This window comes from Paraburkholderia sp. RL18-085-BIA-A (assembly GCF_046027075.1).
GTDB lineage: Bacteria > Pseudomonadota > Gammaproteobacteria > Burkholderiales > Burkholderiaceae > Paraburkholderia.
In genome coordinates this window covers 1-103,667 of the sequence record NZ_JARESU010000026.1, presented here as the reverse complement: position 1 = coordinate 103,667, position 103,667 = coordinate 1, and the positions used below count along the sequence as shown (strand labels likewise).

Sequence of the window (103,667 nt, the reverse complement as noted above, 5' to 3'; positions counted from 1 at the left end):
GGCTACGTGATGGACTCGGGTCTGGTCACGATGTCCGGCGACGCGAAGCAGATGCTGGATGATCCGAAGGTGCGGGCGGCATATCTGGGTGAATGAGTTGGGTGAATCATCCACTTGAATAAGCCCGGCTGAACCATTCAGCCGTACCGATGAAAAAAGGCCGCATGTGAGAAATCGCATGCGGCCTTTGCCATTCATTCAGGCGTGCAAGCGATCAAACAGCCGGCGCAGGATCCACCGATGTGCCAAGCCGCTTGCCAAGACTGATCACCGCATCGGCGCGATACCCGAGCGCCTCGTAAAACGCGCGTAGCTCGGCCTTCGCAGACAATATCTGCAGATTCAGCTTCGGACAGCCGCGCTCGGTCAACGCCTGTTCGACATGCGCGACGAGGCGCGTGCCGATCCCATGACGACGCAACGACTCATCCACCGCAAGCGAATACATCCAGCCACGGTGCCCGTCGTAGCCGCCCATCACCGTGCCGACGATGCGCTCGTCGAACACCGCGACAAAAAACAGTTCCGGCTGCGTCGCCAGCTTGTTGGCGATCGACAGATGCGGGTTGCGCTGTGGCCTCGTCGCGTCCCGGTACTCGGGGAAGGCTTGTTGCCACAGCGCGACCACCGCATCGGTATCGCGCGCGTCGAAGCGGCGGATCGATAGCGGGGCGCGTGTCGTCATCAGCGTGCTCCTGTTCGATTACAGCGTGTCGAGAATCGAACGCAGCATCGCCATCATCTGGTCGATCTCTTCGTTCGTCACGTTCAGCGCCGGCATGAAGCGCAACAGATTCGGACGCGCCGCGTTCAGCAGCAGGCCGTCGGGCTGCATGTCGCGCGCCTTCTCGACGATCTGGGGGCCGGTGTCCTTATCGAGCAGCAACGCTCGCAGCAGGCCTTCACCGCGTTCGCCCTTGAAGCCGCGTTCCTCCGACAACTCCAGCAGCTTCGAGCGCAGATACTCGCCGCGCGCCCGCACGCCTTCCAGAAAGCCCGGCGCGGTCAGTTGCGAGATCACCGAATAGCCGACCGCGGTCATCAGCGGATTGCCGTTGTAGGTACCACCCTGATCGCCGGCTTCGAACACCGCGACGTCCGCCTTCGACAGCAATGCCGCGAGCGGCACGCCGCCGCCGATGCCCTTGCCGAGCGTCATGATGTCCGGCTCGATGCCCGACAGCTCATAGGCGAACAGCGTGCCCGCACGGCCGCAGCCGCTTTGCACTTCGTCGACGATCAGCAGCAGGTTGTGCTTCTTCGTCAGCTCACGCAGTTGCTGCATGAATTCGCGCGATGCGGGAATCACGCCGCCTTCGCCCTGAATCGGTTCGAGCATCACGGCGACCGTCTTCGCATTGATGAGCTTTTCCACCGATGCGATGTCGTTCAGATCCGCTTTCGGGAAGCCCGGCACTTGCGGTGCGTAGATCGTGTCCCAGCCCGGCTTGCCGCTCGCCGACATGGTGGCGAGCGTGCGGCCGTGGAAGCTGTGATCGAACGTGATGATTTCGAATGCGCCGTCCTTGAACTTCTTGCCCCACTTGCGCGCGAGCTTGATCGCGCCTTCGTTGGCTTCGGCGCCGCTGTTCGCGAAGAACACCTTGTCGAAGCAGCTGTGTTGCGTGAGCAGGCCGGCGAGTCGCGCCATCGGTTCGTTGTAGAACGCCGGCGATGGATTGAGCAGCAGCTTCGCCTGCTTGTTCAGCGCTTCGATCATGCCGTCATTGCAATGACCGAGACTGTTGACCGCCCAGCCCTGGATGAAGTCGAGATAGCGCCTGCCGTTATTGTCGTAGAGCCACGAGCCCTTGCCGTGCGTGAAAACGATTTCGGGCCGGTTCGTGATGTACATCAGCGACTCGATAGGGTACTCATTGAAATTCATGACGACGGGCTCCAGGGAACAGGGTGAAAGCAGGTGAAAGTGAATGACGAGCAGGCCGAAGATGAAACTGCGGCCGGAAAAACAAAAAGCCACGGCATGCCGTGGCTTTCATGATTCGAACAGCTTGCGCCCTTGTGCGGCGCGAATCCGTGACGAAGCCAGCGGCGTCCCTAGGGGAGCGGCGAGCGGCGACGTCGGAGTTCGGAGTGGATGCGGTTCATGCGCGAAAGAATACGACAAGGAAAGCGCCGGTGTAAACCATGAATTTGCACCGATGCGCATGAAGGTGGAATTTTGCGCGTCCGTCTTCATGCTGACAGGTTGTGCGAGGACGGTCTTATCGACATGTCGACAAGACCGTTCGTTTGCTCAAACCGCGTTGGCCAGATCCGCTTCGCTCGTGAACGAGTCCGCGTAGAACTCGTCTTCCGGCAGGCTGTGATGCTGGGTGAAATCGCGCTGAGCCGATTCGACCATCACCGGCGCGCCGCACGCATACACCTGATACGCCGACAGATCGGGCAGGTCTTCGATCACCGCGCGATGCACGAAACCGACGCGGCCCGTCCATGCATCGCTTGCGTCCGGTTCGGACAGCACCGGCACGAACTTGAAGTTGGGAATCTCGCGCGCCCATTGTTCGGCCAGCTCGAGCAGATACAAGTCTTTCTTGCGACGCGCGCCCCAGTACAACGTCATCGGTCGCTCGAGGTCCTTGAACACCGCGTGCTCGACGATCGCCTTCAGCGGCGCGAAGCCCGTGCCCGAAGCAAGCAGCACGATCGGCTTGTCCGAATCTTCACGCAGGAAGAAGGTGCCGAGCGGTGCTTCGAAGCGCAGGATGTCGCGCTCTTTCATCGTGTTGAATACGTGATCGGTGAAGGCGCCGCCGGGCATGTGACGGATGTGCAATTCGATCGGGCCTTCCGTATGCGGCGCGCTCGCCATCGAATAGCTGCGGCGCTTGCCGTCCTTCAGGATGAATTCGAGGTACTGGCCGGCCAGGTATTGCAGACGTTCGTTGGCGGGCAGTTGCAGCTTCACGACGATCACGTCGTCGGCCTTGCGCTCGATCGCGATCACGCGGCACGGCAGCTTCTTGACTTGCACGTCGCCGACACCGGCCACTTCGCGGATGTCCACTTCGAGATCGGAGCACGCGGTCGCGCAGCACAGCAGCGCCATGCCGCGCGTCTTTTCGTCGTTCGACAACGCCGACGACGAATGCGCGCGCTGTTCGACCTCGCCGCTCACCACCGCGCCCTTGCACGATCCGCAAGCGCCGTTTTTGCAACCATACGGCAGGCCAATGCCCTGGCGCAAGGCGGCGCTCAGCACCGGTTCGTCCTGTTCTACCTGAAACTGCCGGCCGCTTTGCCGGAGCGTGACGTTAAATGCCATAGAGTGTTCGAAATCGTAAAGTCGGGAATCGTTATCGGACCCGCCGCTCAACCGCGCGCTACCTGCCGCGCTTGACGGCTACAATGCGTCCACCATGAATGCGACACGAAACTTCCGCCGGCCGCGCGTGTTGATCGTAGGATGCGGCGATGTCGGCATGCGCTGCGTGCCCCTGCTGCGGCCGCGCGCGCATATTTTCGCGCTGACCAGCCATGCCGGGCGCAGCGCCGAATTGCGCGCCGCGGGCGTGACGCCGCTGGTCGGCGATCTCGACGTGCGCCGCAGCCTGAAGCGGCTCGCGGGCCTGGCTCCTACGGTGCTGCATCTCGCCCCGCCGCAGAAAACCGGCGACGACGACCGCCGTACCCGCGCGTTGCTCGCAACGCTCGGCGCGCGCCGCGATGTCGCGCTGCGCGCCGCGCGTGGCGCGGTGATGCCCGCAGTCTCGCTGACAGGGCGCTTGCGCCGCGGGTTGCGCGCCGTTCGTGCCTCGTGGGCGCTATCTGAAACAGCCAATATTGTACCCGACGGGGTGCGCCGGCTAGCCGGTTCGCGTGCGTCCGTGCGTCTTGTGTATGCGAGCACGACGGGCGTCTACGGCGATTGCGGCGGCGCGTGGATCGACGAAACGCGCGCAACGCAACCCGCCAACCCGCGTGCCAAACGCCGCGTGTCGGCCGAGCAGCAGTTGCGCCGTGCGACCGCCCGCGGCAGCGTTGCGGCGAGCATCGCGCGAATTCCGGGCATTTATGCGCGCAACCGCCTGCCGCTCGCGCGACTCGAAAAGGGCACGCCCGCGCTGATCGACGCCGACGACGTCTACACCAATCACATTCACGCCGACGACCTCGCCGCGATCCTCGTGCGCCTCGCCACGCACGGCAAGCCGGCGCGCGCGATCCACGCTTCCGACGACTCGTCGCTGAAGATGGGCGAGTACTTCGATGCGGTGGCGGATGCGTTCGGCCTGCCGCGCGCGCCGCGTATCACGCGCGCGCAAGCGGAGGAGCGGATCGATCCGAGCCTGCTGTCGTTCATGCGCGAATCGAGGCGGCTGGTGAACCAGCGTCTGAAGGATGAGTTGCGCGTGCGGTTGCGGTATCCGAGCGTGGCGGACTTTCTGCGTGAGGGGGGCGCGAAGTAAAGACGCGAAGCGAAGCCGTGAAGCGACAGTGTGAAGTGATGGCGTGAAGCGAAGATGAGAGCGGACGGCGCGAAGGAGGTAAGGGGGCTGAAGGCGCTACGGCAAGTCAGCCAAAAGCGCGATAAAGGCCACGCAGGAGCCAGGCAACCGTCAACCCGGACCACGACGCGCACACGGCTAAAACCCGACAAACACTCACCACGCCAGGCATCGCCCGGCGCAACTCCGTCGCGCGTCGCGCTCGCGCGCTCCTCGCTGGCTCAGGTCAGCGACGGCAAAAACTCCAGCAGCAGGAAGCACAGCATCCCGCCAATCAAAGCGCCGATCAGGTTCGGATGATATTTGTGCCGCAACCGCATCACGATCAGCAATCCGCCGACCAGCAGCAGTCCGAGACATGTGAAAGCAATCATCACCTGCGAGATCGCGATGGTGCCGTCGATATGCATGGCGCCCCTCCTTGTAACCTTTTGTAGTCGTTTGTTTAGACGAGTATAGGGCGAGGTGTAAGGAAGAGCATGCTGCGGCGCAGCGCCTGAACGCGCGCTTTGCGCCGGCTTTTTCGTAAGCGCGCCGGCTTTCCCTGCCGGATCAAGACCTTGAGAAAAGCTAGCGGTTTACCCGCTCCGTAAAGAACTGAGGTCGGTTTCGTCGAGCCATTGCCATGCGCCTGGCGCGAGCGTCGCAGGCAACCCAAGTCCGCCGATCCGCTCGCGATGCAGCGCATCACAACGGTTGCCGGCCGCCGCGATCATCCGCTTGACCTGGTGATACTTGCCTTCCATCACGGTGAGCGCGAGCGTGTGAGCGTCGCGTGCTTCGGCGTCGACCGCGGCGATCGGCTTCGTCTCGCCGTGCAGCAAAACGCCGCCGCGCAGCGCGTTCAATTGCGCGTCGTCGAGCGGGTGACGCGTGGTCGCGACATACAGCTTCGGCACCTTGCGTTTGGGCGACGTGAACAGGTGCACGAACTTGCCGTCGTCGGAGAGCAGCAGCAGGCCGGTCGTGTCCTGGTCGAGACGGCCCACGCATTGCACGCCACGCTCGGCGAACTGCGGCGGCAACAGGCTGAACACGCTCGGATGATGTTGCGGCTCGCGCGAACACTCGTAGCCGGCGGGCTTGTTCAGCAGCAGATACGCATGCTCGCGATACGGCCAGACGACCCCGTCCACGCTGAAGCGCAGGCTGTCGTCATGGGTCGGGAAATCGGCGTCGGCATCGGTGCAGACAGTGCCGCCGATGCTCACGCGAGCGTCGGCGATCAGCGCGCGGCATTGACGGCGCGAGCCGAAACCTTGGGTGAAGAGGATGCTTTCGAGATTCATGGCGAGCGAAGAATAACACCGCAAGAACCGGAGCGCCGCGCGGCGCAGGACGGACGACGATGGTCTTCCCAGGTCCAGCCGCAGGAGTCCATCCATGCATGCCCCGTCCTCGTCATCGTCCGCGCTTCGTTTGCCGGCCGCGTTCCAGCGGCTCGCCTGGTCGAATCTGGCTGCGCAATCCGCCGAGCAGATCAGCCTCGCCGCCGCGCCGCTCGTCGGGGTGTTCGCGCTCGGCGCCGATGCGCATGGCACCGGGCTGCTGCAAACCGCGCAGACGCTGCCGTTCCTGTTGCTGTCGATGCCGCTCGGCGTATGGGCCGACCGCCGTTCGCGCCGCATGCTGATGACGCTCGCTGAAAGCGTGCGCGTGTTCGCGATGCTGTGCGTGCTTCTGCTCGTGATGACGCATGCATTGAGTCTGCCGCTGCTCGCCGCGCTCGGCTTTATCGCGGCGACCGGTACGGTGGCCTACAACGTCGCGGCGCCTTCGCTGGTGCCATCGATCGTGCCGCGCGAAGCGTATGCGAGCGCGAACGGGCGGCTCGAACTCGCGCGCAGTGTCGCGTATTCGGCGGGGCCGGCGCTGGGCGGCCTGCTGGTCGGCTGGATCGGCGCGGGCTGGGCCTATGGTTGCGCGGCGGCGTTGTCGGCGCTGGCCGTCACGTTGCTGGCCGGGCTGCGCGAACCGCCGCGCATCGCCGCGCCCGCGCGTCACTTCATGCTGGAACTGCGCGACGGTACACGCTTCGTGCTGCGCGACGCACTGTTGCGTCCGATGCTCGCGACCGCCGTGTTCTTCAACCTCGGTTTCTTCATCCTGCAAGCGGTGTACGTGCCGTATGCGGTGCATCGGTTGGGGTTGAGCGCTTCGGCGGTCGGCGTGACGCTCGGCGCTTACGGCGTCGGCATGGTGTGCGGCGCGCTGGCCGCGCCCGCCATCGCGCGACGTCTCGCGTTCGGCCGCATGCTGATCATCGGGCCGTCGTGCGGTTTGCTCGCGTCGCTCGTGATGGTGGCGACGCTCGTCGAGCCGTCGTTCTGGCTCGCGACGGCGAGCTTCTTCCTGCTCGGCGCCGGCCCGATTCTGTGGGTGGTCGGCTCCACCACGCTGCGCCAGGCGATCACGCCCGAACGGATGATGGGCCGCGTGTCGGCGCTCATCAGCACCGCCACTTACGGCGCGCGGCCAGTCGGCGCGCTGCTCGGCGCGGTGCTCAGTGCGCGATGGAACGTCGACGCGTGCCTGGTCGCGGCGGCGGTGGCTTTTCTCGTGCAGGCGCTGATCATCTTCATGTCGCCGGCGGCGCGGCTCGCGCGCATTCCCGAGCCGCACGCCGCAGCCTGCTGACGTGAAAACGCATTTTCATCGCGCTGCGTCCGGGATGACAGAGCGGCGTTTTCACTCCGCCGCGGGTCAGTGAAAACCCTTCAAAAATGAAAATACATTTTTTTCTAAAGGATTTCCATGTAAATATACTTTCATGTATTCCAACTTCAATCGACGCGCCAATCCGCTCGCATGATCCATCATCCGCCCGCCGTATCCAGTCCCGCCGAGCAGGCCATTGCCGCGCGCATCGCAGCGGCCATGCCGACCCTGACGCCGATTCACCGGCGCATGGGCGACTACGTGCTGGCCAATCTGTTTCGCGCGGCGACCATGCGGATCGATGAACTGGCGAGCGTGGTCGGCGCGTCGGTGGCGACGGCGAATCGCTTCGCCCGCGCGCTCGGTTTCGACGGCTATCCGCAGTTTCGCGAGGCGCTGGTGCGCGGCTTCGAGGCGACGCTCGCGCCGGTCGAGCGCTTGCGCAGCGCGCAGGAATCGCTAGCGGCCGGCGACGATCTGGTCGACGCGTCGCTGGAGCAGGCCGCCAACAATCTGCACGCGACGCGCACGGCCATCGACCGCGCCGCCGCCGACGCCGCCGTCGAAGCGATCATCGCCGCGCGCCGCGTGTTCGTGCTCGGCTACGGCGCCAGCGCGTTTCTCGCCGGCCTGATGGAACACGGCCTGATGCCATATCACGACAACGTGCAGTCGCTCGCGCTGATCGGCGGGCCGTCGCATGCCGCGCGGCGCCTGTTCGCTTCGAACGGAGGCGATCTGGTGATCGCCATCGCGTTTCCGCGCTATGTCGACGACACGATCGAACTGGCGCGCCGCGCAGCCAGCCGGGGCGCCCGCGTGCTGGCGCTGACCGACGGCCCGCGCTCGCCGCTCGCGCAATTCGCGAATCTCTCGCTCTTTATCCGCGCCGACCGGCGCCTCGCGGCGAACGCCGATTCGGCCGTGCTCGCGGTGATCGAAGCGCTGTGCGACGCGGTCGCGTATCGCGCCAAACGCTCGGTGAAGGCGGCCGCCGACGTCAGCGAATTCGTGCTGCCGTGGCTCGTCGAACCGCAGGCCGGAGCGGCCGACGCAGCGGGCGAAGCGCCGCGCGCCACCAGCCGCACTCCTCGAACCACCCGCACTATCAAAACCAAACGATGAAAACCAACGCAGTCATTGCCATTCATGGCGGGGCAGGGACGATCCTGCGCGCGTCGATGTCGGCCAGCGCCGAGGCCGAGTATCACGCGGCCTTGCACGCGGTATTGAGCGCCGGCCAGCGCGTGCTCGCCGAAGGCGGCAGCGCGCTCGACGCGGTCAGCGAAGCGGTGCGTCTGCTCGAAGACTGCCCGCTCTTCAACGCGGGACGCGGCGCGGTGTACACGGCAGCCGGCACCCACGAACTCGACGCGGCCGTCATGGACGGCAGCACGCTCAAAGCCGGCGCGATCTGCTGCGTGAAGCGCGTGCGCAACCCGATTCTGGCCGCGCGCCGGGTGCTCGAACGCAGTGAGCACGTGCTGTTCACCGGCGAGGGTGCGGAGGCGTTCGCGGCCGCGCAAGGGCTCGAATTAGTCGAGCCTGCTTACTTCGATACCGACGCGCGTCATCGTCAATGGCTGCTCGCGCGCGGTCAGCAGCGCGCGATGCTCGATCACGACGGCGCGACACTCGCCGCCGCATCGTCATCGAATAACGACGACGAGCCCACGCCACACGAGCCGATCGATCCGAACCGCAAGTTCGGCACCGTCGGCGCGGTCGCGCTGGATCAGCACGGTCACGTGGCGGCCGCGACGTCGACCGGCGGCGTCACCAACAAGCAGGTCGGCCGGGTCGGCGACACGCCGCTGATCGGCGCCGGCTGCTATGCCGACGACGCGACCTGCGCGGTGTCGACCACCGGCTCCGGCGAGATGTTCATGCGCATGGTCGCGGCCTACGATGTCGCCGCGCAGATGGCCTACCGCAACGTCTCGCTGGAAGAAGCGGCCCACCACGTGGTGATGAACCGCTTGCCGAAGATCGACGGGCGCGGCGGCCTGATCGCCGTCGATGCGCGCGGCAATGTCACGTTGCCATTCAATACGGAAGGCATGTATCGCGGTTTCGCGCGGCTCGGCGAGGCGCCGGTCACGGCGATCTATCGCTAGACCGCTTGCCTGCCGAGCCTGAACCTTCGCCCGACCCTACGTTAGCCGCGTTCGAATTCAAAGGAACCACCGTGCCGACTTCATCGCACACCGCCCGCCTGCTTATCGAAACCTTGCCGCCGCAACGCGTGCTCGCGGTCGACGATCTGTCGGTCGCGTTCCGCCGCGGCGACTCGACCTTCAACGCGGTACGCAATCTGTCGCTGACGGTCGAGCGCGGTGAGACGCTGGCGATCGTCGGCGAATCGGGCTCGGGTAAATCGGTGACGTCGCTCGCGTTGATGCGGCTGATCGAGCACGGCGGCGGGCGTGTGGCCGGCGGCAGCATCGCATTCCGGCGCCGCGACGGCAGCGTGCTCGATCTTGCCAAGGCGTCGGCGGGCACGATGCGCGCGATTCGCGGCGCCGACATCGCGATGATTTTCCAGGAGCCGATGACATCGCTCAATCCGGTCTTCACGGTCGGCGACCAGATCAGCGAAGCGATCGCGCTGCATCAGGGCAAGAGCCGTCAGGCCGCGCATGCCGAAACACTTCGTTTGCTCGAACTCGTTCGGATTCCTGAAGCACGGCGGGTGGCGGCGCGCTTTCCGCACCAACTGTCGGGCGGCATGCGCCAACGCGTGATGATCGCGATGGCGTTGTCGTGCAAGCCCGCGCTGCTGATCGCCGACGAGCCGACCACCGCGCTCGACGTGACGATCCAGGCTCAGATCCTGCAATTGATTCGCGGCTTGCAGGACGAGATGAACATGGGCGTGATCTTCATCACGCACGACATGGGCGTGGTCGCCGAAGTGGCCGATCGCGTGCTGGTGATGTATCGCGGCGAGAAGGTCGAAGAGGGTGCGTCGGACGCGCTGTTCGCCGCGCCGTCGCATCCTTATACGAAGGCGCTGCTCGCGGCCGTGCCGCGTCTTGGCGCGATGCAGGGCACCGATCAGCCCGCGCGCTTTCCGATTCTGACCGTCGAACAGGCCAGCCTCGGCGGCACCGATCAAGCCGTGCGGCCCGCCGCCGCCGTGGCCAGGGAACCGCAGCCGCTCGTCCAGCAAAGCACACCACCGATTCTGCGCGTGCGCGATCTGATTACGCGCTTTCCGGTCCGCAGCGGGATGTTCGGCCGGGTCACGGGTCGCGTGCATGCGGTCGAAAAAGTCAGCTTCGATTTGCGTCCCGGCGAAACGCTTGCGCTGGTCGGCGAATCGGGTTGCGGAAAGTCGACCACCGGGCGCTCGCTGTTGCGTCTCGTAGAAAGTCAAAGCGGCTCAATCGAATTCGACGGCAAGGAAATCAGTTCGCTGACCGGGCCCGCGTTGCAGGCGTTGCGCCGCGACATCCAGTTCATTTTCCAGGACCCGTTCGCGTCGCTGAATCCGCGTCTGACGGTCGGCTTTTCGATCATGGAGCCGCTGCTCGTGCACGGCGTCGCACAAGGCGCGCAGGCTCAGGCGCGGGTCGCATGGCTGCTCGAAAAAGTCGGCTTGCCGGCCGAGGCCGCGCGCCGCTATCCGCACGAATTCTCCGGCGGGCAGCGTCAGCGCATCGCGATTGCTCGGGCGCTCGCGTTGAACCCGAAAGTCGTGATCGCCGATGAATCCGTGTCCGCGCTCGACGTGTCGGTGCAGGCGCAGATCGTCAACCTGATGCTCGATCTGCAACGCGAACTCGGCGTCGCATATCTGTTCATTTCGCACGACATGGCCGTGGTCGAGCGCGTCAGTCATCGCGTCGCCGTGATGTATCTCGGCCAGATCGTCGAGATCGGTCCGCGCCGCGCGGTATTCGAAGCGCCGCAGCATCCGTACACGCGCAAGCTGATGGGCGCGGTGCCTGTGGCTGATCCGGCGCGCCGTCACGCGAAGCGCATGCTCGCCGCCGACGACATTCCGAGCCCGATCCGCGCGCTCGACGACGAACCCATCGTCGCACCGCTCGTGGCGGTGGGACCGGATCATTTCGTCGCGCAGCATCGGATCGGTGGCGCTTACTGACGCGACGACCCGAAGCGATCAACGAAGCAGTAACTGAAGCAAGTAAGCGAAGCAAAAGACCGAAGCCCAACCCAAAGCAAAGCGATTCCTCTCGCAACCTCAACCTGTTTCATCTCGCAGCCTGGAGCCAACCTCATGAACCTGCTGGTCCCGTCTTCTCCGTTTCGTTTGCGCGCGCTGGTCAGCGGCGGCGCGGTGGTGTTCGCGATGCTCGCGGGCAATCTGGCACACGCCGACACCACGGCCGTGATGGCCGTCGCGTCGACCTTCACTACGCTCGATCCATACGATGCCAACGACACGCTGTCGCAAGCCGTCGCGAAGTCGTTCTATCAGGGGCTGTTCGGTTTCGACAAGGATATGAAGTTGGTCAACGTGCTGGCCGACAGCTACGAAGCCAGCCCGGACGCGAAGGTCTACACGTTCAAGCTGCGTCACGGCGTGAAGTTCCAGGACGGCACCGACTTCAACGCGGCCGCGGTCAAGGCGAACTTCGACCGCGTTACCGATCCGGCCAACAAGCTCAAGCGCTACAACATGTTCAGCCGCATCGAGAAGACCGAAGTAGTTGATCCGTACACGGTGAAGGTCACGCTGAAGGCGCCGTTCTCCGCGTTCGTCAACGTGCTCGCGCATCCGTCGGCGGTGATGATCTCGCCGGACGCGCTGAAGAAGTACGGCAAGGACATCGCGTTCCATCCGGTCGGCACCGGGCCGTTCGAACTGGTGAAGTGGGACCCGGCGGGCGACCTGACAGTGAAGAAGTTCGCGGGCTACTGGAAGAAGGGTTACCCGAAGATCGACGCGATCGACTGGAAGCCGGTGGTCGACAACAACACACGCGCCGCGCTGATGCGCACCGGCGAAGCGGACTTCGCGTTCCAGGTGCCGTTTGAACAGGCCGCGCAATTGCAGTCGAGCCCGAAGGTCGATCTGATTGCTGCGCCGTCGATCATTCAGCGCTACATCAGCCTGAATGTGAACCAGAAGCCGTTCGACAATCCGAAGGTGCGTGAAGCGCTGAACTACGCGGTCAACAAGGAAGCGCTGACCAAGGTCGCGTTCGCCGGCTACGCGACGCCGGCCGACGGCGTGGTTCCGCAAGGCGTCGACTACGCGACCAGGCTTGGGCCCTGGCCGTATGACCCGGCAAAGGCGCGCGCGCTGCTGAAGGAAGCGGGCTATCCGAACGGTTTCGAAACCACGCTGTGGTCCGCGTATAACTACTCGACCGCGCAGAAGGTGATCCAGTTCGTGCAGCAGCAACTCGCACAGGTCGGCATCAAGGCGCAGGTCGAAGCGCTCGAAGCAGGGCAACGCGTCGCCAAGGTGGAGAGCGCACAGGATGCGGCCACCGCGCCGGTGCGGATGTACTACGCGGGCTGGTCGTCGTCGACGGGTGAGGCCGACTGGGCGGTTACGCCGCTGCTCGCGTCCGTATCGTTCCCGCCGAAGATGATGAACACCGCTTACTACAGGAACGACACCGTCGACAGCGATCTGAAGGAGGCGCTCGCGACCACGGACCGTACGCAGAAGGCCGCGCTCTACACTGACGCGCAAAAGCGCATCTGGGCCGACGCGCCGTGGATCTTCCTCGTCAAGGAGAAGGTCGTGTACGCGCGCAGCAAGCGTCTGTCAGGCGCTTACGTCGCGCCGGACGGCTCGTTCAACTTCGAAGAAATCGCGATCAAGTGACGAGGTAACGCGCTGAACGTGCGAGCCGGCGCGCTGCTGCCGTTGTTGTTGTTCCAGCAGCGCGCCGGACCGCACGGTCTCGATACCGCCGCACACGATTCCTCATTGCCCGCATCATTGCCGGATTGGGTTTCATGCTGAACTTCCTCGTCAAACGTCTCTTTGGCCTGCTGCCAACGCTCTTCATCGTCGCCGTGCTGGTGTTCCTGTTCGTGCATCTGCTGCCGGGCGATCCGGCGCGGCTCGCCGCCGGTCCCGAAGCGGACGAGGCGACCGTCGCGCTGGTGCGCGCCGACCTCGGCCTCGACCGGCCGATGCCGCAGCAGTTCGTCCACTTCTTCTGGCGCATCGCGCATGGCGACTTCGGCATCTCGACGCGCAGCAAGCGGCCGGTCAGCCAGGAAATCGCCGAGCGCTTCATGCCGACGCTGTGGCTCACGGTCGCGAGCATGGTTTGGGCGGTCGTGATCGGCATGGCGCTCGGCATCGTCTCGGCGGTGTGGCGCAACCGCTGGCCCGACCGGCTCGGCATGACGCTAGCGGTGTCGGGCATTTCGTTTCCCGCGTTCGCGCTCGGCATGCTGCTGATGGAGATTTTCTCGGTGAAGCTCGGCTGGCTGCCGATCGTCGGGGACGGCTCGTGGCAGAGCTACGTGTTGCCGTCGCTCACCTTGGGCGCGGCCGTCGCGGCGGTGATGGCGCGCTTCACGCGGGCCTCGTTCGTCGAAGTGATGCACGAGGATTTCGTGCGCACCGCGCGCGCCAAGGGCGTGCCCGAGCGGCTCGTGATCGTCAAGCATTGCCTGCGCAACGCGCTGATTCCCGTCATCACGATGATGGGGCTGCAATTCGGCTTTCTGCTGGGCGGCTCGATCGTCGTCGAAGTGGTGTTCAACTGGCCGGGGCTCGGGCGCCTACTGGTGGACGCCGTGTCGATGCGCGACTATCCGGTGATTCAGGCCGAGGTGCTGTTGTTCTCGCTCGAATTCATCATCATCAACCTGGTCGTGGACGTGCTGTACGCCGTGATCAATCCGACCATCCGTTTCAAGTGAGGCCCGCATGAGCACGACCGCCACCGAGCCGAACGCGGCCACCGCCGCTCCCGCCGAACGCGCGATCCGCACCCCGTGGAGCGAGTTCTGGCGCAAATTCCGCAAGCAGCACGTGGCGCTCGCCGCCGGCATTTTCGTGCTGCTGCTGATTGTGGTCGCGATCGCCGCGCCGCATATTGTCCCGTACGACCCGGAGAATTTCTTCGACTACGACGCGCTGAACGCGGGGCCGTCCGCCACGCACTGGTTCGGCGTCGATTCGCTGGGCCGCGATATTTTCAGCCGCATTCTCGTGGGTTCGCGCATTTCACTCGAGGCGGGCTTTCTGTCCGTGGCGATCGGCGCGGTGATCGGCACATTCTTCGGACTGCTGGCCGGTTACTACGAAGGCTGGTGGGACCGCATCACGATGCGCGTCGCCGACGTGCTGTTCGCGTTCCCCGGCATTCTGCTGGCGATCGGTGTGGTGGCGATTCTCGGCAACGGCATGATCAACGTGATCTGCGCGGTGGCGATCTTCAGCATCCCCGCGTTCGCGCGGCTCGTGCGCGGCAATACGCTGATGCTCAAGCAGCTCACGTATATCGAAGCGGCGCGCAGCATCGGCGCGTCGGACTGGACCATCATCGTACGGCACATTTTGCCGGGCACGATTTCGTCGGTGGTGGTGTACTTCACGATGCGTATCGGCACCTCTATCATCACGGCGGCGAGTCTGTCGTTCCTCGGACTCGGCGCGCAACCGCCGACTCCCGAGTGGGGCGCGATGCTCAACGAAGCGCGCGCCGACATGGTCACCGCGCCGCATATCGCGCTGTTTCCGAGTCTCGCGATTTTCCTGACGGTGCTGGCGTTCAATCTGCTCGGCGACGGCTTGCGCGACGCGCTCGATCCGAAGCTCGACCGGCCATGAGCGCAGCCGTGAATTCAGCGCTGCCTGCACCGCATATCGGCACGTTGCCGAGCGGGACGCTCGGCACGATCGCCGATGTCGCGGGCGTGACGGTCGGACATTGCACGCTCGCTGAAGGCGCGTTGCAAACCGGCGTGACGGTGATTCGTCCGCATCAGGGCGATCCGTTCATCGACAAGGTGCCGGCGGCGGCGTCTGTGATCAACGGCTTCGGCAAAAGCATCGGGCTCGTGCAGGTAGAGGAACTCGGCACGCTGGAAACGCCGGTCGCGTTGACCAATACGTTCGGCGTCGCGGCGCTCGCGCAGGCGCAGATTCGTGCGGCGATCCGCGCGAATCTGCGGATCGGGCGCGAATGGTCGACGGTCAATCCGCTGGTGTTCGAATGCAATGACGGCTACCTGAACGACATCCAGGCGCTGGCCGTCACAGAGCAGCATTTCAACGACGCATTCGACAACGCCAGCACCCAGGTCGCGAGCGGCGCGATCGGCGCGGGGCGTGGCATGTCGTGCTTCGATCTGAAGGGCGGCATCGGCAACGCGTCGCGCGTGGTGGATGTCGCGGGCAACGGCTATACCGTCGGCGCGCTGGTGCTGGCGAACTTCGGCCGCCTGCCGATGCTGACGATCGACGGCACGCCGCTCGGTCGCGTGCTGGCCGAACGCGCACGCGCGGCGCAAGCGGCCGCTGACGCGGCGGCTGCGGGTGCTACGGCCGCGAAGCCCGAGCAAGGCTCGATCATCATGATCGTCGCCACCGACGCGCCGCTCGACGCGCGCCAGCTCAAGCGTCTGTCGTTGCGCGCGGCGGCCGGTCTCGCACGAACCGGCTCGGTGTACGGCCACGGCAGCGGCGACATCGCGCTGGCGTTTTCAACGGCCTATACGGTGCCGCACGCCGCCGACTTCGTCACGCTGCCGCCGCTCGTCGCCGACGCGCGTCTGGACCCGCTGTTTCGCGCGTGCGCGGACAGCGTCGAGCAGGCGATCGTCGATGCGTTGTGGAGCGCCGTCTCCGTGACGGGCCGCGACGGTCATCGGCACCTTTCGCTGAAGGACAGCGTGCCCGACCTCGCGCAACTACTGAAGGCCACTTCCTGATGAAAGTCCTTATTTCCGCCGATATCGAAGGCGTGGCCGGCGTGTTTCATCCCGAGCAGACGCGCGCGGGCAACGGCGAATACGAAGCCGCGCGCCGCTGGATGACGCTCGAAGCCAACGCCGCGATCGAAGGCGCGTTCGAAGGCGGCGCCACCGAGGTATGGGTCAACGATTCGCACGGCGGCTTTCGCAACCTGCTGCCGGATCTGCTCGATGAGCGCGCCCAGGTCGTGCTCGGCAAGCCGCGCACGCTCGGCATGATGGCCGGGCTCGAATATGGTGCGGCGCTGGTCTTCATGATCGGCTATCACGCGATGTCGCAAACGCGCGGCGTCCTCGCGCACACGATCAACAGCTTCGCGTTCGCGCGGGTTTCGTTCAACGGCGTCGAGCTTGGCGAGGCGGGCGTGTATGGCGCGCTGGCCGAAGAATATGGCGCACGCGTAGTGCTTTTATCCGGCGACGACGTCTTCGCCGAGGAAACCGCGCCGCGTTTTCCGCATGCGCGGTTCGTGGTCACGAAGAGCGCGACCGGGCATGCGAGCGGCGTCACGCAATCGCCGGCGGCAGCGCGCGCGGCGATCACAAGCGCCGCGCGGGAAGTGGTCCGGCAACACATCGCCGATGGTTATGCGCCGCACGCGGCGCGTGCCGACGCGAAGCCCGTCGACTGCGAACTGCGCGTGCAGACCAGCGCGCTTGCCGATCTGTTCTGCCAATGGCCGACGCTCACGCGCGTCGACGCGGTGACGTTGCGCTTCCGCGCGGCATCGGCGGAGCATGCGGTGCGGATGCTGAATTGTCTGTCGGCGATGTCGTTCATGCTGCGATAGCGGTAGAGATCGCAGCAGGCGAGCGCTGGCCGCGTGACTTGCCTATGCGGCCATTTCACCGCGCTTACGACTCGCCGCGAAGGGCCCCAGGCGACACGTTTGCGCGGAAGCTGTACTCTCTGGCATTCCAGAGGCACCGTCTTTATCACCGAGCGGGGTACAGCATGGGTAAGCAGACTATTGCGGATTATCTGGCCAAAACACTGGCGGCAGCGGACGTCGAACGGATTTGGGGTGTGACGGGCGACAGCCTGAACGGCCTGTCGGATAGCTTGCAACGGCTCGGCTCGATTCGCTGGATGCACACGCGCCATGAAGAAGTGGCGGCCTTCGCCGCCGGCGCCGATGCCGCCGCGACCGGCAAGCTCGCGGTCTGCGCGGGCAGTTGCGGTCCGGGCAATCTGCACCTGATCAACGGCCTGTATGACTGTCATCGCAATCATCAGCCCGTGCTCGCGATCGCCGCGCACATTCCATCCTCGGAAATCGGCCTCGGCTACTTTCAGGAAACCCATCCGCAAGAGTTGTTCAAGGAGTGCAGTCACTTCGTCGAGCTGGTGACGAATCCCTCGCAGTTTCCCCGCGTTCTGGCGCGCGCGATGCGTACCGCGATCGAGGAGCGTGGCGTCGCGGTGATCGTGCTGCCGGGCGATGTCGCGCTCGGCGACGCGCCCGAGGAAACGCCGGCGTGGGCCGGCACGCTGGAGCGCTCGACCGTGGTGCCGTCCGCGGCCGATCTCGACCGGCTCGCCGATCTGCTCAATCAGGCGGGCGGCGTGACGCTGCTGTGCGGCAGCGGCTGCGCGGGAGCGCACGACGAGGTGGTCGCTTTCGCCGACCAGCTCGGCGCGCCGACCGTGCACGCGCTGCGTGGCAAGCAATACGTCGAGTGGGACAACCCGTTCGACGTCGGCATGACCGGGCTGATTGGCTTCAGCTCCGGTTATCACGCAATGATGTCGTGCGACACCCTCGTGATGCTCGGCACCGACTTTCCGTATCGCAACTTCTATCCGTCGCATGGCAACGTGGTGCAGATCGACCGGCGCGGCTCCGCGCTCGGCAAGCGCGCGCCGTTGAAGCTGGGTCTCGTCGGCGACGTCGAGGCGACCTTGCAGGCGCTGTTGCCGAAGCTCAAACGCAAGACCGACCGGCGCTTCCTCGACAACGCGCGCAAGCATTACGCGGACACGCGCAAAGGTCTCGACGATCTCGCGCGGCCATCCGATCCGGGGCGCGCGATTCATCCGCAATATCTCACCAGCACTGTCGACAAGGTCGCCAACGAGGACGCAGTGTTCTGCGCCGACGTCGGCACGCCGACGCTGTGGGCCGCACGCTATCTGACCATGAACGGTCGACGCAGCCTGCATGGGTCGTTCAACCACGGTTCGATGGCGAATGCGATGCCGCAGGCGCTCGGCGCGCAAGCGGCCGAGCCGGGCCGCCAGGTGATTTCACTGTCGGGCGACGGCGGGCTGTCGATGCTGCTCGGCGATCTGCTCACCGCGCGTCAGCTCGACCTGCCGATCAAGGTGGTGGTGTTCAACAACAGCACGCTCGGCTTCGTCGCAATGGAGATGAAGGCGGGCGGCTACCTCGAGGCCGGCACGGATCTCGCCGCGACCGACTTCGCGGCGATTGCGCGAGGCGCGGGAATCTACGGAGTCCGGATTGAACACTCGGAGAATATCGAACCGGCGTTGCGTGAGGCGTTCGCGCATCCGGGGCCGGCGGTGATCGACGTGGTGACCGCGAAGCACGAGCTCGCGTTGCCGCCGAAGATTCAGTGGGCGCAGGCGAAGGGCTTCAGCCTGTATATGCTGCGGGCCGTGCTCAATGGGCGAGGGGACGAGGTCGTCGAACTGGCGACCACGAATCTGCGCTGAGCGCTGCGGTGGACCGATGCGCGTTCGAAGCTGCGCTCAGGTAGTGCGAGTGGATGCGCGCCGGCAATCGCCGGCAATCGCTGACACGCGCGCGCATCCCCGCCCGCCACGCTACTGCTGCCGGCTCAACTCACGCGCCGCGCGGTCGATCACATCGGCAATCGCGCCCGCATGCGACACCGGCGCGAGGTGGCTCGACGCCATCGGCACGACTTTCGCGCCCATCCGGTCGGCCATGAATTTCTGCACTTCCGGCGCCACCGCGCGGTCCTTGGTCGTCAGCACGTACCACGACGGCTTTTCTTTCCAGCCGACCTGGCTCACCGTCTCGCTGAACGCCTTCGCGGCGATCGGCACTTGCGCGGCGGACAGCACGCGCGTCACGTTCTCAGGCACGTCCGCGGCGAAGTCGGCGTGGTAACGGCCACGGTCGAGCCACAGAAAGCCGCTCGAGTCTGTGATCATGGCGTCGCCCGCGGGCATCGGCGGGGCGCGCTTGAGCAGGTCCATCGCCGACTCGCGCAGCGTCGGCGCAATCGCGGCGATATATACGAGGCCCGCGACGTTCGGCGCGTTCGCGCCCACTTCGGTGATCACGACGCCGCCCCACGAGTGGCCGACCAGCATGGTGGGACCGTCCTGGCGCGCAAGCACGCGGCGGGTCGCGGCGACATCGTCGGCGAGCGACGTGAGCGGGTTCTGCACCGAGCTCACGTGATAGCCCTTCTGTTGCAATTTCGCGACCACGCCATTCCAGCTCGATCCATCGACGAACGCGCCGTGAACCAGCACGACGTTGCGCACCGGGCCGCTCATCGGCGCGGCGGCAGCGGCGGCCGGCGCCGTGGCGGCAGGCGCGGGCGCCGGCGCTTCGGGCGCGCTGGGTTGGGTTGCGGGCTCGTCGGCCGGCGCCGGCGTGGGCGCGGCCGTTTGCGCGACGGCGGCACCTCCCGCGAAGCAGAGAGACAAAGCAGCGGCGCAAAGCAGACGTTTCAACATGTTGAATCTCCGCAGGCTGAAGCTGGAGTAGGGGACCATACCGAAGCGCCACGCGAGTGACAATCACAATCCTCGCCGTTAAGTGCGGCGCAGAACCAACCCGGGTTGGTCCCAGTATTTAGGCCATTTCGGCCGAGGTAAAATCATCGGTTTTGCCGGGCCGGACCACAAGTCCGACTGGGGTGACCGAAATCCATACACTGGGGCGCAATTTGAATAGTGCACAGCAGCAAGACGGCCTGAAGCGGGGGCTGAAGAATCGCCACATCCAGTTGATCGCGCTGGGCGGCGCCATCGGCACTGGCCTCTTTCTCGGCTCCGCGAGCGTGTTGCAGGCAGCCGGGCCGTCGATGATTCTCGGCTACGCGATTGGCGGCATCATCGCTTTCATGATCATGCGGCAGTTGGGCGAGATGGTCGCGCAGGAACCGGTCGCCGGTTCGTTCAGCCACTTCGCATACAAATACTGGGGCGACTTCCCCGGCTTCCTGTCCGGCTGGAACTACTGGGTGCTGTACGTGCTCGTGAGCATGGCCGAGCTGACCGCGGTCGGCACCTATGTGCATTACTGGTGGCCGGGCGTGCCGACGTGGGTGTCGGCGCTGGTGTGCTTCGCGGGCATCAATGCGATCAATCTCGCCAACGTCAAGGCCTACGGCGAAACCGAGTTCTGGTTCGCGATCATCAAGGTGGTGGCGGTGATCGGCATGATCGTGTTCGGCGGCTATCTGCTGATCAGCGGACACGGCGGCCCGCAGGCGTCGATCACCAACTTGTGGAGTCATGGCGGCTTTTTCCCGCACGGGGTCCACGGGCTCTTCATGATGCTCGCGGTGATCATGTTTTCGTTCGGCGGCCTGGAGCTGATCGGCATTACCGCCGCCGAGGCTGCCGATCCGCAGAAGAGCATTCCGAAGGCCGTGAATCAGGTGATCTACCGGATTTTGATTTTCTACATCTGCTCGCTGGCGGTGCTGCTGTCGCTGTATCCATGGAACGAGGTCGCTGCGGGCGGCAGCCCGTTCGTGATGATCTTCTCGCAGATCGGCTCGACGCTGACCGCGAACGTTCTCAACGTGGTGGTGCTGACGGCGGCGCTGTCGGTGTACAACAGCGGCGTGTATGCGAATAGCCGCATGCTCTACGGTCTCGCGGAGCAGGGCAATGCGCCGCGCGCACTGATGAAGGTCGACCGGCGCGGCGTGCCGTACATGGCGATCGGTTTGTCGGCGCTCGCAACGTTCACCTGCGTGATCATCAACTACCTGATCCCGGCCGAAGCGCTCGGCCTGCTGATGGCGCTGGTGGTCGCGGCACTGGTGCTGAACTGGGCGCTGATCAGTCTGACGCATCTGAAGTCGCGCAAGGCGATGATGGCGGCGGGCGAGACGCTCGTGTTCAAGTCGTTCTGGTTTCCGCTCAGCAACTGGATCTGCCTCGCGTTCATGGCGCTGATCCTCGTGATTCTGGCGATGACGCCGGGGCTGTCGATGTCGGTGTTGCTCGTGCCGGTGTGGCTGGTGGTGATGTGGGGCGGCTATGTGTTCAAGCGTCGGCGCGGGCAAACGCAGGGTGGCGCGCGAGTGGCGGGGCGATAAGGCTGTGTTGTGCGGCGGCATGGGCGGCGGGTTTTGCGCTCACGCTGCCTGGTCTGGTGCGAGGCGGCTTGGGTTCGATGCGCTCTCGAGCGCAGCCGAATTCAGCTTCCAGAAACGACAAACCCCGCAGGCAGCAGGCGCTGGCGGGGTTCGAGGAAAAAGCAAAACAACCGGTCAATCGAATTTTTTGGTGCCCAGGGCCGGAATCGAACCGGCACGCCTTGCGGCGGGGGATTTTGAGTCCCCTGCGTCTACCAATTTCACCACCTGGGCAGGTCTTGCAGCGTACGCGTCAGAACACGGGCGCGCAGCGAAGACGCAGATTATGGCCGAAAATTCGACGACGGGCAAGCCACTTGCTTGCACCCGCCGCGAAGCGCTCAGACCGTGCGGGAAAACCGTTCGGGAGTCTGCTGGCCGAGATAGTGGTCGAACACCATCGCGATGTTACGCACCAGCATGCGTCCGGCCATCTGCACTTTGAGCTTGCCGGCGCTGATCGACACCAGACCGTCCTTCTCGAAGCCGGGCAAGCGCTTCAGCTCCGGCGCGAACGTTTCGGCAAAGCGGAGGCCGTAAGCGGCTTCGAATTCATCGAAGCGCAATTCCGGGTTGCACATCACCTGTGTGATCACGTCGCGGCGCAGGCGGTCGTCGGCGGTGAGGCGCACGCCGCGTGTGATCGCCAGTTGGCCTGCGTCGATCGCCGCCGCATAGCCGGGCAGGTCTTTCGCGTTCTGCGCGTGCGTTGCGCTTGCGCGCGCGCGAGTTCGTCGGTGGGCAGCGCGAAGTGGTCCATTCCGATGTACATATAGCCCGCGTCCGTCAGACGCTCCACCACCCGTTGCAGCAGCGCGAGCCGTTGCTCCGGCGAGGGCAGCGTGGCGGGGTCCATCTGACGCTGCATCTTGAAGAGCTGCGGCATGTGCGCGTAGGCGAACACCGACAAACGGTCGGGCGCGAGTTCTATCATTGTGTCGAGCGTGCGGCTGAAGCTGGCGACGGTTTGATGCGGCAGGCCGTAAATCAGATCGACGCCGATCGAATGAAAGCCGGTATCGCGCGCGGCCTGCATCACCGAGGTGGTCATCTCGAGTGGCTGAATGCGGTTGATCGCCTGCTGCACGACCGGATCGAAGTCCTGCACGCCGAGACTCATCCGGTTGAAGCCGAGCTTGCGCAGATGCGCCACGGTGTCGGGCGACGCTTCGCGCGGGTCGACTTCGATCGAATATTCGGCTTCGGCATCGGGCAGCAACGTGAAGTGCTCACGCGTGGCGGCCACCAGCTCGGCCATTTCGTCGTGCGACAGGAAGGTGGGCGTGCCGCCGCCCCAATGCAGTTGCGACACCGGACGCCGCGTGTCGAAGCACGCGGCTTGCAACGCTATCTCGCGCTTCAGTCGATTGAGGTACGGACGCGCGTGCGCGCGGTTTTTCGTCGCGACCTTGTTGCAGCCGCAGTAGAAGCACACGGTGTCGCAAAACGGAATGTGGAAGTACAGCGAGAGATCGGTGCCGGACGCGCCCGGGTCGGCGGCGGCGCGCAGATAGTCGGCGGGGTCGAAGTTGTCGTGGAACTGTAGCGCGGTCGGATAGGACGTATACCGTGGACCGTTTGCGCTGTATCTGGCGAGCAGGTCGGGACGGAATAGCGTGTTGGCGACGGTGGTCATGAGTGGCTCGGGTCGGTTGGCCACGGTGGAAGAGGCGGCTGCCGGCGGTGTTCGCCGGAGCGGGGTGACAAGCGCGGATCGAGCAGCGCCGACGCCTCTCGCGCGTAGCCTTTCGGAGCTTTCGAGTCTAAGGGAGCGACCCAAGGCCGGATTGCGTAAAAAGGTCGCACGGAATGCGGTGGCACAATGCGGGTCTGGTAATGCGTTGCCCGTTTTCGGGATCAGGAAGAGTGTCGTGAGTGATGTGCGGAAAAGCGTGCAGAAGAGTGCGCAGATAAAAATGCCGGACGGCGTCGTTAAGCGCGAGTCGCCATTTCACGTGGCCGATCATGCGTGCCGCCCCGATTGCGGCGCGTGCTGTATCGCGCCGTCGATTTCGAGCCCCATTCCGGGCATGCCGGATGGCAAGCCGGCAGGCGTGCGCTGCGTGCAACTCGGCGACGACCTGCGCTGCGCGATCTTCGGCCGGCCGGAGCGGCCGGCGTGCTGTTCTGGTCTGCAGCCGCAAACCGAGATGTGTGGGACGCACCGCGTCGAAGCGCTCGCATGGCTGACGCAGCTCGAAGCGCAAACTCAGCCGCAAGCGGCCGCGCGGTAGTCCCGCGGTAGTCCTATAGCGCTTTAAACCCGTTAAGTTAATGACCTTTGCCACGCGCGCCAGTCCAACCCGCATCGGCCAAACCTCGAGCCAGCCCACCCGCATGCTCGACAAGCCTTCCCAGGAGATTTCGCATGACTCGACCCGCAGCGCCGGCCCGGCGCCGCTTTTTGCGCGCCGCGCTGACAGGCTGTAGCGCGCTTGGCATCACCGTATCGCTCGCGGCCTGTGCGACGCCGATTTTTCCGTTCATTCCGTCGCACTACACGTTCTCACAGCAGCAGGTGCAGGACGCGGTGCAGCGCAAATTCCCGTATCAGCGCACGGTCTCGCAAGTGTTCGATGTCGCGCTGACCAACCCCGTGGTCGGTTTTCTGCCGGACGCGAACCGCGTCTCGGTGAAGCTCGACGCGCGCTTCGCGAGCCCGTTCATGCCGCAGCCGGTCGACGGCGTGTTCACGCTGTCGAGCGAGCTGGCCTACGACGCCGCCAGCCGCTCGGTCGTGCTCAAGTCGCCGAATGTCGACAACGTTAGCGTGAACGGCCAGGCGCAGGCCTACACGCAGCAGATCAATGCGGCCGCGGCACTGCTCGCGACGCAATTGCTGACCAACTATCCGATCTACACGTTCAAGCCCGAACAACTGCAATTTGCCGGAGTGAGCTATGAACCCGGTACAATCACCATCCTTACAAACGGCATACGCGTGCAAATCGTCGAAAAATGACGCGGCGCGCGGCCGGCAGGGCCGCATACGCATGTAACTGTTCGCGCCGGTCCTGTCCGTTCCGACAATCTACCGCGATGAGGAGCACGGATGGACTGGCTACTGGCTTGCAAGGCGCTGATTCTGGGCGTCGTCGAAGGTTTGACGGAGTTTTTGCCGGTGTCGAGCACTGGGCATCTGATCGTTGTCGGCAGTCTGCTGAACTTCACTGACGAACATGCGAAAACCTTCGATGTCGTGATCCAGCTTGGCGCGATTCTCGCCGTGTGCTGGGAATTCCGCCGCCGCATCGGCAGCGTGGTGGTCGGCCTGCCAAGCCGGCCGGAGGCGCGCCGCTTCACGCTGAACGTGATCATCGCGACGATTCCTGCGATCGTGCTCGGGCTGCTGTTCGAAAAATCCATCAAGGCGGTGCTGTTTTCGCCGGTGCCGGTGGCGTTCGCGCTGGTGGTCGGCGGCCTCGTGATTCTGTGGGCGGAGGCCCGCCAGCGGGCGCGCGGCGACGCGGAGGCGCGGGTGCGCGACGTGGACGACCTGAGCGCGCTGGACGCGCTGAAGGTGGGCTTCGCGCAGTGTTTCGCGCTGATTCCGGGTATGTCGCGCTCTGGCTCGACGATCATCGGCGGGATGCTATTTGGGCTGGAGCGGCGCGTCGCCACGGAGTTTTCGTTTTTTCTCGCGATTCCGATCATCTTCGGCGCGACCGCGTACGAGATGCACAAGGACTGGCACGTGCTGTCCACCGACGCGCTCGGCAACTTCGCGATCGGCTTCGCGGCGGCCTTCGTCAGCGCTTTTATCTGCGTGCGCTGGCTGTTGCGCTACATCGCGTCGCATGATTTCACCGCGTTTGCGTGGTATCGGATTGGCTTTGGGCTGTTGATCTTGCTGGTTGGCTATAGCGGCGCGTTGAGCTGGACCGAATGACGGCTTTCGTTGCGCCAGCTTCATGAAAAAAAAGGTCCGCGTTTGCGGACCTTTTTGCTATCTATCGGCCGCTGAATGCCCGGCGCGCGCCTTTACGCCGCGCCGCGTTTGCGGAACACCAGATCCCACACGCCGTGTCCAAGCCGCAGCCCGCGGCGCTCGAACTTCGTCACCGGACGATACTCCGGGCGCGGCGCATAGTGGTCGGCGGTGTTCTCCAGCGTGGGCTCGGCGCCTAGCACTTCAAGCATCTGCTCGGCGTAGTTTTGCCAGTCGGTCGCGCAATGCAGATAGGCGCCGGGCTTCAACCGCGACACCAGTAGCGCGACGAACTTCGGCTGGATCAGCCGGCGCTTGTGGTGACGCGCCTTGTGCCACGGGTCCGGGAAGAAGATGTGCATGCCGTCGAGGCTGTCCGGCGCGATCATCTGTTCGAGCACTTCGACTGCATCGTGCTGAATGATGCGGATATTCGACAGCGACTGCTCGCCCATCAGCTTGAGCAACGCGCCCACACCTGGTTCGTGTACTTCGACGCCGAGGAAGTCGTCGCCCGGACGGTGCGACGCGATTTCCGCGGTCGTCGCGCCCATGCCGAAACCGATTTCCAATATGCGCGGCGCCGCGCGGCCGAACACGTTGTCCCAGTCGGGCTGCTGCGGCGTGAAGGGCACCACGAAACGCGGGCCGAGTTCGTCCATTGCGCGGCGCTGGCCGGTCGACACGCGGCCAGCGCGCGTGACAAAGCTGCGGATGCGGCGGCGGTGCAGCGCTTCCGGGGATGCTTGCTGGGGCGCCGTGTCGCCGGCGGGTTGGTCTTCGGCTTCGTTGGAGGGCGTCGGGAGTTCGTCCGGCAGGCCGGTGTCGTTTGGTTCGTGGATCATCGTCGATGCTGCTGCTAGGGTGAGGGCTTTGCGGCTTGAGTGGTACGGCAACGCGACGACCTGGCCGCGCTGGCGCGGCGGCAGCCGCGAATCGTGCGCGCGGCAGACAGACGCGGCTCGCTACGCCGAGCCGCCGCCGCTACAAAAAAGCCGCCTTCGTGGAGGCGGCTCGTGCTGGATTTCCGCTGAAAGGCTCAGCCGGAAGGTGGAGCGGGCGTTGCAAGTGCGCGTAAGGTAGCACAACCGAAAAGGGCGCGTCCAGACGAAGGGCGGTTGATGTCGTCGCGCAGATGGGGCGCGGCGCGAATGTGCGTGAATGCAGCAACGGCTGGGACGAGCGGAAAATACGGATTTTTGCAGACTGCCTGCGCCTGGTTGAATCGCGTAGCGCGACGCACAGGCTGTGCTGGAGAGGGTCTGGAGCGGGCGATGGGAATCGAACCCACGGCTCTAGCTTGGGAAGCTAGGGTATTACCATTATACGACGCCCGCAGAGCGCACAATTCTACTCGGAAAAGGGTGTTCAGCGCAAATCACACACCCTTTCCCGCTGACGCATCACGCCATCAGATCACGAAGTAAGTCAGCTGAACGGCTGCGCGCGTGACCACCATCAACAGCACCTGCACGATCACGAACAGCAGAATCGGCGACAGGTCGATCCCGCCGAGTTGCGGCAAGACGCGGCGCAGCGGATTCAGAAACGGCGCGGTCAGTTGATACAGAATCGGCATGGCCGGGGAGCGCGGATTGAGCCACGACAGCAGCGCCATCAGGATCGTCATCCAGATGATCAGATTCAGCGCCCACTTGATGAGCGTCAGCACGGCGACGATCAGCAGCGTCGGCAGCAGCGTGAGCGGATCGGCGCCAGTGAGGACCACCATCAGCACCACATAGACGATCGCCGCGAGCAGCGCCGCAACGAGGCTCGCCCAGTCGACGCTGCGCGTGCTCGGCAAGATGTGCCGCAGCGGCAGCACGATCCAGTTGGTGGCTTGCAGCACGGCGTTCGTCACCGGATTGTAGGGCGGCATGCGCACGACCTGCAGCCAGGCGCGCAGCAGCAACGCCGCGCCGAACAGCGTGAAGACGGTATTGAGCAGAAAACGGGCGATATCGCCAAACATCTCGTGTCCTTATGCATCGGATGGCGGCCGCCGATCGGCCGCGGGGTGCCGGCGTGGAGCGATCGGTGCGCGCCGGCGGTTCATGGGGATTGCATGCGCGTTTCGCGCGGTGGTTCGGTGACGAGGCTTCGATCCGGATGCGGCGGCTGCTTGAATGAGACGCCGCCGTTTCGCTTCCGTCTGCTCGTCATCACACGGAAATCTTGATCTCACTGATCAGAATCGTGCCGTTGCCGCCGTCGGTGTAATTGGGGATGTCGGCCATCAGCCGCTCGGAGGCCGACTTGAAGACCTTGTAGAAATCATCCGCGCTGTCGAACAGGAAGTGGCCCGCGGCGACGTACGGCGGCGGCGTTCCCGGCGGCCCGGCATTGATGCCGACATCGACCGACCAGCCCTTCAGCGACGCTCCGAACAGCGTCGCCGCAAGCGGCATATGCGTGGCGCAGTAATACTCCACGTCGAAGTGGCCGTTTTCCCGGTACGGATAGAGGATGCTGACCTTGATCATTGTACGTTCTCGTCTGTTGGTCCCGATGCGCGGCGTTCGCGGATTGCGTGCGGCGCCGGACGTCACATTATCACGGCTTACTTGACGCTTGCACCTGCTGCGGCTTGATTCAGCGATCGGTTGAGCGAATCCTCGACCGTCGCGGCGATCGCTTCGAGCGCGGCGGGCGGGCTCACGCGGCGTTCGGCCAGTCCGACCGCGCGCCGCGACAACAAGCCGTAGAGTGCCGCGTGGTCGCCGCCGAGCCCTTCGAGTAGCGCCAACTGCTTAGCCACGACCCCGGTGTCGCCACGCGACACCGGGCCCGCTAGCGCGTTGGGTAAGCCCTTATCGCGGGCGGTTTCGATGGTGCCCGCGAGCATCGGCAGCAGGGCGCGCAGCGCGTCGTCTTCGGCGAAACCGAGCGTGCGCCACAGCGCGACGCATTCGGCGAGGCTGCACAGCGCGAAGCTGGCCGCATAGTGCGCGGCGGCGTGATACAGCATGCGGCCGCCCGCCGGAATCGACAGCGGATGGCAGCGCAACGCGAGCGCCAGCGCGGTCAGCGTGTCCTTCAACGCGCCGTCGGCCTCGATCGTCACCGAGCAGCCGGCGATCCGCTCGAGGTCGGCGAGCTCTCCGCTAAAGAGGTAGAGTGGATGAAAACCGCCGATCGACACCCCCTGGTCGCGCGCCGGGGCCAGCAGCTCGACCGGCGAAGCACCGCTGCAATGCACGAGGGCCTTGCCGTGCCGGCTCGCGGCGTCCGGACCGAACCGCAGTGTGTGCGCTGACGTACCGATGCTGTCATCGGGAACAGCTAAAAACACGATATCGGCGGCCTCGACGACCTGTTGCGGATCGACGGATGCCACGCAATGCTCGATTTGACTGGCAACCCGGCCGGCCGACGCCGCTGAACGGCTCGCCACCGCCGTGACCGGGTAGCCGGCGCGAGAAAAGCTCAGCGCGAGACAACGCGCGAGTCGGCCAGCACCGATAAAGCCAAGGCGCGGCAATGGAGACTGGGACATGGTTTCCTGCTCCAGACGGAACATTTGAACGGAAAAGCAGAAGTATCGCGCATTCGGCGTCGGCGGCGTGATCCGGCTCGATTTTCCTGCGAACAGTTTGCGCCAGATATGGCGCATGCAGCCGGACATGCGGCGAAGCGCCGCCCGCAAGTTCGAAAGCTGCTCACAATTGTTCAGGACTGATTTGGTAGTGGCTGTTTCTGGGTACTTCGTTACGCAGTCAGATTCGGGAGGTTCACGATGAGTATTTTTTCTTACCGAAAGCACTTGCGGTTCCTGACACACGCACAGCGCCGTCGCTGGTGGGAGCAGAAAAAGCGCCTGACCCCGCGCGTCCGTATTAGCGGCGCGTACGTTCCGCCCAGCGTGTCCCGCGAATTTGCGTATGTGAAAGTGGGCTGAACCGGCTGCGTTCACTGGTGAGAAATGCCCGGCAATTCGCCGGGCATTTTTTATTGGAGGCTCGGTTGCGTTGTCAGTATTGAAGCTAATTTGTAATCAAAGATTACCGAAACGCGAAGCTGGAAATTGCACGCGCCGCACGAACGCGCGCTCTACGCGTTTCGACTCCGCTCAAACCCTTGATCTTCAGCTCAAAACGTCGCCGCGGCGTGACCAGACCCGCTCGCGCGAATGGGGGCTGAATGTCGGCCTATTGTCGCGCATTGCAATTTGCAACAAATGCGAACAGATATGCGTGGTCTTTTTCGATAGATTGAATGGGTAGCATGCAAGGCATGCGCAGTCGGCGTCCTTGATAGGTCGCGCTAGGAGAATAAAGTGAGAAAGATCGTTCCGTTTGTCGTTGCTGCGCTCGGCTTGGGACTAGCCGGGGCGGCAGAGGCACATGTTTCCGTCGGTATCGGCATTGGGGTTCCGGTCGCGCCGGCTTATCCGGTATATGCGGCGCCCCCGCCGGTCTATTACGCACCTCCGCCGCCGGTTTATGTGCCGCCTGTCGTGTATGCGCCGCCGCCCGTGGTGGTCGGTGGTTATTACGGCTATGGCCGTCCGTATTATCGTCACGGCTATTACCACGGTTATTACGGCCACGGTTATTACGGTCGCGGTTATTACCGCCGCTAATCGCGGCAGGCAAAGCGTGATCGCACTCGGCGTAACGCCGGCTTGATTGCCGGGTTACGCCGTTTTTGTTTCCACGTTCGTTTTTCCGTTTCCTGCGCGCGCAAGGCCGGCGTTCCAAAGCGTGGCGAAGCTGGGACAATGCGTGTTTCGCCACCGCTCAGGAGAGTTCCGCCGATGCAAGCGCTTCCCGCTCCCACTTTCGACGATGTACTCGACGCCGCAGCGCGTCTCGAGGGCGTCGCCCACCGTACCCCCGTGCTGACCTCGAGCACATTCGACGAGCGCACGGGCGCATCGGTGTTCTTCAAGTGCGAGAATTTTCAGCGCATGGGCGCGTTCAAGTTTCGCGGCGCCTATAACGCGATTTCGCACTTCGATGCGGAGCAGCGCAAAGCGGGCGTGCTGACGTATTCGTCGGGTAATCATGCTCAGGCCATCGCGCTGTCGGCGCGCCTTGCCGGCATCCACGCGACGATCGTCATGCCGCACGACGCCCCCGCGGCCAAAGTCGCGGCGACCAAGGGGTATGGCGGCGAAGTGATCACCTACGACCGCTATACCGAGAACCGCGAAGAGATTGGCCGGCGGCTTTCGCAAGAGCGCGGCATGACGCTGATTCCGCCGTACGACCATCCGCACGTGATCGCCGGGCAGGGCACCGCGGTGAAAGAGATGATCGACGAAACCGGCCCGCTCGACACGCTGGTCGTGTGCCTGGGCGGCGGCGGATTGCTCGGCGGCAGCGCGTTGTCGGCAGCGGAGTTGAGCCCGGCGTGCACGGTGATCGGCGTCGAGCCGGAAGCGGGCAACGACGGCCAGCAATCGCTCGCGCGCGGCGAGATCGTTCATATCGACACGCCGCGCACGATCGCCGACGGCGCTGCCTCCACGCATCTCGGCGACTACACGTTCGCGATCATCCGCGAGCGGGTGGCGCGGATCGAAACCGTCAGCGACGAGCAGTTGATCGATACGATGCGCTTTTTCGCGCAACGTATGAAGATAGTGGTCGAGCCGACGGGTTGTCTGGCCGCGGCGGCGGTGCTCAACGGCATCGTGCCGGCGAAGGGCAAGCGGGTCGGCGTGGTGGTGAGCGGCGGCAACGTCGATCTGCCCAAGCTCGCACAGTATCTCGCCTGAGCGAACGGCTCGAACCTGACTGGAGAAAACGGCTTGGTGACGGCGCAAGCCGTTTTTCCATCAGCTCGCCACCTGCGAGGTCTGCACGATCAGATCGTGATATCCGTTGACGATCACGCTATACGAAAAGTACGCGAACAGCAGCGCGGACAGCACGTGGCAGGCGCGCAGCAAACCAGCGCCCGCGCGCTTGCGTCCGTGACTGCCGAGGCCGCAGATAAAGACCGTCCAGCACAGACCGCCGAGAAAAAATCCGCCGAGGAACACCAGCGCGGTCGTCGGGCTGGTGGCCCCCGCTTTCGCGATCAACGCGCCGCCGACGGCCGCGAACCACAGAATCCCCGACGGCGACGACACGGCCAGCAGCACGCCGCGCAAAAAGCCGCGCCATGCCGACAGATGCGGCGCATCGGCGTCGCCAACGCCTGCCACCGCCGCCCCCGTTGCCGGGAACATCGCCTCACGGGCCATCTTCCAGGTCAGGAACAGCAGGATAGTCGCGCCGCCGATCCACACCACCCAGCGCACCGATTCGAACTGCAGCAGCGCGGCCATGCCGGCGAGCGCGAGCGTCGCGTAAATCAGATCGCCGATGCAGGAACCGAGGCCGAGCCAGAAGCCCGGCTTGAAACCGTGCGAGAGCGTCAGCGAGATCATCGCGACGTTCACGAGACCGATATCCAGGCACAGCGACAACGACAGAAAAAAACCGTCCGACATCATTGAAAAGGCGTGCATCCGTGCAACTGCTCCATCTGTTTTTGTTGTTGGTCTTGTCCCACGGCTCGCCTTACAGGCCCAACTCGTTCCACAAGGTATCGACGCGCTGCTTGACCGCGTCGTCCATCACGATCGGGCGGCCCCATTCGCGATCGGTTTCGCCGGGCCACTTGTTGGTCGCGTCGAGTCCCATCTTCGAGCCGAGCCCCGCCACAGGCGACGCGAAATCCAGATAGTCGATCGGCGTGCGATCCACCAGCACCGTGTCGCGCGCGGGATCGATGCGCGTGGTGATCGCCCAGATCACTTCCTTCCAGTCGCGGATATTGACGTCCTCGTCGACCACCACGATGAACTTCGTATACATGAACTGCCGCAAGAAGCTCCACACGCCGAACATCACGCGCTTGGCGTGGCCGGGGTAGCTCTTCTTCATCTGCACGATGGCCATGCGGTAGCTGCAGCCTTCGGGCGGCAGATAGAAGTCGGTGATTTCGGTGAACTGCTTCTGCAACAGCGGCACGAACACTTCGTTGAGCGCGACGCCGAGCACGGCGGGTTCGTCGGGCGGTTTGCCGGTATAGGTGGAGTGGTAGATCGCCTCGCGCCGCATCGTGATGCGCTCGACGGTGAAGACCGGAAACCACTCCTGCTCGTTGTAGTAGCCCGTATGGTCGCCGTATGGACCCTCGAGCGCATGTTCGTACGCCGCCGACGCGCCCTTGACCGGACGCGGCGGAGCGCCTGCGGGGGCGGGCGAGGGCGTGCCCTCCTGCGGATGAATGAAGCCTTCGAGCACGATCTCGGCGCGCGCGGGCACCTGAAGGCCGTCGACGCCCGGCGTGAGGCACTTCGCAAGCTCGGTGCGTCCGCCGCGCAGCAGGCCGGCGAACTGGTATTCAGACAGCGTGTCGGGCACCGGCGTGACCGCGCCGAGGATGGTCGCCGGATCGGCGCCGAGCACCACGGCGACCGGATACGGCTTGCCGGGGTTGCGCAGCGCGAATTCGCGGAAATCGAGCGCGCCGCCGCGATGCGCGAGCCAGCGCATGATCAGCTTGTTACGGCCGATCAATTGCTGGCGATATATTCCTAAATTTTGTCGGCTCTTGTTCGGCCCTTTCGTGACGGTCAGGCCCCATGTGATCAGCGGGCCGGCATCGCCCGGCCAGCAGGTCTGGATTGGCAGTCTGGCGAGGTCGACGTCATTGCCCTCCCAGACGATTTCCTGGCAGGGAGGCGCGCCCACCGTTTTGGGCGCCATGTCCCACACCGCCTTCGCCAGCGAGAACAGCTTGCCCGCGTCCTTGAGCCCCTTCGGCGGCTCCGGCTCCTTCAGTGCGGAGAGTAACCGGCCGACGTCGCGCAACGACTCCAGCGCCGCGCCGTCGCCTCCGCCGGCTTGCGCGTCGACACCCATGCCGAGCGCGACCCGGCGCGGCGTGCCGAACAGGTTGCCGAGCACCGGGAACCCATGCTGCGCCTTGTTCTCGAACAACAGGGCGGGGCCGCCGGCGCGCAGCACGCGGTCGCACAGTTCGGTCATTTCCAGCCTGGGCGAAACGGGTTGCGAGATACGGCGCAGTTCACCGATCGTTTCGAGACGGCTGACGAAATCGCGCAGGTCTTTGTATTTCATCTGTTGCGGTTCAGTGCCACGTTCGGCGGCGAAAGAGAAGGGCGCAGCGGGTTGCCCGGCGCCAGCGGAATTGTCGATTTTACCTGCGTTGGCTAGCGCACGTAGATCGGCCAAATGACCTAGCCGGAACGGCGGGGGGCAGACCGCTCGAAAGTGGCCTACCGCGCCGTTTCCGACGAACTGAACACCGTTCATTATTACAAATAGTTATACTTTTCCCGTTCTATAGTGTTGACGATCTATAAAACCCTGCATAGAATCCGTCCACATTACTTGCAGGGCGTGAACCTTTTTACCACTGCCCCCGGTCCCATCTGACGCAACGCGTCACCGCTTTACCGATTCCCCTGCACGGTACTTGACGGCTATTGAAGTCCTCACCAGCGCTGCCGACGCTGGTTTTTCGCGTGGGAGCCAACGCCTGCATGCTCTTTTGGCATGGCGCGGGTATTTCAAGATGGCTCCCCACAGACGGTATTTGCCGTTTTCCCGACGTCGCTGCTGCCCTAACCAGACAGAGCACGCGATGTCTTGACTCTGCGAACGTGTGGTGCCGCCGTTTTCATCTGTTGGCGGGGTTCGCGGATCATGCAACATGGGAGATCTGAATGAACGCCTGGTTATCGTGGCGTCCCGATGCACGGATTGCGCAAGTTGTGCGTGGTGTGTTGCGTCGCGGGACGCGAATGAGTCATCACCTGTTCAGCATCGTCGGCGGTATCGCTGTCGTGCTGGCAATCGCACTGTGGCTGATGCCGGCCTGGCGCGGCACCTTGGCCGCGCGGCTGATGCCGGTCATCTCCGCCGCTGTGCAGGCGGGTCCGGCCCGTCTGCTGCAAGGCAATCCGCTGCCGTCCTTCGGGCCGCCCAGCAACGCTGCTGCCCCGTCCGACGACTCGCTGTCGTCCAACTCACCGAATGGCGCCGACCTTGCAACCGGTGCGAACAACGGCAGCACCAGCCTCACCGTGGGTAACACCAGCTTCGACGGCGCTTTCGACGGCTCCGGTTCGGCCGGCATGGGCGTCGCGGCGCTCAATGGGCTCGATCCGCGTACGATGCAGAGCGTCAGTGCGCTGGCGCGCCTGATTCCGGCGCAACGGGTCTCGGCCGACGCGCGCGACGATCGCGTGCTGGTGTCGAGCCGTGAGCAAAATCTGGTCGCGACTTACCTGGCACGGCGTTATCGCGTCGCTCAGGAGCCCGTCAGCGAGCTCGTGAAGGCCGCGTTTGATACCGGCCGCGAAGTCGGTCTCGATCCGCTGCTGCTGCTATCGGTGATGGCGATCGAATCGGGCTTCAACCCGTACGCCGAGAGTGGCGTGGGCGCGCAAGGTCTGATGCAGGTGATGTCCAAAGTGCATTCGGACAAATTCCAGTATTTCGGCGGCGAGAGCGCAGCGCTCGAACCGGTCGCGAACATCAAGGTGGGCGCGCTGGTGCTGAAGGATTGCATCGCCCGCGGCGGCTCGCTGCCGGGCGGCTTGCGGCTGTACGTCGGTTCGAGCACGCAGGACGACGGCGGCTATGGCGCCAAGGTGATGGCCGAACGTGGCCGTCTGCGCGACGTGGCGCGCGGCCGCAAGGTGCCGATCAACGCACCGCAGGCGCCGGCTCTGACCGCATCAGCCAATACGAATACAGCGGCGGCGGCTGCGGGTGGGGGCAAGCGTGTGCAGGTGACGCTTGAGGGCGGCCATCCGTTGAGCGCGGCAACGCCGGAGAAGACGCAGGGTTCCGGGCAGGACGACGCCAATTCCAATACGAAGCACGTGGCATCGGCTTCGGAGTTGGGCGCTTGAGTTGAACCGCGTGATGCCGATGGCGTAATTGACGCACGCGTGGCTGCTAGAAAAAAGGACACTGGTTGGTGTCCTTTTTTTTTGCGTCTGGCGGGTCAGGGTGATCGTGAGGGGCTCCGCTCGGCGCGATGTCCGACGTTCGACGGGGCAGGCGTGGCTTCACGTGGCTTCAATATGCCCGTCCGCACCGATGATCAAAGCCGCAACTGCCACGCCCGGCCAGTGGTCAGTGCCGCCCGAACAGCTTCGCCAACCGCTCGACCGCCTCTTCCAGCTTCGGATAAGCGGTCGCGTACGAAAGCCGGATGTACGCCTTCGGTGCATGCGTGCCGAAGTCCATACCCGGTACCAGCACCACGCCCGCGTCGTGCAGCATCGACCTGGTGAGCGCCGCACTGTCGCCGGCCGCCGGATGCGCGACGGTGCGGCAATCGGCATAGACGTAGAACGCGCCGTCGGGCATCACCGGCACTGTGAAGCTCAGCGATTCCAGCGCCGGCGCGATGAAGTCGCGGCGGCGCTTGAACTCGAGACGCCGCGCTTCGTAAGTGGCGATGGTGGCGGGCTCGAAACAGGCGAGCGCCGCATGCTGGGCGAGCGCCGATGCGCAGATGAACAGGTTCTGCGCGAGCTTTTCAAAGGCGCCGACCATGCCGGGCGGCACCACGAGCCAGCCCAGCCGCCAGCCGGTCATGTTGAAGTACTTCGAGAAGCTGTTGACGGTGACTACATCCTCGCCGAACGAGAGCGCCGACACGGGCTTCGCATCGTAGCTCAAGCCCTGGTAGATCTCGTCGACGATGGTGAAGCCGCCGCGCGCCCGCACGGCCTTGACGATGCGTTCGAGTTCGGCCGGCTCGATCGACGTGCCGGTCGGGTTCGACGGCGACGCGAGCAGCACGCCGCGCGTGCGTTCGTTCCACAGGCGCTCGACGTCGGCGGCGGTCAGCTGGAAGCGTTCGGCCGGGCCGCTCGGCACCATCACCGGCTTGCCTTCGGCGGCAATCACGAAATGACGGTTGCACGGGTAGCACGGATCGGGCATCAGCACTTCGTCGTCGCGATCCACTAGTGCCGCGCAGGCCAACAGCAGCGCCGCGGACGCGCCGGCGGTGACGACGATCCGCGCCGGATCGACGTCCACGCCGTAGGCCTCGGCGTAATGCGCCGAAATCGCTTCGCGCAGCGCGTGCAGGCCGAGCGCGTTGGTGTACTGCGTGACGCCGCGGCGCAGGGCGCTGGCTGCCGCCTCGATGACCGGCTCGGGCGCGGTGAAATCGGGTTCGCCGATTCCCATGTGAATGATGTCGCGTCCGTCGCGCTCGAGGAGCGCCGCCTCCTTGGCCAGTTCCATCACATAGAAGGGCTGGATGGCGTCGACGCGCGCAGCAAGCCGCACCAAAGGTTCGGTCACGGAGTTCATACGATCAAATCCAATTCAGAAGCAAAAGCGGGACGGCGCCTGCGCGAACAGTCGTGCGCGCGGCAGCGTCCTTGCAGGCGGCTCGACTGGCCGGATTGGGCGCGGCGCATGACACGATCCTGCCGGGGTCATGCGGGTTGCGCTCAACGCTTTTTGGCCGCCTGCGTTTCGTCAACGCGCAGTTGCGCCGACAGCTTGTCCAGCACGCCATTCACGTACTTGTAGCCGTCCGCGCCGCCGAAGGTCTTGGCGAGTTCAACCGCTTCGTTGATGACCACGCGATACGGAATGTCGACGTGATTCTTCAGTTCGAACGCGGCGACCAGCAGCACGGCGCGTTCGACCGGCGAGAGCTGCTCGAGCGGCCGGTCGAGACACGGCGCGATGGCCGCGGACAGCGCTTCCGAATCGCGGATCACGCCGTGCAGAATCGCGTCCAGATGCTCGTGGTCCGCCTTGTCGAAACCTTGCGCGCCGCGCAGTTGCGCGTCGATCTCACCGGCGGGCGAATCCGACAGCAGCCACTGGTAAAGCCCCTGCGTGGCCAGTTCGCGGGAGCGTCGACGGGCGCTCTTCATGCCTCTTCCTCTTCTTCGTCTTCTTCATCGTCGTCGCCGCCGAGCTGTTCGAGCGCGACAGCGAGGTTCGCCATCTCGACGGCCACGCGTGCGGCGTCACGACCCTTTTCGGTCATGCGGGCGACGGCCTGCTCGTCGTTTTCGGTGGTCAGCACGGCGTTCGCAACCGGAATGCCGAAGTCCAGCCCGATGCGCGTGATGCCTGCGCCGCTTTCGTTCGAGACCAGTTCGAAGTGGTACGTTTCGCCGCGGATTACCGCGCCGAGCGCGATCAGCGCGTCGAATTGCGCGCTTTCCGCGAGCTTTTGCAGCGCCAGCGGAATTTCCAGCGCGCCCGGCACGGTGACGAGCAGCACGTCTTCGCCGGTTACGCCGAGGCGTTCGAGTTCTTCGATGCAGGCGTCCGCGAGACCGTTGCAGACGGGTTCGTTAAAGCGCGCCTGGACGATGCCGATGCGCAGTCCGTCGCCGTCGAGGTTCGGTTGGTATTGTCCGATTTCCATGTGAATTCCGTAGTGTTTTGAGTGGGCGCTAAGCGCGTGAATGGTCGGATCAGCCTTGCGGAGCCTGCGCGGTGCCGCCCGGCATTGGTACGAAGCCCGTGACTTCGAGACCGTAACCCGACATGCTGCCCAGCTTGCGCGGGTTCGACAGCACCTGCATCTTGCCGACACCGAGCTCGCGCAGAATCTGCGCGCCGATGCCATACGTCTTGAAGTCGACCGGCCGGCGTTTGAGCGCCTTGGCTTTTTCCGTCGAGTCGAACGCCTTGAAAACGTCGATCAGATGATCTTTCGAGTCGCCGCAATTGAGCAGCACGATCACGCCGAGATCGCGTTTGGCGATTTCTTTCATCGCCGCATCCAGCGTCCACGAATGGGTGGATTCGCCGACTTCGAGCAGATCCAGCACCGACAGCGGTTCATGCACGCGCACCGGCGTGTCCTGCTCCGGGCTCGGCGTGCCGCGCACGAGAGCGATGTGCGGCTGGCCGCTCGGCTGGTCGAGATACATGACCGCGCGAAACGCGCCGTGCGCCGTTTGCATGGTGCGCTCGCAAATCCGTTCGACGATCGACTCGGTGCGACTGCGGTAGTGAATCAGATCCGCGATCGTACCGATTTTCAGACCATGTTCCTGCGCGAACTCCATCAGGTCCGGCAGGCGCGCCATCGTGCCGTCGTCCTTGATGACTTCGCAGATCACCGCGGCCGACGTGAGGCCTGCCAGCGCGGTGAAGTCGCAACCCGCCTCGGTATGGCCGGCGCGCACCAGCACGCCGCCGGGCTGGGCCATGATCGGGAAGATATGGCCCGGCTGCACGATATGGTCGGCCTTGGCGTCCGGGGCAACCGCCGCGGCGATCGTGCGGGCGCGGTCGGCCGCCGAAATGCCGGTGGTCACGCCTTCGGCGGCTTCAATGCTGACGGTGAAGGCGGTGCCGTACTGCGTGCCGTTGCGGTAAGTCATCAGCGGCAGGTTCAGCTGCTTGCAGCGTTCCTGCGTCAGCGTCAGGCAGATCAGGCCACGGCCGTACCGGGCCATGAAGTTGATCGCTTCCGGCGTGACGAACTCGGCGGCGATCACGAGGTCGCCCTCGTTTTCGCGATCTTCTTCGTCGACGAGGATCACCATCCGGCCGGCTTTGAGTTCAGCGATGATCTCTGGGGTGGAGGCGAGCGTCATGGTGGCGAGATTTTCGGGAAAGCGCGTATTTTACGCCACGCGCGAGTGCAAGTCGCCTCTGTCGGATGGCCTAGGCCGTTTGACCGGCTGGCGACGAGCCGTGCGCCGTTGCTATGCTCGTCGAAACGATCGACGCACGCACCGGCTGACTGCGGCAGGGCACCGCCGCCAGCCCATGCGTGGCCGGGCTTAACGCCCTGCGCCGGCCCGTTATTTCGGCGCGTTCAGCATGCGCTCCACGTAGCGCGCGATCAGGTCGATTTCCAGATTCACCTGCGTGCCTTCACGCAGACGCTTGAGCGCGGTCACTTCGACCGTGTGCGGAATCAGGTTGATCGAAAACTCGCAGCCATCGTCGCGATCTTTAACCGAGTTGACGGTCAGGCTCACGCCGTTGACCGTGATTGAGCCTTTGTACGCCAGATAGCGGCCGATCTCGCGCGGCGCCAGCACGCGCAGTTCGTGAGATTCGCCGACCGGCGCGAAATGCGTGACCGTGCCGAGCCCGTCCACGTGGCCGGAGACGATATGGCCGCCGAGCCGGTCGTGCGCGCGCAGCGCCTTCTCGAGGTTGACCTCGCCAATCTCGCCCAGGCCCGCCGTGCAGTTCAGGCTTTCGCGCGACACGTCGACTTCGAACGAATGAGCGGTTTTCGCGACCACGGTCATGCAGGCGCCCTGGACCGTGATGCTGTCGCCGAGCTGCACGTCGCTGAGGTCGAGACCGCCGGCCTCGACGTTCAGGCGCAGGCCCGCGTCGCCGTCGGTGCCCAGCGGCCTGACTGATTCGATGCGGCCCACTGCCGCGACGATTCCTGTGAACATCGTGCTAATCCTTGGTCATTTCGAAACGGAGGGAGGCGCGGGAGTGGTGCCGGCTTCGAGTGCGGCCTGCGGCGCAAAGCGCGCGAGAATCCGCAGGTCGTCGCCGATCCGGTCGACCGCGTGGAAATTCAGTTTGACACGGCCCTCGAGCGTTTCGGGCGCGCCGAGGTTGAACATGCTCATCGAATCCATGCCGAGCAGGCTCGGCGCGAGATACACGAGCAATTCGTCGACGCAGCCTTCGCGCAGCAGCGAACCGTTCAGCTTGTAGCCTGCCTCGACGTGCAGTTCGTTCACGTTGCGCTCGCCGAGCGCGCTGAGCAGGGCAGGCAGATCGACCTTGCCGGACGCGTTCGGCAGCTGGACGATCTCGGCGCCGCGGTCGCGCAGTGCATTGGCGCGATCGGCGTGACGCGAATCGAGATTGCCGCAGAAGATCAGCGTGGGTGGGCCGGCCAGGATCTGCGCGTCCGGCGGCACGTCGAGCTGGCTGTCGATCAACACGCGCAGCGGCTGGCGCGGCGTGTCGACGGCGCGCACCGTCATACGCGGATTGTCTTCCCTGACGGTGCCGATGCCGGTCAGGATCGCCGAAGCGCGGGCGCGCCACGCGTGCCCGTCGGCACGCGCCGCCGCGCCGGTAATCCATTGGCTCACGCCCGACGGCAGGCCGGTGCGGCCGTCCAGGGAAGCCGCCACCTTCATGCGTACCCAGGGGCGGCCGCGTGTCATGCGCGACACGAAGCCGATGTTCATCTCATGCGCTTCGCTGGCGAGCAGTCCGCAGCGCACTTCGATGCCGGCGTCGCGCAGCATCGCGAGACCTCGTCCGGACACCTGCGGATTGGGATCTTCCATCGCCGCGACCACGCGCGCCACCTGTGCCTCGATGAGCGCGTTCACGCAGGGCGGCGTGCGGCCGAAGTGACTGCACGGTTCGAGCGTCACGTAGGCGGTGGCGCCCCGCAGATCATGGCCACGCGAGCGCGCGTCCTTCAACGCGCGGATCTCCGCATGGTCCTGGCCAGCCGGTTGCGTGAAGCCTTCGCCGATCACTTCGCCGTTCTTGACGAGCACGCAGCCCACCCGCGGATTCGGATCGGTGGTGTACATGCCGCGCCTCGCTAGTGCGAGCGCGCGTTCCATATGGACGAAGTCGGTTTGCGAAAACATCGGGGTCGGGTGCGGTGGTTGGGTCGTGTTGAGTTTCGGTTTGGGTGGTTGCTATGCGGTGCCGGCTTCAGGTCACGAGCGACGCGAAGGCGCCGCGCGCCGCGTCGATCGTGGCGTCGATGATCGCGTCGTCGTGAGCGATCGAAACGAAGCCGGCCTCGTATGCCGACGGCGCGAAGTACACGCCAGCGTCGAGCATCTTGTGAAAGAACGCGTTGAAGCGCGGCACGTCGCTCTTCGTGACTTCGGCGAAGCTGCTCGGGATCGACCCGGTGAAATAGAGGCCGAACATGCCGCCGAGCGAGTCGGCCGAAAACGGCACTTTCGCTTCGCGTGCGACCTGCGCAAGTCCTTGCGCGAGACGCGCGGTGCGCGCACCGAGCGTGTCGTAAAAGCCCGGCGCCTGGATCAGCTGCAACGTCTTCAGGCCGGCGGCGACCGCGATCGGATTGCCCGACAGCGTGCCCGCCTGGTAGACGCCGCCGAGCGGCGCGAGATGAGCCATGATGTCGCGCCGGCCGCCGAACGCCGCCGCCGGCATCCCGCCGCCGATCACTTTGCCCAGACACGTGAGGTCCGGCGTGATGCCGTACACCTGTTGCGCGCCACCGAGTGCGACGCGGAAGCCGCACATCACTTCGTCGAAGATCAGGATCGAGCCGTATTCGCTGCACAGACGCCGCAACGCTTGCAGGAATTCCGGCGTGGCGCGCACGAGGTTCATGTTACCCGCGACCGGCTCGACGATCACCGAGGCGATCTCGTTGCCGAATGCCTGGAACGCTTCTTCGAGTGCAGCGACGTTGTTGTATTCGAGGACCGTGGTGTGCTTGGCGATATCCACCGGCACGCCCGCCGAAGTCGGATTGCCGAAGGTCAGCAGACCCGAGCCGGCCTTGACGAGCAGGCTGTCCGCGTGACCGTGGTAGCAGCCTTCGAACTTGACGATGCGGCTGCGGTTCGTGAAGCCGCGCGCGAGACGCAGCGCGCTCATGGTTGCTTCCGTGCCGCTCGACACCATGCGGACCTGTTCGATCGACGGCACCAGCTTGCAGATTTCTTCGGCGATTTCCACTTCCGACTCGGTCGGCGCACCGAACGAGAACCCGTTGGCCAGCACGCGCTGGACCGCTTCGAGAACTTCCGGATGAACGTGGCCGAGAATCATCGGGCCCCACGAGCCGATGTAGTCGGTGTAGCGCTGGCCGTCCGCGTCCCAGAAGTAGGGGCCTTGCGCGCGTTCGATGAAGCGCGGCGTGCCGCCGACGGAGCGGAAGGCGCGTACCGGCGAGTTCACGCCGCCGGGAATGGTAAGTTGCGCGCGTTCGAAGAGGGTTTCGTTTCTGGACATGGCGATGGCTGGAATTGGGGTTGCGTAGCGGCGCAGGCCGCTCGTGGGCGATTCGCGCGATGCTGGGACAGGTGGAGAAATTGTACCGGAGTCAGCATGAACAGGCTTTGCGGACGCCTTGGCGAGGCGCGCTTGTGGTTATCCCTGTTGTGCGCGTTTCGTCGCAATCTTCTTGGTTGCTGTTCGCGATGCGGGTTTGGCGGTCTCGGGCTTGGTGATCTGTTTGCTTGCGGTCTTCGGCTTCGTGCCTGACTGACTCGTCGCTGCCGCGCTTTTCGCCGCCGCCGCGGCATGCGCGGTGACTTTGCTTGAGCGTGTCGGGCCCACGGGCGTATCGAGCTTCGGCGGTTTGCGTTTGCCGGTGAGTTCGGCCCAACGCTTTTCCAGTGCGCCTTCCGCGATCGGCTTGATCACCGTGCCCGAGCTTTGCGCGTCCCACGTCTGCACGGAAAACGGATGCGCGCGCAGCATCTCGCGTGAAATCACCGGAGCTTCGTGCGCGTCGACGAGCCAGTCGTACACGAAGTCGATGCACAGGCGGTAGCCTCGCTTGGTCGCCGGGTCCGGGACTTCGTAGGGCGCGCGGGTCACGTAGCCGGAGCCGAAAATGCCCTTCGGTTCCTGGGCGACACGATGCAGAAACACGCGATCGCCTGGCAGGATGCCGCGCGCAAATCCGCAGCCCCACATGTCGCTGACAGCGACGCCCGCGGCGACGCGTTTCGCGATGTCGGGCAACTCGGGCCACGGCCATTTCTTGGGGCTCCAGATCAGCAGGAAGGCGGTCATCGCGTGTTCGGAACAGAATGTCGGGAAAGGGGGAGTGCGAACACGTCGTGCGCTCCCCGGAGTTCAGGCGGCAGCTTAACCGATCGGCTGCGCAGTTGCCGCGAGCTGCCGCCGCGGCGGCCCATGATCCAGCACGGCAGTTGGACGCAGCAGATGCCGCGGCCCTCTCGTGAGCATGATCCCTCGCGTACAATCGAGGCCGTCAAGTTGGTGCTTTTCGCCGTTCCAACCCGTTCCGCTGCCGGTCACGGCGCGGCGCTCCATCCGGATTCCCATGTCTCACGTCTCCAGAAGCCGGCCCGATGGCCGGCTGATTCTATTGCTCGGCGCGCTTGCCGCATGCGGGCCGATTTCCATCGACATGTATTTGCCGAGCCTGCCGACCCTCGCGCAGGCCTTCGCGATCAGCACTGGCGCCGCGCAAGCGACGCTCACCAGTTTCATGTTCGGCTTTTCGATCGGCATGCTGCTCTACGGTCCGTTGTCGGATACGTACGGACGACGGCCGGTGCTGCTTGGCGGCATCGTCATGTATGCGCTGGCGAGCGTGGCGTGCGCTTTGTCGTTTTCGATCGGCTCGCTGGTGGCATTTCGCTTCGTGCAGGCGCTCGGTGCCGGCGCGGCGTCGGTGCTGGCGCGCGCGATCGCGCGCGATGCGCACGGCCCGACCGATGCAGCCCGTGTGTTGTCGATGCTTGCGATCGTCACCTCGATCGGCCCGTTGCTCGCGCCGCTGATCGGCGGCCAGTTGCTGCTGCTTGGCGGCTGGCGCGTGGTGTTCATCGTCCTGACGCTATTCGGCGTGGTGTGTGCGGTGACCGCGTTCCTCAAGGTGCCGGAAACGTGGCCGCGCGAGAAGCGCGCGCAGTCGGCGTTGCTGAAATCGTTCGGCGCTTACGGCAAGCTGGTGCGCGACCCGGTTGCGTGGGGGCACATGCTGTGCGGCGGCATGGCGTTCGCGGCGATGTTCGCGTACATCACGGCGACGCCTTTCGTCTACATCGAATACTTCCATGTGTCGGCACAGCATTACGGTTTCCTGTTCGCGTTGAACATCGTCGGGATCATGTTCGGCAACTTGCTGAATACGCGTCTCGTTGGCCGGCTCGGCTCGCTGCCGATCATTTCCTTCGCGGCAACCGTGAGTTTTGGTGCTTCGCTGTTCGTGGCTCTCGTCTCGCTGACGGGCTGGGGCGGATTGTGGTCGATCGTGTTCGGCCTGTTCTTCGTGGTCGGGGTAGTGGGATTGTTGTCCGCCAATTGCACGACCGATCTGATGCACCGTTATCCGGTCAACGCGGGCGCCGCGGCCGCTGTGTTCGGCGCGGTGCAGCTGGCGCTCGGCGCGTTGTCGAGTCTGGCGGTCGGCCTGTGGCACGACGGCTCACCCAGGGGCATGGGCATTGTGGTGGGCGTCGCGGGAACGCTGTGCTACGTCGGGCGGATGCTGGTCGTCAGGTGGCATGGAACGAAGGCGCCGATCGCGGCGGTGTGATGCTTGCCTGGTGGTTGCGTGAGCGTTGCGTGAAGGCTGTGCGACGGTTGCGTGTGGCTTGCCCACGCACGGCCTGATGCGGACGATGCCGGCGCCGCCGGTACTGCTGATATTGCTTGCGGACTTGACGCCGACGCCCGGCGCGCCGCGTCTACGGAAAACACCAGGTGTTGCGTGCGCGCGACCGTGCTTAGCAAATTGCGTTGCTATGATCGAGCCACTGTTCCTCGGAGCGGCACTCATGGCGATCAGAGACTTGATGACTGGCGAACGGCTACAAGCGGCTTTCGCCGAAGCGCAGAAGCTGGCTGACAGCGGCGCCTATCACGACTACACGGATATCGAATACGTCTTGCGCTTTGATTATGGTTTGACTGATGTATCGGCTTTGCTCGACAGCCAGCTGATGCATCGCGACCTGAATCGCCGTTGCGCCGATGCGCGCGAAAAGCTGGAGGCGCTTAGCGTGTGACGCGTGCTCGGCGGGGTCGCTTGTTCAAGCGAGCGAGTTGCGCGAAGTGCAGTGAACGCTGAGCGATGCGACGCATCGGGTCTTGCTGCATTCAACACACTCATTTGCTGCGGCCACGTTGCGCGTGACTGCGCATTGCTTCGCGAATGCGAATTGAAGAGGCTCGCCGTGTGAGTGTGTGGCGCGCGTCATCGTGCGTGCAACCACGCGTCTCCTGGGCGTCGTTACCTTTTGGAGTCTTATTCATGGCTGGTAGCCAGCACGATCCACGTTTGCCACAGACGGACAACCCAGCCGCGCTCGCAAAGCCGGGCGGCCACTACAGCCATGTCGCGATTGCGAATGGCTTCGCATTCGTTTCGGGGCAACTGCCGATCGACGCGCAAGGCAACAAGCTGACCGATGCGTCGTTCGAGGCGCAGGCCGAACAGGTGCTGGCCAATGTGAAAGCCGCGCTCGAGAGCGCCGGCAGCAGCATCGCGCAACTGGTGCAGGTGCGGGTCTATATCGTCGATATTGAAAACTGGATGAGCTTCAACCAGATCTACGCGCGTTGGGCAGGTGAAGCGTGCCCGGCGCGTGCCGTCGTGCCGGTGCCTCAATTGCACTATGGCTTCAAGATCGAAGTCGAGGCGACTGCGTTGGTTTAGGGCGCGGCCCTTGCGGCGTGGCGACTTGTACCGCTTCGCGTGAACACCTCATGCGAACACAGTGGGCACAAACGAAAAACGGGCCCGTCGGCCCGTTTCTGCTGATGACTCTGGCGGAGGCGGTGAGATTCGAACTCACGGAAAGATTGCTCCTTCGCCGGTTTTCAAGACCGGTGCCTTAAACCGCTCGGCCACACCTCCAAGCCGCGAATTGTAACCTGAAAAATCTTCGCTGCGGCGTTCAGTCGGTCGGTAATCACTGTGGATCTTTAAGAAACAGCGCTTGCAAATCGTTCAGGAACGCCTGGCCAAGCGGCGTCGGCGCAATCTTTTCGTGGTCGCGCGTAATCAGCTTGCGCCGTTCGGCTTCCTGCAACGCCGGTTCGATCGACGTCATCGACAGCCCCGTACGCTCGACGAACCGATGCACCGGAAATCCTTCAACCAGCCGCAGCGCGTTCAGCATGAACTCGAACGGCAGGTCGCGCGGTCCGACTTCGTGCTCTTCCTGCACCGCCGTGCCGGCCAACGCCCGCTCGATGAAGGCGGTCGGATGTTTGTAGCGTGCCTGGCGGAGCACGCGATTCGGAAACGACAGCTTCGTGTGCGCGCCCGCGCCGATGCCAAGATAGTCGCCGAAGCGCCAGTAGTTCAGATTGTGCTTGCTCTGCCGATGCGGCTGCGCATACGCCGACACCTCGTAGCGCGTGTAACCGGCCGCTGTCGTGCGCTCGTGAATCCAGTCCTGCATGTCGGCGGACGCATCGTCGTCGGGCAGCGCGGGTGGGAATTTCGCAAACAACGTGTTCGGTTCGAGCGTCAGGTGATACAGCGACAGATGCGGCGGCGCGAACGACAACGCCGTCTCCACATCGGCCTGGCATTCGGCGAGCGTCTGCCGCGGCAGCGCGAACATCAGGTCGAGGTTGAAGTTGTCGAACGTGGTGGCGGCGACTTCGACCGCGTGGCGCGCTTGCGCCGCGTCGTGAATCCGGCCGAGCGCCTGTAGATGCGCTTCGTTGAAACTCTGGATCCCCACCGACAGCCGGTTCACACCGCTCGCCCGAAACTGCGCGAACTTGTCGGCTTCGAACGTGCCTGGATTGGCTTCGAGCGTGATCTCGGCGTCGGCGTCGAGCGGCAGCAGCGCGCGCACGTCCGACAGCATGCGGTCGAGTCCCGCCGCCGACAGCAGGCTGGGCGTGCCGCCGCCGATGAACACCGTATGCACCTGCCGGCCCCAGATCAACGGCAGAGCCATCTCGAGATCGGCACGCAACGCGTCGAGGTAGTCGTTTTCCGGGAACGCGTCGCCTTTCCACTCATGCGAGTTGAAGTCGCAATACGGACACTTGCGCACGCACCACGGAAAATGCACGTACAGCGCCAACGGCGGCAGCGACGTCAGGCGAATGCTGCCCGGCGACGTGAACGCCTTGATGACAGCGCCGCCGATCTCGGCAGGCGCGGGCTTGATCGGAATCACGCTTCCTCCGGGAGGCGCGCGAGCAGTTGCCGCAACGCGATCGCGCGATGACTGCTGGCGTTTTTCACCGCCGGCTCCAGCTCCGCGGCGCTCGCGTTCAACGACGGCAAAAAGAAGTGCGGGTCGTAGCCGAAACCATGTGCGCCACGCGGCGCGTCGAGGATTTCGCCATGCCAGCGGCCTTCGGCGATCAGCGGTTCGGGATCGTCGGCGTAACGCACGAGAGCCAGCACGCAGTAGTAATAGGCGCGGCGATCGCTTTCGCCTTGCAGCGCGGCAACGAGGCGTGCGTTATTCGCCGCGTCGCTCTTTTCGCCGCCGGCGAGTTGCGCGTAGCGCGCCGAATACACGCCGGGCGCGCCGCGCAAGGCGCGCACGCACAGGCCGGAGTCGTCGGCGAGAGCGGGCAGGCCGGTGAGCTTTGCCGCATGGCGCGCCTTGGTCAGCGCGTTTTCGACGAAGGTCGGATGCGGCTCTTCCGCCTCCGGCACGTTCAGCTCGCCTTGCGCAATCAGCTCGATGCCGGCCGCGCCGAGCAGCGCCGCGAACTCGCGCAGCTTGCCCGCGTTGTTCGACGCCAGCACCACTTTTGTCAACGGCGTCTTCAACGATGGATTCAAGGGCGCGCTTGCGCCGTTGCCTTCACGAACCTCATTCACTCTTTTGCTCCAGCGCTTCTTTCTGCTTCGCGATCAGCGTGTTGATGCCGTCGCTTGCCAGGTCGAGCAGCGCGTTCATTTCGTCGCGCGAGAAGGGCACGCCCTCGGCAGTGCCCTGGACTTCGACGAAGCCGCCCGCGCCCGTCATTACCACGTTCATGTCGGTGTCGCACTGCGAGTCTTCGTCGTAGTCGAGGTCGAGCACCGGCAGGCCGTCGTACACGCCGACCGAGATCGCGGCGACATAGTCGTTGATCGGCGAGGTTTCGATGCGGCCGGTGGCGAGCAGCTTCGCCACCGCGTCGTGCGCGGCCACGAACGCGCCGGTGATGCTGGCCGTGCGCGTGCCGCCGTCGGCCTGGATCACGTCGCAATCGATGTGCAGCGTGCGCGCGCCGAGCTTCTCGAGATCGAACACCGAGCGCAGCGCGCGGCCGATCAGCCGCTGGATTTCCTGGGTGCGGCCGGTCTGCTTGCCGCGCGCCGCTTCGCGGTCGCTGCGGGTGTGCGTGGCCCGCGGCAGCATCCCGTATTCGGCGGTGAGCCAGCCCTGGCCGCGGTCGCGCAGAAACGACGGCACACTCTCGGCGATGCTCGCTGTGCAGATGACCTTCGTGTCGCCGAATTCGACCAGCACCGAGCCCTCCGCGTGCTTCGTGTAGTGGCGCGTGATGCGCACGTCGCGCAGCTGATTGGCCTGGCGGCCGCTGGGGCGTTGGGTGTCGTTGTTCATTTGGGATCGGTCTGGAAGAAATGCGGAGGGAAAGCGCGATTTTACCGCCGATCGGGTAGGGCGGTCACCCGCGCGCCTTGCCGCTGAACGGCTGTGTCGGCGACAAGTGGCAAGGCGGCGCGGATGCTTCGCGGCGAATGACGATCTGCGAAGCTGGGCAAGTGCGCGCTTGCCCGCATGTACGCTCGCTCCCGGCGGATGTCGCCGCCAAAAATGGGATAATGCCGGTTCCCCGCCCCGCGTCTCGTACACGCCGGGCGATTCGCCTCTCAGGCCAGCGTCGAACGCATGGCCGCAATCGCGAGAAATACGATGATCTACAGCATGACTGGCTATGCGAGCGCCACGCGCGAACTCGTCGCGGCATCGGGCACAGGCGGTGTGAGCGTGTCGGTCGAACTGCGCACGGTGAACTCGCGCTTTCTCGATCTGAACTTCCGTATGCCGGAAGACGTGCGCGTCTGTGAACCGACGCTGCGCGAAATGCTGATGAACAAGCTGTCGCGCGGCAAGGTGGATATCCGCATCAACCTGCAGCGCAGCGAGCAGTCCGCCAACGCGGGCGCGATCAATCGCGACGCGCTGACTCAACTCGCGCTGCTCGAGCGCACGGTGCTCTCCACGTTCCCGGAAGCGGGACGTCTGCGCACCGGCGAAATTCTCCGCTGGCCGGGCGTGCTGGCAGAAAGCGGCGTGGCGCCGGAAACGTTGCGCGACGCGGTGCTCGCGTGCGGCAAGCAGGCGATTACCGACCTGATCGACGTGCGCGCCCGCGAAGGCGCGCAACTCGCCACGGTGCTGCTCGCCAACGTCACCGAGATGGAAGCGATTGTCACGAAGATCACGCCGCTCGTGCCGGAGCTGATTGCCAAGCATCAGCAGAAGATCGTCGAACGTTTGCAGGAAGCGCTCGGCATCGCCGCGCCGGATACGGCCGCGACCATCGTCTCGCGCGAAGAGATCAACGAACGGATTCGCCAGGAAGTGACGATGTACGGCATCCGTATCGACATCGCCGAAGAACTGTCGCGCCTCACGGCTCATCTGAACGAAACGCGCCACGTGATCGAGAAGGGCGGCAAGGTCGGCAAGCGGCTCGACTTCATGATGCAGGAACTGAACCGCGAAGCGAACACGCTCGGCTCGAAAGCGGCCGCGAAGGAACTGGCGGATTCGTCGATGACCCTGAAGCTGCTCATCGAACAGATGCGCGAGCAAGTGCAGAATCTGGAATAAGGCTGGAGCACCGTCAACATGATCGATCACAAACGCGAAACCGGCGCACCGCGCAACCCTTACGCCGGTGCTTATCCCGGCAATCTGTTCATGGTCGTCGCGCCTTCGGGGGCGGGCAAGTCGACGCTCGTGAACGCGCTGCTCGCCGGCGACGACGCGATCCGTCTGTCGATCTCGTACACGACGCGCCCGCCGCGCCCGAAGGAGCAGGACGGCGAGCACTATCACTTCACCAGCGTGGACGACTTCATGCAGCGTCACGACCAGGGCGAGTTTCTGGAAAGCGCGGAAGTGCATGGCAACTACTACGGCACGTCGCGCGTGTGGATCGAGGAGCAGATGAAGAGCGGCCATGACGTGCTGCTCGAAATCGATTGGCAGGGTGCGCAGCAGGTGAAGAAGCAGTTTCACAACGCGGTCGAAATTTTCATCTTGCCGCCGTCCCTCGAAGCGCTCGAAGAGCGTCTGAAAAAGCGCGGCCAGGACGAGCCGAACGTGATCACGCGGCGCCTGCTGGCGGCCGGCAGCGAGATGGCGCACGCGGCCGAAGCGGAGTACGTCGTGATCAACGAGAACTTCGATCGCGCGCTGAGCGAACTGCAGTGCCTCGTCGCCGCCACGCGCTCGCGCTTCGCGTCGCAGTACGCCCGTCACACGCAGCTTTTCGTGCAGCTCGGCATTCACCTGCCGCACGCGTGAGCGCGGCGTTGTGTCGAGCACATAAGGTAGAATAAGCAACATACTGAGAAGGAACCCAACATGGCCCGCATTACCGTCGAAGACTGCCTCAAACAGATCCCGAACCGTTTCGAACTCGCGCTTGCCGCGACCTATCGCGCGCGTCAGCTCGCTCAAGGCCATACGCCGAAGATCGAAAGCCGCGACAAGCCCACCGTCGTCGCACTGCGCGAAATCGCGGCCGGCCAGGTCGGCGTCGAAATGCTGAAGAAGGTGCCGGTCTAAGGCGCACTGTTCCGTTTTCGATTTGCCACATATTTGCCACACTGATTGCATCAACGTGTAGACCGGCGTCCAACCCTAAACCGCTACGGAGGCGACCATGAGTGCTACCCCGCCCACCGCCACGGAAGTGGACCACGACGCCGACTTGCCCTCGTCTGCACGGAAGTACATCGACGCGGTCCTCGAACAGTCGTTCCGCCATCTGTTCGGACCGACCGCCACGCCGGAGCAGCCGCGCCGGCATGACGTCGTCTCCATCGCCAAATTGACGTCCGTCCTGTCCGGCTATCTGCAGCCGGACGAGATCAAGGACATCAAGGCCGCCTTCCATTTCAGCGACGAAGCTCACCTCGGCCAGTACCGCCAGAGTGGAGAGCCTTACATCACGCATCCTGTCGCCGTCGCGGAGATTTGCGCCGGCTGGAATCTCGACGCCCAGGCAATGATGGCGGCGCTGCTGCACGACGTGATGGAAGACCAGGGCGTGACCAAGGCCGAACTCGCCGAGCGTTTCGGCGCGAAGGTCGCGGAACTGGTCGATGGCTTGTCGAAGCTGGACAAGATGGAATTCCGCAATCGCGAAGAGGCACAGGCGGAAAACTTCCGCAAGATGCTGCTCGCGATGGCGCGCGACGTCCGCGTGATTCTGGTCAAGCTCGCCGACCGGCTGCACAACATGCGCACGCTCGGCGCAGTGCCGCCGGAAAAACGCCGTCGCGTGGCGCGCGAGACGCTGGATATCTATGCCCCGATCGCGCACCGGCTCGGCCTGAACAATACCTATCGCGAGCTGCAGGACCTGAGCTTCGCGAATTTCAATCCGCACCGGTACGCCACGCTCGAAAAAGCCGTCAAGGCGGCGCGCGGCAACCGGCGCGAAGTCGTCGGCAAGATTCTGGAGTCGGTGCAGCGCGGCATTGCCGACGCGAAGATCGACGCCGAAGTCACCGGCCGCGAAAAGACCATCTTCAGCATCTACAAGAAGATGCGTGACAAGCAACTGTCGTTCTCGCAGGTGCTCGACGTGTATGGCTTTCGCGTGGTGGTAGAGAGCGCGCTGGAGTGCTACACCTGCATCGGCGCGCTGCATGCGTTGTATAAGCCCGTGCCCGGCAAGTTCAAGGACTACATTGCCATCCCGAAGGTGAACGGCTATCAATCGCTGCACACCACGCTGGTCGGCCCGTTCGGTGCGCCGATCGAGTTTCAGGTGCGCACGCGCAAGATGCACGAGATCGCCGAAGCGGGCGTGGCCGCGCACTGGCTGTACAAGAACGGCAGCGCCGACCTGAACGATGTGCAAAAGCGCGCGCACCAGTGGCTGAAGTCCCTGCTCGACATTCAGAGCGAAGCAGGCGACTCGAGCGAGTTCCTCGAACACGTCAAGATCGATCTGTTCCCGGATGCGGTCTATGTCTTTACGCCAAAGTCGAAAATCATGGCGCTGCCGCGCGGCGCCACGGCGCTCGACTTCGCGTACTCGATCCACAGCGACCTGGGCAATCAGTGCGTCGCCGTGAAGATCAACAATGAATTGCTGCCGCTGCGGACCGAGTTGAAGAGCGGCGATATCGTCGAAGTCATCACTGCGCCGTACTCGAAGCCCAATCCGGCGTGGCTGGGTTTCGTGCGCAGCGGCAAAGCGCGTTCCGCGATCCGCCATTATCTGAAAACGATGCGTCTGAACGAATCCGTGCAGCTCGGTGAGCGGCTGGTGGACCAGGCGTTGAAGGGTTATGGACTGGCGCTGTCGGATGTGACGCCAGAAGCGTGGGAAAAGCTCGTGCAGTGGACGGGCAACAAGAACCGTCAGGAAATTTTCGCTGACATCGGCCTCGGCCGACGTGTCGCAGCGGTCATGGCCAAGCGAATCGAAGTGCTGATGAGCGGGCGCGACGCCGACGACGACGGCTCGCGCTCCGAATCCGGTTCGCCGCATGCGCCGCCGGTGGTCATCACGGGCACCGAGGGCATGTCGGTGCAGTTGTCCGCATGCTGCCGTCCTATTCCGGGCGACAACATCATGGGCTATATCGGTATCGGCCTCGGCATGGCCATCCACACCACTGACTGTCGCGTCGCGCAGCGAATCCATCGGCGCGATCCGGGCCGATGGATCGACGTCGCGTGGGCGCCGCAGCCGGGTCGTCTGTTCGACGTCGCCGTCAAGGTGCTGGTCAAGAATACCAAGGGCGTGTTTGCCCGAGTGGCTGCCGACATCACGTCGGCGGATGCGAACATTGTCCACATCGCGATGGACGAAGACCTGTCGCAGGAATCCACGGTTTTGCGCTTCGTGATCCAGGTCAGCGATCGCGTCCATCTGGCCAACGTGATGCGCCGCGTGCGCACGAACCCGGACGTCATGCGCATTGCGCGCGAACGGCCGAGCGAAGAGGCGCATCACCGTCATGAAGGCGGCATGCGAATCGATCGCGAGCGCGCGGATTACTGATCGGCGCTGGTTTTACGGCTCAGAATTTGCGTCGGCGTTTCCGAGGCGCCTGCGGTACTTCGCTCAAAGCTGAACAAGCGGGCGACAGGCGAGACTTACCCGGGTCTCACCCGAACCTCAGGGAGAACGCTTTTGAACGTAGCCGATCTCGATGGCGTGGCGCTCGATTATTGGGTGGCCCGCAGCCTGCACGACTTCGTGCGCGAAATCTATTTCACCGACAGCGGCGAAACCGTCTCGATTCGCGGTAACGACCGCGGTCGTCCGTGGGACGGGCGGTTCACGCCCGCCACATCCTGGGAAGCGGCGGCCCTGGTGTTGGAGCGCACGCAGCGACTGGAGGTGCGTGAACGGACCGATGCGGGGGCGACACACTGTGTCGCCGAGTTTCAGGGCGGACATCGAGCGGTGGATGGGCGCGGAGACTCGTTGCAGGTCGCTCTGTTGCGAGCGTTCGTCGCAAGCCGCTTCGGCGATACTGTGGACGATGTGCTGCGCGAGCCGCAGGCGTTGACCGGCGCGCGAGCCCAGGTGCTCGGCGAACGAACGGTGGGCGGCGTGGTCGAGGACGTGCCGAGCCCGGATGGCCGGATCGGAGATATTCAGTCGCCACCGCGATAACGGACGGTGTCCCCAACGCGGTGAGGCGCTTTGCGTAAAAGCGCCGGACAAAAACAAAGGGCCTTCCGATTGGAAGGCCCTTCATAGGTGGTGCGGCTGGCAGGATTCGAACCCACGACCCCTTGGTTCGTAGCCAAGTACTCTATCCAACTGAGCTACAGCCGCACGCTTAAACCGGTGATACTTACTGCAATGAAACCTGATGGCTTCCCGGAGGGACGCCATCGAATAGGTGGTGCGGCTGGCAGGATTCGAACCCACGACCCCTTGGTTCGTAGCCAAGTACTCTATCCAACTGAGCTACAGCCGCACACAGAAACGAGATTATAGCCAAAGGTTTTAGAAAAGGGAAGCGCGCAAAGCGATTTGTCTGATGGGCCTGATCGTGTACCCTTGATAGGCAGTTGCTTGCTGCAGTTAATGGACCATTATGAACAAGGCCTTTGTCAAAGAGTCGAGTGAAGAGAACGACGACGACCTCGACGTCGCCCAGCCGGAAGTCCCCGCGGGTACCAAGAATTACATCACGCCCGCTGGCTACCGGCGCATGCGCGATGAACTGCTGAATCTGATCGATGTCGAGCGGCCCGAAGTGGTCAGGCTCGTGTCGTGGGCGGCGTCGAACGGCGATCGCTCGGAGAACGGCGACTACATCTATGGCAAGCGGCGCTTGCGCGAGATCGACCGGCGCATCCGCTTTCTGACCAAGCGTCTCGACCTCGCTGAAGTCGTCGATAGCAGCAAGCAGGAGAACGTCGATCAGGTTTTCTTCGGCGCGACCGTCGAATATGCGACGGAAGATGGCGAGGTGCATACCGTGACGATCGTCGGCATCGACGAGGTCGATCTGGATATCGGTTGCGTGAGCTGGATTTCGCCGATTGCGCGCGCGTTGCTCAAGGCGAAAGTCGGCGACACGGTCACGTTGTATACGCCGGCCGGCCCGCAGTCGATCGACATACTCGACGTCAAATATCCGGCGCCCGATACGGGCGGCTAGGCGCACGACTTGCTGCGCCTGGTGAGCTTGTCAGGGTAAGGGCGGATCAGACTGTAACGACGAGGTCCGTCGAATCATCGTGAGCGCTTGCTTCTGTTAGCAACCTGCGCATCTGATCGAGCCTGCCGTTGGGCTTCCCGTTCAGATGTCTCGACACGATCGGAGCGGTATAAAAAAAGGCGCCGCGAACGGCGCCTTCGATACTGCGAGTACTGCGCAGCTTTGAATGCTTAGAAGCGGTGACGCAGACCTGCGGTCACAGCGATCTGCTTGTTGCTGCTCGATGCTGCGCCAAGACCATTGATGCTGGCGTCGACGATCGAGCCTTCGTTGGCTTCCTGATATACCCCTTGCAGGTACACGTCGGTACGCTTGGACAATGCGTACGCAGTTTGCAGGTTGAACTGGTTCCAGTGCACATGCGAGCTGGACAGGTTCGCGCGGGTGTACGTGTACGCACCGGCGATGCTGATGGCCGGCGTCAGCGCGTAACGGGCATTGGCTTCGAAGTTCTGGAACTGAGCGCTGTTGGTCGGGAAGGCGATACCGCCCGTGACGCCCGACGAACCCTGGCTGATGCCAGCGAGGCCTTGCAGGTTCGTTTGCGAGTACACGAGGCCGACCGTTGCCGGGCCGAACGCGTAGTTCGCACCTGCACCCCACGTTTGCTGACGGGCAGCGAAGAACGTGTTGTCGCCCGAAACAGCGCCGCCCGAGTTGAATGCAGCGGCCGCGCTGTTCGCGCCATTGCTGTTCAGTTGCAAGTAAGCAGCGGCAACATTCAGGCCGCCCCAGTTGTACGACGCGCCCGCACTGTAAGCGCGGTTGTTAGCGAAGCCGGCGGCCTGGTTCGAGAAGCCGTACAACGCGCCGAACTTGAAGCCGCCGTAGTTCACGCTCTGGTACTTGACCGAGTTGTTGACACGGAAAGAGTTGTTGAGGTTGTCGTTGTCGAACGGGTGCGCGAACTGCGTGCCGCCGTATTGCGTGCCGGTCAGCGCCAGCGGGCCGACGTAGTCGACCATGCTGTCATATTGACGACCGAGGGTTACCGAGCCGAAGTCGTTGCTCGACAGACCGACGAAAGCCTGCCGCCCGAACAGACGGCTGTTCTGCTTGAGCGTGCCGTCATTGATGCCGAAGCCGTTTTCCAACGTGAAGATAGCCTTCAGCCCGCCGCCCAGATCTTCCGCGCCACGGAGGCCAAAACGGCTGCCGTTGACCGAGCCGCTCGTCATCTGCCAGTTGCTATGTCCGTGCTGATTGTTCGTGTAGGTAATGCCGGCGTCGATCAAGCCATACAGCGTCACACTGCTTTGCGCATGCGCAGCGGTTGCAAAAACGCCGGTGAGGGCCGCGACCATGACTGTCTTCTTCATTTTGTAACTCCGAGAGCGAGAGAAATATTTGAACCCTAGCTTGGGAGACCTTCACGCGGGACGCTGCGAGAGGCGGGATCCGTGTGAGAAGCGCGCTGACCAAACCCGCGCCGGTTTCCGATTAGCCAGAGTGTAGAGAGACACTCTGCGAAGTGGGCGTTCCGATTTCCGCAATAAAGTATTACGCGTTCTGAAACGATGTGTGAGCGCCCTGTAAGCCTTATAAATAAAGGCTCTCCGGCTTATTAAGCGATTGGGAGATGGCGTCGATTAAATTTGCGTTGCTCATTTGCGACAGTAAACGATGCAAAAAAACAACGGGCAAGTATCAACGATAGGGATTGTTGTTATTGCTGCAATAAGTGATTGTTGATTGTGTGAATAATGGAAATTGAATGAGCCGCTATACTGGTATTTCTGCTTTCCGAAGCAGACTTTTTCGTTGACGAAAAAGATCTCCAAACCTTTGTCGGCGCGACTCCCGAGTCGCGCTTTTTTTCGTCTGCTGAACGGCGATCCGCCGGGAGTTGCCTAGTGCGCGGGCGCTGCGTCGTCCACGTCGTTCCAGTCGGCCGTCGTCGACACGCACCAGTCTTCCATCACGTAGTGGCGAGCGTCCATCGGCGACGACAGCAGATTCTGCCAATGATCCCCGTGCCACATCACATCGAATTCGAAAGAGGGGGCGGCAGCCGGCGCGGGCTGCCCGGAAGCGGTCTTCGTGTGCGAGTGAGTGAGCCGCAAGACGAGGCGGCGGATTTCATCGAGCAACATGACAATCTCCTGATACGCATTACAACCACTGATTTCGATCATGCGGCCGTGAGTGGGCAGTAACAACTCGGACAAACACTTACGAAAAATAGATTTTGTTACATTTATTCAGGGTGTCTGCTGAAAAAATTCCCGCCATTTGGCATGTTGTGGAACTAGTTGGGTAAAATTGACGCGTTATTTTTTCTGTAGTTAATAAATAGATGCGGACCAGTTAAACGGCATTCTTTGCTTTGCGCTGGGCGTGCTAAATGCATAAAAAATTCTCTTGACGACAATTCTTCGTTCCCCGTATAACAGCAAGGCTGAATTCCAGCTGCCGTTTCTGCTTATGAAATCGCACTGTTATTCGACATGAGGGCCAATGCCCGTATATAGATAAATCATCGAGGGAAATTGAAAAATCGAAACTGGTGTCGTCAAATGGTTCAACGATGCTAAAGGCTTTGGCTTCATCACTTCGGACTCGGGTGGCGACGATCTGTTTGCCCACTTTTCGGAGATTCGCGCGGAAGGCTTCAAGTCGCTGAAGGAAAACCAGCGCGTTTCCTTCGATGTGAAAGCGGGTCCGAAGGGCAAGCAGGCGGCGAACAGCCAGCCCCTGTAAGCCGTCCAGCGCGCCGCCGGCCGCTGCTTGCCAAAAGCCCTCGTCTGAATCTGAGGGCTTTTTTATTGCTCTTGGGGAAGATATTCTCCGTTGTAGTTCCGATTACCTACGTGGTTAAAATAAATTAATCGAAATGACAAAGGGACGGCTGCGGTCTCTGTTGTTTTCAATTCCGCGTGGCCAAAAATATAATGCGTCGAGTTTGCACTTTAATTCGCGGCTCATCTACAAAATACGCTCTGCGCGCGGCAACCCATCCGGGCCGATGTGGCGCGATTCGGGTGCGCGGCGTTCAACTGGTGCATACTTGCCGCAAAGCCACGAGTCCAAAGTTATCTCTTTCCATGTCTGAACAGTTTTTGCCGGAACCGGCCCTGGATGTCCCGATCGTTTTCGTCGACCTCGAAACCACCGGCGGTTCCACCAGCGAGCATCGCATTACCGAGGTCGGCGTCGTCGAAGTAGGGCCGGCCGGCGTGTCGCGCTGGAGTAGTCTGATCGACCCGCAGCAGCCGATTCCGTCGTTCATCCAGCAACTCACCGGTATCACGAACGCCATGGTGCGCGGCGCGCCGACCTTCGACGCCATCGCGCCGGCTTTGTTCGAGCGTCTGAACGGCAAATTGTTCGTCGCGCACAACGCCAGTTTCGACCGTGGCTTTCTGCGCGGCGAATTCCGTCGGGTCGGAATCGCGTTCGACCCAGATGTGCTGTGCACGGTGCGTCTGTCGCGCGCGTTGTTTCCGTCTGAAAAGCGTCACGGGCTCGATGCGCTGGTTGAACGTCACGCGCTTGTGCCTTCCGATCGCCATCGGGCGCTCGCCGACGCCGATCTGATCTGGCAGTTCTGGCAGCGCCTGCGTGGCCTCGTGCCGCTCGACGTGCTGCGCGCGCAGATCGAGCGCACCACGCGGCGCTACCGGCTCGCTGGCGATATCACGGAAGATCTGCTCGATTCCGCGCCAGCCGGTTGCGGCGTCTATGCCTTTTACGGCGAAGGTGATTTGCCGCTGTATGTCGGACGAAGCGTGCGTGTACGTCAGCGCTTACGCTCGCATTTGACCGGCGAGCGGCGCTCGTCGAAGGATATTCGGCTTGCGCAGCAGGTGCGGCGGGTCGAGTGGCGCGCGACCGGCGGTGAACTGGGCGCGATGCTGGCGGAAGCGCAATGGATCGCGACATTGCGCCCCGGCCATAATCGCGTGCCGCGCGTCATGAGGAGCGATCCGGCGGACGCCCCGTGGCCGTTCGAGGGGCCGGTCGTCTTCGAGGAGCGAGAGGAGGCATCGCAGGCGCACGCTTTTCACGTGGTCGACCGTTGGCGCTACGTGGGACATGCGGCCTCGCTTACGCAGGCGGCTGAGTTGTACGCGTCGAGCGTCGGGGGGCCGTTCGAGCTGTCGACCTATCGCCTCCTGCAAAGTCACCTTGCACGCGGCCTGCGTGTTCTGCCGTTGAGCGTATCGACCGATACGCCGGTGACTATCGCTTGACGGTCCTCGTCCGCACGGCCTGAGCCACTCGTCCACCGCGGAAAGCAGATCCGGGCGGTCAGCCGCCCGCGTGTTCTAGTGCACCGGCCGGATCAACCGGTCGCACCTACGCCGCCCGTTTCGCACACGTGACCCAGCGCGCGAGTCAACGCGCTCGAACGGGTCGAGTCATACCGGGTCAGCGATTTCCAGTTGGCAAGCGATTGCGCGACGCGCGACGGACAGTCGTCCGCCGTGCGCAGTGGTTGCACGCGCGCGAGACCGGCCACGAGCGATTGCGTCAGCCGGTCAAGCTGAGGCCTGGTGGTGGTGGCGAGGTCGGGCGCGGGCCCTTGCGGCGGCTGCGTGCTGCGCCAGGTGGCGAACAGCGCGTTTTGCACGTCCTTGCTCGCGTCGATCTGATCCTGGAAGAAGGCGCGGGCGAATGCCGGGTCGACGTTCGCGGCCGTAGCGCGCTTTTCCACATCGGCCAGTAGCGCGTTCTCGCGCGGTGTATCGGTAATCGCCTGGTGATTGGCCCACTTCCAGCGCGCCACCGGCTCGGCGAGCGCGAGGCGCTGCGAAACCAGCGCGATCAGATTGGTGAGCGCCGTGTCGTCGCCATCGGCGACGGCGGGGGCGGGGACGAATGCGAGCCACGCGGCTAACGCGAGTGCGCATGACGCGCCAAGGCGATACGAACGATTCATGGGAAGTGGGCGGGGCCGGGCGGCCGCAGAGGAAAAACCAGAAGAATAAATGATGCCCTGGCAGAAGGGCGGCGTCTCGCGCGAATGAAGGGCAGCGTCCTACAGATCTTGGCGGTCCGCGCTAATGAGAAGGGCGCGCAAACTCACGCGCCGTGGCCAGGAAGCCAAGCGCGCAGACGGAATCAGGCGAACTGATCCAGTGTCAAGCACCGATCGAATGACGAATGAGGGACCGTATGCACGCGCCGTGCATCACCGCGCGTATTACGCTCGCGCGTCCATGCTGCATCGCGCCACCGCACAATTACTTCGAATCGCACGACTTGCGTTGTTCGTCGAAAAACGCGCGAACGTGCTCAGGCAGCTCGGCACCCAGAAACTCGACGCCAGCGGGTTCCGGATCCGGGCAGAAAACCTTATCCGGGGTCGGAATCTTCGTTGGTTTGGCATCCATGATCTTTCTCCTTTACGAACCGATTATCTGCCTCGGTCCCCGTTTGGCACCAGTGTCTGATGCGTGTCTGATGTTCTCTGTTGCTTTAACGGCACAAGCCAACACTTGAACAGAGGGTTTGAATAAAATTTATTGTCTTCTTCAGCACACCGTTTTTCCGTTTGATGCAGATCAAATAGTTTCCAACTTTTCGTCATTTCCTTCAGAGCCCTGTCCCGCCTGCGCTGCGCATCTCCCTGCCCCCGTCCTGCTTTTACGTCAAACGCTTAATCACTTTCCGATGTGAATAAATCAAGCGGATATTTGTGCGCTGCCGCACGGAAAGAACTTCCTGTATTTGAATGAACGTTCGTTAATTACCTGCTCGTTTGGTGTGCCCACCGGGCTCCTAATGTTCTCTAACGATCGATTTCGCAATTCCGTTGACGGGCACGAGCGTGTTTAAAAAAGTTTTGCACGAGTTGGCAAATCAGCTAATCGCCGAGAGCGGCGGGTTTGAACCTGGAGCCAAGCCGTGCACCGATCGTGACTTCGTCATCGGAGCAAATGCCGCCTATGCTTGCAACAGTTATCTGATGCGTGTCGTGCGATTGCGCACGGACGCGTGAGCTGCGGCGCGGAAGATATCAGGCGTCGCCAATCGGAGAGTGCGCTATGGAAAACGCTGTCTACTGGAACGATCGTCAGGTCGGAATCGAATGCGCGGGCAGGATCTTGTGGTTCCCGTCTGCCCCTCAGGAAGCGATCGATGCCTACGGCGCGCCGCGGGCGCAGCAACCGGTTGTCGACGATTCCGTCGTGGCCCGCAATCTCGTCTTGATGCCGTCATACGGGCGATCGGGCTTTCCCGGGTGAGCGGGGCCGATTTGATTGCGCAGTAGTTGGGCGCAGGTGGTCATGTAGAGTGATGCGCGGGTAGTTTAGTTTGTTTGAGGATCGATCCGCCGTCGGCGCTGGATATTTGTGGTCAACAGTGCATGACAGAAGCGCCTGCCAACCCAGTGCCCTGGTCAACGGACATCGGGATTGTCCGGCTGAAGTAGATGCGCTTCCGTTTCAAACCGGAGTCGACGTCGAGACGAAGATCCGCAAAAAGGTCAGTGCGCGATGAACGGATCATCCAATCTGTCTTCATCAACGACCGCTCAGAAAGCAAAAAGCCCAGTCCAAAGGACTGGGCTTTTTGCTTGAAGCTTGATGGTGCCGGAAAGAGGAATCGAACCCCCGACCTTCGCATTACGAATGCGCTGCTCTACCGTCTGAGCTATTCCGGCATCAGGAGAAACGAGATTATAGGGACTCCTTTAGCAGCTTGGCAAGTCCCCTAACTCATTTTTTTGCTTCGAAATGGTAGCGGGTGACTCGATCGACTTCATTCTTCGAGCCGAGGAACACTGCCACACGCTCGTGCAGACTCTTCGGCTGGATATCCAGGATGCGCTTTTCGCCGTTGGTCGCAGCGCCGCCAGCCTGCTCGACGATGAATGCCATCGGGTTCGCCTCGTACATCAGGCGCAGCTTGCCCGGCTTGTCCGGCGTGCGCTTGTCGGCCGGATACATGAAGACGCCGCCGCGATTCAGAATGCGGTGCACGTCCGCGACCATCGATGCGACCCAGCGCATGTTGAAGTCGCTCTGGCGCGGCCCTTCCTTTCCCGCCTTCAATTCGCCGATGTACTGCTCGACCGGCGCATACCAATGGCGCTCGTTCGACGCGTTGATCGCATACTCCCGCGTTTCGACCGGAATGCGCATGTCGCTTTGCGTGAGCACCCATGATCCGAGTTCGCGGTCGAGCGTGAAGCAGTTCACGCCGTTGCCGGTGGTCAGCACGAGCACGGTTTGCGGGCCATACACCGCATAACCCGCGGCGACCTGCTGCGTGCCCGGTTGCAGGAACGACTGTTCGGTGGGTTGCTGGCCGTCCGGGCAGCGCAGCACCGAGAAGATCGTGCCGATCGAAACGTTGACGTCGATGTTCGACGAGCCGTCGAGCGGATCGAACACCAGCAGGTATTCGCCCTTCGGATAGTTGGCCGGGATCGGGAAGAACTGTTCCATTTCCTCGGATGCCATGCCGGCCAGGTTGCCGCCCCATTCATTCGCTTCGAGCAGGATTTCGTTCGACAGGATGTCGAGCTTCTTCTGCACTTCGCCCTGCACGTTTTCGCTGCCGGCCGTGCCGAGCGCATCGCCGAGCGCGCCCTTGCTGACGTGGTAGCTGATCGCCTTGCACGCACGAGCGACGACTTCGATCAAAAGGCGCAGGTCCGCCGGGAGGTTATTGGTCTCGCGCTGCTGCTCGATCAGGTACTTCGTGAGGGTGGTACGACGTTGCAAAGACATTGCTGTACTCCGGGAAGGCTAGAGGAATATCCCGATTTTAACCGCTGGATGTGTCCGCTCTGTGCTTTTGCGCCCGGAGCTGTGGCCGGCGCCACACCGCGCGGCTTGATTCAGGCTTTGCGGCGTGCCTTGGCGGCGGTGAAGTTGCGGCTCACGCTGGCCGCAAGTGCCGCGGCGCGGGCGTGCTCCGCCGACACCTTGGGCAGCTTCGGGCGATCCGCCTTGGGCATGGGCTCGATTTCGCGTTCGATCTGTTCGCCGGCGGCCGCGGTGGCGACGCGCAGGTCGTAGGCGATTTGCAGGTTGAGCCAGAACTGCGCGCTCGCGCCGAAGTAGCGCTCGAGCCGCAGCGCTGTATCGGCCGAGATGGCGCGCTTTGCGCGCACCACGTCGTTGATGCGCGGCGCCGGTACGCGCAGCGCAAGCGCGAGCGCATTGACGGACATGCCGAGCGGTTCGAGGAACTCGCTGCGCAGAATCTCGCCCGGATGGATTTCCGGGATGCTGTCGCCGGTATCGATGTCGGAGAAATCGATACTGTTCAGCTCAGAGCGTTTGATGACCATGCCGGTCTCCCAATAGTCAGTGATAGTCGACAATCTCGACATTCAGCGCCTCCTCGCCGACGAAGTGAAAACAGATGCGCCATTGCGCATTGATCCTGATGCTCCATCGCCCGCTGCGCTGGCCTTGCAGGGCTTCGAGCCGGTTACCCGGCGGCGCGTGCAGATTGACGATGGAGTTGGCGGCGTCGATCATCATCAGCTTGCGGCGCGCGAGCGCCTGAATGTGAAGCGGCAGTGAATCCACGAACTTGCCCTGAAAGATTCTCGCCGTAGCTTTGTCGCCGAATGTCGTGATCATGGGATGATATAACGCAATGCGTTAAACGTAAACCGTTAACCGAATGCGTTTACTTTCACCCTGGCGAGCCGCCATGAACAGTCGTCCAGATGGCTAACGTGGGGCGCGCCAAACGTGGCCCATAAGCCGGACTCAGGACGAGAAAAAGCCGGCAACGCGTGCCGGCTTTTCGAGGCGGGTGCCGCAATCACGCGGCTGTCGCGCAGGCATTACGCCAATGCCTTCTCCACGATTTCACGCACGTCGCGCGATTTCACCTGCGAAGCCACCTTCTCCAGCGCCGCACGCATGCGCTCGCGCAGCGCCGGCGTGAAGCGGCGCCACAATTCGAGTGAGCGGGCGAGGCGGGCGGCCACTTGCGGATTGAGCGCGTCGAGCGCGATCACCTGATCGGCCCAGAACGCATAGCCCGAGCCGTCTTCGGCATGGAACTGCGCGGGATTCGCCGCGCAGAAGCTGAAGATCAGCGAGCGCGCGCGATTTGGGTTCTTCAGGTTGAAGGCCGGATGCGTCATCAGTTTGCGCACGATGTCGATCACCGGACGTTGCGCGCTGCCACGCTGCGCGGCTTGCAACGCAAACCACTTGTCGATCACGAGTGGCGCCTTTTCGAAGCGCCGGTAGAAGTCGTCCAGCGCCTGTTGCGCCTCGTTGCTGCCGCCCTTGGCCGCCCCCGCATTGAGCAGCGCGGAGAGCGCCGCCGCGCGGTCGGTCATGTTGTTCGCGGCGTCGTATTGCGCGGACGCGAGACGCACCGCTTCAGCCGGATTGTCCAGTTCCGCGAGATACGACAGCGCGAGATTCTTCAGCGCGCGATGGCCGGCCGCCTCGGGCGTCGCTTCGTATGTGCCGGGCGTGCGATGGTGCTCGTACACCTTGTGCCACTCGTCTTTCAGCGCCGTGGCCAGACGCTTGCGCACGAACTGCCGGGCGGTATGCACGGCAGCCGGATTCGATTCGGCCATCTGCTCGGCCAGGTACGCTTCGGACGGCAGCATCAGCGCGAGTTCGCGGAACGACGGCGACAGCGTTTCGTCGGTGAGCACGCGCGCGAATGCGGCGACCACCGAGTCATCGAGTTGCAGCGGCACGTTCGTGGCGGCCCGTTCGGCAAGCGTCATCAGTTCGCGCGTGGCGAGCCGCTGGCCGGCTTCCCAGCGGTTGAAGGGATCGCTGTCGTGCGCGAGCAGGAATGCCAACTGGTCGGCCGAGTAATCGTACTCGACGATCACCGGCGCGGAGAAATTGCGCAGCAGCGACGGCAGCGGTTCCTGCGCGACGTTCACGAACGTGAAGGTCTGTTCGGTCTGCGTGAATTCGAGCACGCGCGTGGTGGAGGCCGAAGCCCTGGCTTCGCTTTCCAGCTGGAGCGGCAGATCCTCGCCGTCCTTGCCGATCAGGCCGATCGCGAGCGGAATCAGCAGCGCTCCGTTCTGCGTTTCGCGCGCGGCCGGCGCGGTGTCGCCGTAACCTTGCCTGAGCGTCACGCTGTAGCGCTGCTGCTTGGCGTCGTACTCGGTTCGCACGGATACCCTCGGGGTACCGGCCTGGCTGTACCAGCGCTCGAACTGCGCGAGATCGCGGCCGTTCGCGTCGGCGAGCGCGTAACGGAAATCGTCGCAGGTCACGGCCTGGCCGTCATGGCGCTTGAAGTACAGGTCCATGCCCTTGCGGAATCCGTCGCGGCCGAACAGCGTCTGATACATCCGCACGACTTCCGAACCTTTCTCGTAGACCGTCATCGTGTAGAAGTTGTTGATCTCGACGTAGCTCTCCGGACGTACCGGATGCGCCATCGGACCCGCGTCTTCGGCGAACTGCATCTGGCGCAGCACGCGCACGTCCTCGATGCGCTTGGTCGCGCGCGCGGCCTGGTCGCTGCTGGTGGCCTGGCCGGCCTCCATGTCCGCGGAGAACTCCTGGTCGCGGAACACCGTCAGGCCTTCCTTCAGGCTCAACTGGAACCAGTCGCGGCAGGTCACGCGGTTGCCGGTCCAGTTATGGAAGTACTCGTGGCCGACCACCGCCTCGATGTTCGCGAAGTCGGTGTCGGTCGCCGTTTCCGGATTCGCCAGCACGTACTTCGTGTTGAAGATGTTGAGCCCTTTGTTCTCCATCGCGCCCATGTTGAAGTCGCTCACCGCGACGATCATGAAGCGGTCCAGATCGAGTTCGAGCCCGAAGCGTTCTTCGTCCCAGCGGATCGAATGGATCAGCGAGTCCATTGCGTGACGGGTCTTGTCGAGATCGTGCGGCTCGACCCACACCTGCAGCAGCTTTTCCTTGCCCGAGCCGGTCTTCACGCGTTCTTCGAGCGCCACCAGCTTGCCCGCGACCAGCGCGAACAGATAGCTCGGCTTCCTGAACGGATCTTCCCAGCGCGCGAAATGGCGGCCGTCCGGCAAGTCGCCATCTTCGAGCAGATTGCCGTTCGACAGCAGCACCGGAAACTCGGCCTTGCTCGCGCGCAACGTGACCGTGTAGGTCGACATCACGTCGGGGCGGTCGAGGAAGTAGGTGATACGGCGAAAGCCCTCGGCCTCGCACTGCGTGAAGAAGTTGCCGCCCGACACGTAGAGGCCCGACAGCGTGGTGTTCGCAGCCGGATTGCAAAGGCTCGTGAGCGTCAGTTCGAAGCTGTCCGGCACGTTGTCGAGCAGCAGGCCGTGTTCATGCGCGTGCGCGTTGGCGAACGGCTGGCCGTCGATCTCCGCGCCGACGAACTCCAGCTGTTCGCCCATCAATTCCAGATGCGCGGCGCGCGACGCGTCCGGGTTGCGGCGCACACGCATCGTATTCCTCACGACCGTGCGTTCGGGGACCAGATCGAACTCCAGCGCGACGGTGTCGATCAGGAAGGCGGGCGGCGCGTAATCGGCGCGGCGGATCACATTGGGCGTTGCGGTATCGGCCATGGCGTTCTGTGGTGATGGGACTCGAGCGGTCAGGCGCGCAAGGGCACGAGAGCCGGGCTTGACGAGCCATTGTACAAAGGCTCGCGCAATCGTGCGGAGCGAACTTTTTACCGGCGTGCCAGGTCAGCGTATTATCGGGCGCCCGCGCAGCAACAGACGATAACAGGCAGCGCGGCAGACGAGCCCGATCATGACTGACAATAACGGGCAACCCTGAGGCATCACGAGGCAGACCATGAACATCCACCAATGGACCCGTCGCGCCGCGCTGCTGCTGGCGGCGCTGACGGCGCTCCTGTCCGGCTGCACCACTTACGTGACCACGCAGGTCACGGCGTTCTCCGACTGGAGCAGCAACGACGCCACCCGCACCTTTGCGTTCACGCGGCCGCCGGGTCAGCAGAGCAATCTCGAACTCTCCACCTACGAGCGCATCGTTGCCAGCGAACTCGCCGTTCATGCGTTCCGCGAAGTCGACAGCGCGCAGGCGCGCTATCTGGTCGGACTCTCGTATGGGATTCGCTCCGACATGGTGACCGTCGCGGAACCGGTGTACTACAACCCGTGGCCCGGGCCTTACTGGGGCCGGCCGTTCGATCCATGGGGACCGTGGGGGCCTTGGGGTCCGTACCAGAGCGCGTATGTGAACCAGACCTATCCGATTTTCACGCATCTGCTGGGCGTGCGGATCACCGAGCGCGCGACGGGCAAGGAGGTCTATAACGTGACGGCGCGCAACTCGGGCGGCGAGTCGTCGCTGGTAAGGGCGATGCCGTATCTGGCGCGCAGCGCGCTGGCCGATTTCCCGCTCGGCAATGGCGTCGTGCACACGGTGAAGCTTCCGCTCGACAACAACGGTGGCGCGTCCAACGAGATGGCCGCCGCCGGCGCTTCACCTGCTGCGGCTCCAGTTCCGGCGTCGGGAGCGAAAGTCGCGGAGTAGGTTGGCGTGTTGAGCCGTAAGGGCGCGTACGTCTGTTAAGGATCGAAAAAAAACGGCCCGGCAGGAATGACCTGCCGGGCCGTTTTTTACTTTTTGACGCGCGGGAAGTGCGGCGACTGGCGGCACACAACCGGGACGCCGCTTAAACGCCAATCCCAAACAACGCCATCGTCCCCAGAACCACGAACATCACGGCGGCGATGCCGTGCACGAGTTTGGTCGGCAGCCGGTGGGCGAAGCGGTCGCCGAGCAGGATCGCCGGCACGTTCGCGATCATCATGCCGAGCGTGGTGCCCGCCACCACGCCGAAGAAATCGTGAAAGCGCGCGGCGAGCGCCACTGTCGCGATCTGCGTCTTGTCGCCCATTTCCGCGATGAAGAACGTCACCACGGTCGCGCCGAACACGCCGAAATGCGTGCGGCTGGTGTTGGCTTCCTCGTCGTCGAGCTTGTCCGGCACGAGGATCCACAAACCCATCGCGATGAACGACGCCGCCAGCGCCCAGCGCATGATGGTCGGCGTGAGCAGCGAGCCGAGCCACGCGCCGAGTGCGCCCGCGCAGGCGTGGTTGACGAGCGTGGCAGTGAATACGCCGAGGATGATCGGCACAGGCTTGCGATAGCGGGCGGCGAGGACGAGCGAGAGGAGTTGCGTCTTGTCGCCGATTTCGGCGAGCGCGACCGCTCCGGTCGAAATGAGGAAAGCTTGATTCACGATTGGGCGGGATTATCCAGGCCTGCCATGAACGAGCGACGACCCACGAGACGCCGGGCCCTGTTGCGGCGGGTGTGGATCATCGGTCTCGCCAGGCCGGAGGCTGCGGCTGCCATGGCCGTGATGGCCAAGTCTGTTGACAGGCGCCCCCGCGAATCGCACGTGCGACGCACCTGACACAACGGTGCGGACATGCCGCAGGGCGGCTACTCCCCAATGAGGGACGGAGTATAGCAGGCCTGGGCGGGTTGGATCGCGCAATTGGCCGTTAAGCGCCGCGGCCCCGCACGCGGGTGACCGCGTACTTGACGGCCGTGCACGGGGGTTCATGCGTAGCGCACGAGGCGTGCGGCGGCCGGCAGCTTGCAAAATGTTCCGATCTGAAACACGCGCGCGGAAGGCTGGTTGAAAGCAATGGTGCGGCTCGCGCCCATCGGGCCCGTCGTCGACGCCGCCAAAGGCCCGCCGCCACTGGCTTTCAGCACTGCCGGCGCGCGTGGCGCCGATGTTGTGACCGATGGGTCGTCGCGTTTCGACCCTCTATAGCATCGGCACGACGGATACAGATGGATACGTCTTTTGTCGCTGATTTAATCCAGAATACGCACCATGATTCCGGCGACCAGGCGAGCCCGCGACGATCGATCAGACTCGTTGCCAGACGCCCTGAGACTGTGAGCAGGCACTGCTCATTCGCTGAAATCCCTATAAGAAAACTGGATGGCCCCCGGCTGGAGAGATGCCGGTCCGCGCGGCGCATGCACGCTAAGACAGCGGTATGCTTCGTCCGGCGCGCGAGCCTCCCCTATCTACACGCGAACACCGATATGCCCGATCTGCACTGGACCATTCCGGTCGGTCGCTGGTCTAGCTGGCCGGCTACCGCATCCGCCGCCCCCGAGATTGGCTTCATCGAGCCGATGGTGCGGCGGCGTCTGAGCACGCTGTCCAAAGTCGCGCTGAAAGTCGCGCACGACTGCGTCGCGCAAGGCGCGGTCCGGGTCGTGTTCGCGTCGCGTCACGGGGAATTGCGCCGCACCACCGACATCCTGCGCAGCATCAGCGCGGCCGAGCCGGTTTCGCCGACCGCCTTCAGCCTGTCGGTGCTGAACGCGATGACCGGCGTGTTCGGGATCGCGCGTGGCGACCGCTCGGCGGCGAGCGCGATTTCGGCCGGCGCACAAACGCTCGGCTACGCGCTGCTGGAAGCCCACGCGCAATTCGCGACGCAGCCTGACTCGCCGGTCCTGCTGGTGTACGCCGATGAACCGGCCGACACGGCCTACGGCACGATTGAAGACGAAGTGCAAGGCGGTGCGATCGCGATTCTGCTGGACCGCGACGCGGCGGCGGGGCATGTAACGTGCTCCCTGTCCCGCACCGGCGGCCAGCCAACCGCGCGATCCGGCGACGCAAACGCGGCCGGCGGCCACGGCGCGAACCGCGCGGCCACCGAAACCGCAGCGGCCCCCGAAGCCACCGCCGCGCGCGGCCTCGGCCTGGCCGCCAGCTTCGCGACCCAGAGCCAGGCGCTGCTGCACTGTCTGGAAACCGGCCAGCCGGCGTGCTGGCAGCGCGCCGGCGCCCTCTGGCATTGGAGTTGGCATGACCGCGCGGCTTGATTACCTCTGGCGTTTTTGCGCGACCGGCATGGCCTTCGTGGTGTTCGGCATCTGCGGCGTGCTGTTTTCCGTGCTGGTGTTTCCGCTCGCGTGGCTGTGGCCGCATCGCGCGTCGCGGCAGCGGGCGGTGACGGGCGTGATCCACTGGTTTTTTCGCGCGCTGGTCGCGCTGCTGCGCAGCGCCGGTGTGATGAAGCTCGACGTGTCGGGCTCGGACGCATTGCGGGCAGGCGGGCCATCGATCGTGGTGGCGAATCACCCGACCTACCTCGACGTGATGGTGCTCCTGTCGCTCACGCCGCGCGCCTGTTGCGTCGTGAAAAACGCGCACTGGAGCAACCCGTGCTTCTGGGGGATCGTGCGCGCGGCGCAATACGTCAGCAATGCGGACCCCGCGGCGCTGATCGAGGCAGGCGCGAGGCAACTGGCGGCGGGCTATACGGTGATCATTTTTCCGGAGGGCACGCGCAGTCCCGCGCGCAATCGGCTGCATGCGTTTTCGCGCGGTTTCGCGCACATGGCATTGAAGGCCGGCGCGCCGATCGTGCCGGTGCTGATGGATTGCGACCCGCCCGCGTTCATGACGCAGATGCGCTGGTATCACGTGCCGGCGCGCGCGTTCCGGATGCGCGTGAACGTGCTCGCGCCGTTAGGCGTCGAGCAGCTGGCGGCCCATCAAACAACACCGGCTCTCGCGGCGCGCAGCGTGACGAGCGCCGTCGAAGCACACATTACCCAGCATCTGTTCGCTTATGGATTCTTTAAAACTGGAAATTAAGCAGCTTCTGATCGAAGCGCTCGACCTCGAAGACCTGACGCCCGCCGATATCGACGACGATGCCCCGTTGTTCGATACCGACGGCATCGGTCTCGACTCGATCGACGCGCTCGAAATCGGCATCGTGCTGCGCAAGCAATACCAACTGACCGTCGCGGCGAACGACGAACGCACGCGCGAACACTTCCGCTCGATCAACACGCTGGCCGCATTGGTCGCGAGCCAGAGCGAAGCGGCGGCTGCTACGAACGAAACCTCAAAGAAGGGGGAATGAACCGTGTCCGACGCAGAGATTCTTGAACGCATTCGCGCGATCTTCAAAGAGAACTTCGCCATCGAGCCCGAACGCGTGACGCCCGACGCGCATCTGTTCGAAGACCTCGATCTCGACAGCATCGACGCCGTCGACCTCGCGATCAAACTGCAGGAAATGACCGGCCGCCGCATCAAGCCCGAGGCCTTCAAATCGGTGCGCACCGTGGGTGACGTGATCGGTGCGGTCGAATCCCTGCTGGCGGCCCAAGGCTGATGCCGGCCGCGCGCTCGCGCATGTCGGCGGCGGCGCCTGAAAATGCCGCGCCTGCGCCCGGCACTGAGCGCCGCTGGGGCAAGATCGTCGTGCAGGCGCTGCTGAAGCTCGCGTATCCCGCGCTGATCCTGTGCGCGTGGCGCTGGGACGCGCCGCGCGTGGTCGGCTGCATGCTGTTCGCGATTCTGTGGCTGCAGCGCTGGGCCGGCAGCGGCACGCTCGCGGCGTCGCTGCGGCGTCTGACCGCCATCGACTGGGCAGTGGTCGGCATGCTGAGTTGCGCGTCGGCGGCGATCGTCGCCACCGATAGCGAGCTGCTGCTGCGGTTCTATCCGTCGCTCGTCAATCTCGGTCTGTTGATCGCGTTCGGCGCGACGCTTGTGCGCGGACCGTCGATGATCGAAAAATTCGCGCGTCTCGGCAATCCGGATCTGCCGCCCGGCGCGGTGCGTTACACGCGGCGCGTGACCCAGGTGTGGTGCGGGTTCTTCGTGCTGAACGGCGCGTTTTCCGTGTACACGGCGCTCTACTGGAGTCGCGCGAGCTGGTCGCTCTATAACGGCGCGATCGCTTATGGGCTGATCGGCATGCTGCTGGTGGCCGAGGTGATCTGGCGCTATCTGGTCGTGCTGCCGCGCGCCGCACGTTCGGGGGCGGCATGATCGCGTTGCACGATCTGTTGTCGGCTGCGGACGAAGCCGCCGCGCCGGTATGCCGGGATGGCGGCGCGGTGCTGGATCGCGTGGCGTTCCGCGCGCGCGTCGCCGCGCTGATCGCGCTGCTGCAAACGCGCACCGAGCCGCGCTACGCGCTGTGCATCGACGATCCGTTCGATTTCGCGTGCGCACTGTTCGCGCTATTCGCATGCGGCAAGGAGCCGGTGTTGCCGGCCAACGCGACGCCGGGCTATCTAGCCGATCTCGCCGGCGCCTACGACGTGGTGCTGACCGATGCGGACCTGCCGCCGTTCACACCTGACACGAGCGCGGATCGCGTCGCAGCGCACGCAGCGCGCCGCGCATACCCGATCGATCCGCAAGCCCCACTCACGCTCTACACGTCCGGCAGCAGCGGCCGTCCGAAACCGATCCGCAAGACGCTCGCGCAATTCGACGCCGAGGTGCGCACGCTGGAACAGGAGTGGGGCGCGCTGGTCGGCGACGCGACGATGCTCGCGAGCGTGCCGCATCACCACATCTACGGTTTGCTGTTTCGCGTGCTGTGGCCACTGGCCGCCGGCCGCGCGTTTGATCGCGCGCTCAGCCTCGAGCCGCTGCATTTGCAAAGCCGGATCGCGCAATGCGGCGCGACGGTGGTCGTCTCGACGCCCGCGCAATTGTCGCGTTGGCCCGCGTTGCCCGGCTTCGCTTCGTTGACGCCGGTGCCGCGCGCGTTCTTTTCGTCAGGCGGCCCGCTCGCGCTCGAAGCCGCGCAGCACTACGCCGCCGCGTATGGCGCCGCGCCGCTGGAAATCTACGGCAGCACGGAAACCGGCGGCATCGCGTGGCGGCGTCAGGACCGCACCGATGCGTGGCAGCCGGTGACCGGCGTCGAAGTGCGTCGCGACGAGGACGGTGCGCTGAACCTCCGCTCGCCGCATCTGGGCCACCCAGGCTGGCATCGCACCGACGACAGGATCACTTGCGACGCGCACGGCCGCTTCCGTTTGCAAGGCCGGCTCGACCGCGTGCTGAAGCTGGATGGCAAGCGCGTGTCGCTGGCCGAGCTGGAAGCGCGTCTCGCGCTGCATCCGTATGTGGCGCAAGCGGCGATCGTGCCGCTGGAAGGCGCGTCGCGCGAACGCGCCGGCGCGGTGGTCGCGTTGACCGAAGCGGGCGGCGCGGCGTTGCGCGACGACGGCCGCGTGCTGCTTGCGCGAACCCTGCGCCGCCATCTTGCGAACTATTTCGACGTGGTCGTGCTGCCGCGTCATTGGCGTTTCCGGCTGACCTTGCCATTCGACGCGCGCGGCAAGCTGCCGGTGAGCGCGGTGGCGGCCGCCTTCGACGCACGCGCCGAAGGCATGGACGTGCTCGCCGAAGCGCGCAGCGGCGACACGCTGCATTACGAACTGCGCGTGCCGCGCACGCTCGCACATTTTGCCGGGCACTTTCCCGGCCTGCCGATTCTGCCGGGCGTGGTTCAACTCGACTGGGCGATCCGTCTCGCCGCCGACCATGTGCCGGCCGTGCGCGCAGTCGCGTCGATCGATCGGCTGAAATTCATGGTGCCGGTCTTGCCGGGCGCGATGCTCAAGCTCACGCTGGCACACGACGCCGCGCGTCGCCGCGTGCAGTTCGCGTACCGGATGGACGGCCGCGAATGCGCAGCGGGGGTGATCGTCTATCGGGAGCCCGCGTGATGAGCCGGTTCGCTGCCTGCATCGTCATCCCGATCTACAACCACAAGGACGCGATCGGCGCGACCGTCGCCCGTCTCGCAGTGCACCGCCTGCCGATCTTCGTGGTCGACGACGGCAGTGACGAGCCGACCCGGCAGGTGCTCGCCGCGCTCGCACAGCAGTACGCGGCGCAGCTCACGCTGCTGCGTCTGCCGGTCAACGGCGGCAAAGGCGCGGCGGTGATGGCGGGGCTGCGCGCCGCGCGCGACGCCGGCTACACGCACGCGTTGCAGATCGATGCCGACGGACAGCACGACGCGGCCGACGTGCCGCGCTTCGTCGACGCGGCTCGCGCCGAACCGGGCGCGGTGATTCTCGGCCGGCCGGTCTACGACGAGAGCGTGCCGAAAGCGCGCCTCTACGGCCGCTATCTGACGCACGTGTGGGTGTGGATCGAAACGCTTTCGCTGACCATCCGCGATTCGATGTGCGGCTTCCGTCTGTATCCGTTGTCGCTGGCTTGCGAGCTGATCGATAGCGTGCGGCTGCCCACGCGCATGGACTTCGACATCGAAATCCTCGTGCGCCTGCATTGGCGGCGCGCGGCGTTCCGTTCGATTCCGACATGCGTCACTTATGCCGCCGACGGCGTGTCGCATTTCGACGTGCTGTGGGACAACGTGCGCATCAGCCGCAGCCATACGCGGCTCGTGTTCGGCATGCTGTGGCGTCTGCCGATGCTGCTCGCGCACAAGGTGATGCCGCGCCGCGCCGCGCTTGCCGAACAGCCGGGCGAACCGGGCGAACCGAATGAAGCCGCGGAGCCGAACGGGCAGCACTGGTGGCGCGTCGCCGAACGTGGCAGCCACCTCGGCATGGCTTTGCTCGCGCTCAGTTGCAAGCTGTTCGGCCGCCGCTTCACCGCGCTCTGGCTGCACCCGGTCGTCGCATATTTTCTGCTGACGGGCCGCGCCGCGCGCGAGGCGTCGGCCGACTACTTCAGGCATCTCGGCGCGGCCGCGCCGCAAGGCGAAACGCCGCGTCCGGGCTGGCTGTCCGCGTATCGGCACATGCTGGCGTTCGCGCAGTCGGGCTTCGACAAACTCGCCGCCTGGTCCGGGCGCGTCGATGCCGCCGACGTAACGTTCGACGATCGTTCGGCGTTCGAAGCATTGGTCGCGAGCGGCAAGGGCGCGCTCGTGATCGGCGCGCATCTCGGCAACCTGGAGATGACCCGCGCGCTCGCCACACACGGCGCTCACGCGAAAGTTACCGCGGTCGTCTACACGGAGCACGCGCGCCGCTTCAATAGCGTGCTGGCGTCGGCCAATAGCGACTTCGCGCGGCATCTGCTCGAAGTCGGCGACTTCGGACCCGAGACCGCGGTGCTGATGCAGCAGCGCGTCGATGCCGGCGAGTTGCTGGTGATCGTCGGCGACCGCGTGCCCGCGCACGAAGCGGGCCGCACGACCGATGCGCAGTTTCTCGGCGCGAGCGCGCCGTTCGCGCAAGGGCCGTATGTGCTCGCGCATGCGTTGGGCTGCCCGGTCTATCTGTTCTTCTGCCTGAAAGAGCACGACGGCTATCACCTGTATTTCGAGCCGTTCGCCGAGCGCATCGAGTTGCCGCGCCGCGAACGCGCCCAGCATCTCGCGACGTGGGCGCAGCGTTACGCGGCACGTCTTGAACACTATTGCCGCAAGGCACCTTACCAATGGTTCAACTTCTTCGATTTCTGGGCCAGCCCCAAGCGAGGCGCGAATGGCCGAACATGATCTGAGCGGGGCGCGCCAGGCCGGCGCGAGCATGACGGCGAACGCCAACGCCAACACCAACACCAACACGACGGCGGTCGTGATCGGCGCGCGCAAACTGTCGATCGAAGAGGTCGTCGCGATTGCGCAGCACCGCGCGCCGGTCGCGCTGAGCACCGACCACGCATGGCGCGGGCGCATCCAGCGCGGCGCGGATTTTCTGCGCCGCCATCTGGCTGCGGGCGCGACCGTGTACGGCGTCAACACCGGTTACGGCGACGCCTGTGTGGTCGACGTGCCGATGGAACTGATCGAAGCGCTGCCGCTGCAATTGACGCGTTATCACGGCTGCGGGATGGGCCAGCATCTCGACGAGGCGCAAACGCTCGCGGTGATCGCCGCGCGGCTCAACTCGCTGGCCTATGGTTTTTCCGGCGTGCGGCCGGTGCTGCTCGAACGCCTTGCCGATCTGATCAATCATCGCGTGTTGCCGCGCATTCCTGCCGAAGGCTCGGTCGGCGCGAGCGGCGATCTGACGCCGCTGTCGTACGTGGCGGCGGCGCTCGCCGGCGAGCGCGACGTGAAGTTCGAAGGCGCGCTGCGCGACGTGCGTGACGTGTGGGCCGAACTCGGTCTGGCGCCGCTCACGCTCGCGCCGAAAGAAGGTCTCGCGCTGATGAACGGCACGGCGGTGATGACGGGCCTCGCCTGTCTCGCGTTTGCCCGCGCGGATCATCTGACGCGGCTCGCCGCGCGTTTGACTGCGCTCTCGACGGTGGCGCTCGACGGCCGCGCCGCACACTTCGACGCGACGCTGTTCGACGTGAAGCCGCACGCCGGCCAGGCCGAAGCGGCCGGCTGGATTCGCGACGATCTCGCCGGCCGCGACGATACGCCGGGCCATCGTCTGCAGGACCGCTATTCGATTCGCTGCGCGCCGCACGTGATCGGCGTGGCGCGCGATGCGCTGACGTGGGTGCGCCGCGACGTCGAGAACGAGTTGAACAGCGCCAACGACAACCCGCTGATCGATCCCGACAATGAGCGCGTACTGCACGGCGGCAACTTCTACGGCGGCCATATCGCGTTCGCGATGGATGCGCTGAAGGTCGCGGTCGCCAATCTCGCCGATCTGATGGACCGGCAACTCGCGCTGCTGGTCGACGTGAATTTCAACAACGGCTTGCCGCGCAATCTGTCGGGTGCCGCGCCCGCGCGCGCCGCGATCAATCATGGCTTCAAGGCCGTGCAGATTTCGTCGTCGGCATGGACTGCGGAAGCGCTGAAGAACACGATGCCCGCCAGCGTTTTTTCGCGCTCGACCGAGTCGCACAATCAGGACAAGGTCAGCATGGGGACGATCGCCGCGCGCGACTGTTTGCGCGTGCTGGAGTTGACCGAGCAGGTGGCCGCCGCGCATACGCTCGCGACGGTGCAGGCCGCGCGTCTGCGTTTGCGGATCGACAGCGCGACACCGGTGCCGGCGCCGTTGCAAAGGTTTGTCGAGAACGTCAGCACGGGCTCGCCGTTCGTCGATGAAGACCGCGCGCTGGAAAGCGAACTGCGCGCGTTGACCGCGCGCATCGCCGCGTGCGATCTGCTAGACGACTATCGCGGAGGGTCGAACGCATGAGCGGGACGCCGAAAGTGCTGAGCGCGAGCGCGACGGTCGAAGTGCCGTTCCACGACGTCGACGCGATGAACGTGTGCTGGCACGGCCACTATCTGAAGTACTTCGAGATCGGCCGCGCGGCGCTGCTGCGCGCGTTCGATTACGACTATCGCGAGATGCAGGCCTCGGGTTATCTGTGGCCGATCGTCGAGGCGCATCTGAAGTATGTGCGGCCGGCCGTCTACGGCCAGAAACTCGATGTGCGCACGCAACTGCTCGAACACGAAAACCGCCTGAAAATAGGCTATGAAATTGTCGATTGCGCATCCGGCACGCGGCTGACGAAGGGCTACACGATCCAGGTCGCGGTCGATGCCGCCACCCAGGAGTTGCAGTTCGTGTCGCCGCCGGTCGTATTCGAAAAGCTGGAGCGCGTATGGGGACGGTGAAATTGCGCGCGCTGCTGGTGAGTGGGTTGAGTATGTTGAGCGTGATCGGTATGGTTGGCGTCGCGGCAACAAGCGCAATTGCATCAACCACCGCAACTGCATCAACCACCGCAACTGCATCAACAACCGGCAACCCCGCACTCGTTTCCCAGATCGCGACCCATCTCGCCCAGCCCAAGGGCGTGCGCGCGCAATTCACGCAGACGCAGACACTTGCCGCGATGAAACAGCCGCTCGTCAGCAGCGGCGCATTGCTGTTCTATCGCGAGCGCGGCGTGATCTGGCGGATCGATACACCCTACAAAGCCACCTATGTGATCACCGACGCGGGCGTCACCCAGGTCGACGCCGCCGGCCGGCGCGTGAGCGCCCACAGCGCGCAAGGCACACGCGGTGTCGCGCAGGTCTCGAAGATGATGCGCGCTATGCTCGGCGGCGACCTGTCGGCGCTGTACTCGCAATTCGACGTGCAGGCCGAAGGCAGCGCCACGCAATGGCGCATGCAGCTCACCCCGAACCAGCCGCAGATCGCGCAGTCGATCAAACGTCTTGAGATGGACGGCGGCGATTACCTGCAAAGCTTGCGCATCACGCTGGCGAACGGCGATGTGACGCAGCTCGACTTCACGAAGAGCGAGGCGGTGACCGAACCGGCTGCGGCTGAACGCAGCCTGCTCGGAGCGCCGTGATGAACATGCGGGACTTGCGCGACGGGCACGATACGCAGAAGGTGCCTCCACGACGCTCCGCAAGACAGATGTGGGCTGTGCGCGTCGCGTGGTTGCTGCTGGCGCTGGTCGCGGCGCTGTATTGCGCGTGGCGCTTCGCGGGGCCGTCGCCGTTGCAGACCGATCTGCTCGCGCTCCTGCCCGCCACCGAAGCGGACCCGGTCGCCGAAAAGGCGGTCGACACGCTGGCAAGCGCGCTCGGCGACCGTACGGTGTTGCTCGTCACCAGCAACGACGACGCGCACGCGAAAGCTGCGGCGAAGCAGCTCGGCGCGTCGCTGCAAAAGAGCGGGGCGTTCGGCTCGGTGACGGCGGAGTTGCCGCCGTTCGATCTCGCGCAGATCGCCGCGTTATACATGCCGTATCGCTTCGGCCTGCTCGCGCCGGTTGACCGCGCGGCGCTCGCCGGCGGCGCAACAGGCTCATCCAGCACGACCTTGCGCGACACCCTCGCGCAGCGCATCTACAGCCCGCTAAACGGCGGCCTCACCACGCCGCTCGCCGACGATCCGTTCGGTTGGCTCCAACGCTGGCTCGGCGGCCTGCCGCTCGCGACATCGAATCTCGAGGTCGAAGACAACCTGCTGGTCGCGCATCGGGGCGCCGCGACCAGTGTGCTGATCGTCGCGACGTTGCCGGGCTCGGCCTACGAAACGAAAACGCAGCGCGCGGTGCACGCGGCGCTCGCCCAAAGCGAAAGCGCATTGCGACAGGCGTTCCCCGATGTCTCGGTGGCACGCACCGGTGCGGTGTTCTACGCGGAATCGGCGCGCAGCGCGGCCGAACGCGAAGTGCATCTGATCGGCGTCGCGTCGTTGTGCGGGATCGCGCTGCTGATGTTGTGGGTGTTCCGCTCGCCGCGCCTGCTGCTGCTCGGCTTCGTGTCGACGGCGCTCGGCATCGTCTGCGCGCTGGCCGTGACGCTGCTGGTGTTCGGCAAGCTGCACCTGTTGACGCTGGTGTTCGGCGCGAGCCTGATCGGCGAGGCCGTCGATTATTCGATCCAGTACTTTGTCGTGTATCTCGGCGCGCAGCGCGATTGGGACGCGCGGCGCGGCGCGCGTACGGTGCGGCCCGCGCTGACGGTCGCGCTGCTGACGAGCCTGCTCGGCTACGCGATCCTGATGTGGGTGCCGTTTCCCGCGCTCAGGCAGATCGCATGCTTCGCGATGGTCGGCATCACGACGGCGTTTGCGTCCGTGCTGTGGCTGTTGCCTGCGTTGCTGACGCGCGCGCCGAAGCGCAGCCCGCAACGCGTGTTCTTGGGGGCGGCGCGTTTGCTGGCGCTCTGGCGGCGCGCGATCGGCGGGCGGCGCGCGGCGTACGTGACAGCGCTGTTGCTGCTCGTCGCAATTCCGGGCTGGCTGCGTCTGACCAGTGACGACGATATCCATCTGCTGATCCAGCGCGACCCGTCGCTCGTCGCGCAGGAGGACAAGGTGCGCGACGCGGTGGGCGTCGATAACAGCGCGCAGTTTTTCGTCGTGCGCGGCGATACGCCGGAAGCGGTGCTGCAACATGCCGAAGCGCTGGACGTGCAACTGGATGCGTTGGACGGCACGGCGAACCAGGTTGGCGCTTATCAGTCGGTGACGCAATTCGTGCCGTCCGCGAAGCAGCAGAGCGAAGACCGCGCGCTGCTCGCCAAGCGTGTGTTCGACAACCCCGCCGCATTGCGCGCGACATTGCTGCAAGCAGGGTTCAAGGACCAAGTCGCCGATGCGTGGCTCGCCGCGTATGCGCAAGCGCAAGCGCAGCCGCCGCTGGGCGTCGAGCGATGGCTGGCCGCGCCGTGGTCGCAACCGTATCGGCATCTGTGGCTCGGTGAAGTGGATTCCGCGACGCACGCGTATGCGGCAGTCGTGATTCCGCAAGGCGTGACGCCGCGCAACGAGCCCGCGTTGCTCGCGCTCGCGCAGCGCTTGCCAGGCGTCACGTTCGTCGACAAGGCCGCCAGCGTGTCGAAGCTGTTCGGCGCATATCGGGTGGATAGCGGCTGGTGGCTCGGCGGTGCACTCGCACTGGTGCTCGTGCTACTGACCATGCGATACGCCCCGAAGGAAGTCCCCTTAGGGCGGGCGCCGAAGGAAGTGCCGTCGGGGCACGCTCCGCAGAAAGTCCCATTGAGAAACCGCCTGCGTGGCGGCATCGCCACCACCCTGCCGGTGGCACTCGCAGTGGGCGTCACGCTCGCAATATTCGGCTACGCCCGCGTGCCGCTCAACCTGTTCAACTGGCTCGCGCTGATGCTGGTGCTCGGCGTCGGCGCAAACTATGCGGTGTTCCTGCGCGAAGGCTGTCTGCGCGCGGACGCGGATCTCGGCGCGGTGTGGACCGGCGTGCTGCTGTCGGCGGCCACCACGCTGTTGTCGTTCGGCATGCTCGGCATGAGCGCGATGCCCGCGCTGAAGAGCTTCGGCGCGACGCTCGCGCTCGGCATCGCGGTCGCGGTGCTGCTTGCGCCGATCGGCATGCCATCGGAATCGAGGAGGGCGGCATGAGAGCGCCATCAGTCTATTTACACGCGCTCGGCATGATCAACGCGCTCGGCGGCAACGTCGATGAGATCGTGCCGGCGCTCGCCGCCACACACGCGCCAGGCATGGCGAACGTGCACACGGGAATCGGCGACGCGTTCGCCGGCAGCGTGCTCGCGCCGCTGGACCTGGCTCCCCGCGCCGACCTCGCGCGCTACGACTGCCGCAACAACCGCTTGCTGCTGGCCGCGCTCGCGCAGATCGCGCCCGCCATCGACGCCGCGCGCGAGCGTTACGGCGCCGACCGGATCGGCGTGGTGCTCGGCACCAGCACCTCGGGTATCGAGGCGGCCGAAGCCGCGTTCGTCTATCACGCGAAAGCGGGCGAACTGCCCGACAACTTCAACTACCGGCAGATGGAAATCGGCACCGCCGCGCCGTTCGCCGCCGCCGCGCTCGGCGTGCAAGGGCCGGCCTTCACGATCTCGACCGCGTGCACGTCAAGCGCGAAAGCGTTCGCGTCGGCGCGCCGGCTGCTGCAATTGCAACTGTGCGATGCCGTGGTGGTGGGCGGCGTCGATTCCCTTTGCGAACTGACGATGCAGGGCTTCGCATCGCTCGAATCGACCAGCGCCGTGCGCACCAATCCGATGAGCGTCAACCGCTGCGGCATCAATGTCGGCGAGGGTGCGGCCGTGCTTCTGATGAGCCGCGATGAAGCCGCGGTGCGGCTCGCGGGCGTCGGCGAATCGAGCGACGCGCATCACATTTCGTCGCCGGACCCGCAAGGCGTCGGCGGCGAACTCGCGTTGCGCGCGGCACTCGCCGATGCGGGCATCGCACCGTCCGCGCTCGGCTATGTGAACCTGCACGCGACCGCCACGCCGAAGAACGACGAGATGGAAGCGAAGCTGATGGCGCGGGTGTTTGCGAACGGTGTGGCGACGAGCGGCACCAAGCCGCTGACCGGCCATCAACTCGGCGCGGCGGGCGCGACCGAACTTGGCTTCGCGTGGCTCACGCTCGCGCGCGACGACGTGCCGCTGCCGCATCATCTGTGGGACGGCGAAGCCGATCCCGCGTTGCCCGCGCTCGATCTCGTGGAAAGCGAACGCTTCCTGCCGCGCGGCGCGGGCACGCAATACGTGATGAGCAATTCGTTCGCTTTCGGCGGCAGCAATGTCAGCCTGATCCTCGCACGGTGACGCGCATGACGACTCCCCCGCCAGGCGACGAGCAACTCGTGCGGCAACCGATCGAGGCGATCATCCCGCATCGCGGCACGATGCTGCTGATCGACGCCGTCGACAGCTTCAGCGACACCATGCTGAGCGCGCGCGCCAGCGTCGACCCGAAAGCGTGGTACGCCGACGCCGACGGCGCAATGCCCGCGTGGATCGGCATCGAACTGATGGCGCAGGCGATCGCCGCGCACGTCGCGCTGCTGGCGATGCGCGGCGGCGGGCGCGCGCGGCCCGGGGTGCTGCTCGGCTCGCGCAGCTATCACGCACTGCGGCCAGCCTTCGCCGCTGGCGCGCAACTGCTGATTCACGTGAGCGAGCTGCTGCGTGCTGAAGCGGGCCACGGCGCGTACGAATGCACGATCCATCAAGACGGCGTGTGTTGCGCGGAGGCCGTCATCAAGATCTTTCAGCCGCCCGATTTTCAGTCATTCATCGAAGGGAGTGTCAGTTCATGAGCCGGCGTGTTCTCGTTACCGGTGCAAGCCGCGGCATCGGCCGCGCGATTGCGTATAAGTTGGCCGCCGACGGCTTCGCGGTCTCCGTGCATTGCCGCACGGGACGCAGCGAAGCCGACGCGGTGGCGACGGGCATCGCCGCGCAAGGCGGCACGGCGCGCGTGCTGCAATTCGACGTGCGCGAGCGCGCCGCGTGCCGCGCGGCGCTCGAAGCGGATGTCGCCGCGCACGGTCCGTACTATGGCATCGTGTGCAGCGCGGGCGTCACGCGCGACGCCGCGTTTCCCGCGCTCACCGAAGAAGATTGGGACATCGTGATCGAGACCGGACTCGACGCGTTCTACAACGTGGTCCACCCGCTGACCATGCCGATGGTGCGCGCGCGCAAGGGCGGGCGCATCGTCACGATCGCGTCGGTGTCGGGCGTCACGGGCAATCGCGGACAGGTCAACTACAGCGCGGCAAAGGCCGGGCTGATCGGCGCGACCAAGGCGCTCGCGGTGGAACTGGCGACACGCAACATCACCGTCAACTGCGTCGCGCCGGGTCTGATCGAAACCGGCATGCTCGACCAGATGCCGCTGGAACAGGCGTTGAAGACGGTGCCGATGAACCGCGTCGGCCAGCCTGCGGAGGTTGCGTCGGTGGTCAGCTTCCTGATGTCGGATGCGGCCTCGTACGTGACGCGCCAGGTGATCGGCGTGAACGGCGGGATGGTCTGATGAAGCGCGTCGTCATTACCGGCATGGGCGGCGTCACCGCGTTCGGCGATAGCTGGGACGCGATCGAAGCGCGCCTGAAGCGCGGCGAAAACGCGGTGCGGCGCATGCCCGAGTGGGATTACTTCGAGTCGCTGCATACGCGGCTCGCGTGTCCGTTGCCGGACTTCAGCGTGCCCGCGCATTATCCGCGCAAGAAGACGCGCGCGATGGGGCCGGTGTCGATGTATGCGGTGCGCGCGAGCGAGCTGGCGCTCGCCGACGCGGGCCTCGCCGACGACCCGAGCATCGCGGACGGCCGCATGGGCGTCGCGTACGGCTCGTCGTCGGGCTCGGTGCAGCCGATCCGCGCGTTCGGCACGATGCTGGAAACCGGCTCGATGAGCAACGTCACGTCGAACAGCTACGTGCAGATGATGCCGCACACCACGGCGGTCAACGTCAGCCTCTTCTGGGATCTGAAAGGGCGCATCATTCCGACCTCGTGCGCGTGCGCGTCGGGCAGCCAGGCGATCGGCTACGCGTTCGAGGCGATCCAGACCGGCAAGCAGACGCTGATGCTGGCGGGCGGCGCGGAAGAACTGTCGGGACCGGCGGTCGCCGTGTTCGACACGCTGTACGCGACCAGCACGCGCAACGATGCGCCGCATCTGACGCCGCGTCCTTTCGATGCCGCGCGCGACGGCCTCGTGGTCGGCGAAGGCGCGGCCACGCTGGTGCTCGAAGAATACGAACACGCGGTGGCGCGCGGCGCGCGGATTCACGCGGAGATCGTCGGCTTCGGCTGCAACTCGGACGGCGCGCACATGACCCAGCCGACCACCGACACCATGGCGCTCGCGATGCAGCTCGCGCTGCGCGACGCGCAACTGACGCCGCAAGCGATCGCCTACGTGAACGCGCACGGCACCTCGACGGATCGCGGCGACATCGCCGAAAGTCAGGCGACCGCGCAGACCTTCGGCGCGCGCATGCCGATCAGCTCGCTCAAGAGCTACGTCGGCCATACGCTCGGCGCGTGCGGCGCGCTCGAAGCGTGGTGGACCATCGAGATGATGAAACGCAACTGGTACGCGCCGACGCTGAATCTCGACAACCTCGATCCGGCTTGCGCGCCGCTCGACTACATCGTCGGCACGGGGCGCGAGATCGACGCCGAGCATGTGATGAGCAACAACTTCGCGTTCGGCGGCATCAACACGTCGCTGATTTTCAGGCGCGTCCGATGAGCATCGCGCTGAAACGCGTGGTTGTCACCGGCATGGGGATCGTGTCGTGCCTCGGCAATACGCTCGACGACGTGGCCGCCGCGTTGCGCGCGGGCCGCTCGCGTATCGAGCGGATCGATGCGTGGCGTGAGCGCGGGTTCGCGTCGCAGGTGGCGGGCGTCGTGTCGGTTGCGCACGAGCCGCCGTTCGAGCGCAAGCTCGAACGCTTCTTGGGCGACACCGCGCGCTTCGCGTGCCATGCCGCGCGCCAGGCGATCGACGACGCCGGGCTCGCGCCCGCGCTGTTGCGCTCGCCGCGCGCAGGCGCGGTGATCGGCTCGGGCGTCGGCTCGCTGTCGAGTTACGACGCGGCGTTGGCGATCGCGCACGCGCGCGGCGTCGACAAGGTGCCGCCGTACACGGTGCCGCAGGCGATGAGCAGCACCTCGTCCGCCAACGTCGCGCAGCTGTTCGGGCTCGAAGGGATGAGCTATTCGCCGTCGTCGGCGTGCACGACCTCGGCGCTCGCGATCGGGCAGGCGATGCAGTTGATTCAGACCGGCCGTCAGCAGATCGTGCTGGCCGGCGGCAGCGACGCGCTGCACGACAACACGACGCTGCTGTTCGACGCGATGGGCGCGCTGTCGCGCCGCTTCAACGACGAGCCGCAGCATGCATCGCGTCCGTACGACATGCAGCGCGACGGTTTCGTGATCGCGTCGGGCGGCGGCGTGCTGGTGCTCGAAGCGCTCGATCACGCGTTGGCGCGCGGCGCGCGCATCTACGCGGAACTCAGCGGATTCGGCGCTTGCACCGACAGCGCCGGCATGGTCGCGCCGCGCGCGGCAGGTATCGCGCGGGCGATGCGCGGCGCGCTGGATGAAGCGGGCAAGCGCCCCGACTACGTCAACACGCACGCGCCGTCGACGCCGCTCGGCGATCTCGAGGAGCTGCGCGCATTGCAGACGGTTTTCGGCGTGGCACGTGATCACCGCGTGCCGGCGTTTTCTTCGACCAAAGGCATGACCGGGCATTCGCTTGGCGCGTGCGGCGCGCACGAGGCGATCTACACGCTGCTGATGATGCGCGACGGGTTCATCGCGGGCACGGCGGATATGGGCACGCCGGAGCCGGAAGTGCGCGGCATGCCGCTCGTGCGGACCACGCGCGATGCGCGTATCGACACGGCAATGTCGGTTTCATTCGGGTTCGGCGGCAGTTGCGCGAGCCTGATGTTCGAAGCATGGCTAGGCGCTTGAAATGGCCGCGCCGCGCAGACAAACCCACGCATTTGCAAGCACGCATTTGCAAGCAGTGAGGCACACGTGAATCAACATTCGTCAAAGCGGACCACAGTCGACGTCACGATCATCGGCGCCGGTCCGGCGGGCGCGGTCGCGGCCGCGCTGTTGCGCAAAACGGGCCGTTCGGTCCTCGTGCTGGAGCGTCAGCATTTTCCGCGCTTCTCGATCGGCGAGAGCCTGCTGCCGCAAAGCATGGCCTACCTCGAAGAGGCCGGCATGCTGCAAGCCGTGGTCGAAGCGGGCTTCCAGTACAAGAACGGCGCGCACTTCGTGTATCGCGACCAGTCGTCGTCGTTCGACTTCCGCGACAAGCATTCACCCGGATGGGGCACCACCTACCAGGTCGAGCGCGCGGTGTTCGACGACATCCTGATTCGCTGCGCCGCCGAACAGGGCGCCGACGTACGCTTCGGCCACACGGTGCGCGCGGTTCACACGGGCCTCACTGGTCTTATGCCGCTCGTCGACGTGGTCGACGAGGCCGACCACGCGTACCAGATCGAAGCGCGCTTCGTGCTGGACGCGAGCGGTTTCGGGCGCGTGCTGCCGCGTCTGCTGAATCTCGAATCGCCGACGCGGATGCCGACGCGCGCCGCGCTCTTCACGCATGTGCGCGACGGCATTCCGGTCGACGCGAGCGATCGCAACAAGATCTGCATCGCAACGCACCCCGAGCGCCGCGACGTGTGGTTCTGGATGATTCCGCTGGCGGGTGGCCGGTCGTCGGTGGGTTGTGTCGCCGAGGCGAGCTTTCTCGACGTGCCGGAAGCGGAGCGCGACGCGACGCTGCGCGCGCTGATCCAGCAGGAGCCGACGCTGAACCGGCTGATCGGCGGTGCACCGTTCGTGATGCCGGTGCGCCATATCGGCGGCTACGCGGCGAACGTCGAGCGTCTGCATGGGCCCGGCTACGCGCTGCTCGGCAATGCGGGCGAATTTCTCGATCCGGTGTTCTCGTCCGGCGTGACGATCGCGCTGCGCTCCGCGCACCTCGCGGCGCACACGCTGAACCGCCAACTGGACGGCGCGGCGGTCGACTGGTCCGCGGATTACGACGTGCCGCTGCGCAAGGGGATCGACACGTTCCGCGCGTTCGTCGAGCGCTGGTATAGCGGCGAGTTGCAGGACATCATCTATCACCCGGATCAGACGCCGTCGATCCGGCGCATGATCACCGCGGTGCTGGCGGGGTACGCGTGGGATGAATCGAATCCGTATGTCGCCGATCCGGTGCGGCGGCTCACGGCGTTGCATCAGGTGTGCGTGCAGCGCTGAATGGGGTGAACGCATTGGGCTGTGTTTCAGGGGCAAAAATGAAAACGGCGCTTCGGGAACGAAGCGCCGTTTTTGATTCAGCGATGTGAGCGGATCAAGCCGCGATCCTCGCCGCCCCCGCCACATGCTGCCGCGCATCGTCGCGACGATGCACCCGCTTGCCGGCCGCATACGTTTCATAAACCGCGCGATCGTCGCCGAGCAGCGCGAACGCGAACAGCAACTCTTCCAGCGATTCCTTGCGCGCGGTGCGGCGCGCGAGCAGCGGCGTCGCTTGCGGGTCGAGCACCACGAAGTCCGCTTCCGAGTTCGGCTTCAACGTGCCGACCTTGTCCGCGAGATCGAGCGCTTCGGCCGCGCCTGCGGTCGCGAGGTAGAACATCCGCGTGGCGGTCAGATGATGGCCGCCCAGACGCGCGACCTTGTGCGCCTCGTTCATCGTTTGCAGCATCGAGAACGAAGTGCCGCCGCCGACGTCGGTCGCCAGCGCGATCGGCATGCCCGCCGCGTCGGCCTTGTCGAAGTCGAACAGGCCGCTGCCGAGAAACAGGTTCGAGGTCGGGCAATGCGAGGCGACCGTGCCGGTTTGCGCCATGCGTTTGCGGTCTTCCTCGTCGAGGTGGATGCAATGGCCGTACACCGCGCGGCGGCGCAGCAGGCCGTAGTGATCGTAGATGTCCAGATAGCTGCGGTGGCCGGGGAACAGCTCGGCGACCCATTTCACTTCGTCGATGTTTTCCGCGACGTGGCTCTGGATGAACACGTCCGGATGTTTGCCCGCGAGCACGCCGCATGCTTCGAGCTGCGCTTCGGTCGAAGTCGGCGCGAAACGCGGCGTGAGCGCATACATCTGGCGCCCGCGATTGTGCCAGCGGCCGATCAGCTCGGCGCTGTCGTCGTAGCCCGATTGCGCGGTGTCGCGCAGGAACTCGGGGCAGTTGCGGTCCATCAGCACCTTGCCCGCCACCATCCGCAAATTGCGCGCTTCGCTCTCGGCGAACAGCGCGTCGGCGGATGCCTTATGGACCGTGCAGTACACCAGCGCGGTGGTCGTGCCGCACGCGAGCAGTTCGTCGACGAAGAAGCTCGCGGTGTCGCGCGCATACGCGGCGTCGGCGAAGCGGCGCTCGGTCGGGAACGTGTAAGTGTCGAGCCACGGCAGCAAACCCGGCGCGGGAGACGCGATCATGTCCGTTTGCGGGAAATGAATGTGCGTGTCGATGAAACCCGGCACGATCAGCTTGTCGCGCATCTCCTCTACCTGGGTGCCCGGGGCGAGCCGCGACGCGAGCGCCGCATACGCGCCCGCCGCCGCCACGTGGCCGTCTTCGACGATCAGCAGACCGTCCTCGTGGAATACGGCCGCATCGGGCGATTGCGCGGGGTCGCCGTTGAAGGTCAGCAGTTGCGCGCGAAATGCCGATTGCGCTGGTTTGGGCGGGTTCGCCGGGTTAGTCGTTTGAGTCATGGAAAAACCGTCTCCGAATGTGAAAAGCCGAACAGCGCGGAAGGCGGGTTCCTCCTCGGCTCCAGAGAGAACCCGTGCCGCCGCCGGCTGCCTTATACCGGCCCGTCAGTGCGGGCCGCTTTGATACCAGTGCGCGTCGAGCTTCGCGATCAGCTCGGCACGTTCCTCGGGCGTCACGAACGACGCTTCGAAGCCGTTGCGGATGATCGTGTAGACCTCGGCATCGTCGAGCTTCAGCGCGTCGATGGTGGCGAAGTAGTTGGCGTTGACGTAGCCGCCGAAATAGGCCGGATCGTCGGAATTCACCGTCACCGCGACGCCGCGATCGAGCAGGTCCTTCAGCGTGTGCTTGGTGAGATCGTCGAACACGCACAGCTTCAGGTTCGACAACGGGCACACGGTCAACGCGACGCGCGAGTCGGCCAGCCGCGTGACGAGCGCCGGGTCCTCGATGCTGCGCACGCCGTGATCGACGCGGTCCACCTGCAGCAAATCGAGCGCTTCGTAGATGTACGCGGGCGGGCCTTCCTCGCCCGCGTGCGCGACGAGTTTCAGACCGAGCGCGCGCGCCTTCGCGAACACGCGTTCGAACTTCGAAGGCGGATGGCCGCGCTCCGACGAATCCAGCCCGACGCCGATCAGCCGATGCTTGTACTGCTCGAACAGCGGCCGAGCTTCTTCGAAAGTGGCGAGCGCGTCCTCTTCGGACAGATGGCGCAGGAAGCACAGAATCAGCTTGCTCGACATGCCGCGCTTTTCCGCGTCGGCGAGCGCGCGTTCGATGCCGGCCACCACGGTCGCGATCGGCACGCCGCGTTCGGTGTGCGTCTGCGGGTCGAAGAAGATTTCGCTGTGGACCACGTTGTCGGCGAGACACCGTTCGACATACGCCATCGTCATGTCGTAGAAGTCCTGCTCGTGCAACAGCACGCTCGCGCCCGCGTAGTAGATGTCGAGGAACGATTGCAGATCGGTGAACGCATATGCGGCGCGCAGCGCCTCGATCGAGTCGTACGCGAGCTTCACGCCGTTGCGTTCGGCGAGCGCGAAGATCAGCTCGGGTTCGAGCGAGCCTTCGATATGGATGTGCAGTTCGGCCTTCGGAGCCCGCGCGGTTTTATCGGCGAGCGATGGGGTGGGTGCGGTCGTTGTAGTCATGGTCGGTTATGAGTTTGTTGGAGTCGGTTCGCGACGGATGATCGGTAGCGCAGACGCGGGCGATGCGGCAAGAGCCGAAGCGCCGCGCTTCACACCGCCTGCGTCGTGTGATGTGCGCTCGCGTTCGTCTCGACGGCTTGCAGCACCTGCGCGGCCGCCGAAATCGCGATCACCTCCGGCGACTTGTCGACGATGCCGTCGACCCCGAGCGGGCACTTCATCCGCGCGACCCGCGACGGGTCGATGCCGCGCGCCGCCAGCCGGTGTTCGAACTGCTTGCGCTTGCTATGCGAGCCGATCATGCCGAAGAACGCGAAGTCGCCGCGCCGCAGAATGCGCTCGGCCAACTCCAGATCGCGCGCATGGTTGTGCGTCATCACGATGAAGTACGTGTTCGGCGCGGCCTGGTCGATGGCTTCGTCGGGCGCGTCGTTCGGATCGAGCTTGACGTTCGGCGCGTGCAGCGATTCGACGGGCGGGAACTGCGCATCGCGTTCGTCGACCCAGCGGACCGTGCAGGGCAGCGTGGCCAGCACCCGGACTAGCGCGGCGCCCACGTGGCCGGCGCCGAACAGCACGACGGCGAAGTCGCCCGGCGCGATGGTTTCGGTGAGCAGCGCGCTGCTGTCGTCGAAACCGGCGCCGTCCCACAGCAGGCAGTCGGCGGCGTCGACTCCCGGCTCGGGGTCGGACAGCATCACCGCATCCGGTGCGGGGCCGAATGATACGCTACGCACCGTCGAAAGACCGGCGGCCACGCGCTTCGCAAGCGACGTGATCCAGCCGAGGTCGCCGATGTCGAGCCGCTCGAACGCGAGAATCACCGCGCCGCCGCAGCATTGGCCGAGGCTCGGGCCGAGCGCGAAGCGCTCCAGCCGGCGCATGTGCGGCGAGCGCATGCCGTCGCGCAGCACCTGCCGCGCGGTCTCGATCGCTTTCCATTCGAGGTGGCCGCCGCCGATCGTATGCCTGGCCGAGTCGCGGGTGACGATCATCTTGGTGCCGGCTTCGCGGGGCGCCGAACCTTCGACGCGCGCGACCGTCACCAGCACGGCGGCGTCGCCGTGCGCGAGCAGTTGTTGCAGGTCAGGTAGCCAGGCTTGCATCCGGCGGTTCTCCGTACGGGGCCGCGCGGGGTGTCCGTGCGGCGATTGCGTTTGTGGGTCTGCGTGACGCGTTCGGGTCGCGTCACGCCGTGGGGTTAATCCCCTTCGATCATTCCATTGCGCCCGGGCTCAGGCCGTCGTGTCGGTGATGGCCGGCTCCGCTGCGGGTTCCTTTGCGCACCCGGCCTGCAACGCGTCCAGCGCATCGAGTATCGCTTCGGGCGTGGCCGGCGCCCGTAACTGTGGAGCATGTTCCGCCCCCGGCACCGCCGCCGCGATCGCGTCGCGAATCGCAAGAAACACCGAGAACGGCAGCAGCAACGGCGGCTCGCCGACGGCCTTCGAGCGGAACACGGTCGGCTCCGCGTTCTGGTTCTGATAGAGCTGCACGTTGAACGCGGCGGGCGTATCGCTCACCGCGGGAATCTTGTACGTGGACGGCGCGTGCGTCATCAGACGGCCATCGCGGTTCCACCACAGCTCCTCGGTGGTGAGCCAGCCCATGCCCTGAATGAAGCCGCCTTCCACCTGGCCGATGTCGATCGCCGGATTGATCGACTGGCCGGCGTCGTGCAGCACGTCCGCGCGCACCAGCTTCCATTCGCCGGTCAGCGTGTCGATCACCACTTCCGACACCGCCGCGCCATACGCAAAGTAATAGAACGGATGACCCGTCAGCGTTTTCGCATCCCAATGCACTTTCGGCGTCGTGTAGAAACCGTCCGACCATAATTGCACGCGCGCGAGATACGCCGCGCCGACCAGTTGCTCGAACGGCATTGCGCCGCCGTTCACCGACACCGCGCCGTGGGCGAATTGCACGTCCTGCGGGTTGCCGCCGAGCTGTTGGGCCGCGAGTTCGGCAAGCCGCACGCGGATCGTCTGTGCGGCCGCCTCGGCGGCCTTGCCGTTCAGATCGCTGCCGGTCGAGGCCGCGGTCGCCGACGTATTCGCGACCTTGGACGTATCGGTTGCGGTGACGCGCACGCGCGACAGCGGCAAGCCGAACTGATTCGCGACGACCTGCGCGACTTTCGTGTTGAGCCCCTGGCCCATCTCGGTGCCGCCGTGATTGACGAGCACCGAGCCGTCCTTGTACACATGCACCAGCGCGCCGGCCTGGTTCAGAAACGGCACGTTGAACGAGATGCCGAACTTGACCGGCGAAAACGCGAGGCCACGCTTGAGCACCGGACTGCCCGCGTTGAAGGCCGCGAGCGCCGCGCGGCGCGCGCGATAGTCGCTGCTGTCGAGCAGCGCGTCGGTGAGCGGCGCGATGATGTTGTCCTCGACGGGTTGCCCGTAGGGCGTGGTATCGCGCTCGCCGACGCCGTAGTAGTTGGCGACGCGCACGTCGAGCGGATCGCGCTTCAGCTGACGCGCGATGCTGTCGAGCATCACTTCCATCACGAGCGCGCCTTGCGGACCGCCGAAGCCGCGGAACGCGGTGTTCGATTGCGTGTTGGTCTTGCAGCACAGCGCGACGATATCGACATCGGACAGGTAGTACGCGTTGTCGAAGTGGCACACCGCGCGCGTCGCGACGGCGCCTGAAAGATCGGCCGAATAGCCCGCGCGTAACGCGATTTCGACGCGGGTGCCGAGAATGCGGCCGTCGTCGTCGAAGCCGGCTTCGTACTCGTAGACCGCGTCGTGGCGCTTGCCGGTGATCATGAAGTCGTCGTCGCGGTCGGCGCGCAGCTTGACCGGACGGCGCAGCCTTTTTGCGGCCAGCGCCGCCACGCACGCGAACAGCGCTGACTGCGATTCCTTGCCGCCGAAGCCGCCGCCCATGCGCCGGCATTCGCACACCACGTTGTGGGCGGGCCAGTCGAGCATGTGCGCGACCACCTGCTGCATTTCGCTCGGATGCTGCGTCGAACTGTAGACGAGCATGCCGTCCATTTCCTTCGGCACCGCGTAGGCGATCTGGCCTTCCAGATAAAACTGCTCCTGGCCGCCCACTTCGAACGTGCCCCTGATCCGGTGCGGCGCGGCGGCGATCTTCGCGTCGGGCTCGCCGCGTCTGAGATGCAGCGGCGGCAGCACGAACTGCCTGGCGGCCTTCGCTTCGGCCGGCGTGAGGATGGCTTCGAGCGGTTCGTAGCGGATCACGTCGTCGCTTTTCGCGAGCGCGGCGGCGCGGCGCGCCAGTTCGTGGTTCTCGGCAATCACCGCGAATACCGGCTGGCCGAGATACAGCACTTCGTCGACGGCGAGAATCGGGTCGTCGTGCAGCACCGGGCCGCAATTGTTTTCGCCGGGAATGTCCTCGGCGGTCAGCACGGCGATCACGCCGGGCGCACGTCTGACCGCGTCCAGATCCATCGACACGATCCGCGCGTGCGCATGGCGCGACAGGCCGAGCGCTGCGTGCAGCGTGCCTTGCAGTTCGGCGATGTCGTCCGTGTAGGTGGCCTCGCCGCTGACGTGCAGCGCGGCCGATTCATGCGGCAGCGACACGCCGATCGCCGCGTCGTGTTCGTGGTCATGCGCGGCGGAGGGCTTCGCGGCAAGTGTCCCGCCGGCGTGTTCGACGAAAGCATCAGTGCGGTTCATCACGACGACTCCTTCGCAACGGTCGCGTCCGATGTGCCCGACAACCCCGGCACTCCGGCTGTGAACGCGAACGCGTTCACGTCGAAAAGGGCGAGCGGCGCGTCATTGCGCGTTTCGAGGTGGAAGCGCCACAGCAGGTTGCGCGCCACCTTCAGCCGATACGCGCTCGACGCGCGCATGTCGGTGAGCGGCTGGTAATCGGCGACGAGTGCGTTCATGGCTTGCCGCGCGGTGCCTTCGTTCCATGGTGCGCCGTTCAGCACGGCTTCGGTCTGCGCGGCGCGCCTGGGCGTAGCCGCCATGCCACCGAACGCGATGCGGGCTTCCTGAATCGTGCCGTCGTCAGCGAGGTGCAGCGCGAACGCTGCGCATACCGCCGAGATGTCCTGATCGTAACGCTTCGCCACCTTGTACGTGCGAAAGCGCAAATGGGCCGCCGGACGCGGCACGCGCAGCGCCGCGACGAATTCTCCGGCCGCCAGAGCGGTTTTCTGATAGCCGAGGTAGAACGCGTCGAGCGGCAGCGTGCGGGTTTTCGCGCCGTGGCGCAACACGACTTCGGCGCTGAGCGCGAGCAGCGCGGGCATCGAATCGCCGATCGGCGAGCCGTTCGCGACATTGCCGCCGAGCGTGCCGGCGTTGCGGATCGGCAGCGACGCGAAGCGCGTCCATAGTTCGGCGAGTTCGGGGTAGTCGACGGCGAGCGCCGCGTACGCGTCTTCGAGCGTGACGGCCGCGCCGATCGTCAGCGTTTGCGCATCGCGCTCGATGGTCTTCAGCTCGGCGACGTTGCCGATGTACAGGATGTCGCCGAGATCGCGAAACTGCTTGGTGACCCACAGGCCGATATCGGTGCTGCCGGCGAGCAGTCGCGCCTGCGGGTGCGCCGCGCGCAGCGTGGCGAACGCGTCGAGCGTGAGCGGCGCGCGGAAGGTGGGCGAGCCGAACGCCGCGCCGCGCGTGTCGGCCGCGCTGTATTCGAAGGTGTCGTCGCGTTGCAGGCCGCGCAGCGTGTGGGCGACGGCCTGGCGGAAGAGCGACACGCGCGGGTATTGCGGATAGTCGAACATCTTCTGCGACGCCTCGACGATCGGCCGGTAGCCGGTGCAGCGGCACAGATTGCCGGACAGCGCGGCGTTGATTTCGTCGCGAGTGGGCAGGCCGGCGTCGGCCGGCTGGTTTTCGTACAGCGCCCACATCGACATCACGAAGCCGGGCGTGCAGAAGCCGCATTGCGAACCGTGGCAGTCGACCAGCGCCTGTTGCACCGGGTGTAGCGCGCCGTCGGAGCCGCGCAGGTCTTCGACGGTGAAGAGCGCCTTGCCGTCCAGCGTGGGCAGCAACTGGATGCACGCGTTGACCGCCTTCAGCGCGAGCGTGCCGCGCCCGTCCAGTTCGCCGACGACCACCGTGCAGGCGCCGCAGTCGCCTTCGGCGCAGCCTTCCTTGGTGCCGGTGCAATGGACATCCTCGCGCAGGTGCTGAAGCACGGTGCGCGTCGCCGGGACGCCCGCGACCTCGCGGACGGACCCCTGGTGATAAAAGCGGATGGTTTGCGTTGTCATGGCGAATCCGAAAGACAGTGCGGACCGGGCGCGCGTTACGCAGGGGGTCGCCAAAGCCGGCCTCGCGCACGTAGATCGCCATCCAGTTCCGAAGATAGCATTACCGCGCGCCGAAAATATTTCCCGTATCGCATGAAGCTTATGCGGCAACGGTCATGTGCGGTTGTCACGTTAGTACGATTCGCGCGAAGCCGGGAAGTTGCGGGCGCGGGCGGGATTGCGCGAAGCCCCGCGGGGCGGGGTATGGCGGGCGCTGCTGGGGCGGCAGGGTAAGCGCGGGACCGCGCAGACGCAAAAAAGCCGGCCTTCGGCCGCCGTGAATGGCGACGCGAAGCCCGGCCTGGTGTCAGCGCGGTAAGCGGCTAGGCGTATAGCGAAATCAGACGAACCGGCGGCGATTGCGCACGAGGCTCAGCGCCAGCGGGATGAACGCCACCACGAACCCGACCAGCGACCACATCGGCAGCGTCAGGCCGAGAATCGGCGGATAAGCCGTTTCGCACAGGCCGGCGACCTTGAACACGCCCGGCAGCCATTGCGCGGGGGGCAGGCTGTCGACCACCGGCTGCAGCGCGTCGAAGCCGCAGCTGAAGCCGGGATTGGCCTGCACGTACACATGCCGTGCGGCGGTGACGATGCCCGCGAGCGCCGACAACGCCGCCAGCACTTCCAGCAGGCGCACGCCGCGCCAGCTGTGAAAGCGCGCGCCAAGGAACGCGAAGACTGCGATCAGCAAGAAGAAATAACGCTGGATGATGCACAACGGGCACGGATCTTCGTGCTGGAAATACTGCAGATACAACGCGCCGCCCACCAAGGCGACGCAGATCAGGCCAAGCAGAACCAGCAGGGAGCGCTCGCGGCGCAGCATCGCAGTGTCGTTATTCATGGATCGTTGGAGCGGTCTCGAAACAAAAAGGGGCGGGTGCCCGCGATTCTAGCGCGAACCCTCACCCCCACGCTTATCGCACTATTGCGCGGCCGCCCGCCCGCCCCACTGCCTCAGCGGATCGCCTTCAGCACGGCCTCGGCGCCGCGGCCGATCGCCAGCAACGCGTCGTCGGCGTGCGGCGCGCCCGCCAGCATCAGACCGACCGGCGCGTCGCCGCGCAGATGGCAGGGCAGGGACAGCGCGCAGGTGTCGAGGAAGTTGAACACGCTCGGATTGCGCAGGATCAGCGCGTTGGTGCGGCCGAACGCGTCGTCGTCGTGAATCAGGTCGGCCACGCGCGGCGGCACGACCGGCACCGTCGGCGCGACCACCGCGTCGAAGCGCTGCCACAGCGTGCGGGCGGCTTCGTGAAGCATCGCGTCGCGCTCGGCGACGAGATCCAGATAGTCGACGGCGCTGGCCGGCTGGCCTTTCAGAATGCGAGTGAGCACGCGCGGGTCGTATTGTTCGCGATGCTTTTCCAGCAGCGGACGATGCCAGGCATACGCTTCGATCGGCGAAAAGCCGAAGCGGTTGATCTCGGGCAAGCGGTCGAGCGGCGCGAAACGCACTTCGCTGACGATTGCGCCGGCCGCTTCCAGATGCTTTAGCGCAGTGTCGATGGCGGCGGCGACCGCCGGCTCGACGCCGTCGGTGACGAAATTGGTCAGCACGCCGAGGCGCACGCCTTCGAGCGGACGGGCGGCCGGGATGCGCGGCTCGAGGCCCGCCAGCATCCGGTCGACCAGCGCGCAGCACGCGACCGACACGCCGATCGGCCCGAACGAATCGAGCGTGGGCGACAGCGGCACGCCGCCCTGTTTGGGGATGCGCGCGGCGGTCGGCTTGAAGCCGGTCAGGCCGCACAGCGCGGCCGGGATGCGGATCGAGCCGCCGGTGTCGGTGCCGAGCGCGACGGCTGCCATGCCGTCCGCGACCGACGCCGCCGCGCCCGACGACGAGCCGCCCGAAATCCGCTCATCGCCTTTCACGTTGCGCTGGTACGGCGACAGCGGATTGCCGTAGTGCGGGTTTAGCCCGAGCCCGGAAAACGCGAACTCGCTCATGTTGGTGCGCCCGACGATCACGGCGCCGGCCCGCTTCAGGCGCGCCACCGCGACGGCGTCCGCTTTCGCGGCCGGGGCGTCGGCGAGCACGATGGAACCGGCGCGGGTCGGCTGGCCTGCGATGTCGAACAGATCCTTGACCGACACCGGAATCCCGGCGAGCGGCGACAGCACGGTGCCGGCGGCGCGCAGCCGGTCGTGCGCGTCGGCGGCGGCACGGGCGCTGTCGGCGTCGACGTGCATGAAGGCGACCGCGCCCTGGCCGGCCGGATCGGCGATCCGTTCGAGCGCGGTTTCGACGAGCGCGCGGCTCGTGGTGCGGCCGGCGGCGAGGTCGGTGGCAAGCTGGGCAAGCGGCGGGAAGGGCGTGAATTCAGTGGCCATGATGTCGGTAGGAATCCGGTTGAACGGGGTTGAAGCCGGTTGATCGGGGAAACGCGGTCGCTGGCAAAGGGTCGGGGAATGCGGTCGGGCCAATTTGCGCGGCTCGCTGCGTTGCACGCGTTCAGATGCGATTGAACAGCGTCGCACGAAACGCTTCGATATGCTTTTGCACCGATTGACGCGCGCCTTCGGCATCGCGTTCGCGCAGCAGGCAAAACAGTTCGAGATGTTCTTCGTGCACGTCTTCGAGATGATGCGGCTCGGACAGCGAAATGAACCAGAAGCGCAGCGAGCGTTCATGCAGACCGCGCAGGATATCGGCCAGCACCGGGTTGCGCGAGGCGGCCGAGATCGCCAGATGAAACTCGCGGTCGATATCCATCATGCCTTCGATGTCGTGCGCCACGACGCACCCCGACGAACGCTCCAGCAGCGCCTGCATCGCGTCGTAATCGTGCTGCTGCGCGTGGCGCGCGGCCAGTTCCACGCAGTAGCTTTCGTTGACGAGGCGCACGTCGATGATCGCCAGCACGTCGTCGAGCGAAACCGGCCGCACCATGATGCCCTTTCTCGGCATGATGGTCAGCATGCCTTCGTGTACGAGGCGATGCAGCGCCTGGTGAACCGGCGTTCTGCCGATCCCGGTCAGCGCCATCAGTTCCGCTTCGTTGAGCACTTCGCTCGGCCGCAGCCGCATCGTGATGATCTCGCGTTTGACGAACGCATACGCCTGTTCGGCGAGGCTCGCGGCGGCGGTCACGCGAGTGGGCGGGGAAGGGCGGGCAGTCTGCGAAAGCGTCATGGGAAAGGCAAGCGGGCAATGTCGTCCGCATTGTAGAGCAAGGTTTTGCGTGGGCGGGGTGGTGAGGGTGATCGGCGTGGCCGGTGCGCGCGAGGCGCGCCCCAGCCGCGACTCAGGCACGCCTCGCCGACATCGGCGGCGCGTGCTGCACCTTCACGCGCGGCATCATCAGCGTCACCAGCCCGCCGACGATCAACGCCCCCGCGATCAGCACCAGCCCGAACGTCACGCTGTGCGTCGCGTCCTTGACGATGCCGAGCACATACGGGCTCACATAGCCCGCGAGGTTCGCGATCGAGTTGATCACCGCGATCCCGGCGACGGCAGCCGTGCCTTGCAGGAACGTCGTCGACATCGACCAGAAGATGCCGAAGCCCGCGAGGATGCCGATATACGCGATCGACAGGCCGGTGACGGCGAGCGGAATCGAGTTCGTCACCGACGCGCTGCCGAGCAGTCCGGCCGCGCCGATGAAGCAGCACACCGCGTAATGCCAGCGCCGCTCGCCCGTAATGTCCGACGAGCGCCCGATCAGGATCATGCCGATACCCGCCGCCAGATACGGAATCGCAGTGACGAAGCCATTGGTGACGAGGTTCGTCACGCCGAGATCCTTGACGATCTGCGGCAGCCAGAACGAGAAGCCCGCGTTGCCGGTGACGAGGCAGAAATAGATCAGCGTGAGCAGCCAGAAGCGGCCCGAGCGCAGCGCGGTGGCGAGATTGTGCTCGGCGCCGGCGGTCTCGGCCGCGCTGTTTTCCCGCGCGATGCGGCTCGTGATCACGCGCTTTTCGTCAGCACTGAGCCACGCGGCTTCGGCGGGCGTGTTGCGCAGCACGGCGAGCGCCCAGAAGCCCGCGAGAATCGACGGAATCCCTTCGATCATGAACATCCACTGCCAGCCGCGCAGGCCGTGCGCGTCATGCAGCGCCGACATCAGAAAGCCCGACAGCGGCGCGCCGATGATGCCCGCCACCGGAATCGCCGCCATGAACACGGCGACCATCCGCGCGCGCCGGTCGGACGGAAACCAGAAGGTCAGATACAGCACCACGCCCGGCACCAGCCCCGCTTCGGCCACGCCGAGGAAAAAGCGCAGCACGTAGAACATTGTTTCGCTGCGCACGAACATCATCAGGCACGACAGCAGGCCCCACAGCATCGTGATGCGGGCGATCGTGGCGCGCGCGCCGAACTTCTTCAACAGCAGATTGCTCGGCACCTCGAACACGAAGTAGCCGAAGAAAAAGATCCCCGCGCCGAGTCCGTAGGCCGCGTTCGACAGGCCGAGGTCGCCGGTGAACTGCAGCTTCGCGTAACCGATGTTGACGCGGTCCAGGTACGACAGCACGTAGACGAGAAACAGGAACGGCATGATGCGCCAGGTGATCTTGCGCAACGCGGCGGCTTCGAGCCACGCGTCGGACGACGCGTCGGCGCTGACGGAAAGCGAGGGGGAGTTCATGCGCGCCTCATTCGACGATAGGTAGCGCGCGCACGCGATAGGCGTGGCGCAGCGTGCGGTTCAGGATGGGGTCGTGCAATTCGAGTTCGAGCGCGTCGCCGTCGGCCATCCCGACGATGCCGCCTTGCACCGCCAGCGTGCCGCAGAACATCACGGCGCCTGGCGTGAGCGGCGCGCGCGCGAGCAGGTCGGCGGCCGGCAGCAGCGACGCGACGCTGCCTTGCTGATAGACGCGCCGCTCGCCGTTCGCGAGCGCATAGGCGCGCAGTTCGAGTTGATCCCAATGGCCGGCGACCTCGTCGAAACGCCAGGCGTCGCGAGCGAGCGGCTTCGGGCAGACCTGCTTGGAGATGGTCACGCCGTATGCCTCGACTTCGCGGTCGGTGTGATCGGAGCCGATCGTGACCAGCAGCCCCGCCGGCGATTGCACCAGCACGCATTCGGCTTCGCCGCTGGACTTCACGCCGACCACATCGATCTGTTCGGCCTGCGTCAGCAGTTCCGCGCCGAGGCGGTAGAAGCACGGCGTGGTGGATGGGCGCTTCACGCCCAGTTCGGCCAGCTCGGCGATGTGATGCTCGATGGCCGCCTGATCGCGGCCCGCCCACCCGGCAATCGTCAGACGGCCCACTTCGACACGCTCGGCGCGGCTCTCGCCAGCGCGGTCTATAACATTGAACGACAACTGCAGCATCACTCGACTCCCAGAAGAATATTCGACAAATATTATTGTGATATTTCACAGGCGTCCAGCGCGTCAAAAATATTTCTGAGCCGCCAACGGTATGCGGAGCCTGGCGCAAACCCGCAAATCCACGTCCTTCGGCGCTTTGCGGGATTCGGCGGGTCCGCTTCGGCTGTTACACTGCGCTTCTTGTAGATTACTTTTTGTAAGGAATACATTCATGCACCAGGGGATTGGCTTCATTCAGGATCTGGCGGTCGTGATGGCGCTCGCCGGCGTTGTCACCGTGCTGTTCCATCGCCTGAAGCAGCCGGTGGTGCTCGGTTACATCGCCGCCGGCCTGATCATCGGACCGTACACGCCGCCGTTCCAGCTGATTCACGACGAGCAGACCATCCAGACGCTCGGCGAACTCGGCGTGGTGTTCCTGATGTTTTCACTGGGGCTCGAATTCAGTCTGCGCAAGCTCTTCCAGGTCGGCGCGACGGCGATCGTCGCGGCGCTTTCCGAGATCGTGCTGATGCTGTGGATCGGCTACGAGATCGGCAGCGCATTCGGCTGGAGTCCGATGGATTCGCTGTTCCTCGGCGCGATCCTCGCGATCTCGTCGACCACCATCATCGTCAAGGCGCTGTCCGAGCTGGGCTTGAAGCGCGAGGGCTTCGCGCAACTGGTGTTCGGCATTCTGATCGTCGAGGACATTCTCGGCATCGCGATGCTGGTGCTCCTGACCGGCATCGCGCAGACCGGGCAGTTGAGCGCCGGTCTCGCGATGGTCACGCTCGGCAAGCTGCTGCTGTTCATGACGGTGTCGCTGCTGGTCGGCGTGCTGGTGGTGCCGCGCGCGCTGAACTACGTGGCGCGCACGCGCAGCGACGAGATGCTGCTGGTGTCGGTGCTCGGCTTTTGCTTCGGCTTCTGTCTGCTGGTGGTCAAGCTCGACTACAGCATTGCGCTCGGCGCGTTCCTGATCGGCGCGATCATGGCCGAATCGCGCCATCTGCATCGGATCGAACATCTGATCGCGCCGTTGCGCGACGCCTTTTCCGCGATCTTCTTCGTGACGATCGGGCTGATGCTGAACCCGGCCGTGCTGCTCGACTACGCATGGCCGATCGCGGTGATCACGGTGGCGGTGATCATCGGCAAGATCGTTTCGTGCGGGCTCGGCACCTTTCTCTCGGGCCAGGACGCGCGCACGTCGATGCGCGTCGGCATGACCGTTTCGCAGATCGGCGAGTTCTCGTTCATCATCGCGTCGCTCGGTTTGACGCTGAAGGTGACGAGCGCGTTTCTGTATCCGATCGCGGTAGCGGTCTCCGCGCTGACCACGCTGTTCACGCCGTATCTGATCCGCGCGGCCGATCCGCTCACGCAGCGCCTCGGCCGAGCGATGCCTGGCACGCTCGCCAACGTGTTCGGCCTCTACGGCCAGTGGCTGCGCAGCCTCCGCACGGCGAGCGGCGAGCCGACGCTCTTCAGCATGACGCGGCGGATCATTTTGCAGATTGCCATCAATCTCGCGCTGGTGGCCGCGATCTTTCTCGGCGTGTCGTATAGCGCGCCTTACACGGGCAAGCTGCTCGCACACTGGATCGATGCCGAACCGATGCAGCGCGCGGTGCAGTGGGGTGTCGCGCTAGTCGTGTCGATGCCGTTTCTGGTGGCGGTCTATCGCAAGACGAAGTCGCTTGCGCTGCTGCTCGCGGAAGTGGGCGTGCAGCCGGCGACAGCGGGGCGCTTCACGAGCGCGCTTCGATATGCGATCTCGGATCTGGTGCCGGTGGTGTCGATGGCCGGCGTATTTCTGCTGGTCGCGGCGCTCTCCGGCAGCATTCTGCCGCCGGCCGGTTTGCTCGTCGCGGTGCTGATCTGCGCGGCGGTGCTGCTCGCGTTCGTGTGGCGCTGGTGCGTGAAGATCCACGCGGCGATGCAGATCGCCTTGCGCGAAACGTTCGAGGAGCAGCCGGACCCGTGAGTCGTTCGGCCTGCACCTTGGTTCCTTAAAGACGCTTCCTTCGACGCGGCCCCCAAAAGAGACCTCCTCTGGACCGTCCGCAACAATGTGAGCAAATTTGTGCGGGTTTGCCGGGCGTGCTGCGCTAGCGGATAATCAGGGCATATTCATTCGTTCGCGTGGAAGGCGCCTGACTGACTGTCATGAGCGAAAATAAACCCGACAACGCCGGCACGCCCGGCAGCCCATCCTCGCCTTCGGCGTCGCCAGTGCCGGCCGGCGCAACCTCTGGCGCGCCGAAACCCAGCGCGACGCCGGCTGACCCGGCGGCTTCGCTACCGCCCTCGCATGAAGACGCGATCCAGTCGCCGATCAAGGATCCGCTGACACCGGCCGCCGAACAAGCGGTGGCGAGGTCATCGACCGACGAACCCGCCAGCGCGTCGGCCGTCACGCCCACTGCTGCGCAAACGGCCCGGCAACGCGACGCGGCCGAAGCGCGCAGTTCGGCTGCGGCATCCACCGCGAAGCAGGAAGCCGAGGTTCATGAGCGCGAGGCGCGGCGGGCCGGTGCGCCCGCGGCGCGCCCGGAGATCATGAAAGGCGCGCGGGGCACGCAGGGCACGGCCAGCACCACGAGCACGAAGAGCGCGCCATCCGCGCCCAGCTTCACGAGCAGCGAGCCGCTTGCCGGCGAGCTAACCACTTCGACCGACGACACCGTCGCCGCCGAAGAAGCCGACGCGTCCGGCACGCGTGCGGCCGGCGCGCCGCCGCCCGGCTTCGGCTCGGCACCCGACTTCACTGCGACCAATCCGCCGCCGCCCAACGCGTTGCCGCCGTCGCCGCCGCGCTATCTGAGGCAGAGCGATTCGGCGTGGACGGTGTTCGGCCGCATCGTTGCGGCGCGCGCGCGTCAGTTGTTCGATCGCGCGGGTCAACGGATCACGCAGCGCACGCTGCGCATCGGCGTATCCGCGCGCATCTTCCATCCGGAGCCGGGCGCGAAAGGCTTGCGCGGCAAGACCTTGCAGTACCTCGAAGAGTCGATCGCGCATTGGGTGATGTCGCGCGACGTGCTGGTGTTCATGATTCCGACGGTCGGTCATCAGGGCATGCTGCACCCGAGCAATATCCGCCTGCGCGACTACGCGAAGCATCTCGACGGCCTGCTGCTGCAAGGCGGCGCCGACGTCTCGCCGCAGACATACGCGGAAGCGGCGACCAGCCACGAGTGGCCCGGCGACCGCGTGCGCGACATGTACGAGCTGGAGTTGCTGCACGAGTTCGTCGAGTCGGGCAAGCCGGTGCTCGGCGTGTGCCGCGGCTGTCAGTTGATCAACGTGGCGTTCGGCGGCACCTTGTATCAGGACATCGCGACCGATGTGCCGACCGCGGCCGCGCACGTCAACGAGGACTACGATCAGCACCGGCACGGGATTCACTTTCCGGACGGCTCGACGCTGGTCAACATGTTCCCCGGCCGGCGCGATGCGATCGTCAACTCGATCCACCATCAGGCGGTGAAGTCGCTCGGCCGCGATCTCAACATCGAAGCGGTGTCGGCGTCGGACGGCCTCATTGAGGCCGTGCGCTATCGGCGCGCGCCATTCGTGATGGGGGTGCAGTGGCATCCGGAGTTTCATCGCGCGGGCGGTCCGGAGTTGCTGGATTGCACGCCCTTGCTTGATACCTTTCTGCGGGTTGCGCGTGAGACGCGGTTTTGAGATTGGTGGGATTTTGATGTTTGTAGTTGGGCGGCGTGGATTGAGTTTGGTCTGCGTTTGAGCCTGCGGTCAACTACAGCTTCCCGATGCTGATTTGTGTGGCGCACCGTCGCGGTACAGGGCGGTGCGCTTTGCTTTGTTTCGCGCGGTCGGTCTTGTTCCTTTGCGTCTTTCCCGCTTAGGCCGGGTTGCCGCGTCTTGTCTATCCGATACGGAAACGAAGGGTTCGAATCGCCGCGGCCTTGTTATCAAGATAATCAGCATTCCGAGTTTTCACACACGGCCTTAGGGAATGTAGGATGTTTGTCACGCGATTTTTCCGTCGCTTCAGCTACGCCCTCA

Annotated in this window: 93 protein-coding genes, 6 tRNA genes, 1 pseudogene and 1 riboswitch; of the genes and pseudogenes, 51 read left to right on the top strand and 49 right to left on the bottom strand. The window is 64.8% G+C overall.

Going from position 1 to position 103,667, the window contains the following annotated elements; genetic code table 11:
- The coding region (locus P0D89_RS19720; RefSeq protein WP_494478171.1) for an ABC transporter ATP-binding protein C-terminal domain-containing protein at nt 1-96 on the top strand (96 nt) is incomplete at its 5' end.
- A 118-nt stretch (nt 97-214) separates the two neighbouring features.
- Here the strand turns inward: P0D89_RS19720 and P0D89_RS19715 are convergent.
- The 3 genes from P0D89_RS19715 to P0D89_RS19705 all read right to left on the bottom strand — a co-directional run bounded on the left by P0D89_RS19715 (nt 215) and on the right by P0D89_RS19705 (nt 3,289).
- Nucleotides 215-685 (bottom strand): GNAT family acetyltransferase, encoded by a 471-nt coding sequence (locus tag P0D89_RS19715; protein WP_408368144.1) that lies wholly within the window; start codon nt 683-685, stop codon nt 215-217.
- Between the two features lie 18 nt (nt 686-703).
- On the bottom strand, nt 704-1,888 hold the full coding sequence (locus P0D89_RS19710) for an acetylornithine transaminase (RefSeq protein ID WP_408368142.1): 1,185 nt from the start codon (nt 1,886-1,888) through the stop codon (nt 704-706).
- A 369-nt stretch (nt 1,889-2,257) separates the two neighbouring features.
- A complete protein-coding gene (locus P0D89_RS19705) occupies nt 2,258-3,289 on the bottom strand; it encodes a CDP-6-deoxy-delta-3,4-glucoseen reductase (RefSeq protein WP_408368140.1) in 1,032 nt (343 codons plus the stop codon).
- A 94-nt stretch (nt 3,290-3,383) separates the two neighbouring features.
- Here P0D89_RS19705 and P0D89_RS19700 point away from each other — a divergent pair, with 94 nt between their 5' ends.
- Nucleotides 3,384-4,433 carry an NAD-dependent epimerase/dehydratase family protein gene (locus P0D89_RS19700; protein ID WP_408368138.1) on the top strand — a complete coding sequence of 350 codons (1,050 nt, stop codon included), beginning with the start codon at nt 3,384-3,386 and terminating at the stop codon, nt 4,431-4,433.
- A 260-nt stretch (nt 4,434-4,693) separates the two neighbouring features.
- On the opposite strand, the gene P0D89_RS19695 is transcribed toward P0D89_RS19700, so the two are convergent.
- Both P0D89_RS19695 and P0D89_RS19690 read right to left on the bottom strand, forming a co-directional pair.
- Nucleotides 4,694-4,882, bottom strand: a complete 189-nt coding sequence (locus P0D89_RS19695; RefSeq protein WP_408368136.1) for a hypothetical protein — start codon at nt 4,880-4,882, stop codon at nt 4,694-4,696.
- Nucleotides 4,883-5,050: 168 nt separating this feature from the next.
- Nucleotides 5,051-5,761, bottom strand: coding sequence for a pseudouridine synthase (locus P0D89_RS19690; RefSeq protein ID WP_408368134.1), 711 nt, complete (start codon nt 5,759-5,761; stop codon nt 5,051-5,053).
- A gap of 94 nt (nt 5,762-5,855) precedes the next feature.
- Here P0D89_RS19690 and P0D89_RS19685 point away from each other — a divergent pair, with 94 nt between their 5' ends.
- The 10 genes from P0D89_RS19685 to poxB all read left to right on the top strand — a co-directional run bounded on the left by P0D89_RS19685 (nt 5,856) and on the right by poxB (nt 18,732).
- Nucleotides 5,856-7,109 (top strand): MFS transporter, encoded by a 1,254-nt coding sequence (locus tag P0D89_RS19685; protein ID WP_408368132.1) that lies wholly within the window; start codon nt 5,856-5,858, stop codon nt 7,107-7,109.
- Between the two features lie 171 nt (nt 7,110-7,280).
- The gene (locus tag P0D89_RS19680; RefSeq protein WP_408368130.1) at nt 7,281-8,255 is read left to right on the top strand and encodes a MurR/RpiR family transcriptional regulator; all 975 of its coding nucleotides are present in this window, start codon (nt 7,281-7,283) and stop codon (nt 8,253-8,255) included.
- Nucleotides 8,252-9,247, top strand: coding sequence for an isoaspartyl peptidase/L-asparaginase family protein (locus P0D89_RS19675; RefSeq protein ID WP_408368128.1), 996 nt, complete (start codon nt 8,252-8,254; stop codon nt 9,245-9,247). Before P0D89_RS19680 ends, P0D89_RS19675 begins: the two co-directional genes overlap by 4 nt.
- 71 nt (nt 9,248-9,318) lie before the next feature.
- Complete coding sequence (locus P0D89_RS19670; protein ID WP_408368126.1) at nt 9,319-11,241, top strand: dipeptide ABC transporter ATP-binding protein; 1,923 nt, start codon at nt 9,319-9,321, stop codon at nt 11,239-11,241.
- 135 nt (nt 11,242-11,376) lie between these two features.
- Nucleotides 11,377-12,939 carry a glutathione ABC transporter substrate-binding protein GsiB gene (gene gsiB / locus P0D89_RS19665; RefSeq protein WP_408368124.1) on the top strand — a complete coding sequence of 521 codons (1,563 nt, stop codon included), beginning with the start codon at nt 11,377-11,379 and terminating at the stop codon, nt 12,937-12,939.
- Between the two features lie 134 nt (nt 12,940-13,073).
- On the top strand, nt 13,074-13,994 hold the full coding sequence (gene gsiC, locus P0D89_RS19660; protein ID WP_408368122.1) for a glutathione ABC transporter permease GsiC: 921 nt from the start codon (nt 13,074-13,076) through the stop codon (nt 13,992-13,994).
- A 7-nt stretch (nt 13,995-14,001) separates the two neighbouring features.
- Nucleotides 14,002-14,907, top strand: coding sequence for a glutathione ABC transporter permease GsiD (gene gsiD / locus P0D89_RS19655; protein WP_408368120.1), 906 nt, complete (start codon nt 14,002-14,004; stop codon nt 14,905-14,907).
- Between the two features lie 8 nt (nt 14,908-14,915).
- Nucleotides 14,916-16,010, top strand: coding sequence for a DmpA family aminopeptidase (locus tag P0D89_RS19650; protein WP_408368118.1), 1,095 nt, complete (start codon nt 14,916-14,918; stop codon nt 16,008-16,010).
- Complete coding sequence (locus tag P0D89_RS19645; RefSeq protein WP_408368116.1) at nt 16,010-16,843, top strand: M55 family metallopeptidase; 834 nt, start codon at nt 16,010-16,012, stop codon at nt 16,841-16,843. The genes P0D89_RS19650 and P0D89_RS19645 overlap by 1 nt, the downstream gene beginning before the upstream one ends.
- 164 nt (nt 16,844-17,007) lie before the next feature.
- Nucleotides 17,008-18,732 (top strand): ubiquinone-dependent pyruvate dehydrogenase, encoded by a 1,725-nt coding sequence (gene poxB, locus P0D89_RS19640; RefSeq protein WP_408368114.1) that lies wholly within the window; start codon nt 17,008-17,010, stop codon nt 18,730-18,732.
- A 111-nt stretch (nt 18,733-18,843) separates the two neighbouring features.
- Here poxB and P0D89_RS19635 read toward each other — a convergent pair whose 3' ends face one another.
- On the bottom strand, nt 18,844-19,731 hold the full coding sequence (locus tag P0D89_RS19635) for an alpha/beta fold hydrolase (RefSeq protein ID WP_408376992.1): 888 nt from the start codon (nt 19,729-19,731) through the stop codon (nt 18,844-18,846).
- A 212-nt stretch (nt 19,732-19,943) separates the two neighbouring features.
- Here P0D89_RS19635 and P0D89_RS19630 point away from each other — a divergent pair, with 212 nt between their 5' ends.
- Nucleotides 19,944-21,329 (top strand): amino acid permease, encoded by a 1,386-nt coding sequence (locus P0D89_RS19630; RefSeq protein WP_408361497.1) that lies wholly within the window; start codon nt 19,944-19,946, stop codon nt 21,327-21,329.
- A 188-nt stretch (nt 21,330-21,517) separates the two neighbouring features.
- Here the strand turns inward: P0D89_RS19630 and P0D89_RS19625 are convergent.
- Nucleotides 21,518-21,602 (bottom strand) — tRNA-Leu (locus P0D89_RS19625).
- 107 nt (nt 21,603-21,709) lie between these two features.
- A pseudogene (hemN, locus tag P0D89_RS19620) lies at nt 21,710-23,004 on the bottom strand (oxygen-independent coproporphyrinogen III oxidase).
- Nucleotides 23,005-23,284: 280 nt separating this feature from the next.
- Here hemN and P0D89_RS19615 point away from each other — a divergent pair.
- The 3 genes from P0D89_RS19615 to P0D89_RS19605 all read left to right on the top strand — a co-directional run bounded on the left by P0D89_RS19615 (nt 23,285) and on the right by P0D89_RS19605 (nt 25,257).
- Nucleotides 23,285-23,602, top strand: coding sequence for a YkgJ family cysteine cluster protein (locus P0D89_RS19615; RefSeq protein WP_408361501.1), 318 nt, complete (start codon nt 23,285-23,287; stop codon nt 23,600-23,602).
- 134 nt (nt 23,603-23,736) lie between these two features.
- Entirely contained in the window at nt 23,737-24,330 is a 594-nt protein-coding gene (locus P0D89_RS19610; RefSeq protein ID WP_408361496.1) for a DUF1439 domain-containing protein, read from the top strand.
- A gap of 90 nt (nt 24,331-24,420) precedes the next feature.
- Nucleotides 24,421-25,257, top strand: a complete 837-nt coding sequence (locus P0D89_RS19605) for an undecaprenyl-diphosphate phosphatase (RefSeq protein WP_408361495.1) — start codon at nt 24,421-24,423, stop codon at nt 25,255-25,257.
- 92 nt (nt 25,258-25,349) lie between these two features.
- Here P0D89_RS19605 and trmB read toward each other — a convergent pair whose 3' ends face one another.
- From trmB to P0D89_RS19580, 5 genes are all read right to left on the bottom strand, one after another.
- The gene (gene trmB / locus P0D89_RS19600; RefSeq protein ID WP_408361494.1) at nt 25,350-26,141 is read right to left on the bottom strand and encodes a tRNA (guanosine(46)-N7)-methyltransferase TrmB; all 792 of its coding nucleotides are present in this window, start codon (nt 26,139-26,141) and stop codon (nt 25,350-25,352) included.
- 418 nt (nt 26,142-26,559) lie between these two features.
- A tRNA-Gly gene (locus P0D89_RS19595) sits at nt 26,560-26,633 on the bottom strand.
- 74 nt (nt 26,634-26,707) lie between these two features.
- Nucleotides 26,708-27,271, bottom strand: a complete 564-nt coding sequence (locus P0D89_RS19590) for a YggT family protein (protein ID WP_408361493.1) — start codon at nt 27,269-27,271, stop codon at nt 26,708-26,710.
- 190 nt (nt 27,272-27,461) lie between these two features.
- Nucleotides 27,462-27,782, bottom strand: a complete 321-nt coding sequence (locus P0D89_RS19585; protein ID WP_408361492.1) for an EthD family reductase — start codon at nt 27,780-27,782, stop codon at nt 27,462-27,464.
- 77 nt (nt 27,783-27,859) lie between these two features.
- Nucleotides 27,860-28,795, bottom strand: coding sequence for a Rossmann-like and DUF2520 domain-containing protein (locus P0D89_RS19580; RefSeq protein WP_408361491.1), 936 nt, complete (start codon nt 28,793-28,795; stop codon nt 27,860-27,862).
- 780 nt (nt 28,796-29,575) lie between these two features.
- Between P0D89_RS19580 and P0D89_RS19575 the strand changes: the two genes are divergently transcribed.
- Together P0D89_RS19575 and P0D89_RS19570 are read left to right on the top strand one after the other, a co-directional pair.
- A complete protein-coding gene (locus P0D89_RS19575; RefSeq protein WP_408361490.1) occupies nt 29,576-29,881 on the top strand; it encodes a hypothetical protein in 306 nt (101 codons plus the stop codon).
- A gap of 174 nt (nt 29,882-30,055) precedes the next feature.
- Nucleotides 30,056-31,021 (top strand): threo-3-hydroxy-L-aspartate ammonia-lyase, encoded by a 966-nt coding sequence (locus P0D89_RS19570; protein ID WP_408361489.1) that lies wholly within the window; start codon nt 30,056-30,058, stop codon nt 31,019-31,021.
- Between the two features lie 60 nt (nt 31,022-31,081).
- Here the strand turns inward: P0D89_RS19570 and P0D89_RS19565 are convergent, their stop codons facing one another.
- Together P0D89_RS19565 and P0D89_RS19560 are read right to left on the bottom strand one after the other, a co-directional pair.
- Nucleotides 31,082-31,759: a LysE family translocator gene (locus P0D89_RS19565; RefSeq protein ID WP_408361488.1), complete on the bottom strand. Its 678-nt coding sequence runs from the start codon at nt 31,757-31,759 to the stop codon at nt 31,082-31,084.
- Between the two features lie 52 nt (nt 31,760-31,811).
- Nucleotides 31,812-33,380 carry a UbiD family decarboxylase gene (locus tag P0D89_RS19560; RefSeq protein ID WP_408361487.1) on the bottom strand — a complete coding sequence of 523 codons (1,569 nt, stop codon included), beginning with the start codon at nt 33,378-33,380 and terminating at the stop codon, nt 31,812-31,814.
- Nucleotides 33,381-33,988: 608 nt separating this feature from the next.
- Here P0D89_RS19560 and P0D89_RS19555 point away from each other — a divergent pair.
- The gene (locus P0D89_RS19555; protein WP_408361486.1) at nt 33,989-35,182 is read left to right on the top strand and encodes a transglycosylase SLT domain-containing protein; all 1,194 of its coding nucleotides are present in this window, start codon (nt 33,989-33,991) and stop codon (nt 35,180-35,182) included.
- Nucleotides 35,183-35,408: 226 nt separating this feature from the next.
- Here the strand turns inward: P0D89_RS19555 and P0D89_RS19550 are convergent, their stop codons facing one another.
- From P0D89_RS19550 to P0D89_RS19515, 8 genes are all read right to left on the bottom strand, one after another.
- The gene (locus P0D89_RS19550) at nt 35,409-36,605 is read right to left on the bottom strand and encodes a pyridoxal phosphate-dependent aminotransferase (RefSeq protein ID WP_408361485.1); all 1,197 of its coding nucleotides are present in this window, start codon (nt 36,603-36,605) and stop codon (nt 35,409-35,411) included.
- Between the two features lie 143 nt (nt 36,606-36,748).
- Nucleotides 36,749-37,183: a transcription antitermination factor NusB gene (gene nusB / locus P0D89_RS19545; RefSeq protein WP_408361484.1), complete on the bottom strand. Its 435-nt coding sequence runs from the start codon at nt 37,181-37,183 to the stop codon at nt 36,749-36,751.
- Complete coding sequence (gene ribH / locus P0D89_RS19540) at nt 37,180-37,686, bottom strand: 6,7-dimethyl-8-ribityllumazine synthase (protein ID WP_408361483.1); 507 nt, start codon at nt 37,684-37,686, stop codon at nt 37,180-37,182. The genes nusB and ribH overlap by 4 nt, the downstream gene beginning before the upstream one ends.
- 49 nt (nt 37,687-37,735) lie before the next feature.
- A complete protein-coding gene (gene ribBA / locus P0D89_RS19535) occupies nt 37,736-38,869 on the bottom strand; it encodes a bifunctional 3,4-dihydroxy-2-butanone-4-phosphate synthase/GTP cyclohydrolase II (RefSeq protein WP_408361482.1) in 1,134 nt (377 codons plus the stop codon).
- Between the two features lie 210 nt (nt 38,870-39,079).
- Complete coding sequence (locus P0D89_RS19530; RefSeq protein ID WP_408361481.1) at nt 39,080-39,694, bottom strand: riboflavin synthase; 615 nt, start codon at nt 39,692-39,694, stop codon at nt 39,080-39,082.
- 15 nt (nt 39,695-39,709) lie between these two features.
- Nucleotides 39,710-40,867 (bottom strand): bifunctional diaminohydroxyphosphoribosylaminopyrimidine deaminase/5-amino-6-(5-phosphoribosylamino)uracil reductase RibD, encoded by a 1,158-nt coding sequence (ribD, locus tag P0D89_RS19525; protein WP_408361480.1) that lies wholly within the window; start codon nt 40,865-40,867, stop codon nt 39,710-39,712.
- Between the two features lie 67 nt (nt 40,868-40,934).
- Nucleotides 40,935-42,218 (bottom strand): glutamate-1-semialdehyde 2,1-aminomutase, encoded by a 1,284-nt coding sequence (gene hemL / locus P0D89_RS19520; RefSeq protein ID WP_408361479.1) that lies wholly within the window; start codon nt 42,216-42,218, stop codon nt 40,935-40,937.
- Between the two features lie 138 nt (nt 42,219-42,356).
- Nucleotides 42,357-43,007, bottom strand: coding sequence for a hypothetical protein (locus P0D89_RS19515; RefSeq protein ID WP_408361478.1), 651 nt, complete (start codon nt 43,005-43,007; stop codon nt 42,357-42,359).
- 274 nt (nt 43,008-43,281) lie between these two features.
- Here P0D89_RS19515 and P0D89_RS19510 point away from each other — a divergent pair, with 274 nt between their 5' ends.
- The 3 genes from P0D89_RS19510 (at nt 43,282) to P0D89_RS19500 (ending at nt 45,624) form a co-directional block, all read left to right on the top strand.
- Complete coding sequence (locus P0D89_RS19510) at nt 43,282-44,502, top strand: Bcr/CflA family multidrug efflux MFS transporter (RefSeq protein WP_408361477.1); 1,221 nt, start codon at nt 43,282-43,284, stop codon at nt 44,500-44,502.
- A gap of 241 nt (nt 44,503-44,743) precedes the next feature.
- The gene (locus tag P0D89_RS19505; protein WP_408361500.1) at nt 44,744-44,974 is read left to right on the top strand and encodes a hypothetical protein; all 231 of its coding nucleotides are present in this window, start codon (nt 44,744-44,746) and stop codon (nt 44,972-44,974) included.
- Between the two features lie 245 nt (nt 44,975-45,219).
- Nucleotides 45,220-45,624 carry a RidA family protein gene (locus P0D89_RS19500; RefSeq protein ID WP_408361476.1) on the top strand — a complete coding sequence of 135 codons (405 nt, stop codon included), beginning with the start codon at nt 45,220-45,222 and terminating at the stop codon, nt 45,622-45,624.
- A gap of 111 nt (nt 45,625-45,735) precedes the next feature.
- On the opposite strand, the gene P0D89_RS19495 is transcribed toward P0D89_RS19500, so the two are convergent.
- The 4 genes from P0D89_RS19495 to rph all read right to left on the bottom strand — a co-directional run bounded on the left by P0D89_RS19495 (nt 45,736) and on the right by rph (nt 48,502).
- Nucleotides 45,736-45,825, bottom strand: a tRNA-Ser gene (locus P0D89_RS19495).
- A 55-nt stretch (nt 45,826-45,880) separates the two neighbouring features.
- Complete coding sequence (hemW, locus tag P0D89_RS19490; RefSeq protein ID WP_408361475.1) at nt 45,881-47,110, bottom strand: radical SAM family heme chaperone HemW; 1,230 nt, start codon at nt 47,108-47,110, stop codon at nt 45,881-45,883.
- Nucleotides 47,107-47,769 carry an RdgB/HAM1 family non-canonical purine NTP pyrophosphatase gene (rdgB, locus tag P0D89_RS19485; protein ID WP_408361474.1) on the bottom strand — a complete coding sequence of 221 codons (663 nt, stop codon included), beginning with the start codon at nt 47,767-47,769 and terminating at the stop codon, nt 47,107-47,109. Before rdgB ends, hemW begins: the two co-directional genes overlap by 4 nt.
- Complete coding sequence (gene rph, locus P0D89_RS19480) at nt 47,762-48,502, bottom strand: ribonuclease PH (RefSeq protein WP_408361473.1); 741 nt, start codon at nt 48,500-48,502, stop codon at nt 47,762-47,764. The genes rdgB and rph overlap by 8 nt, the downstream gene beginning before the upstream one ends.
- Nucleotides 48,503-48,814: 312 nt before the next feature.
- Between rph and P0D89_RS19475 the strand changes: the two genes are divergently transcribed.
- From P0D89_RS19475 to P0D89_RS19455, 5 genes are all read left to right on the top strand, one after another.
- On the top strand, nt 48,815-49,738 hold the full coding sequence (locus tag P0D89_RS19475) for a YicC/YloC family endoribonuclease (RefSeq protein WP_408361472.1): 924 nt from the start codon (nt 48,815-48,817) through the stop codon (nt 49,736-49,738).
- Between the two features lie 18 nt (nt 49,739-49,756).
- Nucleotides 49,757-50,437, top strand: coding sequence for a guanylate kinase (gmk, locus tag P0D89_RS19470; RefSeq protein WP_408361471.1), 681 nt, complete (start codon nt 49,757-49,759; stop codon nt 50,435-50,437).
- Between the two features lie 60 nt (nt 50,438-50,497).
- Nucleotides 50,498-50,701, top strand: coding sequence for a DNA-directed RNA polymerase subunit omega (gene rpoZ / locus P0D89_RS19465; protein WP_006025620.1), 204 nt, complete (start codon nt 50,498-50,500; stop codon nt 50,699-50,701).
- A gap of 97 nt (nt 50,702-50,798) precedes the next feature.
- Nucleotides 50,799-53,156, top strand: a complete 2,358-nt coding sequence (locus tag P0D89_RS19460) for a RelA/SpoT family protein (RefSeq protein ID WP_408361470.1) — start codon at nt 50,799-50,801, stop codon at nt 53,154-53,156.
- 132 nt (nt 53,157-53,288) lie between these two features.
- Complete coding sequence (locus tag P0D89_RS19455) at nt 53,289-53,777, top strand: phage protein NinX family protein (RefSeq protein WP_408361469.1); 489 nt, start codon at nt 53,289-53,291, stop codon at nt 53,775-53,777.
- An 88-nt stretch (nt 53,778-53,865) separates the two neighbouring features.
- Here the strand turns inward: P0D89_RS19455 and P0D89_RS19450 are convergent.
- Together P0D89_RS19450 and P0D89_RS19445 are read right to left on the bottom strand one after the other, a co-directional pair.
- Nucleotides 53,866-53,942 (bottom strand) — tRNA-Arg (locus P0D89_RS19450).
- 68 nt (nt 53,943-54,010) lie between these two features.
- Nucleotides 54,011-54,087: transfer RNA gene (locus P0D89_RS19445), tRNA-Arg, on the bottom strand.
- Nucleotides 54,088-54,207: 120 nt separating this feature from the next.
- Between P0D89_RS19445 and greB the strand changes: the two genes are divergently transcribed.
- On the top strand, nt 54,208-54,777 hold the full coding sequence (gene greB / locus P0D89_RS19440; protein ID WP_408361468.1) for a transcription elongation factor GreB: 570 nt from the start codon (nt 54,208-54,210) through the stop codon (nt 54,775-54,777).
- 230 nt (nt 54,778-55,007) lie between these two features.
- Here the strand turns inward: greB and P0D89_RS19435 are convergent, their stop codons facing one another.
- Complete coding sequence (locus tag P0D89_RS19435) at nt 55,008-56,156, bottom strand: porin (RefSeq protein WP_408361466.1); 1,149 nt, start codon at nt 56,154-56,156, stop codon at nt 55,008-55,010.
- A gap of 531 nt (nt 56,157-56,687) precedes the next feature.
- Entirely contained in the window at nt 56,688-56,930 is a 243-nt protein-coding gene (locus tag P0D89_RS19430) for a hypothetical protein (protein WP_408361464.1), read from the bottom strand.
- 403 nt (nt 56,931-57,333) lie between these two features.
- Between P0D89_RS19430 and P0D89_RS19425 the strand changes: the two genes are divergently transcribed.
- Together P0D89_RS19425 and P0D89_RS19420 are read left to right on the top strand one after the other, a co-directional pair.
- Nucleotides 57,334-57,537, top strand: a complete 204-nt coding sequence (locus tag P0D89_RS19425; protein ID WP_408361499.1) for a cold-shock protein — start codon at nt 57,334-57,336, stop codon at nt 57,535-57,537.
- A gap of 344 nt (nt 57,538-57,881) precedes the next feature.
- Nucleotides 57,882-59,030 (top strand): exonuclease domain-containing protein, encoded by a 1,149-nt coding sequence (locus P0D89_RS19420; protein ID WP_408361463.1) that lies wholly within the window; start codon nt 57,882-57,884, stop codon nt 59,028-59,030.
- A gap of 92 nt (nt 59,031-59,122) precedes the next feature.
- On the opposite strand, the gene P0D89_RS19415 is transcribed toward P0D89_RS19420, so the two are convergent.
- Nucleotides 59,123-59,719, bottom strand: a complete 597-nt coding sequence (locus P0D89_RS19415) for a chorismate mutase (protein WP_408361462.1) — start codon at nt 59,717-59,719, stop codon at nt 59,123-59,125.
- 304 nt (nt 59,720-60,023) lie between these two features.
- Nucleotides 60,024-60,173, bottom strand: coding sequence for a hypothetical protein (locus P0D89_RS19410; protein WP_042321669.1), 150 nt, complete (start codon nt 60,171-60,173; stop codon nt 60,024-60,026).
- A gap of 654 nt (nt 60,174-60,827) precedes the next feature.
- On the opposite strand from P0D89_RS19410, the gene P0D89_RS19405 reads away from it, so the two are divergent.
- Nucleotides 60,828-61,028, top strand: a complete 201-nt coding sequence (locus P0D89_RS19405; protein ID WP_408361461.1) for a hypothetical protein — start codon at nt 60,828-60,830, stop codon at nt 61,026-61,028.
- 343 nt (nt 61,029-61,371) lie between these two features.
- Here P0D89_RS19405 and P0D89_RS19400 read toward each other — a convergent pair.
- The 5 genes from P0D89_RS19400 to pepN form a co-directional block, all read right to left on the bottom strand.
- A tRNA-Thr gene (locus P0D89_RS19400) sits at nt 61,372-61,447 on the bottom strand.
- Nucleotides 61,448-61,502: 55 nt separating this feature from the next.
- A complete protein-coding gene (locus P0D89_RS19395; protein WP_408361460.1) occupies nt 61,503-62,519 on the bottom strand; it encodes a class 1 fructose-bisphosphatase in 1,017 nt (338 codons plus the stop codon).
- A 110-nt stretch (nt 62,520-62,629) separates the two neighbouring features.
- On the bottom strand, nt 62,630-63,085 hold the full coding sequence (locus P0D89_RS19390) for a HigA family addiction module antitoxin (protein WP_408361459.1): 456 nt from the start codon (nt 63,083-63,085) through the stop codon (nt 62,630-62,632).
- A 16-nt stretch (nt 63,086-63,101) separates the two neighbouring features.
- A complete protein-coding gene (locus tag P0D89_RS19385) occupies nt 63,102-63,383 on the bottom strand; it encodes a type II toxin-antitoxin system RelE/ParE family toxin (protein WP_408361458.1) in 282 nt (93 codons plus the stop codon).
- 209 nt (nt 63,384-63,592) lie between these two features.
- Entirely contained in the window at nt 63,593-66,298 is a 2,706-nt protein-coding gene (gene pepN / locus P0D89_RS19380; protein ID WP_408361457.1) for an aminopeptidase N, read from the bottom strand.
- Nucleotides 66,299-66,533: 235 nt separating this feature from the next.
- On the opposite strand from pepN, the gene P0D89_RS19375 reads away from it, so the two are divergent.
- Nucleotides 66,534-67,241 (top strand): DUF4136 domain-containing protein, encoded by a 708-nt coding sequence (locus P0D89_RS19375; RefSeq protein WP_408361456.1) that lies wholly within the window; start codon nt 66,534-66,536, stop codon nt 67,239-67,241.
- 142 nt (nt 67,242-67,383) lie between these two features.
- Here the strand turns inward: P0D89_RS19375 and P0D89_RS19370 are convergent, their stop codons facing one another.
- Nucleotides 67,384-67,956, bottom strand: a complete 573-nt coding sequence (locus tag P0D89_RS19370; protein WP_408376990.1) for a TMEM165/GDT1 family protein — start codon at nt 67,954-67,956, stop codon at nt 67,384-67,386.
- An 18-nt stretch (nt 67,957-67,974) separates the two neighbouring features.
- A riboswitch (yybP-ykoY riboswitch) is annotated at nt 67,975-68,183 on the bottom strand.
- A 600-nt stretch (nt 68,184-68,783) separates the two neighbouring features.
- Here P0D89_RS19370 and P0D89_RS19365 point away from each other — a divergent pair.
- The 17 genes from P0D89_RS19365 (at nt 68,784) to P0D89_RS19285 (ending at nt 86,451) form a co-directional block, all read left to right on the top strand.
- A complete protein-coding gene (locus tag P0D89_RS19365) occupies nt 68,784-69,578 on the top strand; it encodes a beta-ketoacyl synthase chain length factor (RefSeq protein ID WP_408361498.1) in 795 nt (264 codons plus the stop codon).
- Nucleotides 69,562-70,356 carry a 1-acyl-sn-glycerol-3-phosphate acyltransferase gene (locus P0D89_RS19360; RefSeq protein ID WP_408361454.1) on the top strand — a complete coding sequence of 265 codons (795 nt, stop codon included), beginning with the start codon at nt 69,562-69,564 and terminating at the stop codon, nt 70,354-70,356. Before P0D89_RS19365 ends, P0D89_RS19360 begins: the two co-directional genes overlap by 17 nt.
- Nucleotides 70,331-70,630, top strand: a complete 300-nt coding sequence (locus P0D89_RS19355; RefSeq protein WP_408361453.1) for a phosphopantetheine-binding protein — start codon at nt 70,331-70,333, stop codon at nt 70,628-70,630. The genes P0D89_RS19360 and P0D89_RS19355 overlap by 26 nt, the downstream gene beginning before the upstream one ends.
- Before the next feature lie 3 nt (nt 70,631-70,633).
- Complete coding sequence (locus P0D89_RS19350; protein ID WP_408361452.1) at nt 70,634-70,885, top strand: acyl carrier protein; 252 nt, start codon at nt 70,634-70,636, stop codon at nt 70,883-70,885.
- A complete protein-coding gene (locus P0D89_RS19345) occupies nt 70,885-71,547 on the top strand; it encodes a COG4648 family protein (protein ID WP_408361451.1) in 663 nt (220 codons plus the stop codon). The genes P0D89_RS19350 and P0D89_RS19345 overlap by 1 nt, the downstream gene beginning before the upstream one ends.
- Complete coding sequence (locus P0D89_RS19340; protein WP_408361450.1) at nt 71,544-73,247, top strand: ApeI family dehydratase; 1,704 nt, start codon at nt 71,544-71,546, stop codon at nt 73,245-73,247. The genes P0D89_RS19345 and P0D89_RS19340 overlap by 4 nt, the downstream gene beginning before the upstream one ends.
- Nucleotides 73,247-75,001, top strand: coding sequence for a glycosyltransferase family 2 protein (locus tag P0D89_RS19335; RefSeq protein ID WP_408361449.1), 1,755 nt, complete (start codon nt 73,247-73,249; stop codon nt 74,999-75,001). Before P0D89_RS19340 ends, P0D89_RS19335 begins: the two co-directional genes overlap by 1 nt.
- On the top strand, nt 74,988-76,613 hold the full coding sequence (locus P0D89_RS19330; protein WP_408361448.1) for an HAL/PAL/TAL family ammonia-lyase: 1,626 nt from the start codon (nt 74,988-74,990) through the stop codon (nt 76,611-76,613). The genes P0D89_RS19335 and P0D89_RS19330 overlap by 14 nt, the downstream gene beginning before the upstream one ends.
- Entirely contained in the window at nt 76,610-77,041 is a 432-nt protein-coding gene (locus tag P0D89_RS19325) for an acyl-CoA thioesterase (protein ID WP_408361447.1), read from the top strand. The genes P0D89_RS19330 and P0D89_RS19325 overlap by 4 nt, the downstream gene beginning before the upstream one ends.
- Nucleotides 77,029-77,730 carry a LolA family protein gene (locus P0D89_RS19320; RefSeq protein WP_408361446.1) on the top strand — a complete coding sequence of 234 codons (702 nt, stop codon included), beginning with the start codon at nt 77,029-77,031 and terminating at the stop codon, nt 77,728-77,730. The genes P0D89_RS19325 and P0D89_RS19320 overlap by 13 nt, the downstream gene beginning before the upstream one ends.
- Entirely contained in the window at nt 77,730-80,270 is a 2,541-nt protein-coding gene (locus P0D89_RS19315; protein ID WP_408361445.1) for an MMPL family transporter, read from the top strand. Before P0D89_RS19320 ends, P0D89_RS19315 begins: the two co-directional genes overlap by 1 nt.
- Nucleotides 80,267-81,451, top strand: a complete 1,185-nt coding sequence (locus tag P0D89_RS19310; protein ID WP_408361444.1) for a beta-ketoacyl-[acyl-carrier-protein] synthase family protein — start codon at nt 80,267-80,269, stop codon at nt 81,449-81,451. The genes P0D89_RS19315 and P0D89_RS19310 overlap by 4 nt, the downstream gene beginning before the upstream one ends.
- A 5-nt stretch (nt 81,452-81,456) precedes the next feature.
- Entirely contained in the window at nt 81,457-81,945 is a 489-nt protein-coding gene (locus tag P0D89_RS19305; protein ID WP_408361443.1) for a hotdog family protein, read from the top strand.
- Nucleotides 81,942-82,667: a 3-ketoacyl-ACP reductase FabG2 gene (locus tag P0D89_RS19300; RefSeq protein ID WP_408361442.1), complete on the top strand. Its 726-nt coding sequence runs from the start codon at nt 81,942-81,944 to the stop codon at nt 82,665-82,667. The genes P0D89_RS19305 and P0D89_RS19300 overlap by 4 nt, the downstream gene beginning before the upstream one ends.
- Complete coding sequence (locus tag P0D89_RS19295; RefSeq protein WP_408361441.1) at nt 82,667-83,893, top strand: beta-ketoacyl-ACP synthase; 1,227 nt, start codon at nt 82,667-82,669, stop codon at nt 83,891-83,893. Before P0D89_RS19300 ends, P0D89_RS19295 begins: the two co-directional genes overlap by 1 nt.
- Nucleotides 83,890-85,131 carry a beta-ketoacyl-[acyl-carrier-protein] synthase family protein gene (locus tag P0D89_RS19290; protein ID WP_408361440.1) on the top strand — a complete coding sequence of 414 codons (1,242 nt, stop codon included), beginning with the start codon at nt 83,890-83,892 and terminating at the stop codon, nt 85,129-85,131. Before P0D89_RS19295 ends, P0D89_RS19290 begins: the two co-directional genes overlap by 4 nt.
- 66 nt (nt 85,132-85,197) lie before the next feature.
- Complete coding sequence (locus P0D89_RS19285) at nt 85,198-86,451, top strand: NAD(P)/FAD-dependent oxidoreductase (RefSeq protein WP_408376989.1); 1,254 nt, start codon at nt 85,198-85,200, stop codon at nt 86,449-86,451.
- 94 nt (nt 86,452-86,545) lie between these two features.
- On the opposite strand, the gene guaD is transcribed toward P0D89_RS19285, so the two are convergent.
- From guaD to P0D89_RS19235, 10 genes are all read right to left on the bottom strand, one after another.
- Nucleotides 86,546-87,919 (bottom strand): guanine deaminase, encoded by a 1,374-nt coding sequence (gene guaD / locus P0D89_RS19280; protein ID WP_408361438.1) that lies wholly within the window; start codon nt 87,917-87,919, stop codon nt 86,546-86,548.
- A gap of 105 nt (nt 87,920-88,024) precedes the next feature.
- The gene (locus tag P0D89_RS19275) at nt 88,025-89,077 is read right to left on the bottom strand and encodes an adenosine deaminase (RefSeq protein WP_408361437.1); all 1,053 of its coding nucleotides are present in this window, start codon (nt 89,075-89,077) and stop codon (nt 88,025-88,027) included.
- Between the two features lie 89 nt (nt 89,078-89,166).
- Complete coding sequence (gene xdhC, locus P0D89_RS19270) at nt 89,167-90,183, bottom strand: xanthine dehydrogenase accessory protein XdhC (RefSeq protein ID WP_408361436.1); 1,017 nt, start codon at nt 90,181-90,183, stop codon at nt 89,167-89,169.
- Between the two features lie 129 nt (nt 90,184-90,312).
- Complete coding sequence (gene xdhB, locus P0D89_RS19265; RefSeq protein ID WP_408361435.1) at nt 90,313-92,742, bottom strand: xanthine dehydrogenase molybdopterin binding subunit; 2,430 nt, start codon at nt 92,740-92,742, stop codon at nt 90,313-90,315.
- Nucleotides 92,742-94,307, bottom strand: coding sequence for a xanthine dehydrogenase small subunit (gene xdhA / locus P0D89_RS19260; RefSeq protein ID WP_408361434.1), 1,566 nt, complete (start codon nt 94,305-94,307; stop codon nt 92,742-92,744). Before xdhA ends, xdhB begins: the two co-directional genes overlap by 1 nt.
- A 379-nt stretch (nt 94,308-94,686) precedes the next feature.
- A complete protein-coding gene (locus P0D89_RS19255; protein ID WP_408361433.1) occupies nt 94,687-95,196 on the bottom strand; it encodes a disulfide bond formation protein B in 510 nt (169 codons plus the stop codon).
- A gap of 113 nt (nt 95,197-95,309) precedes the next feature.
- Complete coding sequence (locus P0D89_RS19250) at nt 95,310-96,689, bottom strand: amidase (protein ID WP_408361432.1); 1,380 nt, start codon at nt 96,687-96,689, stop codon at nt 95,310-95,312.
- Nucleotides 96,690-96,810: 121 nt separating this feature from the next.
- Nucleotides 96,811-97,491, bottom strand: coding sequence for a GntR family transcriptional regulator (locus tag P0D89_RS19245; RefSeq protein WP_408361431.1), 681 nt, complete (start codon nt 97,489-97,491; stop codon nt 96,811-96,813).
- Nucleotides 97,492-97,603: 112 nt separating this feature from the next.
- Nucleotides 97,604-98,956: an MFS transporter gene (locus P0D89_RS19240; protein WP_408361430.1), complete on the bottom strand. Its 1,353-nt coding sequence runs from the start codon at nt 98,954-98,956 to the stop codon at nt 97,604-97,606.
- 7 nt (nt 98,957-98,963) lie between these two features.
- Nucleotides 98,964-99,650 (bottom strand): DUF2848 domain-containing protein, encoded by a 687-nt coding sequence (locus P0D89_RS19235; RefSeq protein WP_408361429.1) that lies wholly within the window; start codon nt 99,648-99,650, stop codon nt 98,964-98,966.
- 211 nt (nt 99,651-99,861) lie between these two features.
- On the opposite strand from P0D89_RS19235, the gene P0D89_RS19230 reads away from it, so the two are divergent.
- Together P0D89_RS19230 and P0D89_RS19225 are read left to right on the top strand one after the other, a co-directional pair.
- Nucleotides 99,862-101,619: a cation:proton antiporter gene (locus tag P0D89_RS19230; RefSeq protein ID WP_408361428.1), complete on the top strand. Its 1,758-nt coding sequence runs from the start codon at nt 99,862-99,864 to the stop codon at nt 101,617-101,619.
- A 182-nt stretch (nt 101,620-101,801) separates the two neighbouring features.
- Nucleotides 101,802-103,325: a gamma-glutamyl-gamma-aminobutyrate hydrolase family protein gene (locus P0D89_RS19225; RefSeq protein ID WP_408361427.1), complete on the top strand. Its 1,524-nt coding sequence runs from the start codon at nt 101,802-101,804 to the stop codon at nt 103,323-103,325.
- Nucleotides 103,326-103,667: the final 342 nt, after the last annotated feature.

Excerpts from the sequence above, each read along its gene's own strand:
- P0D89_RS19290 (WP_408361440.1), top strand. The coding sequence starts at position 83,890 with ATGAGCATCGCGCTGAAACGCGTGGTTGTCACCGGCATGGGGATCGTG.
- P0D89_RS19570 (WP_408361489.1), top strand. The coding sequence starts at position 30,056 with ATGCAAGCGCTTCCCGCTCCCACTTTCGACGATGTACTCGACGCCGCA.
- gmk (WP_408361471.1), top strand. The coding sequence starts at position 49,757 with ATGATCGATCACAAACGCGAAACCGGCGCACCGCGCAACCCTTACGCC.
- trmB (WP_408361494.1), bottom strand. The coding sequence starts at position 26,141 with ATGATCCACGAACCAAACGACACCGGCCTGCCGGACGAACTCCCGACG.
- P0D89_RS19675 (WP_408368128.1), top strand. The coding sequence starts at position 8,252 with ATGAAAACCAACGCAGTCATTGCCATTCATGGCGGGGCAGGGACGATC.
- P0D89_RS19250 (WP_408361432.1), bottom strand. The coding sequence starts at position 96,689 with ATGGCCACTGAATTCACGCCCTTCCCGCCGCTTGCCCAGCTTGCCACC.
- P0D89_RS19300 (WP_408361442.1), top strand. The coding sequence starts at position 81,942 with ATGAGCCGGCGTGTTCTCGTTACCGGTGCAAGCCGCGGCATCGGCCGC.
- P0D89_RS19645 (WP_408368116.1), top strand. The coding sequence starts at position 16,010 with ATGAAAGTCCTTATTTCCGCCGATATCGAAGGCGTGGCCGGCGTGTTT.
- P0D89_RS19235 (WP_408361429.1), bottom strand. The coding sequence starts at position 99,650 with ATGCTGCAGTTGTCGTTCAATGTTATAGACCGCGCTGGCGAGAGCCGC.
- P0D89_RS19335 (WP_408361449.1), top strand. The coding sequence starts at position 73,247 with ATGAGCCGGTTCGCTGCCTGCATCGTCATCCCGATCTACAACCACAAG.
- P0D89_RS19405 (WP_408361461.1), top strand. The coding sequence starts at position 60,828 with ATGGAAAACGCTGTCTACTGGAACGATCGTCAGGTCGGAATCGAATGC.
- P0D89_RS19360 (WP_408361454.1), top strand. The coding sequence starts at position 69,562 with ATGACCGCGCGGCTTGATTACCTCTGGCGTTTTTGCGCGACCGGCATG.
- P0D89_RS19555 (WP_408361486.1), top strand. The coding sequence starts at position 33,989 with ATGAACGCCTGGTTATCGTGGCGTCCCGATGCACGGATTGCGCAAGTT.
- ribD (WP_408361480.1), bottom strand. The coding sequence starts at position 40,867 with ATGTTTTCGCAAACCGACTTCGTCCATATGGAACGCGCGCTCGCACTA.
- rph (WP_408361473.1), bottom strand. The coding sequence starts at position 48,502 with ATGAACAACGACACCCAACGCCCCAGCGGCCGCCAGGCCAATCAGCTG.
- P0D89_RS19395 (WP_408361460.1), bottom strand. The coding sequence starts at position 62,519 with ATGTCTTTGCAACGTCGTACCACCCTCACGAAGTACCTGATCGAGCAG.
- P0D89_RS19305 (WP_408361443.1), top strand. The coding sequence starts at position 81,457 with ATGACGACTCCCCCGCCAGGCGACGAGCAACTCGTGCGGCAACCGATC.
- P0D89_RS19580 (WP_408361491.1), bottom strand. The coding sequence starts at position 28,795 with ATGTCCCAGTCTCCATTGCCGCGCCTTGGCTTTATCGGTGCTGGCCGA.
- P0D89_RS19225 (WP_408361427.1), top strand. The coding sequence starts at position 101,802 with ATGAGCGAAAATAAACCCGACAACGCCGGCACGCCCGGCAGCCCATCC.
- P0D89_RS19430 (WP_408361464.1), bottom strand. The coding sequence starts at position 56,930 with ATGTTGCTCGATGAAATCCGCCGCCTCGTCTTGCGGCTCACTCACTCG.
- xdhA (WP_408361434.1), bottom strand. The coding sequence starts at position 94,307 with ATGACAACGCAAACCATCCGCTTTTATCACCAGGGGTCCGTCCGCGAG.
- P0D89_RS19230 (WP_408361428.1), top strand. The coding sequence starts at position 99,862 with ATGCACCAGGGGATTGGCTTCATTCAGGATCTGGCGGTCGTGATGGCG.
- P0D89_RS19550 (WP_408361485.1), bottom strand. The coding sequence starts at position 36,605 with ATGAACTCCGTGACCGAACCTTTGGTGCGGCTTGCTGCGCGCGTCGAC.
- P0D89_RS19345 (WP_408361451.1), top strand. The coding sequence starts at position 70,885 with ATGCCGGCCGCGCGCTCGCGCATGTCGGCGGCGGCGCCTGAAAATGCC.
- P0D89_RS19240 (WP_408361430.1), bottom strand. The coding sequence starts at position 98,956 with ATGAACTCCCCCTCGCTTTCCGTCAGCGCCGACGCGTCGTCCGACGCG.
- P0D89_RS19635 (WP_408376992.1), bottom strand. The coding sequence starts at position 19,731 with ATGTTGAAACGTCTGCTTTGCGCCGCTGCTTTGTCTCTCTGCTTCGCG.
- P0D89_RS19615 (WP_408361501.1), top strand. The coding sequence starts at position 23,285 with ATGCCGGACGGCGTCGTTAAGCGCGAGTCGCCATTTCACGTGGCCGAT.
- P0D89_RS19245 (WP_408361431.1), bottom strand. The coding sequence starts at position 97,491 with ATGACGCTTTCGCAGACTGCCCGCCCTTCCCCGCCCACTCGCGTGACC.
- P0D89_RS19365 (WP_408361498.1), top strand. The coding sequence starts at position 68,784 with ATGCCCGATCTGCACTGGACCATTCCGGTCGGTCGCTGGTCTAGCTGG.
- P0D89_RS19695 (WP_408368136.1), bottom strand. The coding sequence starts at position 4,882 with ATGCATATCGACGGCACCATCGCGATCTCGCAGGTGATGATTGCTTTC.
- hemL (WP_408361479.1), bottom strand. The coding sequence starts at position 42,218 with ATGTCCAGAAACGAAACCCTCTTCGAACGCGCGCAACTTACCATTCCC.
- nusB (WP_408361484.1), bottom strand. The coding sequence starts at position 37,183 with ATGAAGAGCGCCCGTCGACGCTCCCGCGAACTGGCCACGCAGGGGCTT.
- P0D89_RS19275 (WP_408361437.1), bottom strand. The coding sequence starts at position 89,077 with ATGACTACAACGACCGCACCCACCCCATCGCTCGCCGATAAAACCGCG.
- guaD (WP_408361438.1), bottom strand. The coding sequence starts at position 87,919 with ATGACTCAAACGACTAACCCGGCGAACCCGCCCAAACCAGCGCAATCG.
- P0D89_RS19510 (WP_408361477.1), top strand. The coding sequence starts at position 43,282 with ATGTCTCACGTCTCCAGAAGCCGGCCCGATGGCCGGCTGATTCTATTG.
- gsiB (WP_408368124.1), top strand. The coding sequence starts at position 11,377 with ATGAACCTGCTGGTCCCGTCTTCTCCGTTTCGTTTGCGCGCGCTGGTC.
- P0D89_RS19415 (WP_408361462.1), bottom strand. The coding sequence starts at position 59,719 with ATGAATCGTTCGTATCGCCTTGGCGCGTCATGCGCACTCGCGTTAGCC.
- poxB (WP_408368114.1), top strand. The coding sequence starts at position 17,008 with ATGGGTAAGCAGACTATTGCGGATTATCTGGCCAAAACACTGGCGGCA.
- P0D89_RS19585 (WP_408361492.1), bottom strand. The coding sequence starts at position 27,782 with ATGATCAAGGTCAGCATCCTCTATCCGTACCGGGAAAACGGCCACTTC.
- P0D89_RS19320 (WP_408361446.1), top strand. The coding sequence starts at position 77,029 with ATGGGGACGGTGAAATTGCGCGCGCTGCTGGTGAGTGGGTTGAGTATG.
- P0D89_RS19460 (WP_408361470.1), top strand. The coding sequence starts at position 50,799 with ATGAGTGCTACCCCGCCCACCGCCACGGAAGTGGACCACGACGCCGAC.
- P0D89_RS19515 (WP_408361478.1), bottom strand. The coding sequence starts at position 43,007 with ATGACCGCCTTCCTGCTGATCTGGAGCCCCAAGAAATGGCCGTGGCCC.
- P0D89_RS19375 (WP_408361456.1), top strand. The coding sequence starts at position 66,534 with ATGAACATCCACCAATGGACCCGTCGCGCCGCGCTGCTGCTGGCGGCG.
- P0D89_RS19710 (WP_408368142.1), bottom strand. The coding sequence starts at position 1,888 with ATGAATTTCAATGAGTACCCTATCGAGTCGCTGATGTACATCACGAAC.
- greB (WP_408361468.1), top strand. The coding sequence starts at position 54,208 with ATGAACAAGGCCTTTGTCAAAGAGTCGAGTGAAGAGAACGACGACGAC.
- P0D89_RS19610 (WP_408361496.1), top strand. The coding sequence starts at position 23,737 with ATGACTCGACCCGCAGCGCCGGCCCGGCGCCGCTTTTTGCGCGCCGCG.
- P0D89_RS19700 (WP_408368138.1), top strand. The coding sequence starts at position 3,384 with ATGAATGCGACACGAAACTTCCGCCGGCCGCGCGTGTTGATCGTAGGA.
- P0D89_RS19420 (WP_408361463.1), top strand. The coding sequence starts at position 57,882 with ATGTCTGAACAGTTTTTGCCGGAACCGGCCCTGGATGTCCCGATCGTT.
- P0D89_RS19715 (WP_408368144.1), bottom strand. The coding sequence starts at position 685 with ATGACGACACGCGCCCCGCTATCGATCCGCCGCTTCGACGCGCGCGAT.
- P0D89_RS19310 (WP_408361444.1), top strand. The coding sequence starts at position 80,267 with ATGAGAGCGCCATCAGTCTATTTACACGCGCTCGGCATGATCAACGCG.
- rpoZ (WP_006025620.1), top strand. The coding sequence starts at position 50,498 with ATGGCCCGCATTACCGTCGAAGACTGCCTCAAACAGATCCCGAACCGT.
- P0D89_RS19325 (WP_408361447.1), top strand. The coding sequence starts at position 76,610 with ATGAGCGGGACGCCGAAAGTGCTGAGCGCGAGCGCGACGGTCGAAGTG.
- xdhB (WP_408361435.1), bottom strand. The coding sequence starts at position 92,742 with ATGAACCGCACTGATGCTTTCGTCGAACACGCCGGCGGGACACTTGCC.
- P0D89_RS19315 (WP_408361445.1), top strand. The coding sequence starts at position 77,730 with ATGAACATGCGGGACTTGCGCGACGGGCACGATACGCAGAAGGTGCCT.
- P0D89_RS19435 (WP_408361466.1), bottom strand. The coding sequence starts at position 56,156 with ATGAAGAAGACAGTCATGGTCGCGGCCCTCACCGGCGTTTTTGCAACC.
- ribBA (WP_408361482.1), bottom strand. The coding sequence starts at position 38,869 with ATGACGCTCGCCTCCACCCCAGAGATCATCGCTGAACTCAAAGCCGGC.
- P0D89_RS19330 (WP_408361448.1), top strand. The coding sequence starts at position 74,988 with ATGGCCGAACATGATCTGAGCGGGGCGCGCCAGGCCGGCGCGAGCATG.
- P0D89_RS19500 (WP_408361476.1), top strand. The coding sequence starts at position 45,220 with ATGGCTGGTAGCCAGCACGATCCACGTTTGCCACAGACGGACAACCCA.
- gsiC (WP_408368122.1), top strand. The coding sequence starts at position 13,074 with ATGCTGAACTTCCTCGTCAAACGTCTCTTTGGCCTGCTGCCAACGCTC.
- P0D89_RS19255 (WP_408361433.1), bottom strand. The coding sequence starts at position 95,196 with ATGAATAACGACACTGCGATGCTGCGCCGCGAGCGCTCCCTGCTGGTT.
- xdhC (WP_408361436.1), bottom strand. The coding sequence starts at position 90,183 with ATGCAAGCCTGGCTACCTGACCTGCAACAACTGCTCGCGCACGGCGAC.
- P0D89_RS19680 (WP_408368130.1), top strand. The coding sequence starts at position 7,281 with ATGATCCATCATCCGCCCGCCGTATCCAGTCCCGCCGAGCAGGCCATT.
- P0D89_RS19530 (WP_408361481.1), bottom strand. The coding sequence starts at position 39,694 with ATGTTCACAGGAATCGTCGCGGCAGTGGGCCGCATCGAATCAGTCAGG.
- P0D89_RS19590 (WP_408361493.1), bottom strand. The coding sequence starts at position 27,271 with ATGTTTGGCGATATCGCCCGTTTTCTGCTCAATACCGTCTTCACGCTG.
- ribH (WP_408361483.1), bottom strand. The coding sequence starts at position 37,686 with ATGGAAATCGGACAATACCAACCGAACCTCGACGGCGACGGACTGCGC.
- gsiD (WP_408368120.1), top strand. The coding sequence starts at position 14,002 with ATGAGCACGACCGCCACCGAGCCGAACGCGGCCACCGCCGCTCCCGCC.
- P0D89_RS19295 (WP_408361441.1), top strand. The coding sequence starts at position 82,667 with ATGAAGCGCGTCGTCATTACCGGCATGGGCGGCGTCACCGCGTTCGGC.
- P0D89_RS19475 (WP_408361472.1), top strand. The coding sequence starts at position 48,815 with ATGATCTACAGCATGACTGGCTATGCGAGCGCCACGCGCGAACTCGTC.
- P0D89_RS19705 (WP_408368140.1), bottom strand. The coding sequence starts at position 3,289 with ATGGCATTTAACGTCACGCTCCGGCAAAGCGGCCGGCAGTTTCAGGTA.
- P0D89_RS19410 (WP_042321669.1), bottom strand. The coding sequence starts at position 60,173 with ATGGATGCCAAACCAACGAAGATTCCGACCCCGGATAAGGTTTTCTGC.
- P0D89_RS19505 (WP_408361500.1), top strand. The coding sequence starts at position 44,744 with ATGGCGATCAGAGACTTGATGACTGGCGAACGGCTACAAGCGGCTTTC.
- P0D89_RS19355 (WP_408361453.1), top strand. The coding sequence starts at position 70,331 with ATGGATTCTTTAAAACTGGAAATTAAGCAGCTTCTGATCGAAGCGCTC.
- P0D89_RS19390 (WP_408361459.1), bottom strand. The coding sequence starts at position 63,085 with ATGGTCATCAAACGCTCTGAGCTGAACAGTATCGATTTCTCCGACATC.
- P0D89_RS19685 (WP_408368132.1), top strand. The coding sequence starts at position 5,856 with ATGCATGCCCCGTCCTCGTCATCGTCCGCGCTTCGTTTGCCGGCCGCG.
- pepN (WP_408361457.1), bottom strand. The coding sequence starts at position 66,298 with ATGGCCGATACCGCAACGCCCAATGTGATCCGCCGCGCCGATTACGCG.
- P0D89_RS19340 (WP_408361450.1), top strand. The coding sequence starts at position 71,544 with ATGATCGCGTTGCACGATCTGTTGTCGGCTGCGGACGAAGCCGCCGCG.
- P0D89_RS19605 (WP_408361495.1), top strand. The coding sequence starts at position 24,421 with ATGGACTGGCTACTGGCTTGCAAGGCGCTGATTCTGGGCGTCGTCGAA.
- P0D89_RS19385 (WP_408361458.1), bottom strand. The coding sequence starts at position 63,383 with ATGATCACGACATTCGGCGACAAAGCTACGGCGAGAATCTTTCAGGGC.
- P0D89_RS19565 (WP_408361488.1), bottom strand. The coding sequence starts at position 31,759 with ATGCACGCCTTTTCAATGATGTCGGACGGTTTTTTTCTGTCGTTGTCG.
- P0D89_RS19690 (WP_408368134.1), bottom strand. The coding sequence starts at position 5,761 with ATGAATCTCGAAAGCATCCTCTTCACCCAAGGTTTCGGCTCGCGCCGT.
- P0D89_RS19560 (WP_408361487.1), bottom strand. The coding sequence starts at position 33,380 with ATGAAATACAAAGACCTGCGCGATTTCGTCAGCCGTCTCGAAACGATC.